Raw genomic sequence first — 114,734 nt, forward strand, 5'->3', positions numbered from 1 at the left:
CACGCGCGGCGGCGGTGCTGGCCGAGCCGCTGTTCGCCGAGGAGAACTTCGCCCACGACGCACTGGTGCAGCTCATGCACACGACGAGTGAGAGCGGGCTGCGTGTGGCCGTCGGCATGGATCACGACGTGTCGGGCCCGCACCTGCACGTCGCGTCCGAGAGCTACCCGGATCAGGGGCGGGTCACGATCGCCTCGCAGCTCGCGTCCGGCGAGCAGGTGAGGATGGTCAAGTACGTCGCCCACGCGTGGTCGGCGCGCCGGACCGCCCCGGCGATGCGCGACGAGGTGGCCGGTGAGCTGACCATCGCGCGGGAAATGGGTTGGGGCGGGCTGATTTCCGAGCAGCGCGCGTTCCTGGACGAGTTCTGGGCGCGCGCCGACGTGGTCGTCGACGGTGACCCGGCGGTGCAGCAGGCGGTTCGATTCGCGCTGTTCCACATCCTGCAGGCGTCGGCGCGCGCAGAAGGTGTCGCGATCGCGTCGAAGGGGCTCACCGGCCGCGGCTACGACGGGCACGCGTTCTGGGACACCGAGATGTTCGTCCTCCCGGTGCTGACGTCGGTCTTCCCGAAGGCCGTCGCCCACGCCCTGCGCTGGCGGCACTCCACGCTGGCGACCACCCGGGACCGGGCGCGACAGTTGGGGTTCGCCGGTGCGGCGTTTCCGTGGCGGACGATCACCGGCAAGGAGTGCAGCGGGTACTGGCCCGCCGGGGCCGCCGCGTTCCACGTCAACGCCGCCGTCGCCCGCGCCGTCATCGGATACCTGCGGGCGAACGGCGACACCGACTTCGAGCGCTCCGTGGGACTGGACCTGCTCGTGGAGACGGCGCGGTTGTGGCGATCCCTCGGCTACGTCGGCGAGGACGGACGGTTCCGGATCGACGGGGTCACCGGCCCCGACGAGTACAGCGCGCTGGTGCGAAACAACCTGTACACCAACCTCATGGCGCGCGAGAACCTGACCGCGGCCGTGTCGGTCGTCGAACGGCACCGTGATCGGATGCCGGATCTCGGCATCACCGACGAGGAACTCGACGGATGGCGGGCGGCGGCCGACGGCATGTTCGTGCCGTACGACGAGCGCCTCGGCGTGCACCCACAGTCGTCGGGATTCACCGACCGCGAGGTGTGGGACTTCGCGGCGACTCCGCCCGAGCACTATCCGCTGCTGCTGCACTATCCGTACTTCGACCTCTACCGCAAGCAGGTGGTCAAGCAGGCCGACGTCGTGTTGGCGATGCAGTGGGTGCCCGACGCGTTCACCGCGGACGAGCGGGCGCGGAACTTCGCGTACTACGAGCGGATGACCGTGCGGGACTCGTCGCTGTCGGCGTGCAGTCAGGCGGTGGTCGCCGCGGACGTCGGGGCGATGGATCTCGCCTACGACTATCTGGGGGAGACGGCGCTGATCGATCTGCTCGACCTGGAACACAACACACGCGACGGCCTGCACCTGGCGTCGCTGGCAGGTATCTGGATCGCGCTCGTCCAGGGGTTCGGTGGCGCGCGGCGCAGGCGTTCCAGGCTGACCTTCCGGCCGGCGTTGCCGCGCGGTATCGATCGGCTCGCGTTCGGTGTCGCCGCGGCGGGGTGCCGGCTGCGGATCGAGATCGACCGGATCGAGACGCGATACCGACTCATCCACGGCGACGACCTGACCATCGACCACGACGGCACTCCGGTAACGTTGCGCGGCAACGATGTTCGGGTGATGCGGACGGTCCGCCCGCCGATGGGGCCGGTGGCGACGCAACCGCCCGGCCGGGAACCCCTGCGCCGACACCCCGGCAGCGACGAGGGTTCGGCGCCTGCCGACTAAACTCGCCCCCGTGGCAACCCCGATGATCGCTCCTTCCATTCTCTCCGCCGACTTCGCGCGTCTCGCCGAGGAGGCCGACGCCGTCGCCGGTGCCGACTGGCTGCACGTGGACGTGATGGACGCCCACTTCGTTCCGAATCTGACGCTCGGCCTGCCGGTGGTGCAGAGCCTGCTGAAGGCGACCGACATCCCGCTCGACTGCCACCTGATGATCGACGATCCGGGTCGTTGGGCGCCGCCGTACGCGGAGGCCGGCGCGCACAACGTCACCTTCCATGCCGAGGCCACCGACGACCCGGTCGCCGTCGCCCGCGACATCCGCGCCGCGGGCGCCAAGGCGGGGCTGAGCATCAAGCCGAACACCCCGATCGAGCCGTACCTCGAGATCCTGAAGAACTTCGACACACTGCTCGTGATGAGCGTCGAGCCGGGCTTCGGCGGCCAGTCGTTCATCCCGACCGTGCTGGACAAGGCCCGCGCCGTCCGCAAGCTCGTCGACGCGGGCGAGCTGCGTCTGCTGGTCGAGATCGACGGCGGCATCAACGTCGACACCGTCGAGCAGGCCGCGGAGGCGGGCGTCGACTGCTTCGTCGCCGGGTCGGCCGTCTACGGCGCCGCCGATCCCGCCGCCGCCGTCCGTGGGCTGCGGGAGCAGGCCGCCAAGGCGTCGCCGCACCTGACGCTGTCGATCTGACGAGCCGGTCATGACGACGTTCGGGCGTGCCCACGAGGCCGCGATGCGGCTCGCGATCGACGCCTCCCACGGCGTCCGGGGCACCACGAGCCCGAATCCGCCGGTCGGGGCGGTGATTCTCGATGCAACCGGCGAGATCGTCGGGATCGGTGCCACGCAGCCGCCCGGGGGACCGCACGCCGAGGTCGTCGCGCTGACCGAGGCCGGGGAACGTGCCCGGGGCGGCACCGCCGTCGTCACCCTGGAACCGTGCAACCACTACGGCCGCACCGGGCCGTGTTCGCAGGCGCTCGTCGATGCCGGGATCGCGGCAGTGCACTACGCGGTGAGCGATCCCAACCCGGCGGCCTCGGGCGGCGCCGACACGCTCCGGAAGGCCGGCGTCGTGGTGTTCGGGGGCACGCTCGTCGACGACGTCGAACGGGGACCGCTGCGCGCGTGGCTCCACCGGCAGCGAACCGGCCGGCCGCACGTGACGTGGAAGTTCGCCGCGACCCTCGACGGCCGCAGCGCCGCCGAGGACGGCACCAGCCAGTGGATCACCGGCCCCGAAGCGCGGGCCCGGGTGCACGCCGACCGGGCGCGGCTCGACGCGATCGTCGTCGGTACCGGGACCGTGCTGGCAGACGATCCGTGGCTGACGGCCCGGCTGCCCGACGGTTCCCTCGCCCCGCATCAGCCCCTGCGCGTCGTCGTGGGGAAACGTGCGATCCCGTCCACCGCGCGGGTGCTCGACGACGCGGCGCCCACGCTGGTAATGCGCACCCACGCCGTCGCCGACGTCCTCGCTGCCCTCGCCGATCAGGACGACGTCCTGGTCGAGGGCGGGCCGCGGCTCGCGGGGGCGTTCCTCGCGGCCGGCCGGATCGACCGCGTCCAGGCATACATCGCGCCGGTCGTGTTGGGTGCGGGGTCCCACGCAGTGGAAGGCGCAGGGGTCCGGACCATCGCCGAGGCGTTACGGTTTCGGCGAGAGAGCGTCGAGGCGATCGGCGACGACCTGTTGTTGAACCTGATCCCGGAACAATCGGGCCGCACCGCGGCGTGGGATCGTCCGTGACGTGATCCCTTTCGGGATCACCGCCGAACCGATCCTGCGGGATCCGAAGGAGTGAGCGAAGACATGTTCACCGGAATCGTCGAAGAACTCGGCGAGATCGTCGCCAAGGAAGACCTGGCGGACGCGGCCCGGTTCACGGTCCGTGGCCCTGTGGTCACCGCCGACGCCGGCCACGGCGATTCGATCGCGGTCAACGGCGTCTGCCTCACCGTCGTCGACGTCCTCGACGGCGAGGCGTTCACGGCCGACGTGATGCGGGAGACCCTCGTGCGGTCGAGCCTCGGCGCTCTCGCGGTCGGCAGCCGCGTCAACCTCGAGCGCGCCGCCGCCGTCAACAGCCGGCTGGGCGGCCACATCGTCCAGGGCCACATCGACACGGTCGGGACGGTCATTTCACGCAGCCCGTCCGAGAACTGGACGGTGGTGCGCATCTCGCTGCCGTCGAGCATCTCGCGTTACGTCGTGGAGAAGGGATCGATCACGGTCGACGGGGTGTCCCTGACCGTGTCGGCGCTCGGTGGCGAACCGGGCGCCGAGTACTTCGAGATCTCGCTGATCCCGACGACGCTGGCGCTGACCACCCTCGGCTCGGCGGAACCGGGAACCCCGGTCAACCTCGAGGTCGACGTCATCGCCAAGTACGTCGAGCGCCTGCACACCGCCGCCGCCCGACAGCCGGAATAACGACCTCGTATCGAAGGGTCGTACTGTTGAGGTGCATCTGAAGCGATGCACCGGGACATACTCGAGCACACCAGTTCAAGATTTTGGAGCCCAAGCACGTGACCAGGTTCGACAGCATCGAGCGCGCAGTCGCCGACATCGCCGCAGGTAAGGCGGTTGTGGTGGTCGACGACGAGGACCGCGAGAACGAGGGCGACCTCATCTTCGCGGCCGAGAAGGCCACCCCGGAACTCGTGGCGTTCATGGTGCGCTACACGTCCGGCTACCTGTGTGTTCCGCTCGACGGCGAGGACTGTGACCGACTCGGTCTCCCGCCGATGTATGCGACCAACCAGGACAAGCACGGCACCGCGTACACCGTCACGGTCGACGCGCGCGACGGCATCGGCACCGGCATCTCGGCCTCCGACCGGGCCGCGACGATGCGGTTGCTGGCCGACCCGAACAGCGGCGCCCAGGACTTCACCCGTCCCGGTCACGTTGTTCCGCTGCGGGCCAAGGAAGGCGGCGTCCTGCGTCGTCCGGGTCACACCGAGGCCGCGGTCGACCTCGCCCGCATGGCGGACCTGCGTCCGGCCGGCGTGATCTGCGAGATCGTCAGCCAGAAGGACGAGGGCCACATGGCCCAGACCGAGGAGCTGCGGGTCTTCGCCGACGACCACGACCTGGCGCTCATCTCGATCGCGGACCTGATTGCGTGGCGCCGCAAGCACGAGAAGCACGTCGTGCGCGTCGCCGAGGCCCGCATCCCCACCCGCCACGGCGACTTCACCGCCGTCGGGTACAAGAGCATCTACGACGAGGTCGAGCACGTCGCCCTCGTCCGCGGTGACATCTCGGCCGACGACGGCACCGATGTGCTGGTTCGCGTCCACTCCGAGTGCCTCACCGGCGACGTCTTCGGCTCGCTGCGCTGCGACTGCGGCCCGCAGCTCGACGCCGCGCTCGACATGATCGCGCAGGAGGGCCGTGGTGTGGTCCTGTACATGCGCGGCCACGAGGGCCGGGGCATCGGCCTGATGCACAAGCTGCAGGCCTACCAGCTGCAGGACGCCGGCTCCGATACGGTCGACGCCAACCTCCAGCTCGGCCTGCCGGCCGACGCGCGGGACTACGGCATCGGCGCGCAGATCCTGGTCGACCTCGGCATCAAGTCGATGCGCCTGTTGACCAACAACCCGGCCAAGCGGGTCGGTCTCGACGGCTACGGGCTGCAGATCATCGACCGGGTCCCGATGCCGCTGCGCGCGAACGCGGAGAACCTGACGTACCTGCGTACCAAGCGCGACCGCATGGGCCACGACCTCATCGGGCTCGACGAGTTCGAGGCCGGTGACGCGCTGTGAGCGGGGTGGGACGCCCCGACCTGCAGCTCGGGATGGCGAAGGACCTCAAGCTCGCGATCGTCGCCGGTCAGTGGCATCCCGAGATCAGCGAGGCGCTGATCGCGGGTGCCAAGCGGGTGGCGAAGCAGGCGCAGATCGAAGAGCCGACGCTGGTACGGGTCGCGGGCGCGATCGAGCTCCCCGTCGTCGCGCAGGAGCTTGCCAAGTCGCACGACGCCGTCGTGGCGCTCGGTGTCGTGATCCGCGGCGGCACGCCGCACTTCGAGTACGTGTGCGACGCGGTCACCGCGGGCCTCACCCGTGTGTCGCTCGACGAGGGCACCCCGGTCGGCAACGGTGTGCTCACCACGGACAACGAGCAGCAGGCGCTGGACCGTTCCGGTCTGCCCGGCTCGCTCGAGGACAAGGGTGGCGAGGCGTGCGCCGCGGCGATCGACACGGCCGTCACGCTGGCGCAGCTGCGGCGCAGCCGGACGGGGTCGACGTCGCGATGAGCTCTGCGCAGGGCGAGTGGGACTTCGAGGTCCGCTCGAAGAAGTCGGCGCGCTACGCGTGGATCGCGGCCGGGGTGCTGGTGCTGGTGCACGTCACACTCGCGATCCTGCTGCGGTCGTCGGCGACCGGCGTCTACTTCCGGCTGGTGGACCAGTTCGCGATGGCGGGCATCGGCGTCCTCCTTGCGTGCGGCGTCCTGCTGCTCACGCGGCCGCGTCTGCGGGTAGGTCCTCGCGGCATCGCCGTCCGCAACGTGCTCGGTGAGCGTGTGGTCGAGTGGGACCTCGAGCAGGGACTGTCCTTCCCGGAGGGTGCGGCGTGGGCGCGGATCGAACTGCCCGACGACGAATACGTGCCGGTGATGGCGATTCAGGCGAACGACGGCGACCACGCCGTCGACGCCGTCCACCGGTTCCGGGAGCTCGAGGCGAAGTACACGAGCTCGCGCACGGAGTGACTGCGAGCGGATACCGTCGGTACCGCCGACTAGCCTTGAATCGTGCCTGATCCTTCGACGTATCGTCCCGCGCCCGGAACCATCCCGGTGGAGCCGGGCGTGTACAAATTCCGTGATCCGCACGGCCGCGTCATCTACGTCGGCAAGGCGAAGAGCCTGCGTTCGCGGCTCAATTCGTACTTCGCCGACGTCTCGTCGCTGCATCCGCGGACCCGGCAGATGGTCACCACCGCCGGCAGTGTCGAGTGGACGGTCGTCAGCACCGAGGTCGAGGCGCTCCAGCTCGAGTACAACTGGATCAAGGAGTTCGATCCGCGGTTCAACGTCCGGTACCGGGACGACAAGACGTACCCGGTGCTCGCGGTCACGCTGAACGAGGAGTTCCCGCGGCTGTTCGTCTACCGCGGTCCGCGCCGCAAGGGCGTGCGCTACTTCGGTCCGTACTCGCACGCGTGGGCCATCCGCGAGACGCTCGACCTGCTGCTACGGGTGTTCCCGGCACGGACATGCTCGGCGGGAGTCTTCAAGCGGCACAACCAGATCGGGCGGCCGTGCCTACTCGGCTACATCGACAAGTGCTCGGCCCCGTGCGTCGGCCGCGTGAGTGCGGCCGAGCATCGACAGATCGTCGAGGACTTCTGTGACTTCCTGTCCGGCCGCACCGACCGGCTCGTTCGGCAGCTCGAGACCCGGATGCAGGAGGCGGCCGAGGACCTCGACTTCGAGACCGCGGCGCGGCTGCGGGACGACGTCGGCGCGCTGAAGAAGGCGCTCGAGAAGCAGGCCGTCGTCCTCGGTGACGGCACCGACGCGGACCTCGTGGCGTTCGCGTCCGACGATCTCGAGGTCGCGGTACAGGTGTTCCATGTCCGGGGCGGCCGGGTGCGCGGCCAGCGCGGATGGGTGGTCGAGAAGGCCGGCGACGTCATCGAGCGCGACGCCGTCGCCCGCGACGGCGCCGATGCCGGTTCCGCTGGGGCCGACTCCGAGGCCGCGATCCTTGTCGAGCAGTTCCTCACCCAGTTCTACGGCGAGCAGGCCGCCCTCGACGCGGGCGGGAGTCCGGCCGACCAGCCGGCCAACGTCGTCCCCCGGGAGGTCCTGGTGCCGGTGCTGCCGCGCAACACCGACGAGGTCCAGCAGTGGCTGAGTACGCTGCGCGGGTCGGCCGTCAAGCTGCGCGTCCCGCAGCGCGGAGACAAGAAGGCGCTCGCCGAGACCGTCGAGCGGAACGCGAAAGAGGCGCTGGCGCAGCACAAGCTGAAGCGGGCCGGTGACTTCACCTCGCGGTCGGCGGCGCTGCAGGGCATCCAGGAGGCGCTCGACCTCGACTCCGCGCCGCTGCGGATCGAATGCGTCGACATCAGCCACGTGCAGGGCACCGACGTCGTGGCGTCGCTCGTCGTGTTCGAGGACGGGCTCCCGCGCAAGTCCGACTACCGGCACTACGCGATCAAGGAGGCGGCCGGCGACGGCCGCTCCGACGACGTCGCCAGCATCGCCGAAGTCACCCGCCGGCGGTTTCTGCGGCACAACCGGGACACGGCGGTCGCCGGAGACGGCGGCGATCTCGCTCCGGAGGCCGCGCTGGACCCGCAGACCGGTCGTCCGCGCAAGTTCGCGTACCCGCCGAACCTGTTCGTCGTGGACGGCGGTGCCCCGCAGGTCGCGGCGGCCGCGGAGGTGCTCGACGAACTCGGTATCACCGACGTCGCCGTCGTCGGCCTCGCGAAACGGCTCGAGGAGGTGTGGGTGCCCGGGGAGGAGGACCCGGTGATCCTGCCGCGCACGAGCGAGTCGCTGTACCTGCTCCAGCGCGTCCGGGACGAGGCGCACCGGTTCGCGATCACGTTCCACCGCAGCAAGCGGTCGCGGCGGATGACGGCGTCCGCGCTGGATTCGGTGCGCGGCCTCGGCGAGACGCGGCGCACGGCGCTGGTCAAGCACTTCGGTTCGGTGGCGCGGTTGCGTAGCGCGACGATCGAGGAGATCACGGAGGTCCCCGGTATCGGTATCGCGACGGCGCGTGCCGTGCTCGACGCGCTCGGTGGCGCCGCCACGGAGCAGGACGCAGGGTCGGATGTCGCTGCGGGAGCGCCGACCGTGGGGGATGATGTGTCGGACATCGGCGTATCGGAACGAACAGGACAGAGTCTCCAGTGAACGACCAGCAGAAACGGGGGGAGGGCGGCATGGAGGTCGCGCTCGTCACGGGGTTGTCCGGGGCCGGGCTCAGCACGGCGGCCAAGGTCCTCGAGGACCTCGGCTGGTACGTCGTCGACAATCTGCCGCCGGAGCTGATCACGCGGATGGTCGACCTCGGTGTCGAGTCCGATCCGCCGATTCGCCGCCTGGCCGTCGTGATCGACGTCCGCAGCCGGCCGTTCTCGGGTGACCTCGGCCGCGTGATCGCCGCGCTCGAGCAGATGCCCGTCCAGATGCGGGTGCTGTACCTGGAGGCCAATGACTCGGTGCTGATCCGCCGCTTCGAGCACGTGCGGCGCAGTCATCCGCTGCAGAGCGACAGCAAGGAAGGCACGCTGTCGGAGGGGATCGCCGCCGAGCGCGCGCAGTTGGCCCACGTCAAGGCGGCGGCCGACCTGGTCGTCGACACGTCGTCGCTCGCGGTCCGCGAGCTGCGCGAGAAGATCGAGACGGCGTTCGGCGGTGAGGGCAGCGGCGAGATCCAGGTCACGGTGCAGTCCTTCGGGTTCAAGCACGGCCTGCCGATGGACGCGGACCTGGTGTGCGACGTCCGGTTCCTGCCGAATCCGCACTGGATTCCGGAACTGCGCGAACACACCGGACTGGAGGATGCGGTGCGGGACTACGTCCTGTCTCGAGACGGGGCCGAGGAATACCTCGACACGTACCTGCGCCTGCTGGAATTGACGACGGCGGGATACCGCCGGGAGGGAAAGCGCTACATGACGATCGCGGTCGGGTGCACCGGCGGCAAGCATCGCAGCGTGGCCATGTCGGAGGCGCTCGCGGCACTTCTCCGGAAGGAGGACGGTCTCGCCGTCCGTGTCGTCCACCGCGACGTGGGGCGCGAATGAGCGACGATCGACAGCGTGGGGACAGCCGCGCGCCTCGCATCGTCGCGTTCGGCGGAGGTCACGGCCTGTACGCGACGCTCAGCGCGGCGCGGAGACTGAGTTCGGACGTCACCGCGGTGGTGACGGTCGCGGACGACGGTGGGTCCTCGGGTCGGCTGCGCAGCGAACTCGGTGTGATCCCGCCGGGTGACCTGCGCATGGCGCTGGCCGCGCTCGCGGCGAGAGAGCCGCACGTGCAGGCGTGGACCGATACCGTCCAGCACCGCTTCGGCGGCACGGGTGCGCTGGCCGGCCACTCCGTCGGCAACCTGATCCTCGCCGGACTCACCGAGGTGCTGGGCGACACGGTCGCGGCCCTCGACACCGTCGCCCGGCTGCTCGAGGTCGAGGGGCGTGTGCTGCCCATGTCCCGGGTCGCGCTCGAGATCGAGGCGGACGTCGTCGGGCTCGAGACCGATCCCCGCGTCAGCCGCTGCATCCGCGGCCAGGTTGCGGTCGCCACGACGCCGGGGAAGGTCCGCAGGGTGCGGCTGCGGCCGGCCAACCCGCCCGCGTGCCCGGAGGCACTCGCGGCGGTCGACGTGGCCGACCTCGTCGTACTCGGGCCGGGATCGTGGTTCTCGAGCGTCATTCCGCATGTCCTCGTTCCGGAACTTCTCGATACGGTGAGGCGGGCGTCGGCACGCAAGGTGCTGATCCTCAACCTCGCGCCGGAACCGGGGGAGACCGCCGGATTCTCCGCGGAGCGCCATCTCCACGTACTCTGCCAGCACGCACCGGACCTGCGCGTGGACCACGTCGTCGTCGACTCGGCGTCGGTTCCGGCGGGCCGCGAACGCGAGCACCTGTGCCGGGCCGCCGAGCAGCTGGGTGCGAAGGTCGTGTACGCGGACGTCGCGGAGGACGGGACCCACAGGCATCACGCGGGCAAGCTCGCCGTTGTGCTGGACCGGCTCTCCGCGCCGGCGCCCTTCGGTGCCGGTCCGGGGGACACGCACGACGTGAACGAACAGGCCGCCGAACGGACAGTCGGGGGAAGGGAGAGCGCCACGTGGCGATGACAGCCGAGGTCAAGGACGAGCTCAGCAGGCTCACGGTCACGCAGGTCAGCTGCCGCAAGGCGGAGGTGTCGTCGCTGCTGCGGTTCGCGGGCGGACTGCACATCGTCGGCGGCCGCGTCGTCGTGGAGGCCGAGGTGGACATGGGATCGATCGCGCGCCGGTTGCGCGGCGAGATCCTCGACCTGTACGGCTACCACTCCGACGTGCACGTGCTCAGCGCGGGTGGCCTGCGCAAGGGGTCGCGGTACGTCGTGCGGGTCGCCAAGGACGGTGAGGCGCTCGCGCGCAGGACCGGGCTGCTCGACATGCGCGGTCGGCCGGTGCGCGGCCTTCCCGCGCAGGTCGTCGGTGGCAGCGTCGGTGACGCAGAGGCGGCGTGGCGGGGCGCATTCCTGGCGCACGGGTCGTTGACCGAGCCGGGCCGCTCGTCGGCGCTCGAGGTCAGCTGCCCGGGCCCGGAGGCGGCGCTCGCGCTCGTCGGTGCCGCGCGTCGGCTGGGTATCACCGCGAAGGCCCGCGAGGTCCGCGGGACCGACCGTGTCGTCGTCCGCGACGGTGAGGCGATCGGCGCCCTGCTCACCCGGATGGGGGCGCAGGACACGCGCCTGACGTGGGAGGAACGCCGCATGCGGCGCGAGGTGCGGGCCACCGCGAACCGTCTGGCCAATTTCGACGACGCCAATCTGCGGCGCTCGGCTCGGGCGGCCGTCGCCGCCGCGGCGCGCGTGGAGCGGGCGCTCGAGATCCTCGGCGAGGAGGTCCCCGACCATCTCGCCGCGGCCGGCACCCTGCGCGTCAAGCACCGGCAAGCGTCGCTCGAGGAACTCGGGCAGCTCGCTGACCCGCCGATGACCAAGGACGCGGTGGCCGGACGCATCCGCCGACTGCTGTCGATGGCCGATCGTCGGGCCAAGGAGTTGGGTATCCCCGATACCGAGTCGGCGGTGACCCCCGAGTTGCTCGAAGAGGCCTGACGCGGGCGCGACCGGCCGGAAACCGACCCGTCGGATATGCCCGAGTTCCGGTGACCGGGGCAGATGCGCGCAGGTACCGGTGCGCGCACTAGGGTGGAACTCACATCGACCGATGAATCCCGCGTTTCGGTTCGATCCTCGTGGGTATCAAGGTGCTCGCGGGGATCGCGCGGGCGAAAACTGGCACACCAGAGTAGATGGGCAAAGGAGCTAACTGTGACGGTCCGGGTAGGCATCAACGGCTTCGGTCGTATCGGACGTAACTTCTTCAGGGCGGTCGATGCGCAGAAGGCGCTCGGCACCACCGACATCGAGATCGTGGCGGTCAACGACCTCACGGACAACGCGACGCTGGCTCACCTGCTCAAGTACGACTCGATCCTGGGTCGTCTGCCGCACGAGGTCTCGCTCGAGGGCGACGACACCATCGTCGTCGGTGACACCAAGATCAAGGCACTGGCGCACCGCGGCCCGCTGAACGAGCTGCCCTGGGGCGAGCTGGGCGTCGACGTCGTCGTCGAGTCGACGGGCATCTTCACGGACGCCGAGAAGGCCAAGGGCCACCTCGAGGCCGGTGCCAAGAAGGTCATCATCTCCGCGCCCGCCAAGGGCGAGGACATCACCATCGTGATGGGCGTCAACGACGACAAGTACGACGGCAGCCAGGACATCATCTCCAACGCGTCGTGCACCACCAACTGCCTCGGCCCGATCGCCAAGGTCCTCGACGACGAGTTCGGCATCGTCAAGGGTCTGATGACGACGGTCCACGCGTACACGCAGGACCAGAACCTGCAGGACGGCCCGCACAGCGATCTGCGTCGCGCCCGCGCCGCTGCGCTGAACGTCGTTCCGACCGGCACGGGTGCCGCCAAGGCGATCGGCCTGGTCCTCCCGCAGCTGCTGGGCAAGCTGGACGGCTACGCGCTGCGTGTGCCGATCCCGACGGGCTCGGTCACCGACCTCACCGTCAACCTGGCGAAGCCGGCCACGATCGCCGAGATCAACGCCGCGATGAAGGCTGCCGCCGAGGGCCCGCTGAAGGGCATCCTGAAGTACACCGAGGCTCCGATCGTGTCGTCGGACATCGTCACCGACCCGCACTCCTCGATCTTCGACGCCGGCCTGACCAAGGTCATCGACGACCAGGTCAAGGTTGTCTCGTGGTACGACAACGAGTGGGGCTACTCGAACCGCCTCGCGGACCTCATCGGCCTCGTCGCGAAGTCCCTCTGACGCCGTGGCTGTCAAGACGCTGAAGGACCTGCTGGACGAGGGAGTCGAGGGTCGTACCGTGCTGGTGCGCTCCGACCTCAATGTCCCGCTGGACAACGGAACCATCACCGACCCGGGCCGCATCGTCGCGTCCGCGCCGACCATCTCGGCGCTGGCGGAGGCGGGTGCCAAGGTCATCGTGATGGCGCACCTCGGCCGCCCCAAGGGCGAGTTCGACGCGGCGCTGTCGCTGGCCCCGGTCGCCGCGAAGCTCGGCGAGGTGCTGGGCCGCAACGTCCAGCTCGCCGGTGACGTCGTCGGCCAGGACGCGCTCGCGCGGTCCGAGGGCCTCACGGACGGCGATGTCCTCCTGCTGGAGAACATCCGTTTCGATCCGCGTGAGACCAGCAAGGACGACGCCGAGCGCGCGGCGCTCGCGAAGGCGCTCGTCGACCTGGTCGATGGGGAGGGCGCGTTCGTCTCCGACGGCTTCGGTGTCGTGCACCGCAAGCAGGCGTCGGTCTACGACATCGCCAAGCTGCTCCCGCACTACGCGGGCAACCTGGTCGCGGCCGAGGTCGAGGTCCTGCAGAAGCTGACGCAGGACTCCGAGCGCCCGTACGCGGTCGTGCTCGGTGGCTCGAAGGTGTCGGACAAGCTCGCCGTGATCGAGGCGTTGGCCCCCAAGGTCGACACCCTCGTCATCGGTGGCGGCATGTACTACACCTTCCTTGCGGCACAGGGCATCTCGGTCGGCAACTCGCTGTGCCAGGAAGAGATGATCGAGACCTGCAAGGGCCTGCTCGAGCGGTACGCGGACGTCATCCACATCCCGCAGGACGTGGTGATCGCCGATTCGTTCTCGGCGGACGCCGAGTCGCAGACGGTCTCCGTGTTGGAGATTCCGGACGGCTGGATGGGCCTGGACATCGGACCGCAGTCGGTGGACCGCTTTGCGGCGATCCTCTCGGGTGCCAAGACGGTGTTCTGGAACGGTCCGATGGGCGTGTTCGAGTTCGAGAAGTTCTCGGCCGGCACCAAGGGTGTGGCCGAGGCGATCATCGAGGCCACCGGCAAGGGCGCGTTCAGCGTCGTCGGCGGCGGCGATTCCGCGGCGGCCGTGCGTCAGCTCGGTCTGCCGGAGGACGGCTTCTCGCACATCTCGACCGGTGGCGGCGCCTCCCTCGAGTACCTCGAGGGCAAGACGCTTCCCGGCATCGCGGCGCTGGAGGACTGAGACATGGCACGCAAGCCTTTGATCGCCGGCAACTGGAAAATGAACCTCAACCACCTCGAGGCCATCGCCCTGGTGCAGAAGATCGCGTTCTCGTTGCCCGCGAAGTACTTCGAGAAGGTCGACGTGACGGTGATCCCGCCGTTCACCGACATCCGCAGCGTGCAGACGCTGGTCGAGGGTGACAAGCTCCTGCTCACCTACGGTGCGCAGGACGTGTCGGCCCACGAGTCGGGTGCGTACACCGGCGAGATCAGCGGTTCGATGCTGGCCAAGCTGGGCTGCACGTTCGTCGTCGTCGGTCACTCCGAGCGGCGCACGCTGCACGGCGAGTCCGACGAGACGGTGCTCGCGAAGACCAAGGCGGCGCTGGCGAACGGGATCACCCCGATCGTCTGCATCGGCGAGGGCCTCAACATCCGCGAGGCCGGCGAGCACGTGGCGTACAACGTTGCGCAGCTGAAGGGTTCGCTCGCGGGTCTGTCGGCCGACGAGATCTCCAAGATCGTCGTCGCGTACGAGCCCGTGTGGGCCATCGGCACCGGCAAGGTGGCCTCCGCCGCCGACGCGCAGGAAGTCTGCAAGGCGGTGCGCGACACGCTCGCCGAGCTCGCCTCGCCGGAGATCGCGCAGGACGTGCGCGTGCTCTACGGCGGATCGGTCAACGCCAAGAACGTCGGCGAGCTGGTGGCTCAGCCCGACGTCGACGGTGGACTGGTCGGCGGTGCGTCGCTCAAGGCGGACGAGTTCGCGACCCTGTCGGCGATTGCCGCCGGCGGACCGCTCCCGTGATCGGGTAGCAACCGAACGAGCGCGGGGCGCGTGACCGGAAAGGTCACGCGCCCCGCGTTTTTCGATTGCCCCATCCCTCAGTCGGACGCGCCGGGAGCGGCCCCGTCGTCAGGGCCATCATCCCCGGCTGCAGTCAATGTCGGAAAAACCACACCTGATCTGCGCGTTCTGATACCAATCTCATTGGCGCACTGCTTATGTGCGCCGCTAACCTCGGCGGCCATGGACGAGTCGCATCCGGATCCCGGACGCCTGCAGGCCACCTTCCTGCCCGCGCAGGCATCCCTCGCATGGTGGGGCGTGCACGACGTCGAGGCGGCCCTCGCTGCCCACGGTGTGCCGGTGGGCAGTCCCTCGGACATCCGGCTCGCGGTGCCGGTGGGCGAGGGCGGAATCGCGCCGCGAACCGTTCGGACTCGGACGGTCGAACTCGCCGCGGCACTCCCGGCGCTGCGGGATCTGCGCCCAACTCTGGACAATCGGAACATCGGGGCGTCTGTGTGGTCCTGGTGGCGAGCGGCGCAGCTGGCGGAGAGCGATTCCGGGTTCGCCGGAGTCGCCGCGACGATGCCCACCGCCGCGCACGCCGCGCTGGACGCGGACGAGACGTCGATCGAGACTGCGGAATCGGTGCTCCGCAGGTTCATCGCGATGGTCACGCTCACGGAGGAGCTACGAATCGTCGGCGTCCGGGCAACACTGCGCCCATATCAACTTCTCGGGCTGGCCTGGCTCACCGGGTTGTCGAGCGAGGGCGGCGGTGTGCTCGCTGACGAGATGGGACTCGGGAAGACGCTTCAGGCGATCTCGCTGCTCGCCGTCCGTGCGGCCGAGGGGCCGCACCTGGTGGTGTGCCCGACCTCTGTCATCGAAAACTGGCGCCGCGAACTCGCCCGTTTCGCCCCCGACCTCCGGGTGACAGTCCATCACGGCGTCAACCGCTCATTGCCGACGGGTCTCGGTGTAGGCCGTGTGATCCTCACCAGCTACAACGTGCTGCGTTCCGACGTAGGCACACTCGCTGCAGCGCACTGGAACGCGGTGGTCTTCGACGAGGCGCAACAGATCAAGAACCCGAACTCGTTGGGGGCCAGGGCTGGCGCCCGACTGCCGGCGCGTCTGAAGGTTGCGATGACCGGGACCCCAATCGAGAATCGGCTCGACGAGCTGTGGTCACTCCTGCACGTCACCAATCCCGGTGTCCTCGGCACCCGCGCCCGGTTCCGGCAGCGGTTCGCAACCCCGATCGAGTCTGGGCGGTCGACCTCGGCCGCAGCACGACTCTCCGCGGTGATCGGCCCGTACGTGCTGCGCCGCACCAAGGCGGCGGTTGCGACGGACCTTCCCCCGAAGCAGTACTCGACGATCGTGTGCACGCTGACCGACGAGCAGACCCGGCTCTACCGCGAGGCGGTGGAAGCCGCCTTCTCGTCCGGACTCGGTAGCGGCATTGCGCGACGTGGCAACGTGTTGGCGCTGCTGACGACGCTGAAACAGGTCTGCAATCATCCCGCGCAACTGGAACGAGACGACAACGGGTTGTCGGGAAGGTCCGGCAAGTTCGACCGCGCAACCGAAATGCTCGCCGAGATTGTCGAGGACGGGGACCACGCGCTGGTTTTCACCCAGTACCGAACGATGGGCAAGTTGCTGTCATCGCACCTGACCGCACAACTGGGCGTGGGTACAGTCCCGTTCCTGCACGGCGGGCTCAACGTGGCCCGACGAACAGAGCTTGTCGAGACATTCCAGTCGGCACCCGATGCGTCGCCGGTCCTGATCCTGAGCCTGCGTGCCGCGGGATTCGGTTTGAACCTCACCCGTGCCAACCACGTCGTGCACTACGACCGGTGGTGGAATCCGGCGGTGGAGGACCAGGCCACCGACCGGGTCCATCGGATCGGTCAACACCGGACGGTCAACGTGCACACCCTCGTGACCGGGGGCACGATCGAGGATCACATCGCCGCGATGCACGAGTCGAAACGCGCAGTTGCCGAATCGATTGCGGGTGGATCGGAGGTCGCGCTCGCGGACCTCTCCGACGCCGAGCTGCGCGCGATAGTCGATCTCGATGCGAGAGGAACGCTGTGATGCGGGCAGACTTCGGCGTCACCGCTTGGGGGCGGACCTGGCTGCGAACAATCGAGTCGACGGCCACGTCGGCACCGAATCCCGCCTTGCCCCAGGCACGGACACTGGCCCGACGCGGTTCGGTGACGATCACCTCGGTGGGCGGCGGCGCGATTCGAGCCGAGGTGACGGCGCGCGGCAGGACGTTCCCGGTCGCCATCGACGTGCCACTCTGGGGGCGAGGAGAAGCAGTGGTGGTGCGCACGATCCTCGGCCGCGTAGGCGCCCGGGACCGCCGGATCCTGGCGGGCGACATCCCGGACGCCGTTGTCGCGGACCTGAAGGACAACGGCATTTCGGTCGCTGTCGAGATCCCCGAGTGCGTCGTGACCTGCGGATGCACGAGCCGCCGACGCCCGTGCGTGCATCACCTTTCCGTCGTGTACTGCCTGGCGCAGAGGATTGACGAGGAGCCCGCCCTGGCTGTCGCTCTCCGAGAGAGACGCGTGTCTCGTGCCCATTCGTCGCGCTCGGGTGACACCCGTCGGATCCTGCTCACCGAGGTGGATGTGGCGAGCTACTACGGCGACTGAGCCGCTGCCCTCTGCTGCCGGACACTCGCAGTGTCGTGCGCCGGGCGTGCGACGTGGACCGCCACACGCCCGGCGCAATCCGAGTCGATCAGGCGAGCAGTTTCAGTGCGAGCTTGCCGATCGTCGTCGGGGACAACCCCAGGCCGGTGCGCAGGTAGTTCTCGACGGTGCCGTACCGGGCCTTCAGTTCGTCGAGTCCGGCCTGCAGGTAGCTGGCGTCGACGCCGAGCAGCGGGCGGTAGACGTCGGCGACGGCCTGGCCCTGCGTCGCCGCGATGCCGTGGTAGGTCCGCTCGATGGAGGCGGCCGAGTACTCGTTCGTGAGCAGGTAGTCGTCCATCACTGTCTCGCTCGACACCCCGGCGATGCCGAGGAGCAGCGCCGACGTCCAGCCGGTGCGGTCCTTGCCGGCGGTGCAGTGGTAGACCTGCGGGCCCGAGGTGTTCGCGAGATCGGTGAGCAGTTTCGCGAATCCGGCGCGGGCCGCGGGATCGGTGACGAACGAGCGGTTCATGTCCTGCATGAAGCGTCGGGCGTCGTCGGGGGTCTTCAGCTTCGCGACACCGGCGGCCAGATCGCCGGACAGGATCGGGATGCGCACGTACTCGGGCCCCTGCGGGAGCCGGTCGGCCTTCTGCGCGACCTCCTCGTCGGTACGCAGGTCGTGTAGCCGGGGCCGGCGACGTCACGGAAGTTGTCGACCGATGCGAGACGGGGGGTCTCGACGCTCGGAGCGCTCGAACCGAAGACGGACGAGCCGAGGGAGCCGAGGTCGAGGGAACCCGCGGCCGTGGCGGCGGCGGTACCCGCGAACAGGAACGATCCGGATACTGCCAGTGTCAGGGCGGTGCGGGCGGTACGGCGCAGGGCCGTGTGGCGGTGCGTCATGGGGAAGGCCTTCCTCGCTGGGGTGGAGTCGGACTGCTCGGAAGGTAGTGCGGCACGTTGTGCCAGATAAGTGAGCTGTCTCACTACGCGGGAGGAAATGTGCCGACGGTCATGGTCTGATGGCCGGGACGGACGGTGATGAGGGGGAGACGTGGAGGATGCTCGGGTCCAGGAACGGTTGCGCCTGCTCGCCGCACTCGCGTGGTGCGTCGGGCTCGTCGCGTTCCTCGTGGTGCCCGCCTGGCTCGTCTACGTCGTGCTGATCTCCGAGGCGAGCTTCTTCGGTGAGGCGCCGTCGTCGACGAGCATCGCGCGTGCCGGCGAGGCGCGCCGGTGGGGGCGCGTCATCGCGACGTCCGCTCTGCTCGTCGTGACGGCGGTCGTCGCCAGCTGCTTTCGTCGAGGCGTGCGCGCCTGGGGGCTCGCGGCGCTGGCGGGAATGGGTGCGCTCGCCACGGCATTCGTCTGGGCGATGTGACGATGCGCGGACCGTTCCGGGGTTCGCCACAGTACGGTGCCTGGTTTGCGACCGATCGCCCAGGTAACAGGTAAGCTGGGCCCGCTAGTGGCCGAATCCGTCGTGCGTGAAGGGCAGCGAAGACCGACATGGAAATGTTCCTGGACATTCTGCTGGTGATCACCAGCCTGCTGCTGATTCTGCTGGTGCTGCTGCACCGCGGTAAGGGCGGCGGCCTGTCCAGCCTCTTCGGTGGCGGTGTCCAGTCCAGCCTGGCCGGTTCCAGCGTCGTCGAGAAGAATCTCGACCGCCTCACCGTCTTCACCGCCGCGATCTGGTTGATCGCGATCATCGGCATCGGCCTCGAGATCAAGTTCGGCTGACGGTGGCCGGATACCAGAGCTCCACGGCGATCCCGGACGCCGCGGCGGCACTGATCGACGCGCCCGAGTTCGCCACCCTCGCGACGGTCGAACCGGACGGGCAGCCCCAACTGTCCGTCGTCTGGCTCGAGCGCGACGGGGACGAGGTGCTGATCTCCACGGTGCGTGGCCGCCGCAAGACCGACAATCTGCTGCGCGACCCTCGCGCCACGGTGCTGATCTACCCGGCGAGCGGTCCCTACAGCTACGTCGAGATCCGCGGCACCACCAGCATCACGGACGATCCCGGCGGCTCGCTGATCCACAAGCTGGCGAACAAGTACACCGGCGCCGAGCGGTGGGAGCACGACACCCCGGACACCCCGCGGGTGATCGTCCGGTTGAAGCCGTCGAAGGTGATCTGGAAGGGCTGACCGCCCGCTCCGTTGCCCTGCGGTCGACGGGTGGCCGGTCGATAATCGGGGCATGACCGGCATCCCTGCGTCGTCCTCCGCCGAGCCCACGTCCTCGCCCGCGTCCCGCGCGGCCACCGAACCGTTGCGAGAGGACATCCGTCTGCTCGGCGGGATCCTCGGCGAGATCGTGCGCGAGCAGTCCGGCGACGACATCTTCGGGCTCGTCGAGCGGGCCCGGGTCGAGTCGTTCCGGGTCCGCAGATCCGAGATCGACCGCGCTCAGCTCGCGGAGATGTTCGCACGGATCGACACGGCGGACGCGATCCCGGTGATCCGCGCGTTCAGCCATTTCGCGCTGCTCGCGAACGTCGCCGAGGACATCCACCGTGAGCGCCGGCGCGCGATCCACGTCCGGGCGGGGGAGCCGCCGCAGGACAGCAGCCTGGCGGCCACCTACGCGAAACTCGATGCGGCCGATGTGGAGCCGACGTCCGCCGCCCGCGCGCTCTCGGGCGCGCTCGTAGCGCCGGTCATCACCGCGCACCCCACCGAGACCCGACGCCGGACGGTCTTCGAGACCCAGCACCGCATCATGGAGTTGATGCGGCGGCGGCAGTGGGTGTCCGCAGACCCGGCCGAGGTGGACGCGGTCGACACCCAGTTGCGGCGCCAGATCCTGACGCTGTGGCAGACAGCGTTGATCCGGCTGTCGCGCTTGCGGATCCAGGACGAGATCGAGGTGGGCCTGCGCTACTACGACGCCTCGCTGTTCGAGGTGGTCCCGCAGATCAATGCCGACCTGCGTGACGCTCTGCAATCGCGTTGGCCGGGCACCGGTGTCCTCGCCGAGCCGATGCTGCGGCCGGGGTCGTGGATCGGCGGAGACCGCGACGGCAACCCGTTCGTCACCGCCGACGTGGTGGGACGGGCGACGCACCGGGCGGCGGAGACGGCGATCGAACACCATCTGGCCGAACTGGAGGTGCTCGAGCGGGAACTGTCGATGTCGGCGCGCCTGGTCACGGTGACACCCGAGCTCGACCGGCTCGCCGACGAGTCCGGGGACGAGTCGGCGTTCCGGGCCGACGAGCCCTACCGCCGGGCGGTGCGCGGGCTACGGGTCCGATTGACGGCCACGGCCTCCCGGATCCTCGGGCATCGGGCGGTGCACGCCGTCGACGGCGACCTGCCCGGTTACGACGCCCCGGCCGATCTGCTCGCGGATTTGGCGAGGATCGACGCGTCGCTTCGGTCGCACGGGGACGAGACCGTCGCCGACGACCGACTCGCGCGGCTGCGGAACTCGGTGGAGGTCTTCGGATTCCACCTGTGCGGCCTCGACATGCGGCAGAACTCGGAGGTCCACGAGACGGTGGTGGCGGAACTGCTCGCGTGGGCGGGCGTGCATCCCGACTACCGCTCCCTGCCGGAGGACGAGCGGATCCGGCTGCTCGCCGGCGAGCTCGCGACCCGGCGACCCCTCGCGGGACCACACGCCGAGTTCAGTGAGCTGACCACGAAGGAACTGGGCATCCTGAACGCGGCCGCGGACGCGGTCCGGCGGATCGGACCCGACGCCGTGCCGAACTACGTCATCAGCATGTGCGACTCGGTCAGCGACATGCTCGAGGCCGCCGTGCTGCTCGCCGAGGTGGGACTGTTCGACCCGGACGGGGAGGACGGCCCCCGCTGTCCGGTGGGCATCGTGCCGCTCTTCGAGACCATCGACGACCTCCGGCGGGGTGCGGACACCCTCACCGCCACCCTGGAGGTGCCGATCTACCGGGCGCTCGTCGCGAACCGCGGCGACAGCCAGGAGGTGATGCTCGGGTACTCCGATTCCAACAAGGACGGCGGATACCTCGCCGCCAACTGGGCGCTCTACCGCGCGGAACTCGACCTGGTGCGCGCCGCCCGCAAAACCGGAATCCGGCTGCGGCTCTTCCACGGCCGCGGCGGCACCGTTGGCCGTGGCGGCGGGCCCAGCTACGACGCCATCCTCGCCCAGCCGCCCGGCGCGGTGCAGGGATCGCTGCGGATCACCGAGCAGGGCGAGATCATCGCCGCCAAGTACGCCGAACCGCGTCTGGCCCGCCGCAACCTCGAGGCGCTCGTCTCCGCGACGCTCGAATCGACTCTGCTCGACGTGGAAGGGCTCGGCGACGATGCCGCCCCCGCATACGCGATCCTCGACGAACTCGCCGAACTCGCGCGAGTCGCGTACGCCGATCTGGTGCACGACACACCCGGATTCGTCGAGTACTTCAAGGCGTCCACCCCGGTCGCCGAGATCGGGGCCCTCAACATCGGTAGCCGCCCGGCCTCGCGCAAGCCGACTGAGTCGATCGCGGACCTGCGGGCCATCCCGTGGGTGCTGTCGTGGAGCCAGTCACGGGTGATGCTGCCCGGCTGGTACGGCACCGGAACCGCGTTCGAGCAGTGGGTCGGCGGCGACGACGAACGGCTCGCGACGCTGTCCGGCCTGTACGAGCGGTGGCCGTTCTTCCGAACCGTGCTCTCGAACATGGCACAGGTGATGTCCAAGTCCGACATGGGCTTGGCGGCACGGTATTCCGAACTGGTCCCCGACGACGCGTTGCGCGAGGAGGTGTTCGGCAAGATCGCGGCCGAGCACGCGCGCACCATTGCGATGTACCGGGCCATCACCGGGCACGACAACCTGCTCTGGGACAACCCCGCGCTCGACCGGTCGGTGCACAACCGCTTCCCGTACCTCGAGCCGCTCAACCACCTGCAGGTGGAGTTGCTGCGCCGCTACCGAGCCGGCGACGACTCCGACGGCGTCCGCCGCGGCATCCAGCTCACCATGAACGGGCTCGCGACGGCGCTGCGGAACAGTGGTTAGCTTTCGCGGGCCGTGGCATGCAGTGCCGGCGCCGCGATGCCGTTCGGCGAATGTGGGCCGGGACCGCTGCTGGGGTGAGCGACGAACAGAGGGAATCGTGAGGAAGTTCTGGAAGAACCGCGCCGGGAAGGTGACGGAGGATGGCAAGTACCGTCTCCACAAACTGGCGATGAGGGATGACTCGTCGGAGCTGCGAGTGGTACTGGCCGGACACACGGAAAACGTCGATGCTGTCGAGCAGGGCATGTTACATACCCCGTTGATGTTGGCCGTCGAAATGGAACGTACGGAATCCGTCGAACTACTCTTGGAACACGGCGCTGACCCGAATCGGCAGAATATCGAGGGGATGACCGCGCTGCATCTGCTCCCGGAACGACAGCCGATTCCGTGGACGAACGTCGAAACCAAGGTCGAAATCGCAGAACTTCTGCTCCAACGCGGTGCAGATCTGGCTATTTTGGATCAGCACGGAGCACAACCGTTGTGGCATGCCGTATTCCACGTCAGAGAACCGGAAGATGTGCGACTGGTCGTGGTGTATTTGAAGCACGGCGCGGACCCGCGCTATCGGAACAACGGGCAGAGCGCTCTGGATTTCGCCAGGAAAGTTGCGTATCAGCCACTGGTGAAGGTGTTGGAAAGCTATTAATCGGGCCCGGTGCACCGTGATGCCACCGAGGAGGCTGAGTCCGGACGGGACGGAACATGGGGAATTCCCGAGATTGCGGCGGCGCATCGCGCGGAGAGAATCGCTACCGTGCCCTCCGCGCGCTCGTGGCGGCCTCGGTCATCCGGACGAGGAACCGTTCGATGGTGTTGCGCTCGTCCGGGGTGAAGCCCTCGATCGTCGAGTTCGCGGCCCCGATCAGCGGTCCGAAGAACGCCCAACCCAGTTCCGTCGCGGACTGGGTCACCTCCAGCAGGACACGCCGGCGATCGGCGGTGTCGCGGCGGCGCCGGATGTGCCCGGCCCTCTCGAGTCGATCCACCAGGGCCGTGGTCGACGCGGAGGTGAGCCCCAGCGCGGCGGACAGTAGCCCGGGCGTGGCGGGGACTCCGAAACGGTCGGCGTCGAGCAGGCAGATCAGGGCGCGAAGATCGGTGGCGTGCAGATTGTTTCGTGACGCGAACTCTGCTCCGAGTAGATGAAGCTCGACCGTCAGCGCCCGGAGGCGGTGCACGATCGGGTGCGCCTCGTCGTCCCGCCTTGTCGGTTCCGGCAACTGCAGTCTCCTCTGGATCTTGGTAGCTCGGCGACCTAGTATCTCGATGATCGAGATAAAAGTCGAGGGGGTTCACGTGGACAATGGCAGTGTCTCCGAGTTCGCCGAGACGGCGTCCGGTCGCGAGTTCCGCGACCGCTACGCCCGTGTGCTGGCGAAGTGGACCGTTCCGGTCGAGGGCGTCGACGTCACGACGCGCCACGGGACGACGCGCGTCAACGTGTGCGGTCCGGTGGGGGCGCCGCCGGTAGTCCTGCTGCCGGGTGGCGGCGGTGCGACGTCGACATCGTGGTTCGCGGTCGCGGGGGAGCTGGCTGCCACGCACCGCGTGTTCGCCGTCGATCATCTCGGTGACGTGGGGCGCAGCGTGATTCGTGAACCGATTCGCGACGTCGACGATCTGATGCAGTGGCTGATCGACGTCCTCGACGGGCTGGGCGTGGACAGGGTTGCGGTGGTCGGGCATTCGTACGGCGCGATGGTGGGACTGGCGTTCACGATCCGAAACGCGGCCCGGGTCGATCGACTGGTGCTGGTCGACCCGAACTCGTGCTTCGCCGGATTCCGCGCCGGCTATCTTCTGCGAGCGATGCCGCTGTTGCTCCGCCCCACCGCAGCCCGGGCGCGTGCGCTGATCGACTGGGAGACCGCCGGAGAGGCGGTCGACCCGGATTGGCTCGACCTGGTGGCGTTCGGTGTCGAACACTTTCCGGCGATGCGGCCGGTGGTACCACGGCGCCCGCGGCGAAGCGAGTTGTCCGGCGTGCACTGTCCGATGACGGTGGTGCTTGCGGGCCGCAGTCGCGTCCACGACGTCCGACGGGTGCAGGCGCGGGTCCGGAAGTCGGTGCCGGCGGCGCGGACGGTCGTCCTCGACGCCGCGACTCACTACACGGTGCCGATGACGTCGACCGTGGATCTGCTTGCCGTACTGAGCGAGGCGCTGCGATAGTGCTGCGCGGCTACCTGCGCACTGGGGCGAACAGCAGCGGCGTGACGGTGCCGTAGCCGTCGTCGCCCTCGATGAGCCAGGGCAGAGTCGAGTGGTTCTCGCCGACCCGCGACCACAGTTCCGTGAGCCAGGTCGCGGCCGCGTCGACGATCGCGTCCTGGACACAGAAGGGCGTGTCCGAGCTGGGCCAGAGCGGGACCGCAGGCTCGATTCCGTCTTCGGTGTACACGACCCCGAACAGATGGCGGTGGGCGTCGATGGGTTTGTTCAGCGCGAAGTGGTCCGGGCCGTCGAGTCGCGCCCAGATGTCGAAGGTTCCCTCACCGTCCTGGTCGGGGAACACGTCGAATCCCAGGGCGGTCGCCTCCGCGGGACAGGCGTCGAGAATTGCCGAGATCTTCTCCGCCGCACCATCGGTGTGGCGACCGAGGACCGTTTCGAGCTCCGAGACGTATTCCGAGCGCTGCACGTCCGAATGGTACCGCCGTACTACCGGGAGGGTGTGCTCACCACCGCGGAGGTCCGAGTCAACTAGACCGCGAGACCGTTGTCGTCCGCGCGAGGTGTCCGAGCCGAATTGACATCAGCGCGGCACGACGGAATAGTGTCCCGCCATGCGCATCGCACCAGCCAAGAAGAGCCGCCAGCGGCTCCGCGTTGGCTTGATCTGGGTGCAGAGACGCACTCGCTGACGCGTCACGGATGAGTACCCCCCGCTAGCCACCCGTATTCGGCTGCACATTCCCGCGAATTGTCGGGTCATCTGAGGTCCATCCCGGCGCACCGGTTCTTCGCTGCGCACCCATCCGCGCGTCCGGACCGATCCACCGATGCGAGCAACCTCGTCCCCGCTCGTCGTTATCAACCCGACCGGCGAGGGCGACGAACGCCGCAGCCGTCGCCACCGAGCCTCGCGCCATCGGATTTCGGTCTGGACCGCACACATCCAGGGAACTGACTTGATCACCACCACAGACCTCGAAGTACGCGCCGGTACCCGAACCCTGCTCTCTGCGCCCGGTCCGGCCCTGCGCGTGCAGGCGGGCGACCGGATCGGCCTGGTCGGCCGTAACGGTGCCGGCAAGACGACCACGCTGCGGATCCTCGCCGGCGAGGGCGAGCCGTACGCCGGCGCGGTCGTCCGCAGCGGCGACCTCGGTTACCTGCCGCAGGACCCCAAGGAGGGCGATCTCGGCGTCCTCGCCAGGGATCGGGTGCTGTCGGCGCGCGGTCTCGATTCCGTCCTGCGCGACATGGAGAAGCAGCAGACGCGGATGGCGGAGCTGGTCGGCGGCCCCGAACTGGACAAGGCGATCCGCAAGTACGGCTCGCTCGAGGACCGGTTCTCGGCGCTCGGCGGGTACGTCGCCGAGTCGGAGGCCGCCCGGATCTGTAACAGCCTGGGCCTGCCGGACCGGGTGCTGGGCCAGCAGCTCAAGACGCTCTCGGGTGGTCAGCGTCGACGGGTGGAGTTGGCGCGGATCCTGTTCGCGGCCTCGGACGGGTCGGGTGGGAAGTCGAACACGACGCTGCTGCTCGACGAGCCGACCAACCACCTCGACGCGGACTCGATCACGTGGCTGCGCGGTTTCCTGCAGAACCACGACGGCGGACTGATCGTGATCAGTCACGACGTGGACCTGCTCGCCGACGTGGTGAACAAGGTGTGGTTCCTCGACGCGGTGCGCGGGGAGGCCGACATCTACAACATGGGCTGGAAGAAGTATCTCGATGCCCGCGCCACCGATGAGCAGCGTCGTCGTCGGGAACGCGCGAACGCGGAGAAGAAGGCGTCCGCGTTGCGGGCGCAGGCCGCCAAGCTCGGTGCGAAGGCCACCAAGGCGACCGCGGCGCAGAACATGGCCAAGCGCGCCGACAAGCTGATGAACGACCTCGACGAGGTGCGCGTGGCGGACAAGGTCGCGCACATCCGGTTCCCGGAGCCGGCGCCGTGTGGCAAGACCCCGCTCATGGCGAAGGACCTCACCAAGGTCTACGGGTCGCTGGAGATCTTCACCGGCGTCGATCTCGCGATCGACCGCGGTAGCCGGGTGGTGATCCTGGGCCTCAACGGTGCCGGTAAGACGACGCTGCTGCGCCTGCTCGGCGGAGTCGAGACCCCGGACCTCGGCGAGCTGGTGCCCGGACACGGCCTGAAGATCGGCTACTTCGCGCAGGAACACGACACCCTCGACGACGAGGCCAGCGTGTGGGAGAACATCCGGCACGCCGCGCCCGACGCCGGCGAGCAGGACCTGCGGGGGTTGTTGGGGGCGTTCATGTTCACCGGCCCGCAGCTCGACCAGCCCGCCGGCACCCTGTCCGGTGGTGAGAAGACCCGCCTGGCTCTGGCGGGGTTGGTGTCGTCGGCGGCGAACGTGTTGCTGCTCGACGAGCCGACCAACAACCTCGACCCGATCTCCCGCGAGCAGGTCCTCGACGCGCTGCGCAGCTACACCGGTGCGGTCGTGCTGGTCACCCACGACCCGGGGGCGGCCGAGGCGCTGAATCCGGAGCGGGTGATCCTGCTGCCGGACGGCACCGAGGACCACTGGTCGCAGGAGTACCTCGAGCTCATCCAACTCGCCTGACTCGTGCCGAATCCGGCGAGACCGGTGGGGTGTCCGGGGAACCGATCCGCCATTTCCCGCGTCCTACCCAGCGAACGGAACTGAAACCGGGAACTGGCAGGGGAGGGAGTACGCGGGTGGATCGGAATCCGAAGGGAATCACGTATCGGCGGCTCGGAGCGCGCGTGCCGAGCGGACCGCGCAGCAGCGCGCGGTTGTCGACCGGGTGTCGGCCACGAACGATCGTGGCCGACACCGGGGACGCGTCGCAGGCGTGCTCTCCCGTGGAGCCCGGCGAGGACCACACACAATGACGGAGACCGTCAGGCGCGAGGAAGCTTGCTCGCGGCGGTCTCGTCGAGCAGCCACACCGTGCGCTCGATGCCGCGCGCGCCCGCGGAGGGGATCTCCTCCGGCGAGGCTCCGTTGACCGCCGCGGCGACCGCGTCGGCCTTCGCGTCACCGGACACGATCAACCACACCTCGCGCGCCGACTGCACGGCGGGCAGCGTGAGTGTCACACGCACCGCCGGCGGCTTGGGGGAGTCGGTGACCGCCACCACCAGCTGTTCGGGCTCGCGGACCGCGGCGGTGTGCGGGAACAGCGAATTGACGTGCCCCTCACCGCCCATGCCGAGCAGATGGACGTCGAACAGTGGGCCCGTGCGATCGGACGCGAATGCGTCGAGAACCTCGGCGTACGCGGCCGCCGCCGTCACGGGATCGCTGCCGTACGCGCCGTCGGAGGCCGCCACGACGTGGACGCGGGCCGGATCCACCGGAACATGGTCGAGCAGCGCCTGGTGCGCCTGCACCTCGTTGCGCTCCGGATCGCCCGCAGGGAGGAACCGCTCGTCGCCGAAGAACACGTCGAGCGCAGTCCAGTCGATCGCGCCCGGGTTGGCGCGCACCTGCTCGAGCAGCGCGATGCCGGTGCCGCCGCCGGTGAGGACCACCGCGGCGGACCCGCGTGCCCGCTGGGCCGCGACGACGGTGTCGACGAAGCGTTCGGCCGCCGCCCGCACGAGGGCGTCGGTGTCGGCGAAACGGTGGATCTCCTGCTGGGCGTTCACGTCAGACATATTCCACCTTCGACAGGCCGGTCAGTGCGGCTTCGTACATCTGGTCGGGATCGAGTCGGCGGAGTTCCTCGGCCAGGCAGTCGCGGGTCTCGCGCCGAGCGAGCGCCACCAGCGCATCCGGCTGGCCGGTGCGGCTCAGCGTCGCGGTGGTCTCGGCCTGCGGTCGGCTGATCGCGATGCGATCGCCGTTGGCGAGCTGCAGTTCGACGAACAACGGTCCGGTCTGCCGCCGGACCGGACCCTCGATCCGGTCGGCCAGCCACCCCGCGAGGACGTCCAGCGCCGGCTCGGTCGCCAGGCCCGACACCGTCGCGGCGGCGATCTGCTCGTGCGGCGGCTGATCGAGCGCCGACGTCAGCAGCGCGCGCCAGTAGGTGATGCGGCTCCACGCGAGGTCGGTGTCGCCGGCGGTGTACGAGCCGAGGCGGCTCTTGATGGTCGCGGTCGGATCGGCGGCGCCGGTCGCGTCGGTGATCCGGCGGATCGCCAATCGTCCCACCGGATCCAGGGCGGGGATCGTCGGCGTGTCGTCCGGCCACCACGCCACCACCGGAGTGTCGGGCAGCAGGAACGGCACCACGACGCTCGCCTCGTGATCGGCGAGTTCGCCGTACACGCGCAGGATTACGACCTCCGACGCGCCGGCGTCGCCGCCGACGCGGATCTCGGCGTCGAGATGGGTTTCCTCCGAACGCGATCCACGGGCGACGACGATGACGCGACACGGATGCTCGCGGCTCGCCTCGTTCGCGGCGTCGATGACGTCCTCGGAGTTCTCGCTCTCGCGGGTGCACACCACGAGCGTGAGCACCCGGCCGAGAGTGACCGCGCCACCGGTCTCACGCAGCTCGACGAGCTTCTTGTTGATCGCGCCGGTCGTGGTCGACGGCAGCTCGATGATCACGGTCTTCTCCATTCACGCCCGGTGCGGCGCATCATCTCCTGCGCCGACGGCGGTCCCCACGTTCCGGCCTCGTACGGCTCCGGCTTGCCCTGCTTCGCCCAGTGCTCGAGTACGGGATCGAGGATCTTCCACGACAACTCGACCTCGGCGTTCACCGGGAACAGCGACGGCTCACCGAGCAGGACGTCCAGGATCAGCCGCTCGTACGCCTCGGGCGACGACTCGGTGAACGCCTGCCCGTAGCTGAAGTCCATGTTGACGTCGCGGACTTCCATGCTCGAGCCCGGGACCTTGGACCCGAAGCGCATGGTGACGCCCTCGTCGGGCTGGACGCGGATCACCAGAGCGTTCTGGCCGAGTTCCTCGGTCATCGTCGCGTCGAACGGCAGGTGCGGTGCGCGCTTGAAGACGACGGCGATCTCGGTGACCCTGCGGCCCAATCGCTTCCCGGTCCGCAGATAGAAGGGGACACCGGCCCAGCGGCGGGTGTCCACCTCGAGGGTGATCGCTGCGTAGGTCTCGGTGGTCGAGTCCTGCGCGAACCCTTCCTCCTCGTGCAGACCCACGACCTTGAGCCCGCCCTGCCAGCCGCCCGCGTACTGGCCACGCGCGGTGGTCTCGTCGAGCGGCTCCGCGAGTCGGGTCGCCGACAGCACCTTGATCTTCTCGGATTGCAGCTCCGACGGCTCGAAGCTCACCGGCTCCTCCATCGCGGTGAACGCGAGCAGCTGGAGCAGATGGTTCTGGATGACGTCGCGGGCGGCGCCGATTCCGTCGTAGTACCCGGCGCGGCCACCGAGGCCGATGTCCTCGGCCATCGTGATCTGCACGTGGTCGACGTAGTGCGCGTTCCAGATCGGATCGAACAGCTGGTTCGCGAATCGCAGCGCCAGGATGTTCTGGACCGTCTCCTTGCCCAGGTAGTGGTCGATGCGGAACACCATGTCCTCGGGGAACACGTTGTTCACCACCGCATTGAGCTCGCGGGCACTCTCGAGGTCGTGGCCGAAAGGCTTCTCGATAACGACGCGGCGCCACTGGCCGTCCACCGACTTCGCCAGGCCCGACCGCGACAGCTGCTCACACACTGTGGGGAACTGTGCCGGCGGAACCGACAGGTAGAACGCGTGGTTGCCGCGCGTGCCGCGCTCACGGTCCAGCGTGTCGAGCGTGTCCGAGAGTCTGGTGAACGCGGTCTCGTCGTCGAAGCTGCCCTGCACGAAGCGGATGCCCTTCGCGAGCTGCTCCCACACGTCCTCGCGGAACGGGGTGCGCGCGTGTTCGCGGACCGCGTCGTGGACGACCTGACTGAAGTCCTGATCCGCCCAGTCACGCCGGGCGAACCCGACCAGAGCGAACCCGGGCGGCAACAAACCCCTGTTGGCGAGGTCGTACACCGCCGGCATGAGCTTCTTACGTGCCAGGTCGCCGGTGACGCCGAAGATCACCAGGCCACAGGGGCCGGCGATGCGAGGCAGTCGCCGGTCCCTGCTGTCCCGTAGAGGGTTGACCCAACGGTCCGCCGCGGGTTCGCTCACGGATCAGCTCTCTCGAGCAGCCGCCAGCTGCTCCGTGATCGTGTCGAGGAGCTCGTTCCAGGAGACCTCGAACTTGTCGACACCCTCGACCTCGAGCTTGTCGAACACGGCCGGGATGTCGATGCCGGCCGCGGCGAGATCGTCGAACACGGCCTGCGACGCCTCGGCGGTGCCGGTGATGGTGTCCCCGGTGACGGTGCCGTGGTCGGCGACCGCCTCGAGGGTCTTCTCCGGCATGGTGTTGACGGTGTTCGCCGCGACCAGCTCCGTCACGTACAGCGTGTCGGAGTATTCGGGGTTCTTCACGCCGGTCGATGCCCACAGCGGACGCTGGACGAGCGCGCCGTCGGCCGCGAGGGCCGCCCACCGGTCGCCGCCCTCGAATACCGTCTGGTAGGACGCGTACGCGAGGCGGGCGTTGGCCACACCGGCCTTGCCGCGCAGCGCGAGGGCCGCGTCCGAACCGATCTTCTCGAGCTGCGCATCGATCTCGGTGTCCACACGAGAGACGAAGAACGACGCGACCGAGTGGATCTTCGACAGGTCGTGGCCCGCGGCCTTCGCGGCCTCGAGTCCGGCGAGGTATGCGTCGATGACGGCCTCGTAGCGTTCGACCGAGAAGATCAGCGTGACGTTGACGCTGATGCCCTCGGCGATCACCCGGGTGATCGCCGGCAGCCCCGCCTTGGTGGCCGGGATCTTGATGAAGAGGTTGTCGCGGTCGACGAGTTTCCACAGCTCGATCGCCTGCGCGACGGTCGCGTCGGTCTCGTGGGCCAGACGCGGATCGACCTCGATAGAGACGCGGCCGTCCACGCCGTCCGTCGCGGCCGCCACCGGCGCGAGCACGTCGCAGGCATTGCGGACGTCGTCGGTGGTGAGCACACGGACCGTCTCGTCGACGTCGGCGCCCTGCTTCGCCAGCTCGCTCAGCTGCGCGTCGTACGCGTTGCCCTTGGTGATGGCGCCCTGGAAGATCGTCGGGTTCGTGGTGACACCGACGACGCTGCGGGTCGCGATCAGCTGTGCGAGGTTGCCGGTCTCGAGCCGCGTGCGGGACAGGTCGTCGAGCCACACGGACACGCCCGCCGCGGACAGGGCCGCGAGGTTGGCGTTCTGAGTTGCAGTGTCAGTCATGGTGATTCATCCCTTCACGCGTGCGAGGGTGCGGCGCGCCGCATCGGTGACCGCTTCGGCCGTGAAGCCGAACTCGCGGAACAGCGTCTTGTGGTCGGCGGAGGCGCCGTAGTGCTCGATCGAAACGGCCTCACCGTCGTTGCCGAGGATCTTGTACCAGGGCATCGCGATGCCGGCCTCGACAGTGACGCGGGCACGCACCGACGGCGGCAGGATCTCGTCGCGGTACGCCTGGTCCTGCTGCTCGAACCAGTCGAGGCAGGGGACCGACACGACGCGGGTGGCGATGCCGTCCGCCTCGAGTGCCTCGCGGGCCGCGACCGCCAGCTGCAGCTCCGAGCCGGTGCCCAGCAGGATCACCTCGGGGGTGCCGGTGGACGCCTCGGCCAGCACGTACGCGCCGCGGGCGACGCCCTCGGCGGCCTTGTCCTTGGTGCCCTCGAGGACCGGGATGTCCTGGCGGGTGAGCGCCAGCGCGGTGGGGCCGGTCTTGTGCTCGAGCGCGGCCTTCCACGCCTGGGCGGTCTCGTTGGCGTCGCCCGGACGGATCACGGACATGTTCGGGATCGCTCGCAGCGACGCGAGGTGCTCGATCGGCTGGTGCGTCGGGCCGTCCTCGCCGAGGCCGATGGAGTCGTGCGTCCACACATACAGCGCGGGGGTCTTCATCAGCGAGGCCAGGCGAACCGCCGGACGCATGTAGTCGCTGAAGACCAGGAACGTGCCGCCGTACGCGCGGGTGGGGCCGTGCAGGACGATGCCGTTGAGGATCGAGCCCATCGCGTGCTCGCGGACGCCGAAGTGCAGCGTGCGGCCGTACGGCTGGGCGTTCCAGTCCTTCGTCGAGATCGACGTCGGGCCGAACGAGTCGGAGCCGTCGATCGTGGTGTTGTTGCTGCCGGCCAGGTCGGCCGAGCCGCCCCACAGCTCCGGCAGGATCGGGCCGAGCGCGTTCAGGACCTTGCTCGACGCCTTGCGGGTCGCAACACCCTTCGCGTCCGCCTCCCACGTCGGCAGGGTGTCGGCCCAGCCCTCGGGGAACTCTCCGGCGTGCAGACGGTCGAACAGCTCCTTGCGCTCGGGCTCGCGCGCGGCCCACGCGTCGAAGTCCAGCTGCCACTGCGCGTACGCCTCGGCGCCTCGGTCCAGGACCTTGCGGGCGTGTGCGAGCGCGGCCGGATCGACGTCGAAGCTCTTCTCCGGATCGAAGCCGAGTGCGCGCTTGACCCCGGCGACCTCGTCGGCGCCGAGCGCGGCCCCGTGCACGTCGCCGGTGTTCATCTTGGTCGGAGCGGGGTAGCCGATGATCGTGCGCAGCAGGATCATCGACGGCTTGTCGGTGACGGCCTTCGCGGCCTCGACGGCGTCGATGATCGCCGAGACGTTCTCGCCGCCCTCGACCGTCTGCACGTGCCAGCCGTACGCCTCGTAGCGCTTGGCGGTGTCCTCGCCGAGGGCGATCGCGGTGTCGTGCTCGATCGAGATCTTGTTGTCGTCGTAGAAGACGATCAGGTTGCCCAGCTGCTGGACGCCCGCGATCGACGATGCCTCGGAGGTGACGCCCTCCTCGATGTCACCGTCGGAGGCGACGACGTAGACGTAGTGATCGAACGGGCTGGTGCCGGCCGCGGCGTCCGGGTCGAACAGGCCGCGCTCGCGGCGGGCCGCCATCGCCATGCCGACCGACGAGGCCAGGCCCTGGCCCAGCGGGCCGGTCGTCATCTCGACGCCGACGGTGTGGCCGTACTCGGGGTGGCCGGGCGTGAGCGAACCCCACGTGCGCAGCGCCTCGATGTCGGCGAGCTCCAGGCCGTACCCCGACAAGTACAACTGCAGGTACAGCGTCAGGCTGCTGTGGCCGCACGACAGGACGAAGCGGTCGCGGCCCACCCATTCCGGGTTCTTCGGGTCGTGGCGCAGCACCCGCTGGAAGAGCGTGTAGGCCAGCGGTGCGAGACTCATCGCGGTGCCCGGGTGGCCGTTGCCGACCTTCTGGACGGCGTCCGCGGCGAGGACTCGTACGGTGTCGACGGCCTTGGTGTCCAGGTCGGTCCAGTCGGTGGGGTGGACCGGTTGGGTGAGGACGCGGATCTCGTCTGTGATCGACACGGGCAGATGTCTCCTGACATTGTTGTGCGTGGAGCCGGAGGGTATCCGGAGGTGCAGTGGGCGTCGCCGGACCTCGAGTGCGCCTATAGCCTAGTGTGCGCCCTGATTCGGGTCGATTCGGTTGCCGGGTATCCGGCGTCTACCATCGTCTGTAGTAGTGCAGTAGTCAGCAAGGATGTAGTCGCGTGGGGCAAGGAGACAGCGTGCGTACAGGGCATAGGCCGAGCGGACACGGCTTCGGCAGCCCCGGCGGCGCATCCGCTTCCGATCCGAAGGTCGTAGGGAGTCCGTCCACGCTGTTCGGGCGCGTGACCTCCACGATCCTCGCGTACGTGGCGCTGACGAAGCCACGCGTGATCGAGCTACTGCTCGTTGCGACGATCCCGGCGATGCTCCTCGCGGACCGCGGGCACATCGACCTCGTCCTCATCCTCAGCACACTGTTCGGCGGCTGGATGGGCGCCGCGAGTGCGAACTCGCTGAACTGCGTCGTCGACGCGGACATCGACAAGGTGATGAAGCGCACAGCGCTGCGTCCGCTGGCCCGCCAGGCCGTGCCGACGAAGAACGCGTTCATCTTCGGCATGACGCTCGGCATCGCGTCGTTCCTGTGGCTGTGGTGGCGCGCGAATCTACTCGCCGGCTTCCTGGTGGTCCTGACGATCGCCTTCTACGTCCTCGTCTACACGATGGTGCTCAAGCGCCGCACGTGGCAGAACGTGATCTGGGGCGGCGCGGCCGGCTGCATGCCGGTGATGGTCGGCTGGGCCGCGGTGACAGGCTCGCTGAGCTGGGAACCCATCGTCCTGTTCCTGATCATCTTCTTCTGGACGCCGCCGCACACCTGGGCGCTCGCGATGCGCTACAAGGAGGACTACAAGGCCGCGGGCGTGCCGATGCTCCCGGTCATCGCGTCCGAGGAGCACGTCACCAAGCAGATCGTCATCTACACGTGGGCCACCGTCCTGGCGTCGCTCGCGCTGGTGCCGGCCGCCGGCTGGATCTACGCCGGCGTCACCCTGCTCGCGGGCGCCTGGTTCCTGTTCGTCGCCCACCAGCTGTACAACAGCGTCCGCGGCGGCACCCCGATCAAGCCGCTCAAGCTGTTCCTGCAGTCGAACAACTACCTGGCGGTCGTGTGCTGCGGTCTGGCAGTGGACTCGGTCCTGGGCTGGAACACCATCGCCAGCTACTTCTGACGCCTTCCGATACTCCGGTGCAGAGGGCCCCGATCGTCGAACGATCGGGGCCCTTCGTCATATGCGGGGTCTACTACGGCACCAGCACGATCGAACCGGTTGTCCTGCGGCCCTCCAGATCGCGGTGCGCCTGTTCGGCGGCCTCCAGCGGGTAGGTGCCGCCGACCCGGAGCTTCAGGGTGCCCGCCGCGATCGCGTCGAACACGGCGCCCGCGCGCCACGTGAGCTCCTCACGGTTGCGCACGTAGTGCGCCAGGGTCGGACGGGTCACGTACAGCGATCCGCCCGCATTGAGGCGCTGCAGGTCGAACGGGGGGACCGGTCCGCTGGCGGCACCGAACAGGACGAGGGTGCCGCGGATCCGCAGGGCTTCGAGGCTCGCGTCGAACGTGTCCTTGCCGACCCCGTCGTACACGGCGGCCACGCCCTCGCCGCCGGTCAGCTCACGAACCTTCTCGGCGAGCCCGTCGCCGTAGCGCAGGACCCGCCAGGCGCCCGCCTCCCGCGAGAGCGCCTCCTTCTCGTCCGTCGAGACCGTCGAGATGACCTTGACGCCCTTCGCGGCCGCCATCTGCGTCAACAGCAGACCCACACCACCCGCGCCGGCGTGGACGAGGACGGCCTCACCAGCGCGCGCGGGATATGCCGACTCGATCAGGTAGTGCGCCGTCATGCCCTGCAGCAGCGCCGACGCGGCCTGCTCGGGCGCGACGCCGGCGGGGACGTCCACGGCCACGGCGGCCGGCACGACGACCTTCTCCGCGTAGCTGCCCGGCGCCGAGGCCCAGGCCACCCGGTCGCCGACCCCGAACTCGGTGACATCCGCACCCACCGCAGTGACGACTCCGGTGCCCTCGTCGCCCGGGACGAACGGCAGATCGCGGGTGTACGTGCCGTTGCGGTAGTACGTGTCGAGGAAGTTGATGCCGACGGCATCGGTGGCAACCAGCAGGTCACCCGGACCGATCTGCGGATCGGGCACCTCCGTGGGGATGAGGACTTCGGGACCGCCGTTCTGGGACACCACGATTGCACGCATGTTCTTGTTGTACACCTCGCCCTCCGACGTGCGATGGGACGGCCGTGACGGTCGCTCGGCTACCGCACAGTAGGCTGACGCCATGAGCACCGATACCCAGAGCACCGCTGCGGCCCCGGTCCTGCCCTCGGGCACGGTCGCCGCCATCCGGAAGTTCCTGTCCGAGCACGGCGGATCCGCGAGCGCGGTCATCCAGCCGGTGGGGCGCGCGGGCGTGCGGATCACGCTCGTCGGCGCCGACGGCATCCTCGGCGACCAGGTGGTCGAGACGGTCGCGATCGCGAACGCCGTCGTCGCCTCCTTGGACGAGATCACGGTCTCCGAGTGGGATCGCGCGCTGACCAGCGTCGTCACCCCGCGCCAGGGCCACTTCGCGAAGATGGCAGGCTGGGTGGCCCATCAGACGCGCTTCCCCAAGGCGCGCAACGAGCGCTGACACGACCGAAGGCCGGGTTCTCGCGAGTGTTCGCGGGAACCCGGCCTTCGTCGTCTGCGGGGTGGGCCGGCGTCAGGCGGACGCGACGGCCTCGGCGTCGGTGCGGTCGCCGACCGGTTCGCGGACCCGGCCCGCCGCGTAGAGGGCGGCGGTCGCGGCGGTGCACGCGCCGGCGAGTGCCACGTGGATGGTCACCAGCGCGGCGGGGACATGCGTCCAGAACTGCACGAGGCCGACGCAGGCCTGCGCGACGACGAGCGCGATCACGACCTTCAGACGCAGCTTCACCGCGGCGCGCGCCCCGACGGCGTACAGGCCGAAGCCGAGGCCGACCAGTAGCGCGAGGTAGCCGACGAGCAACTCGGCGTGCAGGTGCACCAGGTTGGTGATGTCGAGGTCGAGGCGCTCGACGGTGCGCTCCGGGTTCTTGTCGCCGGCGTGCGGGCCGGCACCGGTCACCATCGTGCCGGCGACCAACGTGCCGGCCAGCGCGACGCCGGTGAGCGCGGTCAGCCAGCTCAGCTGCTTGGGCAGGGTAGTGACCTCGACGCCGTCGTCGGGCTGGTCGATCTTGTGGTACAGCAGCACCGACAGCCACACCATCGCCATCGACACCAGCAGGTGGACCGCGACGGTCCACCAGAGCAGCCCGGTGAGCACGGTGATGCCGCCGATCACCGCCTGCGCCACCGTCGACAGCGGCATCAGCCATGCGTAGGTCAACACCTCGCGGCGGCGGGCGGCGCGAGTGACGGCGATGACCACCGCGGCCGACACAGCCACGACCGCGAACGTCAGCAGCCGGTTGCCGAACTCGACGGCCTGGTGGAACCACGGCGCGGTGGACGATGCCGTCGGGACGAAGCTGCCCGGATAGCACTGCGGCCAGGTGGTGCAGCCGAGGCCGGACGCCGTGACGCGGACCACCGATCCGGTGACCGCGATGCCGCCCTGCGCCACGATCACCGCGATCGCGATCCACTTCTGGACCGCGAGCGACGGCAGCGGCAGACGGTTGACCAGGTTCACAAACCCGCGATACAGCACGCCCCGATGGTAGAGGGCGGTCCACTACACGCTGTCGTTGGGGTGTGCCTCTGCGGGGGAAACGTGCAGGTTATCCGCTCGACAGCGGGCGCGACCGTGACCGGGTTCACGACCCCGACGAGCCGCTCGACCCGCCGCTGCCGGGATTAACCGACACGATGCCCGAGATCGTGCCCTGCATGTACCGGCCGTCACGCGTGATCAGCGCCGACATCTGCAGCGTGTCGCCGAGCAGCGTGCTGGTGATCGTCTTCGTCGTCTTCACGGCACCGGTCTCGGGATCGATCACCGCGTACGCGAAACCGTCCAGCGGCGTGGTCACGTCGGCGCCTTGCCGGACCATCGTGTAGAGGTTCCCGTCCGCGGTCGACAGGTGTGGCACCGCGGAACTGCGGACCTGGTTCTGCCACACCGTCGTGCAGCCCTGGCCGTCGGTGTCGACGTCCACGCGTGTCATGCCACCCCGGAACGGCGCGGACGCGGGCACCGCCTCACCGGCCCCGGCCGGGACCGTCGGGTAGGGGTAGCCGTACGTGCCGGCGACGAACACCGACCGTCCGATCGCGATCGGCGAGTTCTCGCTCCCGCTGCCCGAACCGGTGCTGCCGCCGACGCTGCCGGACAGGCTGCTGGAGCCGGAACCATCGGTGCTCCCGCTGCTGCGCGGGGCGCTCCCGCCGTCGCCCGGCGGGAGGACCGGTTCCTTGCAGACCTCCTCGCCGGTGGCGGAGCGGTACACGAGCAGGTTCACCTGGCCGTCGGCGTTGTCGACGATCGTCACGTACTCCGAACCGGTGACGGGCCCGAAGTAGGTGGGCGTCGAGCCGGTGCCCCAGCTGAGCTGTCCGGGCTTGCGGGCCGAGCCCCGGTCGTACGGCTGTCGCCAGTCGATGTGGGGCTGGGCGTCCGCACCGGCGCTCAGCTGGTACGTGGCATGGGTCGACGCGACCGAGGTGCCGCCAGGCGACGTCGAGATGCTGTTCTGAACCTGTTCGCCGGCCGGCAGGGCGACCGTGCGGGCGATGCCGGCGGCGTCGACGGTGCCGACGATTCCGCCGCCCGTCGCGAACCAGACGTTGCCGTCCCAGTCCGGCGCCAGGCCCGTGACGTTGTCGCCGTCGGGAATCGTGGAGGTCAGATCGACGCTCGTGTCGACCGCGAGAGTCCACGTGCCGTTCGTCTGTGTGTGCTCGATGCGCAGCAGGTGCCTCGTGCCGTCGACGACGACGAGGCGGTCGTCGGAGTCGAGGTAGGCATACACGCCGCCGAGCAGGCTGCCCTTGGTCAGCTGGAGCTGGGCGAGCGTCCCGCCGGCCGGGACCGTCGAGGCGTTCGGATCCAGCAGATGCACGGTCGGGTTCTGTCCGATCATCGTGGTGCACAGCGCGACGACCAGGCCGTCCGAGCCCTGCAACAGTGTCGGGCACGCCGACGCGAGTGGGTACTGCGCGATCGAGACGGCGCCGGTGCCCGGCCCGGCCAGCGGCGTCGCATCGGACGATCCCGCGTCCTGATGCGTTGTCGATGTGCCCTCCGGCCCCAGGTGCGGATTCGGGGGCGCGAGCGGGCCCCAGATGGGGGCCGCGGAAGCCGTCGTCGGGGCCAGTGCCACGGCGAGCGCCCCGCACGCGGCGAGGGACGTACGGCGGAATCCGATCATCAGGGAGGCGGTCACGACGGCCATTCTGATACTGGACGGTCGGTCGTGGAAGCGTTTCGCCCGAGACGCCAAGAACGAACGAATACTCGTGTCAGGTGAACTTGAATGTCCTGGTCGCGACGAATCCGGTGACGAGTGCCCACACCGCGAGGACCGCGATGCAGAAGAGGTTGACGCCGCCCGACGTGGCGTCCTCGAGGGCCTGGGCGAGGGCACCGGACGGGATCAGTTCCGCGATCACCCGGACGCCGGCCGGCAGCTCGTCGGCGAAGATCACGCTGCCGATGCCGGCCATCGCGAACCACAGGATGTTCGCGAGCGCGAGGACGATCTCGGCGCGCAGCGTGCCACCGAGCAGCAGGCCCATCGCGGCGAATGTGACGGTGCCGAGCGCGATCACGACCGCGCCGAGGAGGAGTCCGAGCACACTCGGGCGCCAGCCCAGCGCGAACCCGATGGCACCGAGCAGGACGGTCTGCATCGCGACGACGATCACCACCGCGGCGCTTTTGCCGGCGATGATGCCCCACCGTGGGAGCGGCGTGGCCCCGAGTCGTTTGAGGGCGCCGTAGCGGCGGTCGAAACCGACGGCGATCGCCTGACCGGTGAATGCCGTCGACATGATCGCGACCATCATGACGGCGGGCACGATCGTGTCGACGCGGTCGCTGCCGAAGTCGCCGATCGGCAGCAAGGTCAGCCCGATCAGCAGTGTGATCGGGATGAACATCGTGATCAGCAACTGCTCGCCGTTGCGCAGCAGCAGCGTCAGCTCGAGCTTGGTCTGCGAGGCCAGCATCCGCGCCGGCGGCGCGGGCTGGGGGCGCGGGGTGAACGTACCGGCGGTGAAGCGGTTGTCGGCCAGGCGGTCGTGGTGCGTCACGCTCATCCCCTCAGATCCCGTCCCGTGAGTTCGAGGAAGACGTCCTCGAGGCGGCGCTGGTCGACCCGGATCTCCGTGGCCAGCGCGTTCTGTCCGGCGCACCAGGACGTGACCGCCGCGACGATGTGTGGGTCGATCGCGCCGCGCACGACGTAGTCCCCGGACGTGACCTCCTGCACCTGGAAGTCGGCGGGCAGCGCGGCGCGCAGTGGGGCGAGGTCGAGGCCGGGCGGTGCCACCAGGCTCAGCAGGCCTTCGGCGCCGGTGCGGGTGACCTCCGACGGCGTTCCGGACGCGACGATCCTGCCGTGGTCGATGATGACGAGTTCGTCGGCCAGTTCCTCGGCCTCGTCCATGAGGTGTGTGGTGAGCAGGACGCTGACGCCGTCGCGGCGCAGCGCGTCGATCAGCTCCCACACCAGCAGTCGGGCCTGCGCGTCGAGGCCTGCGGTCGGTTCGTCGAGGAACACGAGTTCGGGCCGGCCGACGAGGGCGCAGGCGAGGGACAGCCGCTGCTGCTGGCCGCCCGACAGGCGGCGGTACGGGGTGCGGCGGGCGTCATGCAGGCCGAGGCTGCGCAGCAGCCATTCGGGATCGAGCGGGTCCGCCGAGTACGACGCGACCAGGTCGAGCATCTCGCCGGCCTTCGAACCCGGGTAAGCGCCGCCGCCCTGGAGCATGACGCCGATCCGGGGCCGTAGCGCCGCGGAGTCGGCGATCGGGTCGAGGCCGAGGACCCGGACGGATCCGGCGTCGGGGGAGACGAAGCCCTCGCACATTTCGACGGTCGTGGTCTTGCCGGCGCCGTTCGGGCCGAGCAGGGCCAGCACCTGCGCCTGTTCGAGGATCAGATCGAGCCCGTCGACGGCACGGACGCTGCCGAAGGCCTTCACGACGCCTTGGAGACACACTGCCGGCGTACCCATACTCAACGCCGCTCCGACGTTCTGACAATCACGAGGATCCAGCCTAGGCGCAGACCGGATCAGGCTTGTCCGGTGGTCCCGGGCTGGGCCCGCCAGAGCAGCTTGTTGCGGGTGAGAAGCATCAGCGCGACGCTGGCGATCGCGGTGGCGACGGCGGCCTGGACGATCATGAACGGTTCGTATTCGGCGCCGTTGGGCATGAGGATCACGCTGACGAACGACGAGAACGCGATCGTCGGGATCCGGAACACTGGGCGGGTGGCCCACGCGGCGAGCGGGATGACCGCCCACAGCAGGTACCACGGTTGCACCACCGGGAACAGCAGGACGATCGCGCCCAGGGACACGCCCAGTGCCCCCACCGGGTGGATCCGTCCGACCAGCACCGCGATCAGCATGCGCAGCGTGATGAAGGCCGCGACCAGCGACGCGATGGGTCGGGTCAGGCTCAGCACCGCGGTGGTGTGGTCGCCGAGGCCGAGGAATACCCCGACCAGGCCGGTTCCCAGCCCCAGCAGGGTCGGGATCGACATCCAGCTGCGCACCTCGGTCGCCGTGCCGAGGGTCTGCGTCCAGCCCATGCCGAGTCCACTCGCGACGCTGACGAAGACCGTCACCGCGATCGCGACCACCCCCAGTAGCGCCGCGGCCGACGCGAGGGCCTTCAGATTCGCTCCCCACCTGCGGGCGAGCGCCATCCCCACGAATCCGAGGGCGAGCAGCGACGGGATCTTGATCGTCGAGGACAGGGCGATCAGCGTCGCGCCGGCCAGCAGAAGGAGCAGCGTTCGTCCACGAATCGGGTCGGCACTCTCGACGGCCCGCAGTGCCAGTTCCACACCGGCAAGCATGAGGCCGATCATCAGGGCCTCGTTGTGGATGCCGGCGACCAGGTGGAAGAGCACCAGAGGGTTCATGGCACCGAGCCAGAGCGCGCTGACCGCCGAGACGCCGCAGCGTCGCGCGAGGCGGGGCAGGGCCCACACGATCATCGCGACGCCGGCCAGCGCGAGCAGGCGGTGCAGGAAGATGCCCGCGACGATGTTGTCACCGGTCAGGTATGTGATCCCGCGCCCCATCCACAGGAACAGTGGGCCGTACGGTGCCGGGGTCTCGCGCCAGATGTTGGGGACGGTCCGGGTCAGGACGTGGTCCACCCCGAGGGCATTCTGTGGGCCGATCTCGTACGGATCGAGGCCGCGCGCGGTGATCTCGCTCTGCGCCAGGTACGAGTAGACGTCGCGGCTGAACATCGGCGGGGCCACTGTGAGGGGTATCACCCACAGCAGGAGGGTGCGGTCCAGCTGTGACCGGGTCAGCTGGCGCGGCGGGCGTCCACCGCGCAGGCTGCCGACCGCGAACCGGCCCAGCAGCAGCCACGCGAAGACCACCATGACGGTGCCCGTCATGGCCATGCTCAGCGTTGCGCTCGGCAAGCGGGCCGGCAGGCCCAGCACGCGCAGGCCTTGGACGGGATTCTGCAGAACGGGCTGCGCGCCGGCGCCGAGTGCGCCGACCGCCATGAGCACCGCACCGGTGGCGCCGAACAGGCGTATCCAGTGCAGTTGGCGGGTTTCGGCGGCGTCGAGACCCGGGGCCTCGGTCTCGTCGCCGTGGAGGGCGTCGGCTACCGACGGGCGGGGTGAGCGCCCGTCGATGCCGAGCGCGCGCTTGGCGAAGGTCGTGGCCCGATCGACCCGGGACCGGGCCGGGGCATCCGACTCGTGTTCCATCTCGGTCTGCGGCACACGGTGCAGCGTAGCGGTGCGAACGGAGTGCTCCGGCCGGACCCGATCCGGCGCACGCCGGGTCGGTGTGGTGTCGATTACACAGGGCACCCTTCGTGGACCGACGCGTCGAATTCCGTCACACTGGTGTTGTGAAATCGGACGAGGCTCGACGTATGAGCGGAGAAAGTGCAGGTCACGCACCTGTTCAGGTCTCTGCGGGTTCGTCGCTGCCCGTTGCCGGAGCGCACGAAGGGCATACCCGCGCGGCGGTGGTGCAGCTGCTCGTCGAGGAGGGGCCGATCACCGCCACCGACATCGGCGCCCGCCTCGGCCTCAGTGCCGCCGGTGTCCGGCGGCACCTGGACGTGCTCATCGAGGCCGGTGAGGCCCAGGAGGCCAGTGCGGCCAGCTGGCGGCAACGGGGCCGCGGGCGTCCGGCGAAGCTGTTCCAGATCACGGCGGCGGGTCGCGGGAAGCTCGGCCACACGTACGACGACCTCGCTGGTGCCGCGATGCGGCAGCTGCGCGAGATCGGTGGGGACGCGGCCATCGAGGACTTTGCCCGACGCCGGGTGCAGTCCATCGTCGGTGAGGTCGAGCCGGTGAGCGAGGACGAGCCGGCGGCCGTCGAGTCCACGGCGGAGGAGATCGCGGAGGCGTTCACCTCGGCGGGGTTCGCCGCGTCGATCCGCCCGGTAGGCAACGGCGTGCAGATCTGCCAGCACCACTGCCCGGTGTCGCACGTCGCCGAGGAGTTCCCCGAACTGTGCGAGGCGGAGCGGGCGGCGTTCGCCGAACTGCTCGGACGCCACGTGCAACGGCTGGCGACGATCGCGAACGGGGATTGCGCCTGCACCACCCACGTCCCGCTCGCATTACCCCGAAAGACCCCCTAGATGTTCTCTCCGGTGGACAGCTCGCACCGGTACGTAACAAGACTCCGGAAGGAGCTCGCATGACCGTCACACCAGACCAGGTGACACCCGAGGCGCCACTCTCCCAGGAAGAGACGATCGCCTCGCTGGGCAACTACGAATACGGCTGGGCGGACGCCGACGTCGCCGGTGCCAGTGCGCAGCGAGGTCTGTCCGAGGACGTCGTGCGGGACATCTCCGCGAAGAAGAACGAGCCTGACTGGATGCTCGACATCCGCCTCAAGGCGCTGCGCACCTTCGACAAGAAGCCGATGCCGCACTGGGGCTCGAACCTCGAGGGCATCGACTTCGACAACATCAAGTACTTCGTGCGGTCCACCGAGAAGCAGGCCGAGAGCTGGGAAGACCTGCCCGAGGACATCAAGAACACGTACGACAAGCTGGGCATCCCCGAGGCCGAGAAGCAGCGCCTCATCGCGGGTGTCGCGGCGCAGTACGAGTCCGAGGTGGTCTACCACCAGATCCGCGAGGATCTCGAGGCTCAGGGCGTCATCTTCCTCGACACCGACTCGGGTCTGCGTGAGCATCCGGAGCTGTTCCGCGAGTACTTCGGCACGGTCATCCCGGCCGGTGACAACAAGTTCTCCGCGCTGAACACCGCCGTCTGGTCCGGTGGATCGTTCATCTACGTGCCGCCGGGCGTGCACGTCGACATCCCGCTGCAGGCCTACTTCCGGATCAACACCGAAAACATGGGCCAGTTCGAGCGGACGCTGATCATCGTCGACGAGGGCGCCTCGGTGCACTACGTCGAGGGCTGCACCGCGCCGATCTACAAGTCCGACTCGCTGCACTCCGCGGTCGTCGAGATCATCGTCAAGAAGGGCGGCCACTGCCGCTACACGACGATCCAGAACTGGTCGAACAACGTCTACAACCTGGTGACCAAGCGCACCAAGGTCGAGGCGGGTGGGTCGATGGAGTGGATCGACGGCAACATCGGTTCCAAGGTCACGATGAAGTACCCGGCCGTGTGGATGATGGGCGAGCACGCCCGTGGCGAGGTGCTCTCCGTCGCGTTCGCCGGTGAGGGCCAGCACCAGGACACCGGTGCGAAGATGCTGCACCTGGCGCCGCACACGTCGTCGACGATCGTGAGCAAGTCCGTCGCCCGTGGCGGCGGTCGCGCGTCGTACCGCGGTCTGGTCCAGGTCAACAAGGGCGCGCACGGCTCGAAGGCGACCGTGAAGTGTGACGCCCTGCTGGTCGACCAGATCAGCCGTTCCGACACCTACCCGTACGTCGACGTCCGCGAGGACGACGTGACGATGGGTCACGAGGCGACGGTGTCGAAGGTCAGCGACGACCAGTTGTTCTACCTCATGAGCCGCGGTCTGACCGAGGACGAGGCCATGGCCATGGTGGTGCGAGGGTTCGTCGAGCCCATCGCCAAGGAGCTGCCGATGGAGTACGCCCTCGAGCTCAACCGCCTGATCGAACTGCAGATGGAAGGGGCGGTGGGCTAGTGAGCACCCCCGTGACGGGAGTACAGGGCGCGGCGGCCGGCGAGAACGCCGTCCCCGCAACCAACAAGGGTGAGGTCTTCACCTCGTTCGACGTGAACGCGTTCGAGGTCCCCGGTGGCCGTGACGAGGCGTGGCGGTTCACCCCGCTGCGCCGGCTGCGCGGCCTGCACGACGGCACCGCCGTCGCGTCCGGCAAGGCGACCGTCGAGGTCGACGGCGACGTCTCCGTCGAGACCGTCGGCCGAGACGACGCCCGACTCGGCCAGGGCGGCGTGCCGTTCGACCGCGTTGCCGCGCAGGCGTACTCGTCGTTCGAGACGGCGACCGTCGTTACCGTCGGCCGCGAGACCGAGGTGGCCGCGCCGGTCCACATCACGGTCACCGGACCGGGCGAGGGCGAGGTCGCGTTCGGTCACCTGCAGATCCGGCTCGAGGAGTTCGCCAAGGCGACCGTCGTTCTCGACCAGAAGGGCAGCGGCACCTACGCGGAGAACGTCGAGTTCGTGCTCGGCGACAGCGCGTCGCTGACGGTCGTCGCGGTCCAGGACTGGGCCGACGACGCGGTCCACACCGCTGCGCACCACGCGATGCTCGGCCGGGACGCGGTGCTGCGGCACACCTCGGTGAGCCTGGGCGGCGACCTCGTCCGCATCACCCCGACCGTCAAGTACGCCGGCCCCGGTGGCGACGCCGAGATGCTCGGCCTGTACTTCGCCGACGCCGGCCAGCACTTCGAGCACCGTCTGCTGGTGGACCACTCGCAGCCGCACTGCAAGTCGAACGTCGTGTACAAGGGTGCGCTGCAGGGCGATCCGGAGTCGGGCAAGCCGGACGCGCACACGGTGTGGATCGGCGACGTACTGATCCGCGCCGAGGCGGAGGGCACCGACACGTTCGAGCTCAACCGCAATCTGGTGCTCACCGACGGGGCGCGCGCCGACTCGGTGCCGAACCTCGAGATCGAGACCGGTGAGATCGTCGGCGCCGGACATGCCAGCGCCACGGGACGTTTCGACGACGAGCAGCTGTTCTACCTGCGGGCCCGGGGTATCCCCGAGGACCAGGCCCGGCGGCTGGTCGTGCGTGGTTTCTTCCACGAGATCATCAACCGCATCGCCGTTCCGGAGGTGCGCGAGCGCCTCGAGGCTGCCGTCGAGGCCGAACTGGCCGCGGTCGGCGCCTGATCCGGTACGCCGCCTTCCCACCGATACTTCGCCGATAACCCGCATAGGAAATCGAATGTCTACGCTTGAAATTCGCGACCTGCACGTCAACGTCGCCAACTCGGACGAGAACGCCGAGCCGATCAACATCCTCAAGGGTGTGAACCTGACCGTCCGCTCGGGCGAGACTCACGCCATCATGGGCCCCAACGGTTCGGGCAAGTCGACGCTGTCGTACGCGATCGCCGGTCACCCCAAGTACGAGGTGACCTCGGGCACCATCACCCTCGACGGCGAGAACGTCCTGGAGATGAGCGTCGACGAGCGCGCCCGTGCGGGCCTGTTCCTCGCGATGCAGTACCCGGTCGAGGTGCCCGGCGTCTCGATGTCGAACTTCCTGCGCACCGCCGCCACCTCGGTCCGCGGCGAGGCCCCGAAGCTGCGCCACTGGGTCAAGGAAGTCAAGGAGGCGATGACCGAGCTCGAGATCGATCCGACCTTCGGCGAGCGCAGCGTCAACGAGGGCTTCTCCGGCGGCGAGAAGAAGCGCCACGAGATCCTGCAGCTGGGTCTGCTCAAGCCGAAGATCGCGATCCTCGACGAGACCGACTCGGGCCTCGACGTCGACGCCCTGCGCGTGGTGTCCGAGGGCGTCAACCGCTACAAGGAGCGGGAGGACGGCGGGATCCTGCTGATCACGCATTACACCCGCATCCTGCGCTACATCAAGCCGGAGTTCGTGCACGTGTTCGTGAACGGCCAGATCGTCGAGTCCGGTGGAGCTGAGCTCGCCGACGAGCTCGAGGCCAACGGCTACGTGCGCTTCACCCAGGCAGCGTCTTCCGGGGCAGGGGCGTAGCCCGGATGACCATCACGGTGCCCGCGCTGGACGTCACCAGGATCCGGGACGACTTCCCGATCCTGGGGCGGACCGTGCGCGACGGAAAGCCCTTGGTGTACCTGGATTCCGGTGCGACGTCGCAGCGTCCGGTGCAGGTGCTCGATGCCGAGCGGGAGTTCCTCACCACGTGCAACGCAGCGGTGCACCGCGGTGCGCATCAGCTGGCCGAGGAGGCCACCGACGCGTACGAGGGTGCCCGCGCGGCGATCGCCTCGTTCGTCGGTGTCGATTCGGACGAGCTGGTGTTCACGAAGAACGCCACCGAGTCGCTCAACCTCGTCGCGTACGTGTTCGGTGACGACCGCTTCGACAAGGCGGTCGGACCGGGTGACGAGATCGTCGTCACCGAACTCGAGCACCACGCGAATCTCGTTCCGTGGCAGGAGCTTGCGCGTCGCACGGGTGCGACGCTGCGGTGGTACGGGATCACCGACGACGGACGCATCGACCTGGATTCGCTCGAGCTGACCGACAGGGTCAAGGTCGTCGCGTTCACGCACCAGTCCAACGTGACCGGTGCGATCTCCCCGGTCGAGGAACTGGTCCGCCGCGCGCAGGCGGTCGGCGCGATCACGGTGCTGGACGCGTGCCAGTCGGTGCCGCACATCGCCGTCGACTTCCGTTCCCTCGGAGTCGATTACGCGGCGTTCTCCGGGCACAAGATGCTCGGTCCGTCGGGCGTCGGTGTGCTGTACGGCCGCCGCGAGCTGCTCACGTCGATGCCGCCGTTCATCACCGGTGGTTCGATGATCGAGACCGTCACGATGGCGGGCAGCACGTACGCGCCGCCGCCGCAGCGGTTCGAGGCCGGCGTGCCGATGACCTCGCAGGTCGTCGGGCTCGGCGCGGCCGTGAAATACCTGCAGGACATCGGCATGGAGGCCGTCGCGCAGCACGAGCACCAGCTGGTGACCGCGGCGCTCGAGGGCCTCGCGGGCATCGACGGAGTCCGGATCGTCGGCCCCACCGACGGTGTCGACCGCGGCTCGGCCGTCTCATTCCTGGTCGACGGGATCCACGCGCACGACCTCGGTCAGGTCCTCGACGACGACGGCGTCGCCGTGCGCGTCGGGCACCACTGCGCGTGGCCGATGCACCAGCGGTTCGGCATCGCCGCGACCGCGCGGGCGTCGTTCGCGCTGTACAACACCCTCGACGAGGTCGATGCGCTGATCGCCGGCATCCGGCGCGCGCAGGACTTCTTCGGCGTAGGCGGAGGTGACTGACGGTGCGCCTGGAGCAGATGTACCAGGAAGTGATCCTGGACCACTACAAGCACCCGCACGGGCGCGGCCTGCGCGATCCGTTCGGCGCCGAGGTGCACCACGTCAACCCGACGTGTGGCGACGAGATCACGCTGCGCGCGCATCTCACCGACGGTGAGGATGGGCGCCCGGTCGTCGCGGACATCTCGTACGACGGTCAGGGCTGCTCGATCAGCCAGGCGTCGACGTCGGTGCTGTTCGACCAGATCGTCGGTATGCCGCTGGACGAGGCGCTGCAGACCGTCGACGCGTTCAACGAGATGGTCAGCAGCCGCGGCACCGTCGAGGGTGACGAGGACGTCCTCGGCGACGGCATCGCGTTCAGCGGGGTGTCGAAGTACCCGGCGCGCGTCAAGTGCGCGCTGCTGGGATGGATGGCTTTCAAGGACGCCGTTGTTCGAATAGTCGACGAAACGTCGGTCGACAGTGATTCGGCGGACGGCAATCCTGAAGACGACCTTGCTCGAACCGGAGGACAGACATCATGACGGACACCCAGGCGGGGCAGGCCCAGACCGAGGCCACCGCGGCCGAGCCGGCCGCCGAGTACGGCGCCACCCTCACCCCGGAGCGCCTCGACGAGCTCGAGGAGGCGATGCGTGACGTCGTCGATCCCGAACTCGGCATCAACGTCGTCGACCTCGGTCTGGTCTACGACTTCAAGGAGATCGACGAGAACGGCGTCGACGTCGTGCTGCTCGACATGACGCTGACGTCCGCGGCCTGCCCGTTGACCGACGTCATCGAGGAGCAGTCCAAGCGGGCCCTGGTGAACAGCAGCCTGTGCGACGAGCTGCGGATCAACTGGGTCTGGATGCCGCCGTGGGGTCCGGACAAGATCACCGACGACGGCCGCGAGCAGCTGCGCGCCCTCGGATTCACGGTCTGACCTGTCCACCCGGAATCTGACCTATCGGGAGGTCGGTGCCACTGCCGGAGAGCTGCCGGCGGGATATCGACACGTCCGAGAATCGGCACACATCGGACGCGGCGAGGACACGTTCCTCGCCGCGTCCGACGCGTTGATGAGGTGGGACGTGCACCGTCGCGCGGGCCTGCGGGTGGCGGCCGACTCGCCCGTCGCGGTGCCCGGCACCACCGTCGAGCTGCGGTGGTTCGGGTTCACGATCCCGTGCCGGGTGGTGTACGTGATCGACGAGGTGGACCGTCGGGGCTTTGCCTACGGGACACTGTCGGGACACCCCGAGTCGGGGGAGGAGCGCTTCTGCGTCGAACGCGCACCCGACGGCTCGGTGCGGGCGACGATCACGGCGTTCTCCCGTCCCGGGCGCTGGTTCACCCGCATCGGCGACCCCGCCGCCCGCGTCGTGCAGCGCTACATGACGCGCCGCTACCTGCGGGCATTCACGGCTTGACCGCTCAGGCGCGCTTGCGCCGCGGTTTCTTCGCGGGCGCGGGTTTCACTTCCTCCCCGGCCGCCTCGAGGCTCCGCTGCAACGCCGCCACCAGGTCGACGACTTCGGCGTCCGCACCGGCCTCCACGCGTTCGGCCGCGGGGATCACCTTCTTGCCGCCGCTTGCGATCGCCTCGTCCAGCAACTGGCGCAACTCGATCTGGTAGTCGTCGGTGAACTCCGTCGGGTCGAAATCCTCGGCCATGCTGTCGACGAGGGTGCCCGCCATCTTCAGTTCCTTCGCCTTGGGCTCCTCGGCGTCGTCCAGGGACGGGAACTCGGCGGCGCGCACCTCGTCGGGCCACAGCAGCGTCTGGATCACCAGGACGCCGTCGCGTTCGCGCAGCGCCGCCAGCCGCGTCTTCTGCCGCAGCGTGAAGTGCACCAGCGCGGTCCGATCCGTCTGCGCGAGGGTCTTCGCGAGCAGCACGTACGCCTTGGGCGACGACGAATCCGGTTCGAGGTAGTAGCTCCTCTCGAACAGGATCGGGTCGATCTGCTCGGTGGGAACGAACTGCAGCACCGGAATCTCGTGCTTCTCGGCGGCGGGGAGCTTCTCGAAGTCCTCGTCGGTGAGGATGACCCGGTCACCCTCCTCGGAGTCGTAGGCCTTGTCGATGTCGGCGAACTGGACCGTCTGCCCGCATTCGCTGCACACGCGGTTGTACTTGATCCGTCCGCCATCCTTGGCGTGGACCTGATGGAAGCGGATGTCGTGGTCCTCCGTCGCGGAGTACACCTTGACCGGTACGTTGACCAGCCCGAACGCGATGGAACCCTTCCAGATTGATCGCATGCACCCCACTATCACCCAGATCGGTGGGTCGTGTGCGCCCCGGTGCGAAGATCATCACCATCTCGAGACATTTCGGCTACATCCGAGCGCCCGCCCGGGGCTCGCTCGGTGCCTGGACCGTCACCGTCGGATGCCGGCCCGTACCAGTGTTCGACGGATCGGCGGCGGGCCCGCGCGGAACAACTCCCACATCGTGCGCATCGTCCCGGCCGCGTCGGTGCGCCCCGACAGGTAGGCGCGCTGGCGCTCGATCGGAAGGGAGAAGAAGGCGTCGAAGAATTCCGCGGTCCGGGAGGGTTCCAGCTGGAGCAGGGCCGAGAGCCCGACGTCGCGCAGCGATCGCACGAGGCGGGCACGTGGAGGCCACAGGGCTTTGCCAGGATCGCGTCCCGCGGCGAGCGCCGCGACGACGTCGTCGACCGCGGTCAGCGATGCGGCGACGCTGTATCCGGTGCCGGGGTGGATCAGGCCAGCCCGGGCACCGAAAGCGTCCACGGGCCCGGAAGGCCGCGGCGCCTGCACCGGGAATCGGACCCGCTCCACCTCGAGATTCGCGGGCGGTTCGACGCCACGGGCCAGCAGGCGGGCGTCGAGGCGCCGGCGCAGTTCGTCGAGCGGCAGCCCCGGCCGGTCGACCAGGCACGTCTCCTCGAGCAAGACGGTGTCGTCGCTCAGCGGCACGGCGTACAGGAACGACGGTGGATCACCCGGCGCAGTGTCGTTGTCGCGGCGCCAGTCCATGAACCAGCCCGCGGCGTCGCCCATCGCCGGGGCCGCGGCCGCGGCGGGAAGGACGAGGCCGAACGCTGTCTGCTCGGCCAGCGTCGGATCGGGGCGCACGCCCCGGGCGTCGATCACCCGATGTGCCCGGATCTCCGTACCGTCGCGCATCACTACGGTGCCGGCGGTGACGGTGCCCGCGACGCCCGGCACCACCCGCGCGTCGGCGAGGTCGAGGCGGCGGTGCAGCGCCGCGTTGTCGAGGATCGCGTACTTCCGGTCGACAATCCTCGGGCGGGTGGTCCACACGTGCGGCCGACGGACCGTCGCGCGCAGCACACCGGGGCCGAGCCAGTGGGGGAGTTCGTCCACCCACGCCGCGTAGGTCGGCGACCACGGCCGGTCCGGGTGCGGGTCGATCCCGACGACGCGCAGCCCGGCGCGGGCCGAGCGGTGCGCGAGCGCCCGGCCGGCGGGACCGAGCCCGACGACCGCGACATCAGCGGTGGCGGTCAGAGCGCGCCCGTCGCGAGCAGGCCGCCGTCCACGCGCACCGTCTCGCCGGTGATCCAGGCGGCGTCGTCGGACACCAGGAAGCCGACCAGGCCCGCGACGTCCTCGGGTGTGCCGAGGCGCTTCATCGGATAGATCGACGACGCCTGGTCCTCGCCGCCGGCGACGAGGGCGGCGGCGAATTTCGTCTTGACGACGCCCGGGGCGACGGCGTTGACCCGGATCGTCGGGCCCAGCTGCCACGCCAGTTCCTCGGTGAGGCGGATGAGCGCGGCCTTGGATGCGCCGTACGCGGCGATGACGCCGGTCGAGCGGATTCCGGCGACACTCGCGAGGTTGACGATCGCGCCGCCGTGTTCGCCCATCCACGCCCGGTACGCCTCCTGCACATATCCGAGGGCGGCGACGACGTTGACGTCGAAGATCTTGCGGACCGCCTCGAGGTCGGCGTCCATCAGTGCCCCGTACACCGGGTTGATCCCGGTGTTGTTGATGAGGATGTCGAGGGAGCCGAGTTCGGACACCGTGCGTGACACCGCATCGCGGCGCGCGTCGGCGTCGCCGGAGTTACCCGCGATCGCGATGACGTGCCCGCTGTGGCCGAGGGCGCGCAGTTCCATCGCGGCCTCGTCGAGTGGCTCGGCCTTGCGGGCGGTGACGGCGACGTTGGCACCGCGGGTGAGGAGTTCGGCGGCGATCGCCTTGCCGATTCCGCGGCTGGCGCCGGTGACGAGGGCGTTTCGTCCCTGCAGGTCGTTCACGCGTGTCATGGCTCCGCACGTTAGCGGATCGACCTCTTCCTGGCCGTGAACCGCACGGATTCCGACTCCAGCGGTCTCCGCCGCCACCGCGTGATCGGTCCGGCGTGCTCGCGTGCTGTGCGACGATGAGGCGTATGGCGATTTCAGGGGCGCACGTGATCGTCTACAGCCGGGATGCGGACGCCGACCGGCGTTTCGTGCGGGACGTGCTCGGCTTCCCGCACGTCGATGCCGGCGGCGGCTGGTTGATCTTCACGCTTCCTCCGGCCGAGGTCGCCGTGCACCCCTCGGAGACCGCCGACGATCCCGGCCACGAGCTGTACCTGATGTGCGACGACCTGGACGCGACACTCCGCGACCTGGCGGAGCACGGGGTCGAATGCGACGCCGTCTCCGAGGCCGGCTGGGGCCGGCTGAGTCGGTTCCGCCTCCCAGGTGGCAGCCAAGTGGGCATCTACGAACCTCGACATCCTCGCGCCGCAGAATTGGACGACTGAGCAGCCGCTGCTGCAGTGCTGCACCGAGCGTCGGAAGCCACCACGTCGAGCGGAGGAGCCGACGTATTCGCGGTCACTGGGCCGGGGCGTGGCGGTGAGCCGTGGTCACGGTAAAATCGGTGGTTCTTGTGCTCGCTCGCGGGCACCATGACATCCCGGTCACGCGTCTGCGTGGCCGAAGTTGTGCCTGTGGCTCTTTACCGAGGAGATGTGCTTGATTACCGCCACCGACCTTGAAGTTCGTGCCGGTGTGCGGACGCTGCTCTCTGCGCCGGGGTCGGCGTTGCGTGTGCAGGCGGGCGACCGGATCGGCCTGGTCGGCCGCAACGGTGCCGGCAAGACGACCACGCTGCGGATCCTCGCCGGCGAGGGGGAACCCTATGCGGGCGCGGTAGTGCGCAGCGGCGACCTCGGTTATCTTCCGCAGGACCCCAAGGAGGGTGACCTGGAGGTCCTCGCGAAGGACCGCGTCCTCTCGGCGCGCGGCCTGGACGAGATCCTCAAGAAGATGGAGAAGCAACAGGCCATCATGGCGGAGGCCGCCGACGACGCCACCCGGGACAAGGCCGTCCGGAAGTTCGGCAACCTCGAGGACCGGTTCTCGGCGCTCGGTGGCTACGTCGCCGAGTCGGAGGCCGCCCGCATCTGTAACAGCCTGGGCCTGCCGGACCGGGTGCTGGGCCAGCAGCTCAAGACGCTCTCGGGTGGTCAGCGTCGACGGGTGGAGTTGGCGCGGATCCTGTTCGCGGCCTCGGACGGGTCGGGTGGGAAGTCGAACACGACGCTGCTGCTCGACGAGCCGACCAACCATCTCGATGCGGACTCGATCACGTGGCTGCGCGGGTTTTTGCAGAACCACGACGGCGGGCTGATCGTGATCAGTCACGACGTGGACCTGCTCGCCGACGTGGTGAACAAGGTGTGGTTCCTCGACGCGGTGCGCGGGGAGGCCGACATCTACAACATGGGCTGGAAGAAGTATCTCGATGCCCGCGCCACCGACGAGCAGCGTCGTCGTCGGGAACGCGCGAACGCGGAGAAGAAGGCGTCCGCGTTGCGGGCGCAGGCCGCCAAGCTCGGCGCGAAGGCCACCAAGGCGACCGCGGCGCAGAACATGGCCAAGCGCGCCGACAAGCTGATGAACGACCTCGACGAGGTGCGCGTGGCGGACAAGGTCGCGCACATCCGGTTCCCGGAGCCGGCGCCGTGTGGCAAGACGCCGCTCATGGCGAAGGACCTCACCAAGGTCTACGGGTCGCTGGAAATCTTCACCGGCGTCGACCTCGCGATCGACCGCGGTAGCCGGGTGGTGATCCTGGGCCTCAACGGTGCCGGTAAGACGACGCTGCTGCGCCTGCTCGGCGGAGTCGAGACCCCGGACCTCGGCGAGCTGGTGCCCGGGCACGGCCTGAAGATCGGCTACTTCGCGCAGGAACACGACACCCTCGACGACGCGGCCAGCGTGTGGGAGAACATCCGGCACGCCGCGCCCGACGCCGGCGAGCAGGACCTGCGGGGGTTGTTGGGGGCGTTCATGTTCACCGGCCCGCAGCTCGACCAGCCCGCCGGCACCCTGTCCGGTGGTGAGAAGACGCGCCTGGCGCTGGCGGGGCTGGTGTCGTCGGCGGCGAACGTGCTGCTGCTCGACGAGCCGACCAACAACCTCGACCCGATCTCCCGCGAGCAGGTCCTCGACGCGCTGCGCAGCTACACCGGTGCGGTCGTGCTCGTCACCCACGACCCGGGGGCGGCCGAGGCGCTCAATCCGGAGCGGGTGATCCTGCTGCCGGACGGCACCGAGGACCACTGGTCGCAGGAGTACCTCGAGCTCATCCAGCTCGCCTAGGCGCTCCGCACCCGTGCGCCTTTCTGGTAGGGCGAGTTCAATCGGTCGTTGCAACATCCCTGATCCTGGAGGGTGTTGCAGATGGTGTGGATCGGTCGGCCGCCGGCGCCGGCGCATGCTCGGCTGAAGTTCTGGCAGTGCCGTAGCGAGGGCGCGTCGACGGCAGCGGCCGCGGGTGCGGCATCGGTGGCGTATTCGACGGCGCAGCGGTGGCTGGTGGCGTCCGGTGGGGTTCGTCCCCGCCGGACGCCACCACCGTCGGGCCGGTACCTGTCCCTCGAGGATCGTGAGACGCTCTCCGAACTGCTGCAGGCCGGAAAGAAGCAACACGAGATCGCCGCGGCGTTGGGGCGGTCCCCGTCGACGATCAGCCGAGAGATCGCCCGGGGCACGAACAAGCGTGGCTACTACATCGCCTCCACAGCGCACCGGGCCGCCCAAGCGCGGGCGAAACGACCGAAACCAGCGAAGCTGAACTCGTGCGAGCGGCTGCGGACGTTCGTGCAGTCCCGGCTCGGGAAGAATCATTCTCCGGAGCAGATCTCACGCGCCTTGGTGCGTGAGTTCCCCGACGATCCGGAGATGCGTGTGTCCCACGAAACGATCTACCTCTCGCTCTATGTCCAGGCCCGCGGAGGACTCAAACGGGAACTGACACAGCATCTTCGGACCGGAAGGGTGTTGCGTCAGGGTAGCCGCAAGCCCGACGAGCGGCGGGGCCGGATCCCCGACATGATCAACATTTCCGAGCGTCCCGCCGAGGCCGGGGACCGGGCCGTGCCCGGCCACTGGGAGGGCGATCTGATCATGGGTGCCGGCAACCGGTCCGCGATCGGCACCCTGGTCGAACGTTCCACCCGGTTCGTGATGCTGCTGCACCTGCCCGACGGTCACTCCGCCGAACACGTCAACGTCGCGATGGCCGCCAAGATCCGGGAACTGCCCGCTGCACTGGCCCGCTCGATCACCTGGGACCAGGGCACCGAGATGACCCGGCACGCCCAGTTCACCGTCGACACCGGCGTCCAGGTCTACTTCTGCGACCCCCGCTCACCCTGGCAGCGCGGCTCGAACGAGAACACCAACGGACTGCTGCGCCAGTACTTCCCCAAGGGCACCGACCTGGCCGTTCACACCGCCGAGCGCCTGCAGTTCGTCGCCGACGAACTCAACGAACGGCCCCGCAAGACGCTCGACTGGCATACTCCAGCCGAGCGTCTCGACGAGGCCCTCGTTGCAACGACCGCATGAATCCGCCTAGCTGGGACCACGCAAAAGGCGCACGGGCGGCGTAGCTGCTCGTTTCGTTGATCACGTGTCGGCAGGTGATCTAGCCTGGAATCGAGGCTCGCTCAGCTGACCGGAGGACGTCATGGCGGAGAGCACGGGAATCTCGCGGGGGGCACGTATCACCGGGGAATCGCGTGACAAGCTCCGCGACGACTTGAAGGCGCAGTACGAGGCGGGGGCGAGCATCCGGACCCTGGCCGAGCAGACCGGCCGCTCGTACGGGTTCATCCACAACGTGCTCGTCGAGGCCGACGTGACACTGCGACGGCGGGGTGGACCGAACCGGCGCAAGAAGACGGGGTGACGTCGGGTGGGAGCATGTCATCGAGATGCTCGCCGGCCGCGCCACCGCCGCCGGAGGTTGCCTTGTCGGAGGCGGTGGCGCTTCTACGAGTAGGCAGGCCTACGAGACACCTGCCACATGATCGAACAGCAGTGGCGCGAGGGTCTCGGGGGGAACGTCGTGGAAGCCGCCGTCGAGCGCCACGTACCGCGCACCGGGAATCATCTCCGCGATGGTCCGAGCAGGCGTCTGGAGCCACGGCGGGCTGGCCACGCTCGCCAACGTCAGCGTCGGGACCGCGATTCCCGCGAACCGGTCGGCAGTCAACGGGCGGACGGTGATCGCTCCGTCGTAGCGCAGGGTGTGCGCCACCGCTTCCATGCCTGCCCACGCCGGAGACTGCCGGGTCTGAGCGACGGCCTCGGGCGGCAGCCCGACCGCCGCGGTCATGAAGTACTCGACGGCCTCCCCGCGCCGGTCGTCTGCCGAGAATGCGTCGAGCGTGGCTAGGTAGTTCTCGGGGAGTTGCGGACCACCCTCGATCTGCAGCGGCGGTTCGAAGATCGCCAGTGAGCTGACGGGCAGCCCGGCGGCGGTCGCATCCAGGGCCAGGATCGCGCCCGAGGAGAGGCCGTACAGGCTGGCTGACCCCCCGATGTCCTCGATCAGGGCGGCGAGATCGTCGATCTCACGTTCGACCGCGTACGGGCTGGTGTCGCCGCTGGCGCCGCGGCCGCGCCGGTCGTAGGCGATGGCTGTGCACATGGGTGCGAGGGCCGCGGCGAGGTCGGCGGCTGTCGTCCGGTCGTTGAAGGCACCTCCCACGATGATGATCGGCGGGCCGTCTCCGGACCGTTCGTAGGCGATCGCGGTGCCGTCCCGCGAGATCGCGTGATGAACGGGGCTACGCTGCGGTACTGCGGCTATGTCGGACATGGCTTTCCTCACTCTCGGAACGTGTTCCTGAGTATGGACCTGCCGGGCCGCGAAAACTCATCGCTGACAGGGAGATGTTCGTGGCGGGTCGGGTAGGCCGCCGTCGCGTGGCGCCAGGCGTGTCAGGGGTCTTTCCGTCGCACCGATTCCTCGACGAGATCGAGTACGGCCGAGAGGTTCTCGGCGCCATGCCCGGACGCGATGCGGGCGATGAGCCCGTCGAGGACCAGGTCGAGATAGTCGAGCAGGACGTCGGTGGGCAGGTCGTCGCGGAGGCGTCCGGCGGACTTCTGGTGTTCGAGTCGGCGGACGGTGGCCTCGGTGAGTTCGGCGCTGCGCTGGGTCCAGTCGCGCGCGAACTCGGGATCGGTGCGCAGACGGCGGGCGATCTCGAGGCGCGTGCCGAGCCAGTCGAACTGTGCGGGTGAGGCGAGCATGTCGCGCATCACTTGCACGAGACCGCCCTCGGCGACCACGTCGGCCATCCGCTTGGCGTCCTCGTGCGCGAGGGCGAGGAACAGCCCGTCCTTGTCCTTGAAGTGGTGGAAGATCGCACCGCGGGAGAGTCCGGTGGTTTCCTCGAGGCGGCGCACCGTGGCGCCGTCGTAGCCGTACTGCGCGAAGCACTGGCGGGCGCCGTCCAGAATCTGGCTCCGCCGCGCCGCGAGATGGTCTTCACTGACCTTGGGCACAGCCGACATCCTTTCGTACGAAACTGCGAACGGCGGGCCCGAGACTGACGTCCCGAGCCCGCCGTCAGCGCACTGCGTGATCGCTGATCACACGACCGGGTGACTAGCCCCGGATCATGTTGCGCAGCACGTACTGCAGGATGCCGCCGTTGCGGTAGTAGTCCGCCTCACCGGGGGTGTCGATGCGGACGACCGCGTCGAACTCCACCGTGCCGCCGTCGGTCTTGGTCGCGGTGACCTTGACGGTGCGCGGCGTGGTGCCGGCGTTCAGCTCCTCGATGCCCTCGATGTCGAAGGTCTCGGTGCCGTCCAGGCCCAGCGACGCGGCCGACTCGCCGGCCGGGAACTGCAGCGGGATGACGCCCATGCCGATGAGGTTCGAGCGGTGGATGCGCTCGAACGACTCGGTGATGACGGCCTTCACGCCGAGCAGGCTGGTGCCCTTGGCGGCCCAGTCGCGCGACGAACCGGAGCCGTACTCCTTGCCGCCCAGGACCACCAGCGGGATGCCGGCCTTCTGGTAGTTCTGCGACGCGTCGTAGATGAACGCCTGCGGCGCACCCTCCTGGGTGAAGTCGCGGGTGTAGCCACCGGAGACGCCGTCGAGCAGCTGGTTCTGCAGGCGGATGTTCGCGAACGTGCCGCGGATCATCACCTCGTGGTTGCCGCGACGCGAGCCCAGGGAGTTGTAGTCCTTGCGCTCGACACCGTTGGCGTCGAGGTACTGCGCGGCCGGGGTGCCGGGCTTGATCGGGCCGGCCGGGCTGATGTGGTCGGTGGTGACCGAGTCGCCGAGCAGCGCGAGGACGCGAGCGCCCTTGATGTCGGTGACCGGGGCCGGCTCCATCGTCATGCCGTCGAAGTACGGCGCCTTGCGGACGTAGGTCGAGTTCTCGTCCCACGCGAAGGTGTCACCGGCCGGGGTGGCCAGGTTCTGCCAGCGCTCGTCGCCCTTGAAGACGTCGGCGTAGGACTTGCGGAACATGTCCTGGCTGATCGCCGACTTGATGGTGTCGTCGATCTCCTGGGCCGAAGGCCAGATGTCCTTCAGGAAGACGTCGTTGCCGTCCTTGTCCTGGCCGAGGGCGTCGGTCTCGAAGTCGAAGTCCATCGTGCCGGCCAGCGCGTACGCGATGACGAGCGGCGGGGACGCCAGGTAGTTCATCTTGACGTCGGGGGAGATGCGACCCTCGAAGTTGCGGTTACCGGAGAGCACCGCGGTGACCGACAGGTCGTGCTCGTTGATCGCCTTGGAGATCTCCTCCGGCAGCGGGCCGGTGTTACCGATGCACGTGGTGCAGCCGTAGCCACCGAGGTAGAAGCCGAGCTTCTCGAGGTACGGCCACAGGCCGGCCTTCTCGTAGTAGTCGGAGACGACCTGCGAGCCGGGCGCCATGTTGGTCTTGACCCACGGCTTGGTCTCGAGGCCCTTCTCGACCGCGTTGCGGGCGAGCAGTGCGGCGCCGAGCATGACCGACGGGTTCGAGGTGTTGGTGCAGGAGGTGATGCCCGCGACCGCAACCGCGCCGTGGTCGAGGACGAACTCGCCGCGGTCGGTCTTCACCGTCACCGGGTTCGACGGGCGGCCGGTGGAGCCGTTGGCGGCCGACGGGATGGTGGCCTCGTCGTTCGCGGTGGACGGCTCGACCGGATCGGACGCCGGGAAGGACTCCTCGACGGCCTCGTCGAGAGCGGAGTGCGCGGCCTCGGCGCCGTTGGCGGCGTAGGTGACGATGTCGCGACGGAACGCGGCCTTCGACTCCGAGAGCAGGATGCGGTCCTGCGGGCGCTTCGGGCCGGCGATCGACGGCACGACGGTGCCGAGATCGAGCTCGAGGTACTCGGAGTAGGCGGGCTCGTTGGCGGCGTCGTGCCACATGCCCTGCTCCTTGGCGTACGCCTCGACGAGCGCGAGCTGCTCGTCGCTGCGGCCGGTCAGGCGCAGGTAGTTGATGGTCTCGCCGTCGATCGGGAAGATCGCTGCGGTGGAACCGAACTCGGGGCTCATGTTGCCCAGGGTCGCGCGGTTCGCCAGCGGAACCTCGGCGACACCGGCGCCGTAGAACTCGACGAACTTGCCGACCACACCGTGCTTGCGCAGCATGTCGGTGACGGTGAGCACGACGTCGGTGGCGGTCACGCCCGGCTGAATCTCACCGGTCAGCTTGAAGCCGACGACGCGCGGGATCAGCATGGAGACCGGCTGGCCGAGCATCGCGGCCTCGGCCTCGATGCCGCCGACACCCCAGCCCAGCACGCCCAGGCCGTTGACCATCGTGGTGTGCGAGTCGGTGCCGACGCAGGTGTCGGGGTATGCCTGGCCGTTGCGGGTCATGACGGTGGGCGCCAGGTACTCGATGTTGACCTGGTGCACGATGCCCATGCCCGGGGGGACGACCTTGAAGTCGTCGAACGCGCCCTGGCCCCAACGCAGGAACTGGTAACGCTCGCCGTTGCGCTGGTACTCGAGGTCGACGTTGCGCTCGAGGGCGTCCGCGCGACCGAAGACGTCGAGGATGACCGAGTGGTCGATGACCATGTCGGCGGGGGAGAGCGGGTTGACCTTGTTCGGGTCGCCGCCGAGGGTGGTGACGGCCTCACGCATGGTGGCGAGGTCGACGACACAGGGAACGCCGGTGAAGTCCTGCATGATCACGCGGGCGGGCGTGAACTGGATCTCGACGCTCGGCTCGGCCGAGGGATCCCAGTTCGCGATGGCGCGAATGTGATCGGCGGTGATGTTGGCGCCGTCCTCGGTGCGCAGCAGGTTCTCGGCGAGAACCTTCAGCGCGTAAGGCAGCTTCTCGGTGCCGGGCACGGCCGAGAGGCGGAAGATCTCGTACGAGTTGTCTCCGACCTCGAGCGTTCCCTTGGCGCCGAACGTATCAATACTGGTGGTCACGTCAGCTCCACTCGTCTTTGAGGTTCGCCGTCGACGGGGCTGTGACGACGGCTGAAGCGAGGCACGCGAACAGTGCCCGGTTCGATCGGCGAACCGAACCCGACAGTTCCGCGGGCGTCTCGGATGAAGTCTAACAGTACGCTTGTCCTGTGAGACTGCAGGGTCTGGCGCCGGAGCGAATGCGGCGTCGGGTCGGCTCGCGTCGGTCCAATCCTCACGCAGTCGGCGCGCGGGCGCAACGGACGGAGACGCTGCGGCGATAGGTCTTCACGTACTGTTCTTTCAGGCTGACCCGCCTTGCCCGTCGCCCACCGATCCCGGATGAGAGATGCCTGCTCCTATCGCGCCTGCCCGCCTCCCGTTCGCTGCCACGATTCCCGACGATGTGTCCGTGGCCGCAGTGCGCGCGGATCTGTCGGATGACGGTGTCTCCGCGCCGGACTCGGACGTCGCGGACCTGCGCGACGTCGTCGCACGCGCGCACGAACAGGGTATCGATCTGAAAATCGTTGTGCTCGAAAAGGATCCGGGGCGTCCTGAGCAGTTGCGTGATCTGGCCACCGAGATCGGGACGGTCGACGGCGGCACGGTCCTCGTCCTGAGTCCGTCATCGCCGGGAACCTACAGCGACACTCTCAGTCGCGTCGTGCTCGAGGGCGCGCAGGACCGTACCTACACCGGGAATGCGGTCCAGTCGGCGAACAACTTCGTCGACGAGATCGCCGAGCCCGGCGTGTCGTGGGGACTCGTCACCGCGCTGCTGGTGCTCGTTGTCGCGCTCGTCGGCGGGCTGTCCTACTTCGCCAAGGTCCGTCGCGGTCCGGCGTCTCCCACGAGCACTCCCGTCGCATCCGACGCGGCCGCGGGTGCGCCCTCCACCGGCGGGCAGTCCGCCCGACTCGACGACTGACCGGCGTCCGTCGGGCGTGAATCGCCGCCCGCGCCGCTGGGTTCGCGTCGCCCGAGCCCGCCGCTGATTCCACCATTTCGCCTGGTGGAATTACCACGACGTCATTTGTGACAAGAGTTCACCAGAGCGCGCAAAGTGTCGTACGGTGCCAATGGCACTTTTTGGGGAAGAAGTGTCGCAAGAGTGATGTGAAGATTCACGTGACAGTTGTGTCGTCGCGTGACCGTGCGTCCCCGGCGGCTCCCGCCGGGGACGCACCTCCCCGCACGGATCGGTTGGACGGCCGGTTCCGGTAGCAGCAGTAGGGAGGATGTTGTGAGGCGAAGGGGTTCACGCGCAGGCGTGCGACGTCCGGGTCTCTCACGTGCGCGGTGGTCGCGCCTCGCGCGGGTGGTACTGGGCGTCGGTGTGGTCGGGGCGCTGGTCGTGGGCATGCCCCGCATCACCGCCGCGGTGCCGCCCCCGCCGCCCAATCCTTCCGACGCCGAGATCGAGAGCGGCAACGCCCAGGTGTCCGCCGGCGTCGCGCAGGTCGGTGACCTGATCAACCAGGTTGCCGGCGCGAACCAGGAACTGGCCCGCCTCGACGACGAGGTCGCGATCAAGCGCGAGGACGTCAACCGTGCGCTGGTCGACCTGCAGACCGCCCGCGACGCCGCCGACGCCGCCGGAAGCCTCGTCACGCAGAGCCAGCAGGCGTTGCGCGACGCGGGTACCCAGATCGAACAGGCGCAGCAGCGATTCACCGACTACGCCGTCGAGAGCTACACCAAGGGCCGCAACGTCGCGTCGCTGTCGTCGTACTTCGGTGCGCACGGACCCGACGACATCCTCGACCGGGCCCAGGTCATGCGCCTGCTGTCCGCGAGCCAGAAGGCCGTACTGGACAACCTGCAGCGGGCGCGGACCGAACAGGCGAACCGGGACTCCGCAGCGCGGGAGGCCAAGCAGCGCGCCGACGCGGCGGCGGATGCCGCCGAGGCGAAGAGGGGCGAGGCCGAGCAGGCGATCGCGAGTGCCCGTGCGGCCCTGCAAGAGCAGGCGTCCCGCAAGGCGGAGATCGAGGCGTCGCGCGACTCCGCGCAGGCACAGCTCGACGCGGCGCGCAGCAACGTCGAGGGCCTGCAGGGCCAGCGCGACGCCTACGTCGCGTGGGACAACCAGCGCCGCGCCGAGGAGGCGGCGGCCGCGGCGGCCGCGGCCGCGGCGCAGGAGGCGGCCCGCCGCGCGGCGGAGGACCGTGCCGCGCAGGAGCGAGCGTCGCAACTCGCGGACGGCCAGCGCCCACACACCCAACTCGACGAGGACACCGGCGAGTGGACGCCGCCGGCCCCGGCGCGGACGAAGCCCATGGCGCCGGCCGTCACCGGCAGCGCCGCGATCGAGACGGTGATCGACCGCGGAATGTCGCAGCTCGGCGTCCAGTACGCGTGGGGCGGCGGCAACGAGAACGGCCCGACGCTCGGCATCCGGGACGGCGGTGTCGCCGACAGCTTCGGCGATTTCAACAAGGTCGGCTTCGACTGCTCGGGGCTGATGATCTACGCGTTCGCGGGTGCCGGGATCTCGCTGCCGCACTACACCGGCTACCAGTACACCGCCGGCACACAGGTGCCGTCGTCGGAGATGCGGCGCGGCGACATGATCTTCTACGGCCCGAACGCGAGTCAGCACGTGGCGCTCTACCTCGGGAACGGGCAGATGCTCGAGGCGCCCCAGTCCGGTTCGGTCGTCCAGGTTTCGCCGGTGCGTTGGGACGGGATGACGCCCTACGCTGTCCGTATGGTGTCCTAGCTCACCTCGTCCGGTGTCGTCCTTGTGTCGGGTACTGCCGACACCTGGAATAGTTGAGCGGACAGGCAAGTCGATCCGATCGATCTAGGTGGAAGCGGGGATTCTTGGTGACCTCACGTGACGGTGCTGTGGCGGGATCCGGCTCGGAGGGGGCGACGCACGGCGGTATGGGAGGTCCGGCACCCGATCTCGCGCGCGACGTGCAGACCCTCGAGCGCGCGATCTACGAGGTCAAGCGGGTCATCGTCGGGCAGGACCGTCTGGTCGAGCGGATGCTCGTCGGCGTGCTCGCGAAGGGCCACGTGCTGCTCGAGGGCGTTCCCGGTGTCGCCAAGACGCTCGCAGTGGAGACGTTCGCGAAGGTCGTGGGCGGCTCGTTCTCCCGCGTGCAGTTCACCCCCGACCTGGTGCCGACCGACCTGATCGGCACCCGGATCTACCGGCAGGGCCGGGAGCAGTTCGACACCGAGCTCGGCCCGGTGGTCGCGAACTTCCTGCTCGCCGACGAGATCAACCGCGCGCCCGCGAAGGTGCAGTCGGCACTGCTCGAGGTGATGGCCGAGCGGCACGTCTCGATCGGTGGCAAGACGTACCCGATGCCCGAGCCGTTCCTCGTGATGGCCACCCAGAACCCGATCGAGAACGAAGGGGTGTACCCGCTGCCCGAGGCACAGCGGGACCGCTTCCTGTTCAAGGTGCTCGTCGATTACCCGTCGGTGGAGGAGGAGCGCGAGATCGTCTACCGGATGGGTGTCGCCGCGCCCGAGCCGAGCCAGATCCTCGACGCACAGGAACTGGTCCGACTGCAGGCGGTGGCGAGCAACGTGTTCGTCCACCACGCCCTCGTCGACTACGTGGTGCGGGTCATCGCCGCGACCCGCACGCCGCGCCAGTTCGGCCTCGACGACGTCGCCGGGTGGATCGCCTACGGCGCCTCCCCGCGCGCGACGCTCGGCATCATCTCCGCGTCGCGCGCACTCGCGCTGCTGCGCGGCCGCGACTACGTCGTCCCGCAGGACGTGCTCGAGATCATCCCCGACGTGCTGCGTCACCGCCTGGTGCTGTCGTACGACGCCCTCGCCGACGAGGTGTCGCCCGACGACGTGATCGTCCGGGTGCTGCAGACCGTCGGATTGCCGCAGGTCGGTGCGCAGCCGGTGGCCCAGCCGGCGCCGCCGGCGTTCGATCCCGGCCCGGTGCCCGCGGCGACCACTCCGCAGCAGTGACCCGGCCTGCGGGCGCGGTCCCGTCGTTCCGCTCCGGATCGCTGCGCGACCCGGAGATGACCGCGGCGCTGCGAACCCTCGAGCTCACCGTCCGGCGACGACTCGACGGCGTCCTGCACGGCGACCACCTCGGACTCATTCCGGGGCCCGGATCCGAGCCCGGCGACGCGCGCGAGTACCAGCCCGGCGACGACGTCCGCCAGATGGACTGGTCGGTGACGGCCCGGACCACGCACCCGCACGTGCGGCAGACGGTGGCCGACCGCGAACTCGAGACGTGGCTCGTGGTGGACCTGTCGTCGAGCCTGGACTTCGGCACCGCGCTGTGCGAGAAGCGGGACCTGGCGATCGCGGCCGCGTCGGCGGTCACCTATCTCGCCGGAGGCAGCGGCAACCGGATCGGGGCGATCGTCGCGACCGGGGACCGGATGCAACGGATTCCGGCCCGCGGAGGCCGGGTGCACGCGCAGGCGATGCTGCGCCGCATCGCGTCCACCCCGCATGCCGCGGAGGGCGTGCGAGGGGATCTGCGCGGCGCGCTGGAATCCCTGCGCCGCCCCCAGCGGCGCCGCGGTCTGGCGGTCGTCGTGAGCGACTTCCTCGGACCGATCGACTGGGAGCATTCGCTGCGGGCACTGTCGGGCAGGCACGACCTGCTCGCGGTCGAGGTGCTCGACCCGCGCGACATGGATCTGCCCGACGCCGGTGACGTCGTGCTGTTCGATCCGGAATCCGGTCGGACGCGGGAGTTCTCGACCACACTGAAGCTGCGTGCGGACTTCGCACGGGCGGCGCGGGCACATCGGGCGGACGTCGAGGCGGCGCTGCGCCGGTGCGGCGCACCGCGACTGAGCCTGAGTACCGACCGGGACTGGATCGCCGACGTGGTCCGCTTCGTCTCCGCCCGGCGGCACAGCTACGGCGCTGCTTCGAATCGGGCGGGGTCCAACCGGGCGGCGCGCGGATGAGCCTGTCGCAGTTCACGTCCCCGTGGTGGTTGCTGTTCCTGCTGGTCGTCGCCGCGCTCGCCGCGGGATACGTGGTGATCCAGCGCCGTCGGCAGAAGCATGTGCTGCGCTTCGCGAACATGGAGCTGCTCGAGAAGGTGGCGCCGAGCCGCCCGAACATCACTCGGCACCTGCCCACGGCACTGCTGCTCGTCGGCCTGATGTTCCTGACGGTGGCTCTGGCCGGACCGACCGCGGACAAGCGGGTTCCGCGTAACCGGGCGACGGTGGTGCTCGTGATCGACGTCTCGCTGTCGATGAAGGCGACCGACGTCGAACCCAGCCGCCTGGCGGCCGCGCAGGAGGCCGCGAAGTCGTTCGCCGACGGCCTCACTCCCGGCATCAATCTCGGTCTGGTCGCGTTCGCCGGCACCGCCTCGGTGCTGGTGTCGCCGACGCCCAACCGGGACGAGACCAAGGCCGCGATCGACAACCTCTCGCTCAGCGAGCGCACCGCGACCGGCGAGGCGATCTTCACCTCGCTCCAGTCGATCGACACGCTCGCGGCCGTCCTCGGTGGCAGCGAGCAGGCGCCGCCGGCGCGCATCGTGCTGCTCTCCGACGGCAAGCAGACGGTGCCCGAGAGCCCGACCGATCCGCGGGGCGGCTTCACCGCGGCGCGGCAGGCCAAGGACAAGGGCGTCCCGATCTCCACCATCTCGTTCGGCACCAGTTACGGCACCGTCGAGATCGAGGGCGACCGGATCCCGGTCCCGGTGGACGATCCGTCGCTGCGCGAGATCGCGGACCTGTCCGGTGGCAGCTTCTTCACCGCGTCGAGCCTCGAGGAGTTGCGCGACGTCTACGACACGCTCGAGGAGCAGATCGGCTTCGAGAACGCCCGCGGCGACGCGAGTCGACCGTGGCTCGTGCTCGGCGTCCTGTTCACCACCGCCGGCCTCGCCACCGCGCTGGTGCTGCGGCAACGGCTGCCGTGAGGCCCACTGCACGAGCGTCCAGTTGGTTCATTTCGTCCACCTTCGCCCGCAACGGGTAGTCGAGCAGATAGGTTGATCGCATGTCGAAAACCAGCACCCCGTCCCGTTCCGTGCTCGTGACCGGAGGCAACCGCGGCATCGGCCTGGCCGTTGCGCGGCGCCTCCTCGACGACGGACACAAGGTCGCCGTCACCCACCGCGGATCCGGAGTTCCCGAGGGTCTGTTCGGCGTGAAGTGCGACGTTACCGACGCGGACTCGATCGACCGTGCCTTCAAGGAGGTCGAGGAGCACCAGGGTCCGGTCGAGGTGCTGGTCGCCAACGCGGGGATCACCGACGACACGCTGCTCATGCGCATGGACGAGGAGCAGTTCTCGCGCGTCATCGACGCCAATCTCACCGGCGCCTTCCGGTGCGCCAAGCGCGCCAATCGCGCGATGCTCCGGGCGCGCTGGGGGCGGATGATCTTCCTCGGTTCGGTCGTCGGCCTCGCGGGCCAGGCGGGCCAGATCAACTACGCGGCCTCGAAGGCCGGTGTCATCGGCATGGCGCGGTCGATCACCCGGGAGCTGGGCTCGCGCTCGATCACGGCGAACGTGGTGGCGCCGGGCTTCATCGAGACCGACATGACCGCGGACCTGTCGGACGACTTGCGCGACACCGCCAAGAAGTTCATCCCACTGCAGCGCCTGGGGCAGCCCGAGGACGTCGCCGCGGTGGTCAGCTTCCTCGCGTCCGACGATTCCGCATATGTCTCCGGCGCCGTGATCCCGGTGGACGGCGGCATGGGCATGGGCCACTAGCCCGCCCGAAACCTCACGCACCCACAGACTTCATCCACAGGAGGACCATCACCCATGAGCGGACTGCTCGAGGGCAAGACCATTCTCGTCACCGGCATCATCACCGACGCGTCCATCGCGTTCCACGTTGCGAAGGTGGCGCAGGAGCAGGGCGCAAAGGTGATCATCACCGGGTTCGACCGCCTGCGGCTGATCGACCGGATCGCGCAGCGGCTGCCGCAGCCGGTGCCGCCGGCCATCGAGCTGAACGTGCAGGACGACGAGCACCTGGCGACCCTCGCCGATCGCGTCCGCGAGCTCGCCCCGGAGGGCATCGACGGCGTCGTGCACTCGATCGCCTTCTCGCCCCGCTCGGGTCTCGGCGCGCCGTTCCTGGACGCGCCCTGGTCGGACATCTCGAACGCCATGGAGATCTCCGCGTACTCGTACGCGTCGCTGGCCAAGGCCCTGCTGCCGGTCCTCAACGACAACGCGTCCATCGTCGGCATGGACTTCGACCCGTCGCGCGCGATGCCGTTCTACAACTGGATGGGCGTGTCCAAGGCCACCCTCGAGGCCGTCAACCGGTACGTCGCCAAGGAGGTCGGCGGGCGCGGCATCCGGTCCAATCTCGTTGCGGCCGGGCCGGTGAAGACCCTCGCCGCGAAGGCGATCGCGGGCGACGCGACCGGACCGGGTGCGGAGCTGAACAAGCTCAACACCGCATGGGACGCCGCCGCCCCGATCGGCTGGGACGTCGACGACCCCACCGCCGTCGCCAAGAGCGTGTGCACGGTGCTGTCGGACTGGCTGCCCGGCACCACCGCGTCGATCATCTACGTGGACGGCGGCTTCCACGCGGTGGTCGGCTGACCCGTCGGCGGCGGCGGTTCGACGACGGGCGAGAATGAGGGCATGAGCGGTCAGCAGGGCACGGCATTCGACGCACTACTCGTGCTCTCCTTCGGGGGACCCGAGAAGCCGGAGGACGTGCGGCCGTTCCTCGAGAACGTCACGCGGGGTCGAGGCGTGCCGCCGGAACGCCTCGACGCCGTCGTCGAGCACTACATGCACTTCGGTGGCGTGTCGCCGATCAACGCGCTCAACCGCGACATCATCGCGCGGGTCGAGGACGAATTGCGCGGTGCCGGAATCGATCTGCCGGTGTACTTCGGCAACCGCAACTGGCACCCGATGGTCGAGGAGACGGTCGGGCGCATGCGCGACGACGGGGTGCGCAACGCCCTGGTGTTCCCGACGTCGGCGTGGGGCGGGTACTCGGGGTGCCGGCAGTACCACGAGGACATCGTCCGGGCCCGCGCCGCAGTCGGCGACGCGCCGACCCTGTCGAAGTTGCGGCAGTACTACGACCATCCGCTGATGGTCGCCGCCTTCGGTGATGCGATTCGTGATGCGCGGCAGGAGCTTTCGGAGGACGTCCGGGACCAGGCGAGGCTGGTGTTCACGGCGCACTCGGTGCCGCTCGCGGCGGACGCGAATGCCGGACCGCCCGCCGAGGGCGGGCACCTCTACAGCCGCCAGGTCGCGGAGGCGGCGCGTCTGTGCGCGGCGGCGGCCGGCGTCGACGAGTTCGACCTGGTGTGGCAGTCCCGGTCGGGTCCGCCGCAGGTCCCGTGGCTCGATCCCGACATCTGCGACCACCTCGAGGCGGTCGCAGTGTCCGGCGCGCAGGCGGTGATCGTCTGCCCGGTCGGGTTCGTCTCCGACCACCTCGAGGTGGTGTGGGACCTCGACACCGAGGCCCGCGACAAGGCCGCGGAACTGGGCATCGAGTTCGCGCGCGTCGCGACGCCTGGCACCGATCCGCGATTCGCCCGCATGGTGCGGGAGTTGGTCGAGGAACGCCGCTCCGGCGCCGCGCCGGAGCGGCTCGGTCGGGAGCCGCTGCTCGGTGCCTCCGTCGACGGACGCCTGTGCGCCGTCGACTGCTGCGCACCGGTCCGTCGGCCGAGCGTCCGCTGACCGGCCCGCCGCGTTTCCGGAGGGAAACAGGCGGGGCGGACTATGTTGAGCGGGTGCACGACAGCCTCTACCACCGCTTCGAGTTCACGTTCATCGTTCCGCTGCTGACGGTTTCGCGGGAGACCGCGGTCGCGGAGGAGTTCGACGGCCGCGTCGACGACCACGGTGGACTGCAGTTGTTGACGGTGACGGCCGAGGGCATGCGCTGCGCGACCGCCGGGATGAGCCTGGTCGACCAGTTGGTGGCCGAGGGGGTCCGTCCGGTGCGCACCCACCCGGATCTGGTGACGCGTCAGGACATCGCCGACCGCGCCGGGGTGACCCGCCAGGCGGTGGGGCAGTGGGTGCGGGGGGTGCGCCAGCGTGGGACGCCCTTCCCGGTCCCGTTCAACACCGTCTCCGGTGGCATCTGGTTGTGGGGCGACGTGTACGCCTGGCTACGACACCACGACTACGGCAGCGTCACGGGCCTGCGCTACCCGACGCTGGACGAGCACGTGCGGATCGACCGGCACATCGTGATGAACCACCGCGACGGCTGAGTCGGTCAGGCGCGGTGCGCGGAGCGGGCGCACGCGGACACGGCCGCCACCCGGGCCGTTCGCACCGCGGTCCACAGTGGACGCAGCAGATCCTCGCGGGCGGCGGCGGTCGACGCGGACGGGGCCTCTGTCGGCGAATCCTCCTCGGCCACTGCGAGAATGGTGGCCACCTGGTCCGCCGAGTCGAGGATGCGCAGCGCGCGGGTCGGCACCGCGTCGGGATAGCGGTGGTGCGCCCGGTCGTCGAGCGCCTCCGCGATGCGGCGGCGGGGATCGGTGCCCGGGCGTCCGGTGTGTATCGACGACAGCTGCAGGAGGGCGTCGGCGGCGTCGCGGATCGCCTCCCGCATCGCGTACTCGGCCGCGCCGAGCCCGGTGTGCTCGCCGGGCGCCGGTACCGTCGCGATCGGAAAGACCGTCCAGCGCAGCACATCCGGACCCTCGACGACCGGGACCAGGCCGATGCCCGGCTGACCTGTCTCGCCGACGAGGATTCCCTCGCCGGCGTCGAGCGCAGCCCGGGCGAAACCGGTGCCGGCGGGAAGCCCGCGGACGTCGCCGGGTGCCGGCAGCACCAGTCGGACCTCGGCCCCGTCGGAGGCGACGGCCTGGCGCACCAGGCGGAGCAGGATCGGCCCTGCACCGTCCTGCACACCCGGCCAGTCGAGGCCGGTGGACTGCGCGGTCCCGGCGTCGGACGCGCCGACGATGTGCATCGGCGCCCACTGGTGCAGGGCGTCGATCACGTCGTCGGGTGCACTGTCGCCGGCGAGCCAGGAACCGGCCCACACGGTCAGCGTCGCGCTGGGGGAACTCACGGTAAACGAGCATAGGACGGCGTGGCGGGATCCGCGCCCGCCCCCGTCTGACCTAGCGTGAAGTGCCGTGAACGCGAGCAACAGTTACGGCGACATCTTCGCCGGTCATTCCCGGACCCGGAAGCCCACGACGCCGCAGGTGGCGGCGGAGCGGGACCTGGTGGTCGAGGACGCGGCAACCGGATTCTGCGGGGCCGTCGTCGGCATCGAACGCACTTACGACGGCGAGTTCGTGCGCCTCGAGGACGGCGCCCGCCGCACCCGGTTGTTCGCGATGCGGGAGGCCGCGTTCCTCATCGACGGCCGGCCCGTCACCCTCGTTCGCCCTGCCCCGCAGGCGGCGCAGAAGGGGCCGCAGCGCTCGGCGTCGGGGTCGACGAAGGTCGAGGGACTCCGCGCGCGCACCGCACTGCCCAGTCGGATCTGGGTCGAGGGCGTTCACGATGCCGCGCTCGTCGAGCGGGTGTGGGGACACGACCTACGCGTCGAGGGCGTGGTCGTCGAGCACCTCGAGGGCCTCGACAACCTCGCCGACCGCCTGGCCGAGTTCCAGCCCGGGCCGGGCCGGAAGGTCGGTGTGCTGGTGGACCACCTCGTCACCGGCTCGAAGGAGGAACGCCTGACGCAGGGGCTCGGCCCGTACGTGATGGTCACCGGGCATCCGTACATCGACGTGTGGGAGGCGGTCCGGCCGAAAGCGGTGGGCATCGAGGCCTGGCCGCGGATCCCGCACGGGCGGGACTGGAAGACCGGCGTGTGCGATGCCCTCGGCTGGGGCACACCGCAGGACGGCTGGCGTCGGGTCTACGGCGCGGTCGGCAGCTTCCGGGACCTCGAGGCGCCGCTGATCGGTGCCGTGGAGCGGCTCGTCGACTTCGTGACCGTGGACTGACCGGCGGATTCTCGCGCGTCTCGCTCAGCGGGACTTCTGGTTAGATGGTGCTGTGGCAGCTCTGATTTGGCTGGTGGCGGGGTTGTTGCTGGCGGCTGCGGAGGCGTTGGTGGGGGAGTTCTTCCTGCTGATGCTGGCCGGCGGCGCGCTGGTGACGGCCGGCTTCAGCGCGGCGACCGACTTCCCTGTCTGGGTCGATGCGATCGTGTTCGGTGTCGTGTCGCTCGCCCTCGTGTTGGGGGTGCGGCCGGCGTTGTTGCGTCGTTTCGACAAGCCCCCGCTCAAGCTGATGAACACCGCTGCCCTGCCCGGCAAGCAGGCGCTCGTCCTCGAAGAGGTCGCCGCGCACAGCGGCCAGGTCAAGCTCGACGGTGACGTGTGGACCGCGCGTCCGCTCGACGTCACCGAGGTGTACCCACCGGGGACGACAGTCACGGTGATGGAGATCGACGGCGCCACCGCCGTCGTATGGAGGGGACCGTAGGAGAGATGGCTGCACTCATAGTTCTGGCGGTACTGGTCGTACTCGTCGTCGTGGTGGTCGCGAAGTCGGTGGCGCTGGTGCCACAGGCCGAGGCGGCCGTGATCGAACGCCTGGGCCGCTACATCAAGACCGTGTCCGGTCAGTTGACGTTCCTGGTCCCGTTCGTGGACCGGATCCGGGCAAAGGTCGATCTGCGCGAGCGGGTCGTGTCGTTCGCTCCGCAGCCGGTGATCACGCAGGACAACCTGACGCTGTCGATCGATACGGTCGTGTACTTCCAGGTGACCAACCCGCAGGCCGCGGTCTACGAGATCAGCAACTACATCGCCGCCGTCGAGCAGCTCACCATTACCACGCTGCGCAACGTCGTCGGCGGCATGACCCTCGAGGAGACGCTCACCTCGCGTGACTCGATCAACGGTCAGCTGCGCGGCGTGCTCGACGAGGCCACCGGCCGCTGGGGTCTGCGCGTCGCGCGTGTCGAGCTCAAGAGCATCGATCCGCCGCCGTCGATCCAGGAGTCGATGGAGAAGCAGATGAAGGCCGACCGCGAGAAGCGGGCGATGATCCTCAATGCGGAAGGCCATCGCGAGTCGGCGATCAAGACGGCCGAGGGCGCGAAGCAGAGCCAGATCCTCGCGGCGGAGGGCGCGAAGCAGGCGTCGATCCTGTCGGCCGAGGGCGAGCGCCAGTCGCGGATCCTGCGCGCCCAGGGTGAGCGCGCCGCCAAGTACCTGCAGGCGCAGGGCCAGGCCAAGGCCATCGAGAAGGTGTTCGCGGCCATCAAGTCGGGCAAGCCCACGCCGGAACTGCTTGCCTACCAGTACCTCCAGACGCTGCCGCAGATGGCGCAGGGCGACGCGAACAAGGTGTGGCTCGTGCCCAGCGACTTCGGCGACGCACTCAAGGGATTCGCGAAGACGCTCGGCGCGCCGGGCGAGGACGGCGTGTTCCGGTACGAGCCCAGCCGCACCGAGGACGAGAACCTGCCGCGGCCCGAGGACGACTCCGACGAGATCGCCAGCTGGTTCGAGACCAAGACCGATCCGGCGGTCGAGCGGGCGGTCCGCGCCGCCGAGGCGGTCGCCCGCACGCCCGTCGAGAGCCCGCTGACCCAGGAGCATCTGCTCGGTGGCGGTGAGCAGCAGGAGGAGTTGCCGCCGGGCCAGGTGTAGGTCGTGGTGCGCTGGTTGGAGAGCGAACCGGTCCAGCGCTGGGCCGGGACGCTGTTCCTGGGTTGGCTCGTTGTGCTGGTCGGACCGTCCGCGGTCGATCGGATGACGTCGGAACCGTCCGTGTGGGACGGGGTGTGGCTCGGTGTGTTCGCGTTCGCCCTGGTCAGCTTCACCGTGACGACGGTGTCGGCGTGGCGGAATCGCGGCACGATCAGGTGACTAGCGCCCGGCCGACCCCGGCGACAGCGATCGCCCACAGGACGCTGGTGAAGGTGCCGATGATGAACTGCTCCGACGCGTGCGGCTCGCGCAGCTCGGGGTAGCGGGCCAGGCCCTTGACGGCGAGGACGATCGCGATGCCCTCGGGCCAGCCGGCGAGGATGGACACCGCGACGGCGGTCCGCTCCAGCAGACCGATGACGCGGCCGCCGCGCAGCGGTCCGTCGTCCGGCTCGGGTCCGGCGTCGGGCTGCTTGCGGGCGAACCGGAAGGCGGCCAGCACCATCGGGGCGCCACCGGTCGCCGCGGCGGCCACCGTCAGGACGTAGGTGGCGGCGAGGGCGAATCCGTGGACCGGCGGGGCCGCGGTGGCAGCGAGCGCGGCGCCGGCCAGGGCGAGGACGGCGGCAACCGGCGCCAGTTGGGCGACGACGCCCGCGGGCCGGGAGGCCGCCCCCAATCGGCCCGCGACCGTCCCCACCAGCGCCGTGATCCCGATCAGTGCGAGGCTGAGTGCGGTCAACGATCTGCCCTCCCGAGTAGTCGTGCGGCCAGCCGCCGTCCGGCGACCTCGGCGTGCCATCCCGCCGCGGAAAGCCGTTGGGACACGGCCTGCTTGGTTATTTCGAGTTCGGCGGCGGCCTCGGCCTGGGTGAGTCCGCGTGCCATCAGGTCCACCGCGGCCTGTCCCTGCGGCGATCGCCGCGCCACCAGCAGGGCGACCAGCGACAGGGCCGTATCGGCGTCCAGCGCCGCATCCGGGTCCTCGGCCTCGACGGCCACCGCGGCCGGCGCCTTCTTGGCCCGTTCGACGGCCTCCCGGGCGGCCTCGAAGGCCGGACCCCGGCCCGCCCGGGTCTGGGCGGGCAGCGGTTCCTCGACCGCGCCGACGCCGACGCCGACACTCCAGTACCCCCGGCGGACGAGATCGAGGGCCACGTCGACGACGGTCTCCGGGTCGTCGGTGACGGCCTGGACCTCGTCACCGGCGGTGCGTTCGAACGGCCGCACGAGAGGACGCTGCGCAAGGTCGGCCAGGAGCGGCGCGACGCGGTCGATGTCGCGTCGGCTGCCGCGTTGATCGACGGTCAGGACGTACATGCGGTAAGGCTAAGGGCTTGATGCACGGATATCAAGGCACAAGCCTTTACTTTTCGGAGTTCAGTCCTGATCCTTGACGGCCGCCTCGCGGACCGGCGTCCGGGCGTCGACGAGCAGGCCGAGGACGCCGACGGCGATGCAGATCGCGGACACCGCCAGCATGGCCGGATCGGTCTCGCCGGTGAGCGCGTCCGCGAGCAGCACCACGCCGACGGTGCCCGGCAGAGCCCCGACAACGGTCGCCACGGTGAAGGGGAGCACGCGGATCGAGGACACGCCGCAGCAGTAGTTGACCACCGAGAACGGGACCGCGGCGATCAACCGGAGGGACCCGACCGCGAGCCACCCGCGCCGCGCCAGGCGCTCGTCGACCGCCTTCACCGCCGGGTGCGTCAGGTGGGCGGCGACCGCGTCACGGCCGATCGCGCGCACCGCCAGCAGTGCGAGTACCGCGCTGACCGTCGTGGCCGCGATCGCAACGGCGATGCCCGTCGTGGCCCCGAACAGCACGCCCGCGCTGACCGTGAAGATGGTGCGGGGAACCGGTGCCATCGTCACCACGACATGCACGAGGAAGAACACGACCACGAACATCGGCCCGACGGCATCGGCCCACGTCCGGATCTGGTCTATCGACGGGCGCGGCACCATCGCGGCCGCGACGAACAGCACGGCCAACCCGACGAGGGCGCCGAGAAGTCGGGGATCCCTCAGTCGCGCAATCACGATCGATCAGGGTACCCCCGCAGCGCGCCGTGATTCGCGAACGAACGTTGCGCCTCAGCGCGCCGTGGCGGCGGGCCTGCTGGGCCGGCGGCACGTGACGGTGGCGACCGCGCACACCCGACCGTCACCGCCGGTGCTCGTCACGCGGGCGACGGCGACCGACCGGCCGGCCCGGATCACCTCGGCGGTGAACACGACGTCGGAGTCGACGGACGCGGGGCGGAAATAGTTGATGCGCATCGACGCGGTGTGCATCGGTGCGTCGGGCGTGCTGACGGCCGCGTTGCCGACCAGGTCGATCGCACTCGCCTGGATGCCGCCGTGCATCACCCCGAGCTTGTTCGCGAGGGCCGCATTGGGCGGCACGATCAGGCGGGTGCCGTCACCGCCGTCGAATCGTCCGCCGATACGCGTGAGCGGGGACGCCGAGGGCGCGGGAAACGTGTCGGTCGTGGCGAGGGGGCGCACGATACCGGTGCTGCGGTCGGCGCCGCCGTCGACGAAGTTGCCCCACAAGGTGCCGGTCGCGATCAGGGTGCCGGCCGCGTCGCGGATCTCGGTGGCGCTGACGCCGCCGTCCTCTGTGACCGTCACCACACGGCCGTCGGCGTGCAGCTCGGGGCCGACCCAACCGGTCGGTGTGATGAAATCCACTGACAGATCCGCGGTCACGAGGCCGGTGCGCTCCCCGCGGCGGTCCCACAGCGTGAAACCGAGGACGTCGTCGACCAGAATGCCCAGCGTGGCGGTGGGGGAGGCCACCTGCGGGTCGAGTCCGTCGATCTCCATGGTGATGCGGTTGACACCGTCCAGCCGCTGCGGCGGTCTCATTCGGAACAGCCGTTGCGGGGTGATCGAGACACCTTCTTCCAGGACGTTCGCAACGGTCATGAATCGAGGCTAACGAACCGTGGGTGGCCTCACGTCGGCTACCGGGCGGGTGCGGTTAGCATCACAAGTCAGGGGACGGTAATCGTCCCATTTGTTTGTCCGATTGTTCTGTCCGATTGGAAGACCGTTCGCCATGAGCGATCGCACACGAGAGTGAGAGGGAGTCGCCCCGTGTCACCAGCTTCAGAAGCCGAGGACGCCGCGCGCGCCTACTCGGAATGGCAGCAGGCCGTCGCCGGCGTGCTCGCCAAGTCGCGTCGAGTGGACGCCGCCGAGCTGGGCCCGGAACCGCAGAAGCTCCTCGAGACCACCACCTACGACGGTGTGACGGTCTCGCCGCTGTACACCGGCCGCGACGAGCTCCCCGAGTCCCCGCTGCCCGGACAGTTCCCGTTCGTCCGAGGCGCCGACGGCAGCCGTGACGTCAACTCCGGTTGGCTCGTCAGCGCCCTGTTCGGTCAGGACGTGCAGAATGCAGCGGAGGTCAACCGCACGATCCTCGACGGCCTCGAGAACGGCGTGAGCGCGGTACAGCTGTCGCTCGGCGGCAAGAACCTCCCCGTCGCCGCGCTCGACCTCGCGCTCACAGGCGTGCTGCTGGATCTGGCGCCGCTGACCCTGGACGCCGGTGCTGACACCACCGCCGCGGCCCAGCAGCTCTTCGCGCTGCTCGACGAGCGTGCCGCCGCGGGTGACGGCGTCACCGACCGCGCCCAGGTGCGGGTCGGGCTCGGCGCCTCGCCGCTCACCGACGCGTTCTCCGGAGCCGCCGGCATCGAGTTGGTCGACGCGGTCGCGCTCGCCGACACCGCCTCCGCGCGCGCCGAGACGGTGCGGGCGATCACGGTGGACGGCACCGCATTCCACAACGCCGGTGCCGGCGACGCCGAGGAGCTCGGCGCGGCCGTCGCGGCCGGTGTCGAGTACCTGCGCGTGCTCGCCGAGCAGGGGCTGACGATCTCGGCGGCCCTGGGCCAGCTCGAGTTCCGCCTCGCGGCGACCGACGACCAGTTCCAGACCATTGCGAAGTTCCGCGCCGGCCGTCAGGTGTGGGCGCGGGTCGCACAGGTGTGCGGTGCCTCCGAGTTCGGTGGCGCGGTTCAGCACGCGGTGACCTCGGCCGCGATGATGGCGCAGCGCGATCCGTGGGTGAACATGCTCCGCACCACCCTCGCCGCGTTCGGTGCCGGTGTCGGCGGCGCCGACTCGGTCACCGTCCTGCCGTTCGACGTCGCACTGCCCGCGGGGGCTGCGGGTGTCTCGAAGTCGTTCTCCGAGCGCATCGCTCGCAACACCCAGCTGCTGCTGCTCGAGGAGTCGCACCTCGGCCGCGTCCTCGATCCGGGTGCCGGCTCGTGGTACGTCGAGCAGCTGACGCAGCAGGTCGCGGAGAAAGCTTGGGAGTTCTTCCAGCAGATCGAGGCCGCCGGTGGCTACCGTGCCGCACTCGCGGCCGGCCTGATCGCCGACCGGGTCGCTGCGACGAAGGCCGCACGTGACTCCGACATCGCGCACCGCCGGACCGCGGTCACGGGCGTCAACGAGTTCCCGAATCTCGGCGAGGATCCGCTGCCCGCCGGGGCGGCTGAGGCCGGTGCCACCGTCGCCCGCTACGCCGCCGCGTTCGAGGCGCTGCGCGACCGCTCGGACGCCTTCCTCGCCGCGAACGGCGCTCGGCCCGAGGTGCTGCTGGCACCGCTGGGTTCGGTCGCCGAGCACAACGTGCGCACCACCTTCGCGACCAACCTCCTCGCCTCCGGTGGCATCGAGGCCGTCAACCCCGGTCCGCTGGATCCGGCCGACGGCGGCATCGCTGCGGCCGTCAAGGAGTCGGGCGCGACGATCGCGGTGCTGTGTGGCACCGACAAGCGCTACGGCGAGCAGGGCGCCGCGGCTGTCGCCGCGCTCCGCGACGCCGGCATCGAGCAGGTGCTGCTGGCCGGCCCGGAGAAGACCTTCGCCGAGGTGGAGGGCGCGGGTCGCCCCGACGGATTCCTGACCGCTCGCATCGACGCAGTCGCGGCCCTGACCGAACTGCTCGACGCTATCGACGGTGACAACAAGTGACTGGGAGCATCGAAGTGACAACGAACGAGGTCAAGCACCTCATCGGCAGCTTTGCCGACGTCGCGTTGACGGACCCGGAGTTCCCGCAGCCGCCTGCTCCCACCGCGGAGCAGACCGAGGCGCTCGTCGAGAACCTGGCGACCGCGAACAACTACACCGCCGAGCAGGTCGTGTGGTCGACACCCGAGGGCATCGACGTCAAGCCGGTCTACACCAAGGCTGACCGCGACGCCGCCGAGGCCGCCGGCTACCCGCTGGGCAGCTACCCGGGTGAGGCCCCGTTCCTGCGTGGCCCGTACCCGACGATGTACGTCAACCAGCCGTGGACCATCCGCCAGTACGCGGGATTCTCGACCGCCGCCGAGTCCAATGCCTTCTACCGCCGCAACCTCGCGTCCGGTCAGAAGGGCCTGTCGGTCGCGTTCGACCTCGCCACGCACCGCGGCTACGACTCCGATCACCCGCGCGTGCAGGGTGACGTCGGCATGGCCGGCGTGGCGATCGACTCGATCCTCGACATGCGTCAGCTGTTCGACGGCATCGACCTGTCGCAGGTGTCGGTCTCGATGACCATGAACGGTGCGGTGCTGCCGATCCTGGCGCTGTACGTCGTGGCAGCCGAGGAGCAGGGCGTCGCGCCCGAGCAGCTGGCCGGAACCATTCAGAACGACATTCTGAAGGAGTTCATGGTCCGCAACACCTACATCTACCCGCCGAAGCCGTCGATGCGGATCATCTCCGACATCTTCGCGTACACGTCGGCGAAGATGCCGAAGTTCAACTCGATCTCCATCTCGGGCTACCACATCCAGGAGGCCGGTGCGACCGCCGACCTGGAGCTGGCCTACACGCTCGCCGACGGCATCGAGTACATCCGCGCCGGTCTCGACGCGGGCATGGACATCGACAAGTTCGCGCCGCGACTGTCCTTCTTCTGGGCGATCGGCATGAACTTCTTCATGGAGGTCGCCAAGCTCCGCGCCGGGCGTCTGCTGTGGGCCGAGCTGGTCGAGAAGTTCGCTCCGAAGAACGCCAAGTCGCTGTCGCTGCGTACCCACTCGCAGACCTCCGGCTGGTCGCTCACCGCGCAGGACGTGTTCAACAACGTCGGCCGCACCTGCATCGAGGCGATGGCTGCGACGCAGGGCCACACCCAGTCGCTGCACACCAACGCGCTCGACGAGGCGATCGCGCTGCCGACCGACTTCTCGGCCCGCATCGCCCGCAACACGCAGCTGCTGATCCAGCAGGAGTCGAACACCGTCCGTCCGATCGACCCGTGGGGCGGCTCGCACTACGTCGAGTGGCTCACCAACGAGCTGGCGAACCGGGCTCGCGCCCACATCGCCGAGGTCGAGGAGGCCGGCGGCATGGCGCAGGCCATCGGGGAGGGTATCCCGAAGCTCCGCATCGAGGAGGCTGCGGCCCGCACGCAGGCCCGTATCGACTCCGGCCGGCAGCCGCTGATCGGCGTCAACAAGTACGTGCCGGACGAGCCGGACAGCATCGAGGTCCTCAAGGTCGACAACACCAAGGTGCGCGCCGAGCAGATCGCCAAGCTGCAGCAGCTGCGCGCCGAGCGCGACGAGGCCGCCACGCAGGCCGCCCTCGCCGAGCTCACCCGCGCCGCCGCCTCCACCGAGGGCGGCATGGAGAACAACCTGCTGGCACTCGCCATCGACGCCGCCCGGGCCAAGGCGACCGGCGGCGAGATCTCCGACGCGCTCGAGAAGGTGTACGGGCGCCACCAGGCCGAGATCCGCACCATCAGCGGTGTCTACCGGGACGAGGCCGGAAAGGTGAGCAACATCTCCAAGGCAATCGAACTCGTCGAGAAGTTCGCCGAGGAGGAGGGACGTCGTCCCCGCATCCTCGTCGCGAAGATGGGCCAGGACGGCCACGACCGTGGACAGAAGGTGATCTCCACCGGCTTCGCGGACCTCGGCTTCGACGTCGACGTGGGACCGCTGTTCCAGACCCCCGAGGAGGTCGCCCAGCAGGCGGCCGACGCCGACGTCCACATCGTCGGTGTGTCCTCCCTCGCCGCCGGTCACCTCACCCTGGTGCCTGCGCTGCGGGAGGCCCTCGCTGCGGTGGGTCGCTCCGACATCATGGTCGTGGTCGGCGGCGTCATCCCGCCGGGTGACTTCGACGAGCTGTACCAGGCCGGCGCCGCGGCGATCTTCCCGCCCGGCACGGTCCTCGCCGACGCGGCGATCGGTCTGCTGCAGAAGCTGTCGGAACAGTTGGGACACGATCCGATTGCCGCCGACTAATCGTCCGCCTCTGGACCTGGTAGCGCTCGGTGACGCGGTTCTGGCGGGCCGGCGAAGTGATGTCTCCAAGGCCATCACGCTCGTCGAGTCCACCCGGGCCGATCACCGGGAGCAGGCGCAGCAGCTGCTGCTGCGCCTGCTCCCGCACGCCGGAAACGCCATCCGGGTAGGGATCACGGGTGTTCCCGGGGTCGGCAAGTCGACCACGATCGAGGCCCTCGGGATGCACCTGATCTCGTTGGGGCACAAGGTCGCCGTCCTCGCGGTCGACCCGTCGTCGACCCGCACCGGTGGGTCGATCCTCGGCGACAAGACCCGGATGCAGAACCTGTCGGTGGAGCCGAACGCGTTCATCCGGCCGTCCCCGACGTCGGGCACGCTCGGTGGTGTCGCGAAGGCGACGCGCGAGACGATGGTGCTGCTCGAGGCCGCCGGTTACGACGTGATCCTCGTCGAGACAGTCGGTGTCGGGCAGTCCGAGGTGACGGTCGCCAACATGGTCGACACGTTCACGTTCCTCACTCTCGCGCGGACCGGCGACCAGTTGCAGGGCATCAAGAAGGGTGTCCTCGAACTCGCCGACATCGTCAGCGTCAACAAGGCCGACGGCAAGCACGAGATCGAGGCGAAGGCCGCGGCCCGCGAACTGTCCGGCGCGTTGCGGCTGATCTACCCGCACGACGCGTTGTGGAAGCCTCCGGTGCTGACCATGAGCGCGCTCGAGAACACGGGCATCGACGCGTTCTGGGACGAGGTGCTGCGGCACCGCACGGTCCTCGGCGAAGCCGGTGAGCTCGAACGCAAGCGGCATCAGCAGCAGGTCGACTGGACATGGTCGATGGTGCACGACCAGTTGCTGCGGCGACTCGACTCGAACGAGCGGGTCAAGAAGATTCGCGGCGAGGTCGAGGCGCAGGTGCGCGACGGCGCACTCACCGCAGCGCTGGCGGCGCATCGGATCCTCGACGCGTTCGACGGCACCGAATAGCGCTCCGCGCAACAGTTCTCGCACGGCCCCGCATCACTGCCGGTGATGCGGGGCCGCCGTCGTTCTCCGACGGGTCAGATGTCGGTGGTCAGACGCACCCGCCCGGACGGATCGACACTCCACCCCGGGTTGTGGCAGACCTCCCAGATCACGCCGTTCGGGTCCGCGAAGTGCCCGTGATAGCCGCCGAACGCCGCACGCTGCGGGCGCTTGACCACACTTGCGCCCGCGCGAACGGCCTGGGCGACGAGCGCGTCGACGGCCTCGGCACTGTCGACGTTGTGGGAGAAGGTGATTCCCGACGACGCGGGGTGGGTACCGGGTCGACCGATGTCCTCGACGAACTTCTCGGCGTCGAAGAGTCCGAGCACGGTGCCCGGCGCGGTCTGGAAGAAGATGATCTCCCCGGGCACGTCCAGCAGCGGCTCCCATCCGAGTCCGCCGCAGTAGAACGCCCGCGCCGCATCGAGGTCCGGCGTCGCGATCGTCACGAAGTGGATGCGTTGGTCCATGCCCGGCAGTGTGCCCGACGCCCGCGGGCCCCTGCAGCCGTTCCGGCTGCAGGGGCCCTGTCTCACGCGCCGATGGGCGAATCCGCCGCCAGCGCTTCCGATGACGCCAGAGGTTCCGATGAGACCGGAGGGGTCCAGCGGCACGCGCGAATCTCGGCCAGCTCGCCCGCGTCCTGCGTGGTGGCGATACCGGGCAGGAGCAGCAGCCACATCTCGTCGATGCGTTGCTCGAGGTCCTCGCGTCCCGTCAGGACATGCGACACCAGTTGGACACCGGTGAACGAACCGATCAGGAAGTGCGCGAGGGTGTCCGGCCGGACCGTTGGGGCGATCTCGCCGCGGGCTATGCCGGATTCGACCATCATCCGGCTGCCCTCGATCCACTCGCGGTACGGCCGGTCCCGTCCGTCGGCGCCGCTGAGCTCGAGCGTGAGCCGCCCGCCGGCGCGGACGATCGGATTGTGAATGATCTGCCGCCCCGATTCGTGACACAGCATCACGAGTTGTCGAAGCGGGCTGGCGCCGGTCCGGGAGATGGCCTGGACGATGTCGACCGAGGTCCTGTGGTGTTCGTCGATGACGACTCGTGCGAGTTCGTCCTTCGACCGGAAGTGAAAGTAGAGCGCGCCCTTGGTGGTGCCTGCTCCGTCGACTATGTCGCCGAGGCTCGCCCCTTCGAACCCTGACCGCTCGAACATCCGAGCCGCTCCGCTGATGATCTGCTGCCGTGTTGCCACGGCGCGTGCTTGTCGTGCCACGTGTACCGCCTTGTTTTCCCGACTGAACGACCTGGTCGACGCAGCCGGACGCCCGACTGGACGTTCATCCAGATCGACGAAAACGGTACCAGTGAGGAGCTACCGTTCGGTTCGCTTCCGCGACACCGCGACGGTCTTGGCGAGGCCGGCGATTCGGCGAATCAAGTCGTCGAGAAACGCGTCCGCATCGGTTTCCCAGGTGATGTACGCGTTCGGTGATCTTTGCCACAGTCCGTACCAGTCGGCGACGGTCTGCCCGCGGGTGATCCGACCCTCCGTCTCGACGTCGACGGTCGCACGCCGGTACCGGGCGATGCCGGGGTCGAGCGCGACCGCGGCCGCGAACGGGTCGTGCATGTGTGCGATGAATCCCTGCCCGTGGTCGCGGTGGAACTCGAAGTAGAAGCGCACCGCGTCGGACAGATGCCGCACCACCGGATTCGAGGTGCTCGACCGGGCCGACGAGTCGTCCTCGGTGCGGATGGTCTCGGCCGGTGTGCTGTCGGCGAGTTCGGCGAGGCGACGAAGATGCTCGGGTCGCATGATGATGCGCTCGGTCACGTCGAGGCCGCAGACGATCGGCGAACGGTCCTCGGGAACCGCGGAGAACGCTGCGAAGACCTCGGCGGCGGCCTCGGGGTCGACTGAGATGTTCCACTCCGCGACCGGTGTCGTGTTGCCCGGATGCTGGAACGCGCCGCCCATCACGACAAGACGTTTCAGTCGGCCGGGGAGTTCGGGATCGGCGCGGATCGCCAGCGCGAGGTTGGTGAGCGGGCCAGTGACGAGCCCGACCAGTTCACCGGGGTGCTCGCGCGTGAGGTCGATCCACGCCTGCGCCGCGGTGCGGTCCGACGGGCGGCGGGTCGGGCGGGGGAGTACCGCGTACCCGATGCCCTGCGGTCCGTGGGTGTCCTCGGTGGTGCGCAACGGGGTACTCAGCGGGCCGTCGGCGCCGACGGCGACCTCGATGTCGGGGTGCCCGCACAGTTCCAACCACGCCAGGTTGTTGATCACGACCTGCGCGGTCGGGACGTTGCCGGCGGTCGACAGGACCGCGACGATCTCGGCGTCGTCCCGCGCCAGCAGGTAAAGGAGAGCGACCGAATCGTCGATGCCGGTGTCGACGTCGACGATCAGCCGGGTGCGCTCGCTCATCGCGCCGCGCCTGCGACGGCGATGTCCGCACGGTGTTCGACGGGGAAGGCGACCGAGCGGGCGATGAAGCACGTGCCGTGTGCATCGGCGTGCAGCCGCTCGGCCGCCGCCACCATCGACGGGTCCGCCACCATCACCCGCGGCGTCAGCACCACCTCGGTGAACTGTCCGGAGCCGTCGGGATTCAGGTGCATCCGTCCGGTCGCATGATCGGTGTATCCGGTGACGACGACGCCCTCCGCCGCGGCCAGCGCGAGATACGACAGCATGTGGCACTGGGACAGGGCGGCCACCAACAACTCCTCCGGATTCCACCCGTCCGCGTCCCCGCGGAAGGCGGGATCGGCACTGCCGCGCAGCGGCGGCTTCCCGGGTGCGGTCACCGTGTGCTCCCGGTCGTAGTCCCGGTAGCCGCTCGTGCCGGTACCGCGGTTCCCCGTCCACGCGACGTCGAGCGCGTAGCTGTGTTCTGCTGCCATGGCACTCATCATTGCGGACATGGTCGGATCGCGTCGGTGGCGGCCCGTCGCGCCCTAGCATGTGACCGTGCAAACGCGGCAGAACACGTCCATCCGGCTCGCGTGGGCAGCCTTCGCGGTGCTGGCCCTCGTGCACCTGGTTGCGCAACTCGTCGGCGCGGGCCGGGCGGCGGACGTCACGCAGTGGTTCCTGATGCCGGTGCTCGCGGCGGTGCTGTGGCTGTCCACGGCCGTCCCGCGCAGCCGGTTGGTCGTCCTCACGGTCGTCGCGCTCGGGTTCTCGTGGCTCGGCGACTCCGCACCCGACCTGGCGGACGGCGACACCGCGTTCCTCCTCATGGTGGGGTTCTTCCTGCTGGCTCAGCTCACGTACATCGCGGCCTTCGCACCGTTCACCACGAGGGCCGTGCTGCGGCGCAATCGCGGTGTCGTGGTGGCGTACGTGGTCGCGGTGGCGCTGCTGATCGCCGCGTGCGCACCCGGGGCGGGCGTGTTGATGGGGCCCGCGCTCGTGTACGGCGCGGCGCTCGGCGTCATGGCCGTGTTGTCGGCCGGCGTGAATCGCACCGCCGCGATCGGCGGCGGCCTGTTCCTGGTGTCGGACGGGATGATCGCGATGGGCGCGTTCGCCGACTGGTTCACCCCGCCCGTCGAGGGGTTCTGGGTGATGGCGACGTACATCGCCGCCCAGGTCCTCATCGTGCTCGGCGTGATCCGAGCGGACGGCGATCACCAGCGCGGCGCGTCGGCTCCCCAGGTGCGTGCCGGGAACGGGTAGTCGTCGAACTCCGCGAGTGCCGGTCGGGCCGTGGTGATCTGGCCGTGGGTGACGACGGTGTCGGGACCGGGCAAGCGCGCCGGCGGCGGCGCCTGCCGACGGTTCGGCCGACCGAGCAGCCACGCGGCGGTCCGGGCCAGGGAGACGTCGACGTCGCGTCCGGTGCCGTCGCGTCGCACGTCGACGAGCGCGTCGATCACGCCGGCCGCCAGGAGGTATCCAGACGCGTGGTCGAGCGCCTGCGCAGGCAGTGCACCGGGGGCGTCGTCGCCCTCGATCACGGCAATGCCCGACGCGGCCTGGACGACGCTGTCGAAGCCGCGTCGCCCGGCCCACGGCCCGGTGCGCCCCCACGCGCAGACCCGGCCGTGCACCAGACCCGAGCCCGGAAGGTGGCGAGCCCGTCCGGCTTCCGCAGGTCGAGCCGCGCCGACCGCTTGCCCTGCCCGGTCTCGAGGTGCTGCAACTCGATCTCCGGCAGGTGCGGAGGATCGATGCGCAGCACGTCGGCGCCGAGAAGCGCGAGCGCGCGGGAGGCGACGGGCCCCGCGATCACCCGGGTCAGGTCGAGGACGCGCACACCCGCCAGGGGCGCCGGGCCCGTGCCGGACGCCCGCCGCCGACCTCGGTCGGCGCGCACCCGGACGGTGACGAGATCACCGGGCGGCGGCGGCGCGATCCTCGACGTCGGCGGCCGTCAGCGCCGCGACCTGTCGTCGGAATCGTTCGCGATCGCAGGCCCCGTCGAGACCGAGTGCGCCGAGCAGTCGGGCGCGGTGGTGCGGATAGTTCGGGCGCGATCGCCGTCCGGGTGCGCAGCGAAAGCGAGTGGGCCGCATCCGAACCGGGCCGCGCCGCGGCGTCACCGGCCTGCCCGCGAGGCGAAACATCTTGTCGCCCGCGAAGGATGCGGCGATCCGCTCCGGATTCGGTGCCGCCTCGTGCGGCGGTAGGCCCAGCGCTGCGCGGACGTTGTTCGCCGCCGTTTCGAGAGCCGCGACGGCGTGGGCGGCGAGGTCGTACGCCGGCAGGTGCGCCGCGAGGAAGTCGTGGGGGACGGTGCTCACGACGTCGAGGCTAGATCGGTCGGTCCGCCGACACGTCTCGAGACACGAATCTTCGCCGCCCGACCAATGAGGACCGAAGCTGTCCGCAATCATCCGTAGCGTCGTTCCCATCGAGGCACACCGAATCCGAACGAAGGACGATCCGATGACCGAGAACACCATCACCAGCGGCGAGCGCGCCGACATCCTGGACCTGCTCGCCGACCAGCGACACAACTTCCTGATCACGATGCGCGGCATCGACGACGTGCAGGCCCGAACCCGCACGACGGTCAGCGAACTGACGCTGGGTGGACTCCTCAAGCACCTCGTGCACACCGAGCAGCACTGGGTGACGACGATCCTCGAACGCGACGAGACCGCCGCCTTCGACATGGAGACGGCGATGGAGCAGTACCGGATGACCGACGAGGAGACCGTCGCGCAGCTGCTTGCCGACTACGATGCGGCGGCCCGGGCGACGGAGTCCGTGGTCGCGTCGCTCGACGACCTTGACCTGCTCGTGCCCCTGCCGACCGCCCCGTGGGCACCCGAACGACAGTGGTGGACGGCGCGCCGCGTGCTGCTGCACATCCTGCGGGAGACCGCGCACCATTCGGGCCACGCGGACATCATTCGCGAATCGCTCGACGGCGCGAACACGACGATGCAGATGGGTGCCGATGCGGGCATGGAGTTCTGACGGCGCGAACACGCCCGCCGGCCCGGGGTGCGCCGTCATACTGGTCGGGACCGGCCTCGAGGCGAGGAGGGCGACCACTATGTGTCGACTGTTCGGACTGTCCGCGACGCCGCACCGGGTGCACGCGACGTTCTGGTTGCTCGACGCGGAGGACAGCCTCGCGGAGCAGAGTCGGCGGATGCCGGACGGCACCGGGCTGGGCACCTTCGCGCCGGACGGCACGCCGCGGGTGGAGAAGCAACCGCTCGCGGCCTACGAGGACCGGCAGTTCGCGCTCGAGGCGAAGGAACGCGAATCCCGGACGTATGTCGCGCACGTCCGATATGCGACCACCGGCGAGGCGGTGCCGGCCAACACGCATCCGTTCGAGCAGAAGGGCCGGATGTTCGCCCACAACGGGGTGATCAAGGACCTGCCGCTGCTCGAGGCCGAGCTCGGCGACTACCGCGACCTCGTCCACGGCGACACCGATTCCGAGCGCTTCTTCGCCCTGATCACCCGGCACGTCGACGAGCAGGACGGGGACGTGGCGGCCGGAATCTCGGCGGCCGTCGGATGGATCGCCGACAACCTTCGAGTGCTGGCGCTCAACTTCGTGCTGGTGAGCGCCGACGAGATGTGGGCGTTCCGGTACCCCGACACGCACGACCTGCTGGTCCTGCTGCGCCGGCCGGGTGGCCCCAGCGGCCGACGGCACCTCGACCACGCCAGTGGCGCCGGAACGGTACGTGCCCGCTCCGGCGCGCTGTCGGCGCTGCCCGCCGTCGTGGTGGCCACCGAGCAGATGGACGAGGACCCGGACTGGGAATCGCTGTGCCCCGGTGAACTTCTGCACGTCGGCCCGCACCAGGACGTGGCTCGGACGATGATCCTCGACCGACCACCGACGCATCGCCTCACGCTCGACGATCTCACCGGCCGCGCGGCCGCGGCGCAGGCACCGAGTCACCGCTGACGTCCACCGTGTGGTGCGTCGATCGCGCTACATGCGGCCGCCTACGCCGCCGTCGGGGGCGATTCGGTCGATGGCGTCGAGGTCCTCGGCGGTCAACACGAGGTCGGCGGCGGCGATGTTCTGCTCGACGCGCTGCGGATCGCGGGAGCCCGGAATCGGGACGATGCCACCGTTGTGGGCCAGTAGCCAGGCGAGTGAGAGCTGGGCCAGCGTCGCGCCCTGGCTGTCAGCCAGCTCGGTCAGCTTCTCGACGATCGCCACATTGGCGTCGAAGTTCTCCGGCGTCCACCACGGAAGGCGCCGACGAAAGTCGTGGGCGTCGTAGTGTTCGCGGGAGGCGACCGCTCCGCTGAGGAAGCCGCGGGCCAGGGGCGAGTAGGCGACGAAGCCGATGCCCAGTTCGTCGAGAACGGGGAACAGGGGTTCGACATCCCGGGTGAAGATCGAGTACTCGGTCTGCAGGACCGAGATCGGGTGCACCGCGTGTGCGGCGCGGATGGTGGCCCCGTCGGCCTCGGACAGGCCCAGGTATCTGACCTTGCCGGCCTCGACCAGGTCGCCCATGGTGCCGACGACGTCCTCGATCGGGACGTTCGGATCGGGGCGGTGCTGGTAGAGCACGTCGATGGTGTCGATGCGGAGGTTGCGCAGGCTGGCTTCGACGACCTCACGGATGTGCTCCGGTCGCGAGTCGAATCCGAACGACGGCGTGAAGCCGAACTTGGTGGCGATCACGACCTCGTCGCGAATGGGGGCGAGAGCCTGGCCGAGCAGTTTCTCGCCCTGCCCCCAGCCGTACATCTCGGCGGTGTCGAACATCGTCACGCCGAGCTCGTGCGCCTTGCGGATCGCGGCGATCGACTGCGTGTCGTCGGTGGGGCCGTAGCCCACTGCAGTGCCCATCGACCCGTAGCCGAGGGCGGAGACGGCCAGGCCCTGCCGTCCGAGTGTGCGCGTGTCCATGATGATGCCTTTCGGTCGATGGTGGCAGACTACGACAAAAGTGTCAGTCGCTGACACATTTGGCAGCTGTACGCTACCCGACGTGGCACGTTCATCGACACCGTCAGGACCAGGCCTGCGCGACATCACCCGCGAGGCCGTGCGCACACGCATCTCCCAGGTCGCGATCGACTTGTTCGACGAGCACGGCTTCGAGGCGGTCACCGTCGAGCAGGTCGCCGCGGCGGCGGGTATTTCGGCCCGTAGCTTCCACCGCTATTTCCCGGCCAAGGAGGACGCCGTCATCGGCGACCTCGCGCCCTGGGGGGAATTCGTCCGCGACGCGTTCGCCGCGAGGCCGGTCGACGAGCCGGTCTGGGCTTCTCTGCAGGCATCGTTCGAGGCCTTGGTCGAGCACCCGAACAGAGACGAGCAGCGCGGCAAGCGGACCATGCGTGTGCTCGCGAGCACGGCGTCCCTGCGTGCCCGCAATCTCGAGAAACACCTGCTGTGGGCGCGAATGCTCACCCCTGTCGTGCAGGATCGACTCGCCGGTGACCACCAGGAACTGCGGGCGCAGACGCTTGTCCAGGCGGCCCTGGCCTGCTTCGAGGTGGCCATGAACGCCTGGGCCGAGTCCGACCGGTCCCCGGACGCGACCGACCTTCTGCGCAACTCGTTCGCGACCCTCGCCCCCGCGAATCCGGACTAGAACGCGTCCGCGATGTCACCGTCGGAAGGAGCGATCGCGATTCACTGGCGCCGTGCGTGAATGTCGAATCCGGCACCGCGGAGCCGCTCGACGAGCACGTCGCCCAGCGCGGTGGCCGGTGTGAGGACGCCGCCCGGCGACTGCGGCAGCGCATCGCGTTGGAGTGCCAGCGCCAGCGCAGACTCGCCGAACATCACGGCGGTTGCGGCGTAGCCGGGATCGCCCTGGGCCGCGACGCGGGCAGTGTAGCGGGCACCGGTCGTCGCCCGGCCGTACACGTCGATCGTGAAATGGCCGTTGCGTTGCGACTTCTCGCTCGGACCCTGCCCGGGCTTCGGCAGCACCCGGTCCAGCACCCACCGCGTGGGCGGAAACAGCAGTCCGGCGACGAGCCCGCCCATGCCCGCGGCGACACCGCCGGCGATCACTGGTGACGCGAACGACGACCCGACGTTCATCACCTCGCGGTAGCGGAACCGCTTGCCGTACGCGTGCCCGGTGAGGGCGTTGCTGCGGCGCACCACCCGGGTGTTGATCGGCCCCATGAAGAACGGCGCCTTCCAGCCGGACAGCTCGGGCGCGATGTCCGACCCGCGGACGAGTGCCATGTCGGACTGGCGACCCAGGTCGGGTTCGGCGGCGCGGTCCGGACTGAGGGAGTACGGAGATGCGGTGAGGCGGCGCAGTGCGGCATCGTGCCTGGTGACGTCGATCTGTGTGCGCAGCGAGTCGATGGTGCCGCCGCTGACCCCACCGCGCAGCGACGTCACCACGAGTGTCGTGTCGGTCAGCTCACCTGCGCCGTCCGCCTGGACCTGCCGGTGCAGAACGTGGACACCGAGATCGGAGGGTATCGAATCGAACCCGCACGAGTGCACGATGCGGGCGCCGCTCGCCACCGCGGTGTCGTGGAACAGGTCGATGCTCTCCCTCGCGAACGGCACCTCACCGGTGAGATCGACGTAGTCGGTGCCGGCCTCGGCACAGGCACGCACGAGCGGCAGTCCGTACTTCGCGTACGGTCCGACGGTCGTGGCGACCACGTGGGTCGCGGCCGCGAGTTCGCGCAGCGAGGCGTCGTCGGTGGCGTCCGCGCGCAGCAGCGGCCAGTCGGCGGCGGCCGGACCGAGTCCGGCGCGCAGGGTCTCCAGGCGTTCGACGGAGCGTCCGGAGAGCCCGATGCGGGTGCCCGCGGGCGCGTGTCGGGCCAGGTACCGGGCCACCAACGTGCCGACGAAGCCGGTGGCCCCGTGGACGACGACGTCGAGATCGCGTGATCGTGCGGTCATGCCGTCGACCCTAATAGCGGGTAGGGATGGGGGCGACGTACGTCACACCACGGCGCGGCGGCGAGACCGCGCGCGCAGGTACGCGTACCCGACCCACGACACGACAACGCACACCGCCACGAGTCCGCGCACGAGATCGAGGTAGTGCGCGGGATACACGACGCCGGTGAGGTAGTGGGCGATGAAGCCCGTCGACGGCAGCCGCGGCTCTCCCGCGCGCCCGCGGGCCCAATTCTCGACGTACGTGAGCGGGCAGTCGAATCCGATCAGGACGGTGCTGAAGCCCCAGGTGACCGCGACGATGTGCAACCAGATGGTGCGCCTGAAGCGCCACGCGAGGAAGCCACCGGCCACGACGTACCCGAGGAACGCCAGGTGGACGACCACGGTGGCGTCCGCCAACATCCGATACAGCACCGCGAGACCTCCCGTCGTGGGGACGTGACGTCAACCGATTTCAGGTTACTGCGGTTCCTTGACCACCAGCACCGGCACGTCGACCTCGAGCAGCAGGCGCTGCAGCGATCGTTCGAGGAGGAATTTGCCGACCGGCGTCATGCGGCGGCTCCCGACCACGAGCAGTCCGGCCCCGCAGTCGCCGATGAGGTCGACGAGCGCACCGACGCGGTCACCGCTGTGCTCGGCGGTGCGCAACTCCCACGACGATCCGACGACGTCGCCCTCGTCCAACACTGCCGCCACCGCGGCGCTCGTCGTCTCCGATTCGGCCGGCGAGGCTGCGTCGTCGACGATCTGCAGTACCAGTAGTTGCTCCCGACGCTGCATCGCCTCGCGCGCGGCGTACACCACCGCGTTGCGGCCCTCCGGACTGTCGCTGTACGCAACGGCGATGGCCATGGAGCCTCCCGGTCGATCGATGTCAGGTGCGCTCGTCCAGTATCCCCGGTCCTGGGTGGAATCCGGGGGTGCACACGTCGCTCCCCGACTGTGATCCGGCTCTACCAGGGGGACGGTTCGTAGTCCTTGAGGAAGCAGCCGTGCAGGTCGACGCCGGCCTCGCCCTGCACGATCGGGTCGTACACGCGGGCGGCGCCGTCGACGAGGTCGAGCGGGGCGTGGAAGCCCTCGTCGGCCAGGCGCAGCTTCGTGTAGTGCGGTCGTTCGTCGGTGATCCACCCCGTGTCGACCGCGGTCATGAGGATGCCGTCCTCGAGCATCTCCTTGGCGCTGGTGCGGGTGAGCATGTTCAGCGCGGCCTTGGCCATGTTGGTGTGCGGGTGACCGGGTCCCTTGTAGGCCCGGCTGAACTGTCCCTCCATCGCCGAGACGTTCACCACGTACTTGCGACGGGCCGCCGCCGCGGCCATCGCGGGGCGCAGGCGCGAGACGAGGATGAACGGAGCCACCGAGTTGCACAGCTGCACCTCGAGGAGCTCGATCGGATCGACCTCCTCGACGGTCTGCACCCAGCTGTTGGTGTGGGCGAGGTCGGGCAGCAGCCCGCCCGCGTCGATCGCGACGCCCTGCTCGATACGGGCCGGCGTCGCCGACCCGGCGACCAGCGCGAGCGAGCTGACCTCGTCGGCGGACAGGTTGGCCGCGGAAGTGAGCGCCGCCGTGGACAGCGACCCGGCGAGCGCCGCCGGGTGGGCCTCGCTGGTCTTGCCGAACGTCACGACGTCCGGCAGTTCGCCGGCCGGCAGCGGACCCGACTCGGCGTCCGCCAGCGCGCTGTAGGCGCCGGGGGAGCGCCGCACCGTCTGCGCGGCGTTGTTGATGAGGATGTCGAGCGGGCCCTGCGCGGCAACGGAATCGGCGAGCGCGACCACCTGGGCGGGGTCGCGCAGGTCGATGCCGACCACGCGGAGGCGGTGGATCCAGGCGGCGCTGTCCTCCATGGCCTTGAACCGACGGATGGCGTCGTTCGGGAAGCGGGTGGTGATCGTCAGGTGCGCGCCGTCGCGGAGCAGCCGTAGCGCGATGTACATGCCGATCTTGGCGCGGCCGCCGGTGAGCAGGGCGCGCCGGCCGGTGAGATCGGTGCGCTGGTCGCGCTTGGCGTGGCTGCGGGCCGCGCACTCCGGGCACAGCTGGTGATAGAACGCGTCCACCTGCGTGTAGCGCTGCTTGCAGATGTAGCACGGGCGCGGGCGGATGAGGGTGCCCGCGGTCGCGCCGACGGCATTGGACGTCAGCGGAATCCCCGCGGTCTCGTCGTCGATCCGATCGGGGGAGCCGGTCGCGGTGGCCGCGACGACGGCGCGGTCGGCCTCCGAGATCGCGTCGCGAGTCTCGTTGCGTCGGCGGCGCTTGAGCTTCTTGAACAGGTTGCCGACGGCCCGCTGCAGCGTGACGGAATCGGGGTGGTCGGCGTCGAGCGCGGATGCCTCCGACAGCACGCGCAGGCAGACATCGAGGTCGGCGGGGTCGATACCCGTCATCGGTTGTGCCATCGGTGGGTAACTCAGTCCTGATCTCGTACGGGTACCCGACCCGGAGGATCGGGCCGACGCTCGAGTCTACCGACTACGCGAACCAGGACTTTCGGGCGCGGTACGGGTGACACGGTGCGCCGGCCGGAGGAGCATTTGTACTACCAGGGGGAGTGCCCCCGGGGCAGTTCCCCGCTCGAGAGTTGACACTCGAGGAGGGTGAAGACAATGAACGAGTCGAAGGGGTCGTCGGGCCGACCAGGCTCGGACGCCAGAGGTGGTGCGCTCGAGCGCAGCGCCATCGGCACATTCGAGATGCTGCACGCGGAGTCGGTGGTGCCGGTCGAACCGCCGCTGCAGAAGGAAGGCCCGTTCCTTCCCGAACTGACCGAGGTCGACCTGCTGGTGCGGGCGCCGCAGGCCCGCCGTGATTTCAACGTCTCGGGATCGGGCGTCACGGTGGCCGTGCTCGACACCGGATTGCGGACCACGCACGTCGACTTCGCCGGTCGGGTCCTTCCGGGCCGCAACTTCACCGCAGACTACGGCGGCGATCCCGGAGAGGTCTCGGACGGGCACGGCCACGGTACGAGTGTGGCCGGGATCGCAGCCGCGGGTCGCATCCACACCGGCGTCGCACCGAACACGCGGATCGTTCCGCTCAAGGTGCTCGCGAACGACGGCACCGGCCGCTTCGCCGATATCCGTGACGCGCTGGACTGGGTCCTCGATCGCCGGGCGTCACTGGGGATTTCGGGCCTGTGTCTGGCGACGGGGGCCGCCGACAACCGGACCACGGACACCGACATGCCCGGCGACGCGATCGGCGCGCTGCTGCAACAGCTCACCGACGAGGGCGTGTGCTGTTGCGTCGCCGCCGGCAACGACTACTACGCGCACGGCGGCACGCAGGGAATGTGCTATCCGGCGATCTTCCGTCAGACGATCAGCGTCGGGGCCGTGTACGACGCCGACGAGGGCAGCTTCCGGTACCGCGACGGCGCGAAGGCCTTCGCGTCGGATTCCGACCGGCTGACGCCGTTCACGCAGCGGTTGCACCGCACGGTGGGCGGCCCGTGCGCGACCGACGCCTTCGCGCCGGGTGCGCCGATCACGTCGTCGGGCATCCTCAACGACACCGGCGAGTCGATCCAGTACGGCGCCAGCCAGGCCACGCCCGTCGTGCTCGGTGTGGTGGCGCTGCTGCAGTCGTTCTATCTGCGGACAACGGGTCACCTGCCCGGGGTGGTCGACGTCAAGCGGTGGCTGATGCGCGGTTCGACGGTGGTCTACGACGGCGCCGACGACCACGACAACGTCAAGCACACCGAACTGACATTCCCGCGCGTCAGCGCGCTGGGGTCGCTGTTGGTGTGCGCGAAGGATCTTGCGGTGCGGGAACTGACGAAGGCCGACCGCGCCGGACTGAGGACGGAGGCGATGCGTCATTGATGTCGAACCGAACACGCAGAACGAGAAGACCCCGGTTCCGTGGAACCGGGGTCTTCTCGTCTGTCTCAACTCAGAGTGTCCGAGGGGGGACTTGAACCCCCACGTCCGTTAATAGGACACTAGCACCTCAAGCTAGCGCGTCTGCCATTCCGCCACTCGGACTCATTCGTTGCTCGCATCTCTGCGAGGCATTCAGTTGTTTTTCGTTTGCCCCCGCTCTCCGGGTGCCAGGAAAGATTATCCGATATTGCGCCAGGTCCAAAATCGGCTGGTCAGACAGTGTTTTTGAGCCATATCTGCGTACTTGTCGGCGCGCGTGCGACGCGTCCGACGGTGGTAGGAAAGTGAGGTGGCATCAAATGAAGAAGCTGTGTCCTCGGATCGGACTCCGGAGGGGCCCTCGGGTCGCGCCGAAAGCGAGGTCGTCGACCTCGTCAGCGCGCTGATCCGGTTCGACACCTCCAACACCGGTGAACTCGAGACCACCAAGGGGGAGCGCGACTGCGCGCTCTGGGTCAAGGAGAAGCTCGAGGAGGTCGGATACGAGACCGAATACGTCGAATCGGGCGCGCCCGGACGCGGCAACGTGTTCGCGCGGCTACGGGGAGCGGACCCGCGGCGCGGGACGTTGATGATGCACGGTCATCTCGACGTCGTGCCGGCCGAACCGGCCGACTGGAGCGTGCACCCGTTCTCGGGGGCCGTCGAGGACGGTTACGTGTGGGGGCGCGGCGCCGTCGACATGAAGGACATGTGCGGCATGATGCTGGCGCTCGCCCGCCAGTTCAAGGCCGAGGGCACCGTGCCCCCGCGCGACATCCTGTTCGCCTTCGTCGCGGACGAGGAGGCCGGCGGCAAGTACGGGTGCCAATGGCTCGTGGACCACCGGCCGGAGCTGTTCGAGGGCGTCACCGAGGCGGTCGGGGAGGTCGGCGGATTCTCGCTCACCGTCCCGCGCGCGGACGGTACGGAGAAGCGCCTGTATCTCGTGGAGACGGCCGAGAAGGGCCTCGGGTGGATGCGGTTGACCGCGAAGGCCACCGCGGGCCACGGCTCGTTCCTGCACGAGGACAACGCCGTGACGATCCTCGCGGACGCGGTGTCCCGGCTCGGCAACCACACGTTCCCGCTCGTGATGTCGGATTCGGTGGCCGAGTTCCTCACGGTGCTCGCGGAGGAGACCGGTGTGGAGTTCGACCCGAACTCGCCGGACATCGACGGTGCGCTGGCCAAGCTCGGCTCCATCGCCCGGATCATCGGCGCCACGCTGCGCGACACCGCGAATCCGACGATGCTCAAGGCGGGCTACAAGGCCAACGTCATCCCGCAGACCGCGGAGGCGGTCTTCGACTGCCGGGTCCTGCCCGGGCGGCAGGCGGCGTTCGAGCGCGAGGTCGACGCTCTCATCGGCCCGCACGTCACCCGGGAGTGGATCACCAAGCTCGACTCGTACGAGACGACGTTCGACGGTGACCTGGTGGATGCGATGAACGACGCGATCCTCGCGCACGACCCGAACGGCCGCACCGTGCCGTACATGCTCTCGGCCGGAACCGACGCGAAGGCGTTCGCGCGCCTGGGGATTCGCTGCTTCGGTTTCGCCCCGCTGCGGCTGCCGCCGGACCTGGACTTCGCGGCGCTGTTCCACGGCGTCGATGAGCGGGTACCCGTCGATGCGTTGCACTTCGGCACCCGAGTGATGGAACACTTCCTGCTACACAGCTGATCGCGAGAGAGGAATCTCATGGCTCACGACCCGTACGACGGACTGCCCGACCTGCCGTCCTTCACGCTGACGTCCGAGGACGTCACCGACGGTGCGCCGCTGAAGAACGAGCAGGTCAGCGGAATCTTCGGTGCCGGGGGACAGGACATCTCTCCGCAGCTGTCCTGGTCCGGCTTCCCGCCCGAGACCAAGAGCTTCGCCGTGACGATGTTCGACCCGGATGCGCCGACGGCGTCGGGTTTCTGGCACTGGGCGGTCGCCAACATCCCCGTCACCACGACCTCGCTGGCGTCGAATGCCGGCGACGAGAACGGTTCGGGCCTGCCCGAGGGTGCGGTCACGCTGCAGAACGACGGCGGCCTCGCCCGGTTCCTCGGTGCCGCACCGCCGAAGGGCCATGGCCCGCACCGCTACATGTTCGCGGTGCACGCGGTCGACGTCGATCACCTCGACATCACCGCCGACTCGAAGCCGGCGTTCCTCGGCTTCAACCTGTTCTCGCACGCCATCGCGCGTGCGGTGATCACGGGAACCTATGAGCAGAAGTAGGCCGCCGGAAGGTCGGGATCGCTGCGTGCTTGCTGCGCCATCGCCCGAGTGGCGGTCGCAGCAACAGCCCCTGCGGTGTCGGGTCGACAACTCGGATTCCTGTGCTCGTCCCAATAGAGGTGACGGCCGCCTGGAGTGTCATGCAATGGTGACAGGCCCGGTCGTCCCCGTCACCGTCCACTGCCCGTCGACGTCGTCGAGCACGTAGATGAGCCCGATTCCGCAGTCGAAGCCGCACCACAGTCCGGCACCGATCCGGACTGTTCCGTCGTCCTGATACGCAGGTGCGGCGAGTCCGACGATGACACCGCCGGGGTCGCCCTCGACCGCCCCGCCTCGTTCGATGATGCGTTGCTGCTCCGGGGCCGTGATGAACTCGACCGTGGTGATCGGCTCGGACCGCGCGGCGATCTCCTTCTTGACGTCGGAGGCCAGCTGCGGTCCGTCGGCGGCGATGAACAGTTCCGAACTGCGTGACGCGGGACCGTCGACGATGTGGACCGACGGGGGTGGCGCCGGCGCCCCGGCATGCGGATTGTCGACGCGAAGGAGTTGCTGGAGCGCCGCCGAATAGATTTGTGACTGTTCACTCGGCGCCGTCGCGTTCACGGTCGGGGCAGTCTGGTCGGCGCCGGTGTCGTCGCTCGCGCAGCCGGCCAATGCGACAGCGACGGCGATGGACGTGGTTGCCACCCGGATCCTCATTGCTCGCACGCTATCGATGTGAGCGTGCGGTGTCCGGATGATCCGGAAATCTCCGTACGGGGAGAGGCAGGGCACAGACACGACGATGGCCCGCCACCGATCCGTCGGCGGGGGGCCATCGGCGATGAACGACGCTACGTGCGGGCGCCCGCACCCACGGCGTCGGCGATCGACCGGAAGCCCGCTTCCCGGACCTTCCGGGCCAGGCCCTTGTGCAGCTTCTTGGCGTAGAACGGGCCGCCGTAGATGAACCCGGTGTAGCCCTGCACCAGTGTCGCGCCCGCGAGGATGCGCTCCCAGGCCTGGTCGACGGTCTCGATGCCGCCGACCGAGATCAGCACCAGTTTGTCGCCGACGCGCGCGTGCAGGCGTCGGAGCACCTCGAGCGAGCGGGCCGCGACCGGCGCACCGGACAGGCCGCCGGCGCCGATCTCCTCGATGCGGGACGGCGGCGTGTTCAGGCCGGAGCGGCCGATGGTGGTGTTGGTGGCCACGATGCCGGCCAGCCCCAGCTCGACCGCCAGGTCGGCGACGGCGTCGACGTCCTCGTCGGACAGGTCCGGTGCGATCTTCACCAGCACGGGGACGTCCGTGACGGTTTCCTGGACCGCCTGCAGCAGCGGGCGCAGCGATTCGACGGCCTGCAGGTCACGCAGCCCCGGGGTATTGGGGGAGCTGACGTTGACGACCAGGAAGTCGGCCAGCGGCCCGAGCAGGCGTGCGCTCGCGGTGTAGTCCTCGGGCGCCTCCTCCGCGGGGACGATCTTGGTCTTGCCGATGTTGGCGCCGATCGGCACGTCACCGCGCCGGTGGCGCAGGTAGTTCGCCGCGTTCCCGGCGCCGTGGTTGTTGAAGCCCATGCGGTTGATCAGCGCGCGGTCGTCGGGGAGCCGGAACAGGCGCGGCGCGGGGTTGCCGGGCTGCGCCTGCGCGGTCACGGTGCCGACCTCGGCGAATCCGAAGCCCAGCGGGCCCCACGTGTCCACGCCGGTGGCGTCCTTGTCGAAACCGGCGGCCAGGCCGACCGGTGCCGGGAAGTCCACGCCGAACGCGCGGGTGCGGAGCACCGGGTCGTCGACCACGAGCACCTTCGCGACGAGCGCGCGGATCGGCGCGAATCGGGTGACCAGTCGCATCGCGGCGAACGCCAGGTGGTGGATGCGTTCCGGGGGAACCCGGAACATCAGACGCAGTAGCAGGTAGTACACGAATCTCCCTAGATTCCAGGTGCCGGAACGTGATGGGTGGTCTTGCGGCGGCGGAGCAGGATACGACGGCTGCCGTCGGTGTAGAGGCGCACCCGCGAGAGCTCCCAGCCGCCGAACTCGGCTTGCAGCGCGAGGCGCATCGACGCGCTCACACGGGTCACGTCACGGGGCAGGCGCAGCGGCAGGTACTCGAACTCCTCCGATTCGAGATCCCACTCGCGGGGCACTCCACGACCACGACGCGACACGACGGATCACCCCGCTGCCAACGGAATCCGCTGCAGGCCGTCCCCGGTCGCGGAGCCGACCAGGAGGGCCCCGCCGGCGGTGTCCACCGCGACGGAGTTGGGCTGGCGGACGGTGTCGTAGCGGACCTTCTCGACGGGGATGCCGGTCGAGATGTCGTAGCCGATCACCTTGTTGGTCCCCGTCACCGTCACCCACACCAGGTCGGTGCGGTCGTCGTAGGCGACGCCGTACGGGGCGTCCGCGATCGGGTACCGCTGTCGCATCATCAGCGGATCGGTGGTGAAGACCAGCAGTTCGTCGCCGGTCGTGTCGGCGACCAGGATCCGGCCGTACTCGTCGGTCGTGAGTTGCGTGGCGCCCTCACCCGCGCGCAGCGCCATCCCCAGCGACGAGTCGTCGAGTTCGATGTCCGTGAGCGAGGTCTGCCGGCGGTCGAGCGCGCTGAGATCGCCCTTCGTCAGGGCCAGCGCGTCCACCGATGCGAGACCCGAAATCGTCTCCGACACCGAGCCGTTCGCGTCGACGATCTGGATCCGGCCGCTTGCCAGACCCACCGCGAGCTTGCCGTCGGGCAGGAACAGGGCCGAGCGGGCGTCGCCGTCGACGGTGACCGACGACTTCTGGCCCGACGCCGTGTCGACGATCTGCACGCGGCCGTCCATGGGGAGTAGCACGCGCCCGTCGGGGGCCACGGTGAGCTGCGCGGCGCGGCCGTCGAGCACGACGTCGCGCGGTTCGGCGCGGCCCTCCGCCTGCAGCAGCAGGTGGGTCCCGCCGTCGGCGAGGATCGCGGTGGTCTTCGAGCTCGGATCGAACGCGAGCGCGTCGATCGAGCGACCGAGGTTCTGGACCGTGCCCGCCGGCGTCGCGCCGGCGGGCGACACGGCCGCCGTGGCGGGCTCGATGGTCTGGAGGTCGTCGGCGTTCTTCTCGGACGAGCACCCGGCAAGCAGCAGCAACGCGGCCCCGATCGCGATGGCGGTGATGCGCGGTGCGGGTACTCGCATGGATGTGCTCCTCGGGTGGTGCCGGTGTGCTGCTCGCCTTCTAGCATCCATGATCGACCGGACCGGCCGGAATCCGAGTCACCTCGCACGTGAGGCGCACGACATTCAGCGCCGGTAGTCGACCGGTTCGTCACGCCGCGGCTGGACGAGGGTGGCGCCGGACCGCGGGTGCGCGAACACCTCGACGGGATGCCCGTAGACGCGGCTCAGCAACTCCTCCGTGAGGACCTCGGCGGGTGGTCCGTCGGCGGCGGCCCGGCCGTCCTCGAGGATGCAGATCCGGTCCGCGTACGCGGCCGCCAGCCCCAGATCGTGCAGCACGACGACCACCGCGGCTCCGTCGGACGCCCGGTTGCGGGCGATCCGCATGACGGCCTCCTGGTGGCCCAGATCGAGCGCTGCGGTCGGCTCGTCCAGCAGCACCGTCTCGGTGGACTGTGCGAGCACCCGGGCGAGCGCCACCCGTGCCCGCTCGCCGCCGGAGAGGACGCTGAACGGTCGGTCGGCGAGGTGGGTGACGTCACAGATGTCGAGGCAGTCCTCGATCATCTTCTCGTCGTCGGCCGCCCGCACCGTCCGCTGCCACGGTGCCCGCCCCATCCGCACGACCTGACGGGCGGTGAAGGAGAAGCCGACGGTGTGCTGCTGGGGGAGAACGGCGCGCCGCCGCGACATCTCGCCGGGCGACCAGTCCGCCAGCGGCTTGCCGTCGAGCTCGACGACGCCCGAGGTGACCGGTTGATCGCCCGACAGCGCCGCCAGCAGCGTGGACTTGCCGGCGCCGTTGGGGCCGACGAGGGCGAGGACCTGACCCGAGTGGACCGTGAGGCTCACGTGGTCGAGCACGGTGCGGCCGCCACGCTCGACGCTGATGTCGGTGGCGCGCATGGTGACCACGCCGCTGTCGGTGGGGGCGGGCACGTCGTCGGCGCGGCCGAACAGGCTCCGGGAGCGGTCGAGCAGCGACGCCATCACGCCCACCCGCCTTGCGTCGATCGCGTGCGGCGCAGCAGCCAGAAGAAGAACGGTCCACCGACGAGGGAGGTGAGCATGCCGAGCGGCAGGTCGGCATTCGGGACCAGGGTGCGGGCCCCCAGGTCGGCGGCGAGCAGGACAACCGCGCCGCCCAGGACGCTGGCGGGCAACAGCAGGCGGTGGCCGGGTCCGACGAGCATCCGCATGACGTGCGGGACGACGAGACCCACGAACAGGATGATGCCGGTGAACGCGACGCTCGACGACACCAGGACCGCGACGATCACGATCGCGATCAGCCGCAGCTTCTCGACGTCGACGCCGAGGTGCCGGGCCGCGCTCTCGCCGAGCGCCAGTAGATCCAGCTTGGGAGCGATCAGCATCGACGCCGCGATGCCGGCGATCGCCATCGGCGCGACGATCGCCACGGCGCTCCAGGTGGCGCCGTTGAGGCTGCCCATCTGCCAGAACACGATCTGGTCGCGGGCCGCGGGGCTCGCGACGAACGTGAAGAACGCGATCAGACCGCCCGCGAACGCGTTGATCGCGACGCCGGTCAGCACCAGCGTGACCACCTCGGTGCGGCCTTCCGAGCGCGCCAGCAGGTATACGAGGGTCGTGGTGATCAGGCCGGCGACGAACGCGGCGGCGGCGACCGCCGGACCGGCGGTGAACGCGCCACCGACGACGATCGCTGCGCTGGCACCGACCGCGGCGCCCGCGGACACCCCGATCACGCCGGGCTCGGCGAGAGGGTTGGAGAACACGCCCTGCAGCAGGGCGCCGGCGCAGCCGAGGGCGGCGCCGACCAGGATCGCCAGGACGACCCGCGGGAAGCGCACCTGCCACAGGGTCACCTCGCCGCTGGGGTGCGACGGCATCGGTCCGACGTCGAGCCCGACGCGGTGCAGGATGCTGCCGAGCACCTCCGCCGGGCTGGTCGGCACCTGCCCGATGCACGCGGAGGCAAGGGCGAGGACGGCCAGCAGGATCGCCAGGCCGGCGATAACGGTTCCCGCGCGCACCCGTGGGCGGGACGTGACGGCCGTGCTCATTCCGCGCTGGGGTGGTAGATCGCGTCGGACAGGGCTGCGAGGACCTGCCCGGTGTTCGGGCCGAAGCTGAGCAGCGTGCTGTCGGACATGTCGACGACCCGCTTGTTCTGACCGGCCGGCGTCTGTGCGATGCCCGGCACCTTCTGGAGGCCGTCGACCCCGCCGATGGACTCCAGCCCGTTGGTCATCATCAACAGGACGTCGGGCGCCGCGGCGATCATCGCCTCACTGGTGATGGGGACGAACTCGTTCGTGAGGCCGGAGGCGGTGCCGGCGTCGGTCGCGCCGAGCGCCTCGATGAGCGCATCCGCGCCGGATCCGGGGCCCGCCAGCATGGTGATGGACGGACCGCGCATGTAGAGGAACGCGATCTTCAGCTTGTCGCCGTCGCTGGGCACGGATGCCTGCGCGTCGGCGATCTCCTTCGTGGTGCGCGCCACCAGCTGCTCGCCCTGTGCGGGGACGCCGAGCGCCTGCGCGACCGCGGTGATCTGCCCGGGCACGCCCTCGAGGGTGCGCTCGGGATCGAAGTAGACCACCGGGATCCCGGCGGCGCGAAGCTGATCCTGCACCGACTTGGGGCCGATGCTGGTGTCGGTGAGCACGACGGTGGGCGCGAGGTTCAGGATGGCCTCGGCGCTCAGCGACTGGCCGCCGGGCGTGATGTTCGGGATGTCCTTCGCGGCCGGGAACGCCGACGCCGTGTCCCGGCCGACGACATGGTCACCGAGGCCGAGCGCGAACACCGTCTCGGTCAGGGTGCCGTAGCGGTCCGCGGTGACGATGCGGCTGACGTCCGTGACGGTCACGTCGGCGCCGTCGAAGCTGCGAACCGTGGTCGGCAACTGCGGCGTCGGGTTGTCGGCGACCGCGCGGGGATCGGGGTCCGCGAGGACCGCGGTGGTCTGACCGCGCTGTTCGGTGTCACCGGTCGTGACCGAGGTGCATGCAGCGAGGGTCAGAGCCGCCGCGACCGCAGTCGCGGCGGCCATGAGTCGGGAACGAGTTTTCATTTAACGAGGTAACGATCGATGTCGGCTTCGAGGTCGGCGAACAGGGCACCGTTGAGTCCGTAGGCGAGATTGACCTCGTCGATGAACCGGCTCTGCTGCTCGGCGGTCAACGGCGCCTGGTCGAGCTTGGCCCGGTACTCGTCCTTGAACACCTTGGGCTTGGCGATCTCGTCGAAGATGTAGAACCGCAGACCGTCCACCTCGTAGCCGTACGCGCGCTCGAGCATGCGACGGATGATCTGGCCACCGGACAGGTCGCCCATGTACCGGAGGTAGTGGTGCGCCACGAAGTCGGCCGGCGAGGTGAACGCGACGTCCTCGAGGCGTGCGACGTACCGGGCGGTGGCCGGCGTCGCGACCAGCGCGTCGCGCCACTGCGGGCCGAGGAGGAACTCGAGGTCGGCGGCCAGCGACGGCAGCCGGATCAACTCCGCGGCGATGAACGGCGCCGCCAGGGCGTCCTCGGCGTGGGTGTCACCGGCGCGCTCGAGCGCCTCGTACACGAGGTACGTCTGCGCGAGGAGGGCGGCGTAGCCGTCCTTGGTCAGCTTGCCGCCCAGAAGATCGCCGACGAATCGGGACTGCTCGGTCGCGCGGTGTGCCGCGTCGGTCTCGGCCTTGATGCGCTCGGCGAATCCGGCGAGCGCGCCGGCGTCGGTACCCTGATCGAGCATGTCCATGTGATCTCCTCCACGATGATTTTCGTCGGACACGATGGCTGCGAGGTTAGCCTATCCTCTCTATCGTTGTCGTCGCTAATCACCGCAAATCAATCGAAAGTTGGACGCGCGATCGAGTTAGGCGCTGACGTCGTCGAGAGCCGCGGCGATCGCCGGTGGAAGCTCCAGATCCTCGGCCGACAGCACGCCCGTCAGCTGCGCCAGATCGCGCGCACCGACCACCGCGCTCGCGACACCGGGCCGATCACGCGCCCACGCGAGCGCGACCGCGAGCGGCGAGGTGCCCAGTCCGTCGGCGGCGGTGAGGACGGCATCGACCACGCGCACCGACGTCTCGGTGAGGTAGCTGCGGACCTCGGTGGCGTGCGTGTCGTCCGCGCCCCGCGAGTCGGCCGGGATGCCGTCGCGGTACTTGCCGGTCAGCACGCCGCCGGCGAGGGGCACGGCGGCGAACACGCCGATGCCGTGATGGGCGGCCGCGGGCAGCAGTTCCTCCTCGACCCCACGGGCCAGCAGCGAGTACTCGGCCTGCGTCGCCACCAGACGGCCGGGTCCCTGGTTGGCGGCCGCGGTGGCGAGCTGCCACCCCAGGTATCCGCGGGCGCCGGTGTAGCGGACGCGTCCGCTGCTGACGGCATAGTCGAGGGTCGCGGAGATCTCGTCGACCGGGGTCAGCGGATCCCACGTCGCGACCTGCCACATGTCGAGGTGGTCGGTGCCCAGTTCGCGCAGTGTCGCGTCCAGTTGGGTCAGCAGGCCGCGGCGGGAGCAGTCCACGCGCTGCCCGCCCGGGGCGGCCGTGTTGATCCCCGCGCTGCCGCCGAGGATGAGGTACTCGCGCGGCACGACGTCGTCGAGCAGTTCCGCGAGGATCCGCTGGGCCTTCCCGTCGCCGTAGGCGGGGGAGGTGTCGACGAGTGTGCCGCCCGCGTCCACGAACGCCGACAGCTGCGCGGCGGCCTCGTCCCCGTCGGTGTCCCGTCCCCAGTGCAGGGTGCCCAGACCGAGCCTCGACACCCGCAGCCCGCTCGTTCCCACCGCTCTGTATTCCATAACCGCCCACGTCTCGACACCGGATGTTCTCGTTGGTGAACTGCATCCACCGGGAAGAACACTAGTGGTGCGCACGGCGCGCCGAGAACAGCCACGCCGGGTACCGTCTGTCCGGTGAAACTTGGACCACACGTGTGTATTCCGGATGCCCTCAGCCTCATCCGCCGTTCCGCCCCCGCACCGAGTGGCCCGGGGTTCCGCGCGTGATCGGGGAAGCCATGACCTGGCTCCAGGCGATCGTGCTGGGTGCCGTGCAGGGTCTGACCGAGTTCCTGCCCATCTCGTCGTCGGGACATCTGCGGATCGTCTCGGAGATCTTCTTCGGTACCGATGCCGGTGCATCGTTCACCGCCGTCACCCAACTCGGTACGGAGGCAGCGGTTCTGCTGTACTTCGCGCGCGACATCGGCCGCATCGTCGCGGCCTGGTTCCGCGGGCTGTTCCACGCCGAGCACCGGGACGATCTCGACTACCGCATGGGTTGGTACGTCATCATCGGCACGATTCCGGTCGGCGTGCTCGGATTCGTGTTCAAGGACGAGATCCGAACCGTGGCAAGGAATCTGTGGTTGATCTCGACGATGCTCATCGTCTTCGCGGTGGTGATCGCGGCCGCCGAGCACTACGGCACCAAGAAACGCCCGCTCGAGGAATTGACCCTCAAGGACGGCATCGTGATGGGTTCGGCGCAGGCGCTGGCGCTCATTCCGGGTGTCTCCCGTTCGGGCGGCACGATCAGCGCGGGTCTGTTCCTCGGGCTCACCCGCGAGGCGGCGGCCCGGTACTCGTTCCTGCTGGCCATTCCGGCGGTGTTGGCGTCGGGCCTGTTCAGCCTGCCGGACGCGTTCGAACCGGCGGGCGAGGGTCTGAACGCGTCGGGTCCGCAGTTGCTCGTGGCGACGCTGATCGCGTTCGCGATCGGCTACGCCTCCATCGCATGGCTGCTCAAGTTCGTCGTGAACCACTCGATGTACTGGTTCGTCGGGTACCGGATCATCCTCGGCGCGGTCGTGCTCACGTTGCTCGCCACGGGTGTCGTATCGGCGACGTGACCGGGTTCCGGACCGCACCGGAACTAGGCTGGTGCGCATGACGGTCATCTTGTTGCGTCACGGGCGTTCGACGGCGAACACGTCCCGCACTCTCGCCGGCCGTTCGCCGGGTGTCGCGCTCGACGAGGTCGGTGTCGAACAGGCCAAGGGTTTGGTAGACCGCCTCGCCGGGCTCGCGATCGAGGAGATCGTGCATTCGCCGCTGCTGCGCTGCGAGCAGACGGTCGCCCCGCTCGCCATCGACCGCGGTATCGAGCCGCGCGTCGACGAGCGGCTGGTCGAGGTCGACTACGGACAGTGGACCGGGCGTGCCCTGAAGGAGTTGGTCGAGGAGCCGCTGTGGAAGGTGGTGCAGCAGCATGCGTCCGCCGCCGTCTTCCCCGGCGGCGAGGGACTCGCCCAGGTGCAGGCTCGGGCGGTCGCCGCGGTGCGGGAACACGATCGACGGCTCGCCGACGCGCACGGCAAGGACGTGGTGTGGATCGCGTGCAGTCACGGTGACGTGATCAAGTCCGTTCTGGCCGACGCAGTGGGCAGTCACCTCGACGGCTTCCAACGCATCGTCACCGAGCCGGGGTCGATCAGTGTGGTCCGGTACACCGCGACCAGACCGTTCGTTCTGCGGATGAACGACACCGGGGGCGATCTCGCCGGTCTGGACGGTGATGGCCGGTCGTCCGATGCTCAGCAACCCGTTCCCGGCGGTGAGGTCGGCCGTGACCGGTAGGCGGATAATGAAGCGGTACGCATAGTTCGAGGAGGTGCAATGCCACGCGCGATACACGTTTTTCGCACCCCTGATCGATTCGTTGCGGGGACGGTCGGCGAGCCGGGTGACCGGTCGTTCTATCTCCAGGCGGTCCACGACGCGCGGGTGGTGAGCGTGCTGCTCGAGAAGCAGCAGGTGCAGGTGCTCGCCGACCGCATGGGGCTGTTGCTCGACGAGGTGCACCGCCGGTTCGGTACAGCGGTGCCGCCCGAGGGCGGCGAACTCGGTGACCTGAGCCCGCTCGTGACGCCGCTGGACGTCGAGTTCCGGGTGGGCACGATGGGACTCGGGTGGGACGCGGAAGCCGAGTCGGTCGTCGTCGAGTTGCTCGCGGTGAGCGAGACGGAGTTCGACGAGTCGGTCGTCCTCGACGATGCCGAGGAGGGGCCGGACGCGGTGCGGGTCTTCCTCACCCCCGTCCAGGCCCGCGAGTTCGCGCTGCGTTCGGAGCGGGTGATCGCCGCGGGACGGGCGCCGTGCCCGCTGTGCGGTGAACCGCTCGGGGCGGAAGGTCACGTGTGCATCCGCACCAACGGCTATCGGCGTATCGCCGGATTCGATTCGTCGGTCGAGTTCGGAGAAGAGCTCTGACGACGGTGCCGGTCGACCCCCAGGACCCCGCGGCGCGCGAACTGCTGGCCGTGGGGGAGTTGACGCTGGTCGGCCGGATCGTGCACGCGAGCAACGCGACGTTGGTGTGCGATGCGTCGTCGGACGGTCGATCGGTGCGATGCGTGTACAAGCCGATTCGTGGCGAGCGGCCGCTGTGGGACTTTCCCGACGGCACCCTGGCCGGCCGTGAGGTGGCGTCGTACCTGATCTCGGAGGCGCTCGGGTGGGGCGTCGTTCCGCACACGATCCTCCGGGACGGTCCCTTCGGGCCGGGCATGGTCCAGCTGTGGATCGAGACACCCGAGCGCCATCCGGAGGCCGGTGGGCAGCTCGATCTGGTGGACATCTGCCCGCCCGAGGAGGTCCCGCCGGGGTGGCTCGAGGTGTTGCGCGCCTTCGACGTCCAGGGCGACGAGGTGGCGCTGATCCACGCCGACGATCCGCGGTTGCGGCGGATGGCGGTGCTGGACATCCTGCTCAACAATGCCGACCGGAAGGGCGGTCACGCGCTCGAGGGGATCGACGGGTCGGTGTACGGCGTCGACCACGGCATCTGCCTGCACGAGGAACCCAAGCTCCGCACGGTCCTGTGGGGGTGGGCGGGTAAGCCGATCGAGGACGACCTGATGACCGACATCGAGGCCCTGGCCGGCCGGCTCGGTGGCGGCGACCTTCCGGTCGTGCTCGCCGAGCATGTCACCGTCCGCGAGATCGACGCGGTGCGGGCCCGCGCGAAGGCGCTTCTCGCGTCCCCGGTGATGCCGCATCCGGCCGGATCCCGACCGATTCCCTGGCCCGCCTTCTAGGTGCGGTCCGGACCGAGGCCGCGCGCGTCCTCGCGCTCGGCCACCCGGGCCAACCGATCCAGGTCACCGCGCAGTGCGGCACTTCGATCGTGGTGCGCGGGGAGGGTCAGCGAGATCACCCGGTCGAACCAGACCGGCAGGCTGAGGATGCGGTAGGACTGGACGATCCGGGTGCCCGTGTTCGTCGGCTCCAGCCGATACCGCCACTCGGTGTTGTCGCCGTAGATCCCGCCGTGCGTCACCCACGCCATCTCGTGAGGCGGGTCGAGTTCGGTGAAGGTGCAGGTTCGGCTCCAACGCACGAATCCGGACTTGCTGCTGCCCCGGAACCGCACTCCGACCGCCGCTGTCGACGCCCCGTCGAGCCAGCGGGCGGTGTGGCACTCGTGGCTCCATTCTCGAATCCGGGTCACATCGGCGAGCACATTCCACACCGCCTGGGGCGACGCTGAGGTCGTCACCTCCTGGCGGCCACCGAGCGGCGACGCGAGCGGCGAGTACTCGGCCGAACGCCACCTCCGGAATGCCGCCCGCCGGTAGCGCCTGATCATCACGTGCATCATCAGCCACCGCGGGACCGCCGGCACCAGTTCCGTGATGGCCCGTCGGTCGTCGGGTTCGGCGTCGTCGACGATGAACAATCCCTCGTCGAACAACTCGACCGGACCGAGCGGCTTGACGTTGAACTCCTCGTTCCAGTGCCGCCACTCGGCCTCGGTGATCGTGGCCGACACGATCGGCATCATCCGGCGTTCCTCCCGCTCGAGGTGCGGCAGCAGTCGTCCGGTCAACCTGTCGATTGCCGCCACGACATCGCCGCGGGCGTCCGCCGAGCGACGGTATGCGCCCGCCACCGCCTCCAGGTGTCGCATCGCCGGCACTATCGAGCGGTGATCGGCGTTCATCTCGTCGAGCAGTGCACAGGCCTGCCTGTTGCGCGGGTTGCGCACGCGGACCAGAGGGTACAGGTGGGCGTCCTCCGATTCGTGGTGGTCGTCGAGGAAGTGCATCATCCACTCGAGGTGGTCTGCGATCGCGATTCGCTGTGCGTCGAAGGGAGCGGGCCAGCGCACGAGTATCTCTCTGGCCCTGGCCAGGTCACGCCGGAGTGCGGAATGGACGATGCCCATCACCCGGGTGTCGGCCGGTCCTTCGAGGTCGATTCCGTCATCCATGGTTTACGCCTCCTCGAGGTCGAGCAGCCGCACGACGGTTCCGGCTACCCAGGTTTCGTATTGGCGGTCGGTCCAGCCGCACCCCTCCGTGAGCCGTAGATAGACCTCGTCGCTCAGCACGGCGGTCAATCCGTCGACCTCGGTTCGCGTCACGGGTCGACGGGCCAACGCGGTGGCCAGGGCCTCCACCGAAACACGATGGTCGGCACGGATCTTCGCGAGGAGTTCGGCGAGTTCGGCGTCGTTGGACGCCCCGTGCGCCAGCACTCGAGCCAGGTGCGCGGTCCGTCGGAAGATCCAGACGGCGAATCGGCCGGTCGCCGCGGACCGCTCGCCGAGATCACCCTCGGAGATCGCCCGGAACCGAGGTCGATCGAGCAGCGGCACGGGATCGTCGTCGCCGACCACGGCGACGTCGAGCGCGACCTTCAGCAGTGCGCGCTTGTTGCCGACACTGCTGTACACCGTCTCGATTGCGCACCCGGCCTCGGCGGCCACGTCCCGCATCGACGTGCCCGACCATCCGCGCTCGACGAACAGACGTGTCGCCGCCGCGATGACGGCGGCGCGCGTTCTCCCGGCCATCTCCTGGCGCAGCGGGGAGTCGTAACGACGAGGATTTGTCCTGGTCACGCACCAAGTCTAGAACGAGGTGGTATTCATCACAAGCATGTTCCAACGAAAATCTGGGCGCGCGGACGAGCACGGCGCGGGCTCGGATCAACCGAGTCCGCGCCGCGCTCACAGCGTGGGATCCGCCCTGCGGCGGCCGACGTCACAGCGCGGTGGCGACCTTCCACGCCGAGTGCATCGCGCCCTCGATGTAGTCGACCTCGCTGGCGTCACCCACGATGCGCACGTCGACACCGGCGCGGGCCAATTCGTCGGCCAGCGGCGCGGCCGCCGAGACGCCCGATGCCACCACCACCATGCTCGCGGGCGCGGACAGCGTCTTGCCCTCGGCGGTGAACTCGACGGTCTTCGTGGTGATGCGCTGCACGGTCGCGTTGCGGTGGATGTTCACGCCCAACTCGCCGGCGTGCCTGACCGCGGTCCAGCGGCGCGGCATCGCCATCGGCACGCCGAGCTGTCGGCCCTCCTCGAGCAGGGTCACCCGGCTCCCGCGCTCCGCCAGGAACTCCGCGAGTTCGAGGCCGACGAGCGATCCGCCGATGACGACGACGTTCCTGCTCATCGGCAGGAACTGGAGGTACTTGCGGCTCAAATCGCGAATCTTGGCGGGGCTCTTGGTGATTCCGACGAGCCCACCGAGCTTGCCCATGATGCGCAGGAACAGCGACTGGTCCGAGACGTCGCCGGCACCGGTCATCAGCGCACGGAGGGTGTCGCCGGTGTGCACGTGCGGCAGGTTGCCGCCCGGCACGTTCGGGCGCGCCCGCACCGCGCCGGTGGCGACCACGACGACGTCGGGTGCGAGGGCCTTGACCGTCGCGGCCGTGGCCTCGGTCTTCAGTCGGACGTCGACGCCGGCGCGCTCCACCTCGTGGGTGAGCCAGTCGAGCAGTCGCTCGTTGTCAGGTGTGGTCAGCGTCGAGAACCAGAGCGTTCCGCCGAGGCGGTCGGTCTTGTCCAGGATGGTGACGCGGTGGCCGCGCTCGGTCGCGACCCGCGCCGTCTCGAGTCCGCCCGGACCGGCACCGACCACGACGACGTGCTTGCGGTCGGTGGTGCGGGGGAAGGGGAGCAGCGTCTCGTTACCCAGCGCCGGGTTGACCGCGCACAGCGGTGTGTCGTCCCAGAAGTTCTCCTGGACGCAGACGTAGCAGTTGATGCAGGGACGGACCTGCTGCGGCCGCCCGGTCTTCAGTTTGTTCACCAGCTCCGGGTCGGCCAGCAGCTGGCGGCCCATCGCGGCGAAGTCGGTGCGGCCCTCGGCGATCATCTGCTCGCCGACCTCGGGCAGCATGCGACCGACGGTGATGATCGGAATCGACACCGCGCGCTTGATGACGGTGGCGTTGTCGGTGTAGAAGCCGACCTTGTCGGGCAGCGGGCCGTCGGTGAAGTTCGCAAAGGCGTTCAGGGCGGTGCCCGTCACGTGGATGGCGTCCGCGCCGGCCGTCTCGAACATCGCGGCCGCACCGGCCGCCTCGGCGGGGGTCAGGCCGTCGGATTCGCCGTACTCCTGCCCGGCCAGACGCACGATGACGGCCAGGCTGTCGCCGACCTCGGCCTTGACCGCGCGGATCACCTCGCACGTCAGCCGGGCCCGGTTCTCCAGCGATCCGCCGTACTCGTCGGTGCGCTGGTTCGAGTAGCGGCTCAGGAAGCCGCCGAGGACGTAGTTGTGGGCGCAGTGGATCTCGACCGCGTCGCCGCCGGCAGCCTTCACGCGACCCGCCGCCTCGGCGAACATTCGGACGAGCCAGGCGAGGTCCTCGTGGGTGGCCTCGTGGTAGGTGGCCTTCTTGCCCTCCTGGATGGCCGCCATCTTCCCGAGTTCCTCGGGCGTGCAGTCGAGCAGCGCGCTCATGTCACCGGGCGGCTTCGGAATCGACGGCACCAGCTGCGGGCGGCCGTCGAGGGTGTCGATCCGGGCGACCTTCCCGTGGTGCGTCATCTGCACGCACAGCTTGCTGCCCGCCTCGTGGATCGCGTCGGCGAGCGCCTTCAGGCCGGGAATGAACCGGTCCTCGGACAGCCCCGGCTCCTTGCGGCTGGTGCAGCCCGCCGGGTACGCGACGGCGCAGCAACCGGTGATGATCATCCCGGTGCCACCGGCGGCGCGGGCCGCGAAGTGGTCGATGTCGCCCTGGTGGATCTCGCCGTCCTCGCAGAGGTTCATGTCCATCGCGGGGAGCACGACCCGGTTGTCGAGCGTGATGGGCCCGATCTTGCCGGGGGCCAGGAGGTTCGGGAATGCGTGGTCTCGGATCGTCACGACCGGAAAGCTAGTGACCCGCGACACCGCCATGGTGTGGTTTCCCGCTCAACGGGACTCGACGGGCGCGGTCGCGGGGCCGCGCCCGATCGCGCCGTGCGACGCCGCCCGCGAGGGCGGAATCGGCTCTCCACTAGGCTCGTTGCCATGCAGTCTTGGTCCGAAACCGCTGTCCCGTCCGTGCCTGGTCAGGGCCCTGCCCTCCGGCTCTACGACACCGCGGACCGGCAGGTCCGGCCGGTGACCCCCGGCCGGACGGCGAAGATGTACGTGTGCGGCATCACGCCGTACGACGCGACGCACCTCGGCCACGCCGCGACCTATCTGACGTTCGACCTGGTGAACCGGATCTGGCGGGACGCCGGCCACGACGTGCACTACGTCCAGAACGTGACCGACGTCGACGATCCGCTGTTCGAGCGGGCCGAGCGTGACGGTGAGGACTGGGTGGTCCTCGGCATGCGTGAGACGGCACTGTTCCGCGAGGACATGGAGGCGCTGCGGGTCCTGCCGCCGCGGGATTACATCGGTGCGGTCGAGTCGGTGAACGAGGTCGTCGAACTGGTCGAGAAGTTCGTCGCCTCCGGGGCGGCCTACATCGTCGACGACCCGGAGTACCCCGACGTCTACTTCCGTGCCGACGCGACCCGCCAGTTCGGGTACGAGTCCGGCTACGACCGCGCCACCATGGACCACTTCTTCGCCGAGCGTGGCGGCGATCCGGACCGTCCGGGCAAGAAGGATCCGCTCGACGCGCTCGTGTGGCGCGCGCAGCGGCCGGGCGAGCCGTCGTGGCCGTCGCCGTTCGGCCCCGGCCGGCCCGGCTGGCACATCGAGTGCACCGCGATCGCGCTCAACCGCATCGGATCGGGCTTCGACATCCAGGGCGGCGGTAGCGACCTGATCTTCCCGCACCACGAGTTCTCGGCTGCGCACGCCGAATCTGCCAGCGGCACGGAGCGTTTCGCGCGTCACTACGTCCACACCGGCATGATCGGGCTGGACGGCGAGAAGATGTCGAAGAGCCGGGGCAACCTCGTGTTCGTCTCGAAGTTGCGGGGCGAGGGCGTGGACCCGGCCGCGATCCGGCTCGGGCTGCTCTCCGGCCACTACCGCACCGACCGCGCGTGGACCGACGAGGTGCTCGCCGACGCTCAGGAGCGACTGGCCCTGTGGCGCAAGGCGGCCGCGCTCGAGTCGGCGCCGTCCGCGGACGACACCATCGCCCGGCTGCGTCAGCATCTGGCCGACGACCTGGACACCCCCAAGGCGCTCGATGCGATCGACGGCTGGGCGCGACGGGCCGTCGACCACCGCGGACCGGATGCGTCGGCGCCGGTTGCGCTCGCGACCGCCGTGGACGCGCTGCTCGGCGTCGAACTGCGCTGACGGGACCCGCTCACAGCCTGGTGAACTGCTTCCGGTCCAGCTCGAACTCGGCGAGGATCTCGGAGGTGAGCGTGGGCCGGGTGTCGGCGATCGCGGTCAAGTAGTCCTCCGTGGTCGCCGGCCGGCCCGTCCGCTCCGACACCTCCCGTTCGAAAGCGGCCTGGGATCCCTTGCGGAACGCGAATTCGATGTCTGCGGGTGTGAACAGTTCGCTGGCGGCGACGAGTCGGTCGACGTCGACGTGCTCGGCCGATTCGCCCAGGTACCGCCGCCACACCGCGCGGCGCGCGGGAGCGTCGGGCGGCCCGACGGGGATCACGTAGTCGAAGCGTCCGGGACGCAGGAACGCCGAGTCGAGCGAGTGCACCGAGTTGGTCGCGCACACCATCAGGCGTCGTTCGGATTCGCGGAATGCGGGGATCAGCTTGAGCAGTTCGTTGGTGAC

Annotated in this window: 115 protein-coding genes and 1 tRNA gene (2 of these 116 only partly in view); 65 read left to right on the plus strand and 51 right to left on the minus strand. The window is 69.4% G+C overall.

The features are described 5' to 3' along the window. The 16 genes from ABTV10_RS11380 to ABTV10_RS11455 all read left to right on the plus strand — a co-directional run. Positions 1-1,823: the 3' portion of a glycoside hydrolase family 65 protein gene (locus ABTV10_RS11380; protein ID WP_499034795.1), read on the plus strand. Its footprint begins 553 nt before the window's first position; the window shows 1,823 of its 2,376 coding nt (coding positions 554-2,376); its start codon lies off the left edge, out of view; the stop codon is at positions 1,821-1,823. A gap of 10 nt (positions 1,824-1,833) precedes the next feature. Further along, positions 1,834-2,517, plus strand: coding sequence for a ribulose-phosphate 3-epimerase (rpe, locus tag ABTV10_RS11385; RefSeq protein WP_433612739.1), 684 nt, complete (start codon positions 1,834-1,836; stop codon positions 2,515-2,517). 10 nt (positions 2,518-2,527) lie between these two features. Further along, the gene (ribD, locus tag ABTV10_RS11390) at positions 2,528-3,577 is read left to right on the plus strand and encodes a bifunctional diaminohydroxyphosphoribosylaminopyrimidine deaminase/5-amino-6-(5-phosphoribosylamino)uracil reductase RibD (RefSeq protein WP_499034797.1); all 1,050 of its coding nucleotides are present in this window, start codon (positions 2,528-2,530) and stop codon (positions 3,575-3,577) included. 63 nt (positions 3,578-3,640) lie between these two features. Beyond that, on the plus strand, positions 3,641-4,261 hold the full coding sequence (locus ABTV10_RS11395) for a riboflavin synthase (RefSeq protein WP_499034798.1): 621 nt from the start codon (positions 3,641-3,643) through the stop codon (positions 4,259-4,261). Between the two features lie 98 nt (positions 4,262-4,359). Next, positions 4,360-5,607, plus strand: a complete 1,248-nt coding sequence (locus tag ABTV10_RS11400; protein WP_499034799.1) for a bifunctional 3,4-dihydroxy-2-butanone-4-phosphate synthase/GTP cyclohydrolase II — start codon at positions 4,360-4,362, stop codon at positions 5,605-5,607. Then, the gene (ribH, locus tag ABTV10_RS11405) at positions 5,604-6,101 is read left to right on the plus strand and encodes a 6,7-dimethyl-8-ribityllumazine synthase (protein WP_433612747.1); all 498 of its coding nucleotides are present in this window, start codon (positions 5,604-5,606) and stop codon (positions 6,099-6,101) included. Before ABTV10_RS11400 ends, ribH begins: the two co-directional genes overlap by 4 nt. Continuing rightward, complete coding sequence (locus ABTV10_RS11410) at positions 6,098-6,559, plus strand: PH domain-containing protein (RefSeq protein ID WP_499034800.1); 462 nt, start codon at positions 6,098-6,100, stop codon at positions 6,557-6,559. Before ribH ends, ABTV10_RS11410 begins: the two co-directional genes overlap by 4 nt. Positions 6,560-6,601: 42 nt before the next feature. Continuing rightward, positions 6,602-8,722 carry an excinuclease ABC subunit UvrC gene (uvrC, locus tag ABTV10_RS11415; protein ID WP_499034802.1) on the plus strand — a complete coding sequence of 707 codons (2,121 nt, stop codon included), beginning with the start codon at positions 6,602-6,604 and terminating at the stop codon, positions 8,720-8,722. Then, on the plus strand, positions 8,719-9,618 hold the full coding sequence (gene rapZ, locus ABTV10_RS11420; RefSeq protein WP_499034803.1) for an RNase adapter RapZ: 900 nt from the start codon (positions 8,719-8,721) through the stop codon (positions 9,616-9,618). The genes uvrC and rapZ overlap by 4 nt, the downstream gene beginning before the upstream one ends. Next, entirely contained in the window at positions 9,615-10,679 is a 1,065-nt protein-coding gene (locus ABTV10_RS11425; RefSeq protein WP_499034804.1) for a gluconeogenesis factor YvcK family protein, read from the plus strand. Before rapZ ends, ABTV10_RS11425 begins: the two co-directional genes overlap by 4 nt. Beyond that, a complete protein-coding gene (whiA, locus tag ABTV10_RS11430) occupies positions 10,676-11,653 on the plus strand; it encodes a DNA-binding protein WhiA (protein WP_499035159.1) in 978 nt (325 codons plus the stop codon). The genes ABTV10_RS11425 and whiA overlap by 4 nt, the downstream gene beginning before the upstream one ends. Positions 11,654-11,869: 216 nt before the next feature. Further along, the gene (gene gap / locus ABTV10_RS11435; protein ID WP_420166012.1) at positions 11,870-12,889 is read left to right on the plus strand and encodes a type I glyceraldehyde-3-phosphate dehydrogenase; all 1,020 of its coding nucleotides are present in this window, start codon (positions 11,870-11,872) and stop codon (positions 12,887-12,889) included. Positions 12,890-12,893: 4 nt separating this feature from the next. Further along, on the plus strand, positions 12,894-14,105 hold the full coding sequence (locus ABTV10_RS11440; RefSeq protein ID WP_499034806.1) for a phosphoglycerate kinase: 1,212 nt from the start codon (positions 12,894-12,896) through the stop codon (positions 14,103-14,105). 3 nt (positions 14,106-14,108) lie between these two features. Then, a complete protein-coding gene (tpiA, locus tag ABTV10_RS11445; RefSeq protein WP_280760659.1) occupies positions 14,109-14,894 on the plus strand; it encodes a triose-phosphate isomerase in 786 nt (261 codons plus the stop codon). A 30-nt stretch (positions 14,895-14,924) separates the two neighbouring features. After that, entirely contained in the window at positions 14,925-16,988 is a 2,064-nt protein-coding gene (locus ABTV10_RS11450) for a DEAD/DEAH box helicase (RefSeq protein WP_499034808.1), read from the plus strand. Further along, positions 16,988-17,560 (plus strand): hypothetical protein, encoded by a 573-nt coding sequence (locus tag ABTV10_RS11455; protein WP_499034810.1) that lies wholly within the window; start codon positions 16,988-16,990, stop codon positions 17,558-17,560. The genes ABTV10_RS11450 and ABTV10_RS11455 overlap by 1 nt, the downstream gene beginning before the upstream one ends. An 88-nt stretch (positions 17,561-17,648) precedes the next feature. On the opposite strand, the gene ABTV10_RS11460 is transcribed toward ABTV10_RS11455, so the two are convergent. Beyond that, positions 17,649-18,221, minus strand: a complete 573-nt coding sequence (locus tag ABTV10_RS11460; protein WP_499035161.1) for a tyrosine-protein phosphatase — start codon at positions 18,219-18,221, stop codon at positions 17,649-17,651. Positions 18,222-18,599: 378 nt separating this feature from the next. Between ABTV10_RS11460 and ABTV10_RS11465 the strand changes: the two genes are divergently transcribed. The 5 genes from ABTV10_RS11465 to ABTV10_RS11485 all read left to right on the plus strand — a co-directional run bounded on the left by ABTV10_RS11465 (position 18,600) and on the right by ABTV10_RS11485 (position 23,201). Further along, positions 18,600-18,926 carry a hypothetical protein gene (locus tag ABTV10_RS11465; protein ID WP_499034813.1) on the plus strand — a complete coding sequence of 109 codons (327 nt, stop codon included), beginning with the start codon at positions 18,600-18,602 and terminating at the stop codon, positions 18,924-18,926. A 128-nt stretch (positions 18,927-19,054) separates the two neighbouring features. Next, complete coding sequence (gene secG, locus ABTV10_RS11470) at positions 19,055-19,288, plus strand: preprotein translocase subunit SecG (protein WP_433612766.1); 234 nt, start codon at positions 19,055-19,057, stop codon at positions 19,286-19,288. Between the two features lie 2 nt (positions 19,289-19,290). Next, complete coding sequence (locus tag ABTV10_RS11475) at positions 19,291-19,701, plus strand: PPOX class F420-dependent oxidoreductase (protein ID WP_433612768.1); 411 nt, start codon at positions 19,291-19,293, stop codon at positions 19,699-19,701. 52 nt (positions 19,702-19,753) lie between these two features. Beyond that, positions 19,754-22,549, plus strand: coding sequence for a phosphoenolpyruvate carboxylase (ppc, locus tag ABTV10_RS11480; protein WP_499034814.1), 2,796 nt, complete (start codon positions 19,754-19,756; stop codon positions 22,547-22,549). Between the two features lie 97 nt (positions 22,550-22,646). Further along, positions 22,647-23,201, plus strand: a complete 555-nt coding sequence (locus ABTV10_RS11485; RefSeq protein WP_499034815.1) for an ankyrin repeat domain-containing protein — start codon at positions 22,647-22,649, stop codon at positions 23,199-23,201. Positions 23,202-23,304: 103 nt separating this feature from the next. Here the strand turns inward: ABTV10_RS11485 and ABTV10_RS11490 are convergent, their stop codons facing one another. Beyond that, positions 23,305-23,775, minus strand: coding sequence for a MarR family winged helix-turn-helix transcriptional regulator (locus ABTV10_RS11490; RefSeq protein ID WP_499034817.1), 471 nt, complete (start codon positions 23,773-23,775; stop codon positions 23,305-23,307). Between the two features lie 76 nt (positions 23,776-23,851). On the opposite strand from ABTV10_RS11490, the gene ABTV10_RS11495 reads away from it, so the two are divergent. Continuing rightward, entirely contained in the window at positions 23,852-24,727 is an 876-nt protein-coding gene (locus ABTV10_RS11495; RefSeq protein ID WP_499034819.1) for an alpha/beta fold hydrolase, read from the plus strand. A 10-nt stretch (positions 24,728-24,737) separates the two neighbouring features. On the opposite strand, the gene ABTV10_RS11500 is transcribed toward ABTV10_RS11495, so the two are convergent. Beyond that, a complete protein-coding gene (locus tag ABTV10_RS11500; RefSeq protein WP_499034820.1) occupies positions 24,738-25,196 on the minus strand; it encodes a DUF6389 family protein in 459 nt (152 codons plus the stop codon). A 490-nt stretch (positions 25,197-25,686) separates the two neighbouring features. On the opposite strand from ABTV10_RS11500, the gene ABTV10_RS11505 reads away from it, so the two are divergent. Beyond that, the gene (locus tag ABTV10_RS11505) at positions 25,687-27,318 is read left to right on the plus strand and encodes an ABC-F family ATP-binding cassette domain-containing protein (RefSeq protein ID WP_499034821.1); all 1,632 of its coding nucleotides are present in this window, start codon (positions 25,687-25,689) and stop codon (positions 27,316-27,318) included. A gap of 302 nt (positions 27,319-27,620) precedes the next feature. Here ABTV10_RS11505 and pgl read toward each other — a convergent pair whose 3' ends face one another. Genes pgl through tkt form a run of 5 tightly spaced genes read right to left on the minus strand, consistent with a single transcriptional unit; the run spans position 27,621 to position 34,067 of the window. Next, positions 27,621-28,379 carry a 6-phosphogluconolactonase gene (pgl, locus tag ABTV10_RS11510; RefSeq protein WP_499034823.1) on the minus strand — a complete coding sequence of 253 codons (759 nt, stop codon included), beginning with the start codon at positions 28,377-28,379 and terminating at the stop codon, positions 27,621-27,623. Then, positions 28,372-29,283 (minus strand): glucose-6-phosphate dehydrogenase assembly protein OpcA, encoded by a 912-nt coding sequence (gene opcA / locus ABTV10_RS11515; protein WP_499034825.1) that lies wholly within the window; start codon positions 29,281-29,283, stop codon positions 28,372-28,374. The genes pgl and opcA overlap by 8 nt, the downstream gene beginning before the upstream one ends. Continuing rightward, positions 29,280-30,821 (minus strand): glucose-6-phosphate dehydrogenase, encoded by a 1,542-nt coding sequence (gene zwf / locus ABTV10_RS11520; protein WP_499034826.1) that lies wholly within the window; start codon positions 30,819-30,821, stop codon positions 29,280-29,282. Before zwf ends, opcA begins: the two co-directional genes overlap by 4 nt. A gap of 3 nt (positions 30,822-30,824) precedes the next feature. Further along, on the minus strand, positions 30,825-31,958 hold the full coding sequence (tal, locus tag ABTV10_RS11525) for a transaldolase (protein ID WP_499034827.1): 1,134 nt from the start codon (positions 31,956-31,958) through the stop codon (positions 30,825-30,827). A 6-nt stretch (positions 31,959-31,964) separates the two neighbouring features. Further along, on the minus strand, positions 31,965-34,067 hold the full coding sequence (gene tkt / locus ABTV10_RS11530) for a transketolase (protein ID WP_499034828.1): 2,103 nt from the start codon (positions 34,065-34,067) through the stop codon (positions 31,965-31,967). Between the two features lie 203 nt (positions 34,068-34,270). Here tkt and ABTV10_RS11535 point away from each other — a divergent pair, with 203 nt between their 5' ends. Then, positions 34,271-35,266, plus strand: a complete 996-nt coding sequence (locus ABTV10_RS11535; protein ID WP_499034830.1) for a heme o synthase — start codon at positions 34,271-34,273, stop codon at positions 35,264-35,266. Positions 35,267-35,339: 73 nt separating this feature from the next. Here ABTV10_RS11535 and ABTV10_RS11540 read toward each other — a convergent pair whose 3' ends face one another. Then, on the minus strand, positions 35,340-36,305 hold the full coding sequence (locus ABTV10_RS11540; RefSeq protein ID WP_433612803.1) for a quinone oxidoreductase family protein: 966 nt from the start codon (positions 36,303-36,305) through the stop codon (positions 35,340-35,342). An 82-nt stretch (positions 36,306-36,387) separates the two neighbouring features. On the opposite strand from ABTV10_RS11540, the gene ABTV10_RS11545 reads away from it, so the two are divergent. Next, positions 36,388-36,741 (plus strand): hypothetical protein, encoded by a 354-nt coding sequence (locus tag ABTV10_RS11545; protein ID WP_499034831.1) that lies wholly within the window; start codon positions 36,388-36,390, stop codon positions 36,739-36,741. A gap of 72 nt (positions 36,742-36,813) precedes the next feature. Here ABTV10_RS11545 and ABTV10_RS11550 read toward each other — a convergent pair whose 3' ends face one another. The 5 genes from ABTV10_RS11550 to mptB form a co-directional block, all read right to left on the minus strand. Then, positions 36,814-37,788 carry a COX15/CtaA family protein gene (locus ABTV10_RS11550; RefSeq protein ID WP_499034834.1) on the minus strand — a complete coding sequence of 325 codons (975 nt, stop codon included), beginning with the start codon at positions 37,786-37,788 and terminating at the stop codon, positions 36,814-36,816. 106 nt (positions 37,789-37,894) lie between these two features. Next, complete coding sequence (locus tag ABTV10_RS11555) at positions 37,895-39,463, minus strand: hypothetical protein (RefSeq protein ID WP_499034836.1); 1,569 nt, start codon at positions 39,461-39,463, stop codon at positions 37,895-37,897. A gap of 76 nt (positions 39,464-39,539) precedes the next feature. Beyond that, positions 39,540-40,331, minus strand: a complete 792-nt coding sequence (locus ABTV10_RS11560) for an ABC transporter permease (RefSeq protein WP_499034837.1) — start codon at positions 40,329-40,331, stop codon at positions 39,540-39,542. A 2-nt stretch (positions 40,332-40,333) separates the two neighbouring features. Then, on the minus strand, positions 40,334-41,257 hold the full coding sequence (locus ABTV10_RS11565; protein WP_499034838.1) for an ABC transporter ATP-binding protein: 924 nt from the start codon (positions 41,255-41,257) through the stop codon (positions 40,334-40,336). A gap of 59 nt (positions 41,258-41,316) precedes the next feature. Further along, positions 41,317-43,005, minus strand: coding sequence for a polyprenol phosphomannose-dependent alpha 1,6 mannosyltransferase MptB (mptB, locus tag ABTV10_RS11570; protein WP_499034840.1), 1,689 nt, complete (start codon positions 43,003-43,005; stop codon positions 41,317-41,319). A 155-nt stretch (positions 43,006-43,160) separates the two neighbouring features. On the opposite strand from mptB, the gene ABTV10_RS11575 reads away from it, so the two are divergent. The 8 genes from ABTV10_RS11575 to ABTV10_RS11610 are packed head-to-tail and all read left to right on the plus strand — an operon-like array spanning position 43,161 to position 50,093. Further along, on the plus strand, positions 43,161-43,883 hold the full coding sequence (locus ABTV10_RS11575; protein ID WP_499034843.1) for a helix-turn-helix transcriptional regulator: 723 nt from the start codon (positions 43,161-43,163) through the stop codon (positions 43,881-43,883). Positions 43,884-43,942: 59 nt separating this feature from the next. Continuing rightward, the gene (sufB, locus tag ABTV10_RS11580) at positions 43,943-45,388 is read left to right on the plus strand and encodes a Fe-S cluster assembly protein SufB (protein ID WP_127916958.1); all 1,446 of its coding nucleotides are present in this window, start codon (positions 43,943-43,945) and stop codon (positions 45,386-45,388) included. Between the two features lie 11 nt (positions 45,389-45,399). Then, a complete protein-coding gene (gene sufD / locus ABTV10_RS11585; RefSeq protein WP_499034845.1) occupies positions 45,400-46,572 on the plus strand; it encodes a Fe-S cluster assembly protein SufD in 1,173 nt (390 codons plus the stop codon). Positions 46,573-46,627: 55 nt separating this feature from the next. Beyond that, positions 46,628-47,410 carry a Fe-S cluster assembly ATPase SufC gene (sufC, locus tag ABTV10_RS11590; protein ID WP_499034846.1) on the plus strand — a complete coding sequence of 261 codons (783 nt, stop codon included), beginning with the start codon at positions 46,628-46,630 and terminating at the stop codon, positions 47,408-47,410. A gap of 5 nt (positions 47,411-47,415) precedes the next feature. Next, positions 47,416-48,678: a cysteine desulfurase gene (locus ABTV10_RS11595; protein ID WP_499034847.1), complete on the plus strand. Its 1,263-nt coding sequence runs from the start codon at positions 47,416-47,418 to the stop codon at positions 48,676-48,678. Positions 48,679-48,680: 2 nt separating this feature from the next. Next, positions 48,681-49,205, plus strand: coding sequence for a Fe-S cluster assembly sulfur transfer protein SufU (gene sufU, locus ABTV10_RS11600; RefSeq protein ID WP_499034848.1), 525 nt, complete (start codon positions 48,681-48,683; stop codon positions 49,203-49,205). After that, entirely contained in the window at positions 49,202-49,606 is a 405-nt protein-coding gene (locus ABTV10_RS11605) for a metal-sulfur cluster assembly factor (RefSeq protein WP_499034850.1), read from the plus strand. Before sufU ends, ABTV10_RS11605 begins: the two co-directional genes overlap by 4 nt. Before the next feature lie 16 nt (positions 49,607-49,622). Next, positions 49,623-50,093 (plus strand): DUF1990 domain-containing protein, encoded by a 471-nt coding sequence (locus ABTV10_RS11610; RefSeq protein ID WP_499035163.1) that lies wholly within the window; start codon positions 49,623-49,625, stop codon positions 50,091-50,093. Between the two features lie 4 nt (positions 50,094-50,097). Here ABTV10_RS11610 and ku read toward each other — a convergent pair whose 3' ends face one another. From ku to ABTV10_RS11625, 3 genes are all read right to left on the minus strand, one after another. After that, a complete protein-coding gene (ku, locus tag ABTV10_RS11615; protein WP_433612827.1) occupies positions 50,098-50,928 on the minus strand; it encodes a non-homologous end joining protein Ku in 831 nt (276 codons plus the stop codon). Between the two features lie 120 nt (positions 50,929-51,048). Beyond that, a complete protein-coding gene (locus ABTV10_RS11620) occupies positions 51,049-52,221 on the minus strand; it encodes a lycopene cyclase family protein (RefSeq protein ID WP_499035164.1) in 1,173 nt (390 codons plus the stop codon). Beyond that, positions 52,161-52,931: an SDR family oxidoreductase gene (locus tag ABTV10_RS11625; protein WP_499034852.1), complete on the minus strand. Its 771-nt coding sequence runs from the start codon at positions 52,929-52,931 to the stop codon at positions 52,161-52,163. The genes ABTV10_RS11620 and ABTV10_RS11625 overlap by 61 nt, the downstream gene beginning before the upstream one ends. 125 nt (positions 52,932-53,056) lie before the next feature. On the opposite strand from ABTV10_RS11625, the gene ABTV10_RS11630 reads away from it, so the two are divergent. From ABTV10_RS11630 to ABTV10_RS11645, 4 genes are all read left to right on the plus strand, one after another. Beyond that, positions 53,057-53,419 carry a VOC family protein gene (locus ABTV10_RS11630; protein ID WP_499034854.1) on the plus strand — a complete coding sequence of 121 codons (363 nt, stop codon included), beginning with the start codon at positions 53,057-53,059 and terminating at the stop codon, positions 53,417-53,419. Between the two features lie 214 nt (positions 53,420-53,633). Then, complete coding sequence (locus ABTV10_RS11635; protein ID WP_499034855.1) at positions 53,634-55,265, plus strand: ABC-F family ATP-binding cassette domain-containing protein; 1,632 nt, start codon at positions 53,634-53,636, stop codon at positions 55,263-55,265. An 81-nt stretch (positions 55,266-55,346) separates the two neighbouring features. Continuing rightward, complete coding sequence (locus ABTV10_RS11640) at positions 55,347-56,516, plus strand: IS30 family transposase (protein WP_499028866.1); 1,170 nt, start codon at positions 55,347-55,349, stop codon at positions 56,514-56,516. A gap of 121 nt (positions 56,517-56,637) precedes the next feature. Continuing rightward, positions 56,638-56,859: a helix-turn-helix domain-containing protein gene (locus ABTV10_RS11645; protein ID WP_127916947.1), complete on the plus strand. Its 222-nt coding sequence runs from the start codon at positions 56,638-56,640 to the stop codon at positions 56,857-56,859. 99 nt (positions 56,860-56,958) lie between these two features. Here the strand turns inward: ABTV10_RS11645 and ABTV10_RS11650 are convergent, their stop codons facing one another. The 3 genes from ABTV10_RS11650 to acnA form a co-directional block, all read right to left on the minus strand. After that, entirely contained in the window at positions 56,959-57,774 is an 816-nt protein-coding gene (locus ABTV10_RS11650; protein WP_499034856.1) for an alpha/beta fold hydrolase, read from the minus strand. A 122-nt stretch (positions 57,775-57,896) separates the two neighbouring features. Continuing rightward, positions 57,897-58,466 (minus strand): TetR/AcrR family transcriptional regulator, encoded by a 570-nt coding sequence (locus ABTV10_RS11655; protein WP_499034858.1) that lies wholly within the window; start codon positions 58,464-58,466, stop codon positions 57,897-57,899. A 103-nt stretch (positions 58,467-58,569) separates the two neighbouring features. Next, on the minus strand, positions 58,570-61,368 hold the full coding sequence (gene acnA / locus ABTV10_RS11660; protein WP_499034860.1) for an aconitate hydratase AcnA: 2,799 nt from the start codon (positions 61,366-61,368) through the stop codon (positions 58,570-58,572). A gap of 328 nt (positions 61,369-61,696) precedes the next feature. Here acnA and ABTV10_RS11665 point away from each other — a divergent pair, with 328 nt between their 5' ends. The 9 genes from ABTV10_RS11665 (at position 61,697) to ABTV10_RS11705 (ending at position 70,550) form a co-directional block, all read left to right on the plus strand. Next, on the plus strand, positions 61,697-62,278 hold the full coding sequence (locus tag ABTV10_RS11665; protein WP_499034861.1) for an Rv1476 family membrane protein: 582 nt from the start codon (positions 61,697-61,699) through the stop codon (positions 62,276-62,278). A 342-nt stretch (positions 62,279-62,620) separates the two neighbouring features. Next, complete coding sequence (locus ABTV10_RS11670) at positions 62,621-64,072, plus strand: NlpC/P60 family protein (protein WP_499034862.1); 1,452 nt, start codon at positions 62,621-62,623, stop codon at positions 64,070-64,072. Between the two features lie 107 nt (positions 64,073-64,179). Beyond that, complete coding sequence (gene moxR1, locus ABTV10_RS11675) at positions 64,180-65,298, plus strand: chaperone MoxR1 (protein ID WP_499034863.1); 1,119 nt, start codon at positions 64,180-64,182, stop codon at positions 65,296-65,298. After that, positions 65,295-66,266 carry a DUF58 domain-containing protein gene (locus ABTV10_RS11680; RefSeq protein WP_499034864.1) on the plus strand — a complete coding sequence of 324 codons (972 nt, stop codon included), beginning with the start codon at positions 65,295-65,297 and terminating at the stop codon, positions 66,264-66,266. Before moxR1 ends, ABTV10_RS11680 begins: the two co-directional genes overlap by 4 nt. Further along, positions 66,263-67,243 carry a VWA domain-containing protein gene (locus tag ABTV10_RS11685; RefSeq protein WP_499034866.1) on the plus strand — a complete coding sequence of 327 codons (981 nt, stop codon included), beginning with the start codon at positions 66,263-66,265 and terminating at the stop codon, positions 67,241-67,243. The genes ABTV10_RS11680 and ABTV10_RS11685 overlap by 4 nt, the downstream gene beginning before the upstream one ends. Positions 67,244-67,323: 80 nt before the next feature. Further along, positions 67,324-68,046 carry a 3-oxoacyl-ACP reductase FabG1 gene (gene fabG1 / locus ABTV10_RS11690; protein WP_499034867.1) on the plus strand — a complete coding sequence of 241 codons (723 nt, stop codon included), beginning with the start codon at positions 67,324-67,326 and terminating at the stop codon, positions 68,044-68,046. Positions 68,047-68,100: 54 nt separating this feature from the next. After that, positions 68,101-68,898, plus strand: coding sequence for an NADH-dependent enoyl-ACP reductase InhA (gene inhA / locus ABTV10_RS11695; RefSeq protein WP_433612855.1), 798 nt, complete (start codon positions 68,101-68,103; stop codon positions 68,896-68,898). Between the two features lie 42 nt (positions 68,899-68,940). Next, complete coding sequence (locus ABTV10_RS11700) at positions 68,941-70,008, plus strand: ferrochelatase (RefSeq protein ID WP_499034870.1); 1,068 nt, start codon at positions 68,941-68,943, stop codon at positions 70,006-70,008. Between the two features lie 53 nt (positions 70,009-70,061). Beyond that, on the plus strand, positions 70,062-70,550 hold the full coding sequence (locus tag ABTV10_RS11705; protein WP_499034872.1) for a helix-turn-helix domain-containing protein: 489 nt from the start codon (positions 70,062-70,064) through the stop codon (positions 70,548-70,550). Between the two features lie 5 nt (positions 70,551-70,555). On the opposite strand, the gene ABTV10_RS11710 is transcribed toward ABTV10_RS11705, so the two are convergent. Further along, positions 70,556-71,368 carry an Rv1486c family protein gene (locus tag ABTV10_RS11710; protein WP_499034875.1) on the minus strand — a complete coding sequence of 271 codons (813 nt, stop codon included), beginning with the start codon at positions 71,366-71,368 and terminating at the stop codon, positions 70,556-70,558. A gap of 67 nt (positions 71,369-71,435) precedes the next feature. On the opposite strand from ABTV10_RS11710, the gene ABTV10_RS11715 reads away from it, so the two are divergent. The 4 genes from ABTV10_RS11715 to ABTV10_RS11730 are packed head-to-tail and all read left to right on the plus strand — an operon-like array spanning position 71,436 to position 74,138. Further along, positions 71,436-72,260: a DUF3097 domain-containing protein gene (locus tag ABTV10_RS11715; protein ID WP_499034878.1), complete on the plus strand. Its 825-nt coding sequence runs from the start codon at positions 71,436-71,438 to the stop codon at positions 72,258-72,260. A gap of 52 nt (positions 72,261-72,312) precedes the next feature. Then, positions 72,313-72,744 (plus strand): NfeD family protein, encoded by a 432-nt coding sequence (locus ABTV10_RS11720; protein ID WP_433612865.1) that lies wholly within the window; start codon positions 72,313-72,315, stop codon positions 72,742-72,744. A gap of 5 nt (positions 72,745-72,749) precedes the next feature. Further along, complete coding sequence (locus ABTV10_RS11725) at positions 72,750-73,919, plus strand: SPFH domain-containing protein (protein ID WP_499034879.1); 1,170 nt, start codon at positions 72,750-72,752, stop codon at positions 73,917-73,919. Positions 73,920-73,922: 3 nt separating this feature from the next. Then, entirely contained in the window at positions 73,923-74,138 is a 216-nt protein-coding gene (locus ABTV10_RS11730) for a hypothetical protein (protein WP_499034881.1), read from the plus strand. On the opposite strand, the gene ABTV10_RS11735 is transcribed toward ABTV10_RS11730, so the two are convergent. The 4 genes from ABTV10_RS11735 to ABTV10_RS11750 are packed head-to-tail and all read right to left on the minus strand — an operon-like array spanning position 74,131 to position 76,856. Continuing rightward, positions 74,131-74,661: a hypothetical protein gene (locus tag ABTV10_RS11735; RefSeq protein ID WP_499034882.1), complete on the minus strand. Its 531-nt coding sequence runs from the start codon at positions 74,659-74,661 to the stop codon at positions 74,131-74,133. The genes ABTV10_RS11730 and ABTV10_RS11735 overlap by 8 nt on opposite strands. Beyond that, positions 74,658-75,239: a hypothetical protein gene (locus ABTV10_RS11740; RefSeq protein WP_499034883.1), complete on the minus strand. Its 582-nt coding sequence runs from the start codon at positions 75,237-75,239 to the stop codon at positions 74,658-74,660. Before ABTV10_RS11740 ends, ABTV10_RS11735 begins: the two co-directional genes overlap by 4 nt. 60 nt (positions 75,240-75,299) lie before the next feature. Further along, positions 75,300-75,965: a TVP38/TMEM64 family protein gene (locus ABTV10_RS11745; protein ID WP_499034885.1), complete on the minus strand. Its 666-nt coding sequence runs from the start codon at positions 75,963-75,965 to the stop codon at positions 75,300-75,302. Positions 75,966-76,019: 54 nt separating this feature from the next. Beyond that, positions 76,020-76,856 (minus strand): PaaI family thioesterase, encoded by an 837-nt coding sequence (locus ABTV10_RS11750; protein WP_499034888.1) that lies wholly within the window; start codon positions 76,854-76,856, stop codon positions 76,020-76,022. Positions 76,857-77,027: 171 nt separating this feature from the next. On the opposite strand from ABTV10_RS11750, the gene mutA reads away from it, so the two are divergent. The 3 genes from mutA (at position 77,028) to meaB (ending at position 82,187) form a co-directional block, all read left to right on the plus strand. Further along, positions 77,028-78,923, plus strand: a complete 1,896-nt coding sequence (gene mutA / locus ABTV10_RS11755; protein WP_499034890.1) for a methylmalonyl-CoA mutase small subunit — start codon at positions 77,028-77,030, stop codon at positions 78,921-78,923. Positions 78,924-78,988: 65 nt separating this feature from the next. Further along, the gene (gene scpA / locus ABTV10_RS11760; protein WP_499035165.1) at positions 78,989-81,199 is read left to right on the plus strand and encodes a methylmalonyl-CoA mutase; all 2,211 of its coding nucleotides are present in this window, start codon (positions 78,989-78,991) and stop codon (positions 81,197-81,199) included. Continuing rightward, complete coding sequence (gene meaB, locus ABTV10_RS11765; RefSeq protein WP_499034891.1) at positions 81,186-82,187, plus strand: methylmalonyl Co-A mutase-associated GTPase MeaB; 1,002 nt, start codon at positions 81,186-81,188, stop codon at positions 82,185-82,187. The genes scpA and meaB overlap by 14 nt, the downstream gene beginning before the upstream one ends. 74 nt (positions 82,188-82,261) lie before the next feature. Here the strand turns inward: meaB and ABTV10_RS11770 are convergent, their stop codons facing one another. The 4 genes from ABTV10_RS11770 to ABTV10_RS11785 all read right to left on the minus strand — a co-directional run bounded on the left by ABTV10_RS11770 (position 82,262) and on the right by ABTV10_RS11785 (position 85,094). Further along, positions 82,262-82,699 (minus strand): VOC family protein, encoded by a 438-nt coding sequence (locus tag ABTV10_RS11770; protein WP_499034894.1) that lies wholly within the window; start codon positions 82,697-82,699, stop codon positions 82,262-82,264. Between the two features lie 62 nt (positions 82,700-82,761). Next, entirely contained in the window at positions 82,762-83,457 is a 696-nt protein-coding gene (locus tag ABTV10_RS11775) for a ScbR family autoregulator-binding transcription factor (RefSeq protein ID WP_499034896.1), read from the minus strand. 99 nt (positions 83,458-83,556) lie between these two features. Further along, positions 83,557-84,615 carry a nucleoside hydrolase gene (locus ABTV10_RS11780; protein ID WP_499034897.1) on the minus strand — a complete coding sequence of 353 codons (1,059 nt, stop codon included), beginning with the start codon at positions 84,613-84,615 and terminating at the stop codon, positions 83,557-83,559. Beyond that, positions 84,612-85,094 (minus strand): OsmC family protein, encoded by a 483-nt coding sequence (locus tag ABTV10_RS11785; protein WP_499034898.1) that lies wholly within the window; start codon positions 85,092-85,094, stop codon positions 84,612-84,614. Before ABTV10_RS11785 ends, ABTV10_RS11780 begins: the two co-directional genes overlap by 4 nt. Positions 85,095-85,161: 67 nt before the next feature. Between ABTV10_RS11785 and ABTV10_RS11790 the strand changes: the two genes are divergently transcribed. After that, a complete protein-coding gene (locus tag ABTV10_RS11790; protein WP_499034899.1) occupies positions 85,162-85,872 on the plus strand; it encodes a lysoplasmalogenase in 711 nt (236 codons plus the stop codon). Here ABTV10_RS11790 and ABTV10_RS11795 read toward each other — a convergent pair. From ABTV10_RS11795 to ABTV10_RS11805, 3 genes are read right to left on the minus strand one after another with little or no spacing between them, the layout of a single operon-like run. Next, positions 85,824-86,246 carry a CoA transferase gene (locus ABTV10_RS11795; protein ID WP_499034901.1) on the minus strand — a complete coding sequence of 141 codons (423 nt, stop codon included), beginning with the start codon at positions 86,244-86,246 and terminating at the stop codon, positions 85,824-85,826. The genes ABTV10_RS11790 and ABTV10_RS11795 overlap by 49 nt on opposite strands. Next, positions 86,150-86,512: a CoA transferase gene (locus ABTV10_RS11800; RefSeq protein WP_499034904.1), complete on the minus strand. Its 363-nt coding sequence runs from the start codon at positions 86,510-86,512 to the stop codon at positions 86,150-86,152. The genes ABTV10_RS11795 and ABTV10_RS11800 overlap by 97 nt, the downstream gene beginning before the upstream one ends. A gap of 16 nt (positions 86,513-86,528) precedes the next feature. Continuing rightward, positions 86,529-86,939 (minus strand): hypothetical protein, encoded by a 411-nt coding sequence (locus ABTV10_RS11805; protein ID WP_499034907.1) that lies wholly within the window; start codon positions 86,937-86,939, stop codon positions 86,529-86,531. Between the two features lie 145 nt (positions 86,940-87,084). On the opposite strand from ABTV10_RS11805, the gene ABTV10_RS11810 reads away from it, so the two are divergent. Continuing rightward, entirely contained in the window at positions 87,085-87,621 is a 537-nt protein-coding gene (locus ABTV10_RS11810) for a DinB family protein (protein WP_499034910.1), read from the plus strand. Positions 87,622-87,700: 79 nt separating this feature from the next. Next, entirely contained in the window at positions 87,701-88,576 is an 876-nt protein-coding gene (locus ABTV10_RS11815) for a class II glutamine amidotransferase (RefSeq protein ID WP_499034912.1), read from the plus strand. A 27-nt stretch (positions 88,577-88,603) separates the two neighbouring features. On the opposite strand, the gene ABTV10_RS11820 is transcribed toward ABTV10_RS11815, so the two are convergent. Next, positions 88,604-89,539, minus strand: a complete 936-nt coding sequence (locus ABTV10_RS11820) for an aldo/keto reductase (protein WP_499034914.1) — start codon at positions 89,537-89,539, stop codon at positions 88,604-88,606. A gap of 82 nt (positions 89,540-89,621) precedes the next feature. Here ABTV10_RS11820 and ABTV10_RS11825 point away from each other — a divergent pair, with 82 nt between their 5' ends. Further along, positions 89,622-90,230, plus strand: coding sequence for a TetR/AcrR family transcriptional regulator (locus tag ABTV10_RS11825; RefSeq protein ID WP_499034917.1), 609 nt, complete (start codon positions 89,622-89,624; stop codon positions 90,228-90,230). Between the two features lie 41 nt (positions 90,231-90,271). Here ABTV10_RS11825 and ABTV10_RS11830 read toward each other — a convergent pair whose 3' ends face one another. From ABTV10_RS11830 to ABTV10_RS11845, 4 genes are all read right to left on the minus strand, one after another. Then, positions 90,272-91,519, minus strand: coding sequence for a saccharopine dehydrogenase family protein (locus ABTV10_RS11830; RefSeq protein WP_499034918.1), 1,248 nt, complete (start codon positions 91,517-91,519; stop codon positions 90,272-90,274). Between the two features lie 42 nt (positions 91,520-91,561). Then, a complete protein-coding gene (locus tag ABTV10_RS11835) occupies positions 91,562-91,936 on the minus strand; it encodes a DUF2784 domain-containing protein (protein ID WP_499034921.1) in 375 nt (124 codons plus the stop codon). Positions 91,937-91,981: 45 nt separating this feature from the next. Next, complete coding sequence (locus tag ABTV10_RS11840; protein WP_433612910.1) at positions 91,982-92,377, minus strand: universal stress protein; 396 nt, start codon at positions 92,375-92,377, stop codon at positions 91,982-91,984. Positions 92,378-92,478: 101 nt separating this feature from the next. After that, positions 92,479-93,921 carry an SDR family NAD(P)-dependent oxidoreductase gene (locus ABTV10_RS11845; RefSeq protein ID WP_499034924.1) on the minus strand — a complete coding sequence of 481 codons (1,443 nt, stop codon included), beginning with the start codon at positions 93,919-93,921 and terminating at the stop codon, positions 92,479-92,481. 219 nt (positions 93,922-94,140) lie between these two features. On the opposite strand from ABTV10_RS11845, the gene ABTV10_RS11850 reads away from it, so the two are divergent. Then, the gene (locus tag ABTV10_RS11850; RefSeq protein WP_499034927.1) at positions 94,141-95,364 is read left to right on the plus strand and encodes a S8 family peptidase; all 1,224 of its coding nucleotides are present in this window, start codon (positions 94,141-94,143) and stop codon (positions 95,362-95,364) included. Between the two features lie 76 nt (positions 95,365-95,440). On the opposite strand, the gene ABTV10_RS11855 is transcribed toward ABTV10_RS11850, so the two are convergent. After that, positions 95,441-95,526 (minus strand) — tRNA-Leu (locus ABTV10_RS11855). Between the two features lie 208 nt (positions 95,527-95,734). Here ABTV10_RS11855 and ABTV10_RS11860 point away from each other — a divergent pair. Both ABTV10_RS11860 and ABTV10_RS11865 read left to right on the plus strand, forming a co-directional pair. Beyond that, positions 95,735-97,090, plus strand: coding sequence for a M20/M25/M40 family metallo-hydrolase (locus ABTV10_RS11860; protein ID WP_499034929.1), 1,356 nt, complete (start codon positions 95,735-95,737; stop codon positions 97,088-97,090). Between the two features lie 18 nt (positions 97,091-97,108). Further along, on the plus strand, positions 97,109-97,639 hold the full coding sequence (locus ABTV10_RS11865; protein ID WP_499034931.1) for a YbhB/YbcL family Raf kinase inhibitor-like protein: 531 nt from the start codon (positions 97,109-97,111) through the stop codon (positions 97,637-97,639). 138 nt (positions 97,640-97,777) lie between these two features. On the opposite strand, the gene ABTV10_RS11870 is transcribed toward ABTV10_RS11865, so the two are convergent. The 9 genes from ABTV10_RS11870 to ABTV10_RS11910 all read right to left on the minus strand — a co-directional run bounded on the left by ABTV10_RS11870 (position 97,778) and on the right by ABTV10_RS11910 (position 105,584). Then, complete coding sequence (locus ABTV10_RS11870; RefSeq protein WP_499034933.1) at positions 97,778-98,332, minus strand: hypothetical protein; 555 nt, start codon at positions 98,330-98,332, stop codon at positions 97,778-97,780. A gap of 146 nt (positions 98,333-98,478) precedes the next feature. After that, positions 98,479-99,552, minus strand: coding sequence for a quinone-dependent dihydroorotate dehydrogenase (locus ABTV10_RS11875; protein WP_499034935.1), 1,074 nt, complete (start codon positions 99,550-99,552; stop codon positions 98,479-98,481). A gap of 8 nt (positions 99,553-99,560) precedes the next feature. Next, on the minus strand, positions 99,561-99,800 hold the full coding sequence (locus ABTV10_RS11880) for a DUF5703 family protein (RefSeq protein WP_499034937.1): 240 nt from the start codon (positions 99,798-99,800) through the stop codon (positions 99,561-99,563). Between the two features lie 6 nt (positions 99,801-99,806). Further along, positions 99,807-100,808 carry an NHL repeat-containing protein gene (locus tag ABTV10_RS11885; RefSeq protein WP_499034939.1) on the minus strand — a complete coding sequence of 334 codons (1,002 nt, stop codon included), beginning with the start codon at positions 100,806-100,808 and terminating at the stop codon, positions 99,807-99,809. Positions 100,809-100,913: 105 nt separating this feature from the next. Next, the gene (locus tag ABTV10_RS11890) at positions 100,914-101,780 is read right to left on the minus strand and encodes a heme ABC transporter ATP-binding protein (protein WP_499035167.1); all 867 of its coding nucleotides are present in this window, start codon (positions 101,778-101,780) and stop codon (positions 100,914-100,916) included. Next, positions 101,780-102,838 carry a FecCD family ABC transporter permease gene (locus ABTV10_RS11895; RefSeq protein ID WP_499034941.1) on the minus strand — a complete coding sequence of 353 codons (1,059 nt, stop codon included), beginning with the start codon at positions 102,836-102,838 and terminating at the stop codon, positions 101,780-101,782. Before ABTV10_RS11895 ends, ABTV10_RS11890 begins: the two co-directional genes overlap by 1 nt. Next, positions 102,835-103,851 carry a heme/hemin ABC transporter substrate-binding protein gene (locus ABTV10_RS11900; RefSeq protein WP_499034943.1) on the minus strand — a complete coding sequence of 339 codons (1,017 nt, stop codon included), beginning with the start codon at positions 103,849-103,851 and terminating at the stop codon, positions 102,835-102,837. Before ABTV10_RS11900 ends, ABTV10_RS11895 begins: the two co-directional genes overlap by 4 nt. After that, a complete protein-coding gene (locus ABTV10_RS11905; RefSeq protein ID WP_499034945.1) occupies positions 103,848-104,531 on the minus strand; it encodes a biliverdin-producing heme oxygenase in 684 nt (227 codons plus the stop codon). Before ABTV10_RS11905 ends, ABTV10_RS11900 begins: the two co-directional genes overlap by 4 nt. Before the next feature lie 117 nt (positions 104,532-104,648). Further along, positions 104,649-105,584: an aldo/keto reductase gene (locus ABTV10_RS11910; RefSeq protein ID WP_499034947.1), complete on the minus strand. Its 936-nt coding sequence runs from the start codon at positions 105,582-105,584 to the stop codon at positions 104,649-104,651. Positions 105,585-105,787: 203 nt separating this feature from the next. On the opposite strand from ABTV10_RS11910, the gene ABTV10_RS11915 reads away from it, so the two are divergent. Genes ABTV10_RS11915 through ABTV10_RS11930 form a run of 4 tightly spaced genes read left to right on the plus strand, consistent with a single transcriptional unit; the run spans position 105,788 to position 108,823 of the window. After that, positions 105,788-106,636, plus strand: a complete 849-nt coding sequence (locus tag ABTV10_RS11915; protein ID WP_499034950.1) for an undecaprenyl-diphosphate phosphatase — start codon at positions 105,788-105,790, stop codon at positions 106,634-106,636. Between the two features lie 37 nt (positions 106,637-106,673). Further along, entirely contained in the window at positions 106,674-107,363 is a 690-nt protein-coding gene (locus ABTV10_RS11920) for a histidine phosphatase family protein (RefSeq protein WP_499034952.1), read from the plus strand. A 39-nt stretch (positions 107,364-107,402) separates the two neighbouring features. Then, entirely contained in the window at positions 107,403-107,996 is a 594-nt protein-coding gene (locus ABTV10_RS11925; RefSeq protein WP_499034954.1) for a DUF3090 domain-containing protein, read from the plus strand. A gap of 5 nt (positions 107,997-108,001) precedes the next feature. After that, positions 108,002-108,823 carry an SCO1664 family protein gene (locus ABTV10_RS11930; RefSeq protein WP_499034956.1) on the plus strand — a complete coding sequence of 274 codons (822 nt, stop codon included), beginning with the start codon at positions 108,002-108,004 and terminating at the stop codon, positions 108,821-108,823. Here ABTV10_RS11930 and ABTV10_RS11935 read toward each other — a convergent pair. The 3 genes from ABTV10_RS11935 to ABTV10_RS11945 all read right to left on the minus strand — a co-directional run bounded on the left by ABTV10_RS11935 (position 108,820) and on the right by ABTV10_RS11945 (position 112,900). After that, on the minus strand, positions 108,820-109,998 hold the full coding sequence (locus ABTV10_RS11935; protein ID WP_499034959.1) for an SRPBCC family protein: 1,179 nt from the start codon (positions 109,996-109,998) through the stop codon (positions 108,820-108,822). The two genes, ABTV10_RS11930 and ABTV10_RS11935, sit on opposite strands and share 4 nt — an antisense overlap. A gap of 3 nt (positions 109,999-110,001) precedes the next feature. Continuing rightward, positions 110,002-110,631 (minus strand): TetR/AcrR family transcriptional regulator, encoded by a 630-nt coding sequence (locus tag ABTV10_RS11940; protein WP_499034960.1) that lies wholly within the window; start codon positions 110,629-110,631, stop codon positions 110,002-110,004. A 142-nt stretch (positions 110,632-110,773) separates the two neighbouring features. Continuing rightward, positions 110,774-112,900 carry an oxidoreductase gene (locus ABTV10_RS11945; RefSeq protein ID WP_499034961.1) on the minus strand — a complete coding sequence of 709 codons (2,127 nt, stop codon included), beginning with the start codon at positions 112,898-112,900 and terminating at the stop codon, positions 110,774-110,776. A gap of 147 nt (positions 112,901-113,047) precedes the next feature. On the opposite strand from ABTV10_RS11945, the gene mshC reads away from it, so the two are divergent. Continuing rightward, entirely contained in the window at positions 113,048-114,289 is a 1,242-nt protein-coding gene (mshC, locus tag ABTV10_RS11950) for a cysteine--1-D-myo-inosityl 2-amino-2-deoxy-alpha-D-glucopyranoside ligase (protein WP_499034962.1), read from the plus strand. A 10-nt stretch (positions 114,290-114,299) separates the two neighbouring features. Here the strand turns inward: mshC and ABTV10_RS11955 are convergent, their stop codons facing one another. Beyond that, on the minus strand, positions 114,300-114,734 hold the final stretch of the coding sequence (locus ABTV10_RS11955) for an ATP-binding protein (protein WP_499034963.1). Its footprint extends 843 nt past the window's final position; the window shows 435 of its 1,278 coding nt (coding positions 844-1,278); the start codon falls outside the window, past its right edge; it ends in the stop codon at positions 114,300-114,302.

This window comes from Paraburkholderia sp. RHO2 (genome assembly GCF_050955445.1).
Taxonomy (GTDB): Bacteria; Actinomycetota; Actinomycetes; order Mycobacteriales; family Mycobacteriaceae; genus Prescottella; species Prescottella agglutinans_A.

Excerpts from the sequence above, each read along its gene's own strand:
- ribD (WP_499034797.1), top strand. The coding sequence starts at position 2,528 with ATGACGACGTTCGGGCGTGCCCACGAGGCCGCGATGCGGCTCGCGATC.
- ABTV10_RS11395 (WP_499034798.1), top strand. The coding sequence starts at position 3,641 with ATGTTCACCGGAATCGTCGAAGAACTCGGCGAGATCGTCGCCAAGGAA.
- ABTV10_RS11410 (WP_499034800.1), top strand. The coding sequence starts at position 6,098 with ATGAGCTCTGCGCAGGGCGAGTGGGACTTCGAGGTCCGCTCGAAGAAG.
- ABTV10_RS11425 (WP_499034804.1), top strand. The coding sequence starts at position 9,615 with ATGAGCGACGATCGACAGCGTGGGGACAGCCGCGCGCCTCGCATCGTC.
- whiA (WP_499035159.1), top strand. The coding sequence starts at position 10,676 with ATGACAGCCGAGGTCAAGGACGAGCTCAGCAGGCTCACGGTCACGCAG.
- tpiA (WP_280760659.1), top strand. The coding sequence starts at position 14,109 with ATGGCACGCAAGCCTTTGATCGCCGGCAACTGGAAAATGAACCTCAAC.
- ABTV10_RS11455 (WP_499034810.1), top strand. The coding sequence starts at position 16,988 with ATGCGGGCAGACTTCGGCGTCACCGCTTGGGGGCGGACCTGGCTGCGA.
- secG (WP_433612766.1), top strand. The coding sequence starts at position 19,055 with ATGGAAATGTTCCTGGACATTCTGCTGGTGATCACCAGCCTGCTGCTG.
- ppc (WP_499034814.1), top strand. The coding sequence starts at position 19,754 with ATGACCGGCATCCCTGCGTCGTCCTCCGCCGAGCCCACGTCCTCGCCC.
- pgl (WP_499034823.1), bottom strand. The coding sequence starts at position 28,379 with ATGTCTGACGTGAACGCCCAGCAGGAGATCCACCGTTTCGCCGACACC.
- tal (WP_499034827.1), bottom strand. The coding sequence starts at position 31,958 with ATGACTGACACTGCAACTCAGAACGCCAACCTCGCGGCCCTGTCCGCG.
- ABTV10_RS11540 (WP_433612803.1), bottom strand. The coding sequence starts at position 36,305 with ATGCGTGCAATCGTGGTGTCCCAGAACGGCGGTCCCGAAGTCCTCATC.
- ABTV10_RS11545 (WP_499034831.1), top strand. The coding sequence starts at position 36,388 with ATGAGCACCGATACCCAGAGCACCGCTGCGGCCCCGGTCCTGCCCTCG.
- ABTV10_RS11565 (WP_499034838.1), bottom strand. The coding sequence starts at position 41,257 with ATGGGTACGCCGGCAGTGTGTCTCCAAGGCGTCGTGAAGGCCTTCGGC.
- ABTV10_RS11575 (WP_499034843.1), top strand. The coding sequence starts at position 43,161 with ATGAGCGGAGAAAGTGCAGGTCACGCACCTGTTCAGGTCTCTGCGGGT.
- sufB (WP_127916958.1), top strand. The coding sequence starts at position 43,943 with ATGACCGTCACACCAGACCAGGTGACACCCGAGGCGCCACTCTCCCAG.
- sufC (WP_499034846.1), top strand. The coding sequence starts at position 46,628 with ATGTCTACGCTTGAAATTCGCGACCTGCACGTCAACGTCGCCAACTCG.
- ABTV10_RS11595 (WP_499034847.1), top strand. The coding sequence starts at position 47,416 with ATGACCATCACGGTGCCCGCGCTGGACGTCACCAGGATCCGGGACGAC.
- ABTV10_RS11605 (WP_499034850.1), top strand. The coding sequence starts at position 49,202 with ATGACGGACACCCAGGCGGGGCAGGCCCAGACCGAGGCCACCGCGGCC.
- ku (WP_433612827.1), bottom strand. The coding sequence starts at position 50,928 with ATGCGATCAATCTGGAAGGGTTCCATCGCGTTCGGGCTGGTCAACGTA.
- ABTV10_RS11625 (WP_499034852.1), bottom strand. The coding sequence starts at position 52,931 with ATGACACGCGTGAACGACCTGCAGGGACGAAACGCCCTCGTCACCGGC.
- ABTV10_RS11630 (WP_499034854.1), top strand. The coding sequence starts at position 53,057 with ATGGCGATTTCAGGGGCGCACGTGATCGTCTACAGCCGGGATGCGGAC.
- ABTV10_RS11640 (WP_499028866.1), top strand. The coding sequence starts at position 55,347 with ATGGTGTGGATCGGTCGGCCGCCGGCGCCGGCGCATGCTCGGCTGAAG.
- ABTV10_RS11645 (WP_127916947.1), top strand. The coding sequence starts at position 56,638 with ATGGCGGAGAGCACGGGAATCTCGCGGGGGGCACGTATCACCGGGGAA.
- ABTV10_RS11650 (WP_499034856.1), bottom strand. The coding sequence starts at position 57,774 with ATGTCCGACATAGCCGCAGTACCGCAGCGTAGCCCCGTTCATCACGCG.
- ABTV10_RS11665 (WP_499034861.1), top strand. The coding sequence starts at position 61,697 with ATGCCTGCTCCTATCGCGCCTGCCCGCCTCCCGTTCGCTGCCACGATT.
- ABTV10_RS11685 (WP_499034866.1), top strand. The coding sequence starts at position 66,263 with ATGAGCCTGTCGCAGTTCACGTCCCCGTGGTGGTTGCTGTTCCTGCTG.
- fabG1 (WP_499034867.1), top strand. The coding sequence starts at position 67,324 with ATGTCGAAAACCAGCACCCCGTCCCGTTCCGTGCTCGTGACCGGAGGC.
- inhA (WP_433612855.1), top strand. The coding sequence starts at position 68,101 with ATGAGCGGACTGCTCGAGGGCAAGACCATTCTCGTCACCGGCATCATC.
- ABTV10_RS11700 (WP_499034870.1), top strand. The coding sequence starts at position 68,941 with ATGAGCGGTCAGCAGGGCACGGCATTCGACGCACTACTCGTGCTCTCC.
- ABTV10_RS11725 (WP_499034879.1), top strand. The coding sequence starts at position 72,750 with ATGGCTGCACTCATAGTTCTGGCGGTACTGGTCGTACTCGTCGTCGTG.
- ABTV10_RS11740 (WP_499034883.1), bottom strand. The coding sequence starts at position 75,239 with ATGTACGTCCTGACCGTCGATCAACGCGGCAGCCGACGCGACATCGAC.
- ABTV10_RS11750 (WP_499034888.1), bottom strand. The coding sequence starts at position 76,856 with ATGACCGTTGCGAACGTCCTGGAAGAAGGTGTCTCGATCACCCCGCAA.
- ABTV10_RS11770 (WP_499034894.1), bottom strand. The coding sequence starts at position 82,699 with ATGGACCAACGCATCCACTTCGTGACGATCGCGACGCCGGACCTCGAT.
- ABTV10_RS11780 (WP_499034897.1), bottom strand. The coding sequence starts at position 84,615 with ATGAGCGAGCGCACCCGGCTGATCGTCGACGTCGACACCGGCATCGAC.
- ABTV10_RS11785 (WP_499034898.1), bottom strand. The coding sequence starts at position 85,094 with ATGGCAGCAGAACACAGCTACGCGCTCGACGTCGCGTGGACGGGGAAC.
- ABTV10_RS11810 (WP_499034910.1), top strand. The coding sequence starts at position 87,085 with ATGACCGAGAACACCATCACCAGCGGCGAGCGCGCCGACATCCTGGAC.
- ABTV10_RS11815 (WP_499034912.1), top strand. The coding sequence starts at position 87,701 with ATGTGTCGACTGTTCGGACTGTCCGCGACGCCGCACCGGGTGCACGCG.
- ABTV10_RS11820 (WP_499034914.1), bottom strand. The coding sequence starts at position 89,539 with ATGGACACGCGCACACTCGGACGGCAGGGCCTGGCCGTCTCCGCCCTC.
- ABTV10_RS11830 (WP_499034918.1), bottom strand. The coding sequence starts at position 91,519 with ATGACCGCACGATCACGCGATCTCGACGTCGTCGTCCACGGGGCCACC.
- ABTV10_RS11840 (WP_433612910.1), bottom strand. The coding sequence starts at position 92,377 with ATGGCCATCGCCGTTGCGTACAGCGACAGTCCGGAGGGCCGCAACGCG.
- ABTV10_RS11845 (WP_499034924.1), bottom strand. The coding sequence starts at position 93,921 with ATGACGGGTATCGACCCCGCCGACCTCGATGTCTGCCTGCGCGTGCTG.
- ABTV10_RS11850 (WP_499034927.1), top strand. The coding sequence starts at position 94,141 with ATGAACGAGTCGAAGGGGTCGTCGGGCCGACCAGGCTCGGACGCCAGA.
- ABTV10_RS11865 (WP_499034931.1), top strand. The coding sequence starts at position 97,109 with ATGGCTCACGACCCGTACGACGGACTGCCCGACCTGCCGTCCTTCACG.
- ABTV10_RS11885 (WP_499034939.1), bottom strand. The coding sequence starts at position 100,808 with ATGCGAGTACCCGCACCGCGCATCACCGCCATCGCGATCGGGGCCGCG.
- ABTV10_RS11890 (WP_499035167.1), bottom strand. The coding sequence starts at position 101,780 with ATGGCGTCGCTGCTCGACCGCTCCCGGAGCCTGTTCGGCCGCGCCGAC.
- ABTV10_RS11895 (WP_499034941.1), bottom strand. The coding sequence starts at position 102,838 with ATGAGCACGGCCGTCACGTCCCGCCCACGGGTGCGCGCGGGAACCGTT.
- ABTV10_RS11900 (WP_499034943.1), bottom strand. The coding sequence starts at position 103,851 with ATGAAAACTCGTTCCCGACTCATGGCCGCCGCGACTGCGGTCGCGGCG.
- ABTV10_RS11905 (WP_499034945.1), bottom strand. The coding sequence starts at position 104,531 with ATGGACATGCTCGATCAGGGTACCGACGCCGGCGCGCTCGCCGGATTC.
- ABTV10_RS11910 (WP_499034947.1), bottom strand. The coding sequence starts at position 105,584 with ATGGAATACAGAGCGGTGGGAACGAGCGGGCTGCGGGTGTCGAGGCTC.
- ABTV10_RS11920 (WP_499034952.1), top strand. The coding sequence starts at position 106,674 with ATGACGGTCATCTTGTTGCGTCACGGGCGTTCGACGGCGAACACGTCC.
- ABTV10_RS11925 (WP_499034954.1), top strand. The coding sequence starts at position 107,403 with ATGCCACGCGCGATACACGTTTTTCGCACCCCTGATCGATTCGTTGCG.
- ABTV10_RS11935 (WP_499034959.1), bottom strand. The coding sequence starts at position 109,998 with ATGGATGACGGAATCGACCTCGAAGGACCGGCCGACACCCGGGTGATG.
- mshC (WP_499034962.1), top strand. The coding sequence starts at position 113,048 with ATGCAGTCTTGGTCCGAAACCGCTGTCCCGTCCGTGCCTGGTCAGGGC.